Source organism: Streptomyces luteolus, assembly GCF_029968015.1.
In the GTDB taxonomy this organism is placed as follows: domain Bacteria; phylum Actinomycetota; class Actinomycetes; order Streptomycetales; family Streptomycetaceae; genus Streptomyces; species Streptomyces luteolus.
The window spans coordinates 1-111812 of record NZ_JASCIS010000006.1; the positions used below are offsets into that span (position 1 = coordinate 1).

General features: G+C 71.5%; 107 protein-coding genes and 2 pseudogenes (1 of these 109 running past the window's edge). 44 read left to right on the forward strand and 65 right to left on the reverse strand.

Going from position 1 to position 111812, the window contains the following annotated elements:
- Nucleotides 1-524: 524 nt before the first annotated feature.
- The gene (gene trpS, locus QIT00_RS07375; RefSeq protein WP_282534544.1) at nucleotides 525-1535 is read left to right on the forward strand and encodes a tryptophan--tRNA ligase; all 1011 of its coding nucleotides are present in this window, start codon (nucleotides 525-527) and stop codon (nucleotides 1533-1535) included.
- Nucleotides 1536-1579: 44 nt separating this feature from the next.
- Here trpS and proC read toward each other — a convergent pair whose 3' ends face one another.
- Both proC and QIT00_RS07385 read right to left on the reverse strand, forming a co-directional pair.
- Nucleotides 1580-2389 carry a pyrroline-5-carboxylate reductase gene (gene proC / locus QIT00_RS07380; RefSeq protein ID WP_282534307.1) on the reverse strand — a complete coding sequence of 270 codons (810 nt, stop codon included), beginning with the start codon at nucleotides 2387-2389 and terminating at the stop codon, nucleotides 1580-1582.
- A gap of 158 nt (nucleotides 2390-2547) precedes the next feature.
- A complete protein-coding gene (locus QIT00_RS07385; protein WP_282534545.1) occupies nucleotides 2548-3321 on the reverse strand; it encodes an ABC transporter permease in 774 nt (257 codons plus the stop codon).
- 260 nt (nucleotides 3322-3581) lie between these two features.
- On the opposite strand from QIT00_RS07385, the gene QIT00_RS07390 reads away from it, so the two are divergent.
- A complete protein-coding gene (locus QIT00_RS07390; protein WP_282534308.1) occupies nucleotides 3582-4826 on the forward strand; it encodes an IS110 family RNA-guided transposase in 1245 nt (414 codons plus the stop codon).
- Between the two features lie 17 nt (nucleotides 4827-4843).
- Here the strand turns inward: QIT00_RS07390 and QIT00_RS07395 are convergent, their stop codons facing one another.
- Entirely contained in the window at nucleotides 4844-5665 is an 822-nt protein-coding gene (locus tag QIT00_RS07395) for an ABC transporter ATP-binding protein (protein WP_282534309.1), read from the reverse strand.
- Between the two features lie 128 nt (nucleotides 5666-5793).
- Nucleotides 5794-6303: an EamA/RhaT family transporter gene (locus QIT00_RS07400; protein ID WP_282534310.1), complete on the reverse strand. Its 510-nt coding sequence runs from the start codon at nucleotides 6301-6303 to the stop codon at nucleotides 5794-5796.
- Nucleotides 6304-6442: 139 nt separating this feature from the next.
- On the opposite strand from QIT00_RS07400, the gene QIT00_RS07405 reads away from it, so the two are divergent.
- On the forward strand, nucleotides 6443-8821 hold the full coding sequence (locus QIT00_RS07405) for a protein kinase domain-containing protein (RefSeq protein ID WP_282534311.1): 2379 nt from the start codon (nucleotides 6443-6445) through the stop codon (nucleotides 8819-8821).
- Between the two features lie 167 nt (nucleotides 8822-8988).
- Here QIT00_RS07405 and QIT00_RS07410 read toward each other — a convergent pair whose 3' ends face one another.
- The 5 genes from QIT00_RS07410 to QIT00_RS07430 form a co-directional block, all read right to left on the reverse strand.
- Nucleotides 8989-9288: an SH3 domain-containing protein gene (locus QIT00_RS07410; RefSeq protein ID WP_408909734.1), complete on the reverse strand. Its 300-nt coding sequence runs from the start codon at nucleotides 9286-9288 to the stop codon at nucleotides 8989-8991.
- Between the two features lie 122 nt (nucleotides 9289-9410).
- Entirely contained in the window at nucleotides 9411-11264 is a 1854-nt protein-coding gene (gene ilvD, locus QIT00_RS07415; RefSeq protein ID WP_282534312.1) for a dihydroxy-acid dehydratase, read from the reverse strand.
- Between the two features lie 152 nt (nucleotides 11265-11416).
- Nucleotides 11417-12025, reverse strand: a complete 609-nt coding sequence (locus tag QIT00_RS07420; RefSeq protein ID WP_282534313.1) for a TetR/AcrR family transcriptional regulator — start codon at nucleotides 12023-12025, stop codon at nucleotides 11417-11419.
- Nucleotides 12022-12870, reverse strand: coding sequence for a sugar phosphate isomerase/epimerase family protein (locus tag QIT00_RS07425; protein ID WP_282534314.1), 849 nt, complete (start codon nucleotides 12868-12870; stop codon nucleotides 12022-12024). The genes QIT00_RS07420 and QIT00_RS07425 overlap by 4 nt, the downstream gene beginning before the upstream one ends.
- A 129-nt stretch (nucleotides 12871-12999) precedes the next feature.
- On the reverse strand, nucleotides 13000-13968 hold the full coding sequence (locus QIT00_RS07430) for a Ppx/GppA phosphatase family protein (protein ID WP_282534315.1): 969 nt from the start codon (nucleotides 13966-13968) through the stop codon (nucleotides 13000-13002).
- A gap of 71 nt (nucleotides 13969-14039) precedes the next feature.
- Between QIT00_RS07430 and QIT00_RS07435 the strand changes: the two genes are divergently transcribed.
- Nucleotides 14040-14939 (forward strand): hypothetical protein, encoded by a 900-nt coding sequence (locus QIT00_RS07435; protein WP_282534316.1) that lies wholly within the window; start codon nucleotides 14040-14042, stop codon nucleotides 14937-14939.
- A gap of 109 nt (nucleotides 14940-15048) precedes the next feature.
- On the opposite strand, the gene QIT00_RS07440 is transcribed toward QIT00_RS07435, so the two are convergent.
- Nucleotides 15049-16746: a BACON domain-containing protein gene (locus QIT00_RS07440; RefSeq protein WP_282534317.1), complete on the reverse strand. Its 1698-nt coding sequence runs from the start codon at nucleotides 16744-16746 to the stop codon at nucleotides 15049-15051.
- A gap of 221 nt (nucleotides 16747-16967) precedes the next feature.
- Here QIT00_RS07440 and radA point away from each other — a divergent pair, with 221 nt between their 5' ends.
- Entirely contained in the window at nucleotides 16968-18371 is a 1404-nt protein-coding gene (radA, locus tag QIT00_RS07445; protein WP_282534318.1) for a DNA repair protein RadA, read from the forward strand.
- 231 nt (nucleotides 18372-18602) lie between these two features.
- Entirely contained in the window at nucleotides 18603-19727 is a 1125-nt protein-coding gene (gene disA / locus QIT00_RS07450) for a DNA integrity scanning diadenylate cyclase DisA (protein ID WP_282534319.1), read from the forward strand.
- 110 nt (nucleotides 19728-19837) lie between these two features.
- Here the strand turns inward: disA and QIT00_RS07455 are convergent, their stop codons facing one another.
- Nucleotides 19838-20650, reverse strand: a complete 813-nt coding sequence (locus QIT00_RS07455) for a hypothetical protein (RefSeq protein WP_282534320.1) — start codon at nucleotides 20648-20650, stop codon at nucleotides 19838-19840.
- Between the two features lie 191 nt (nucleotides 20651-20841).
- Between QIT00_RS07455 and QIT00_RS07460 the strand changes: the two genes are divergently transcribed.
- The 6 genes from QIT00_RS07460 (at nucleotide 20842) to cseC (ending at nucleotide 26215) form a co-directional block, all read left to right on the forward strand.
- Nucleotides 20842-21540 carry a phosphatase PAP2 family protein gene (locus QIT00_RS07460; RefSeq protein WP_282534321.1) on the forward strand — a complete coding sequence of 233 codons (699 nt, stop codon included), beginning with the start codon at nucleotides 20842-20844 and terminating at the stop codon, nucleotides 21538-21540.
- Between the two features lie 76 nt (nucleotides 21541-21616).
- On the forward strand, nucleotides 21617-22537 hold the full coding sequence (locus QIT00_RS07465) for an HhH-GPD family protein (RefSeq protein WP_282534322.1): 921 nt from the start codon (nucleotides 21617-21619) through the stop codon (nucleotides 22535-22537).
- Between the two features lie 371 nt (nucleotides 22538-22908).
- The gene (locus tag QIT00_RS07470; protein WP_282534323.1) at nucleotides 22909-23457 is read left to right on the forward strand and encodes a SigE family RNA polymerase sigma factor; all 549 of its coding nucleotides are present in this window, start codon (nucleotides 22909-22911) and stop codon (nucleotides 23455-23457) included.
- Complete coding sequence (locus QIT00_RS07475; RefSeq protein ID WP_282534324.1) at nucleotides 23445-24086, forward strand: hypothetical protein; 642 nt, start codon at nucleotides 23445-23447, stop codon at nucleotides 24084-24086. The genes QIT00_RS07470 and QIT00_RS07475 overlap by 13 nt, the downstream gene beginning before the upstream one ends.
- A gap of 10 nt (nucleotides 24087-24096) precedes the next feature.
- A complete protein-coding gene (gene cseB, locus QIT00_RS07480; protein WP_282534325.1) occupies nucleotides 24097-24816 on the forward strand; it encodes a two-component system response regulator CseB in 720 nt (239 codons plus the stop codon).
- Nucleotides 24817-24826: 10 nt separating this feature from the next.
- Complete coding sequence (gene cseC / locus QIT00_RS07485; protein ID WP_282534326.1) at nucleotides 24827-26215, forward strand: two-component system sensor histidine kinase CseC; 1389 nt, start codon at nucleotides 24827-24829, stop codon at nucleotides 26213-26215.
- A 13-nt stretch (nucleotides 26216-26228) separates the two neighbouring features.
- Here the strand turns inward: cseC and QIT00_RS07490 are convergent, their stop codons facing one another.
- From QIT00_RS07490 to QIT00_RS07500, 3 genes are all read right to left on the reverse strand, one after another.
- On the reverse strand, nucleotides 26229-26663 hold the full coding sequence (locus tag QIT00_RS07490; protein ID WP_282534327.1) for a VOC family protein: 435 nt from the start codon (nucleotides 26661-26663) through the stop codon (nucleotides 26229-26231).
- 75 nt (nucleotides 26664-26738) lie between these two features.
- Nucleotides 26739-27122: a helix-turn-helix transcriptional regulator gene (locus tag QIT00_RS07495; RefSeq protein ID WP_282534547.1), complete on the reverse strand. Its 384-nt coding sequence runs from the start codon at nucleotides 27120-27122 to the stop codon at nucleotides 26739-26741.
- Nucleotides 27123-27357: 235 nt separating this feature from the next.
- Nucleotides 27358-28923, reverse strand: coding sequence for an MDR family MFS transporter (locus QIT00_RS07500; protein ID WP_282534328.1), 1566 nt, complete (start codon nucleotides 28921-28923; stop codon nucleotides 27358-27360).
- A gap of 136 nt (nucleotides 28924-29059) precedes the next feature.
- On the opposite strand from QIT00_RS07500, the gene QIT00_RS07505 reads away from it, so the two are divergent.
- Nucleotides 29060-29650: a TetR/AcrR family transcriptional regulator gene (locus QIT00_RS07505; RefSeq protein ID WP_282534329.1), complete on the forward strand. Its 591-nt coding sequence runs from the start codon at nucleotides 29060-29062 to the stop codon at nucleotides 29648-29650.
- Between the two features lie 22 nt (nucleotides 29651-29672).
- On the opposite strand, the gene QIT00_RS07510 is transcribed toward QIT00_RS07505, so the two are convergent.
- Nucleotides 29673-30371, reverse strand: a complete 699-nt coding sequence (locus QIT00_RS07510) for a M23 family metallopeptidase (protein WP_282534330.1) — start codon at nucleotides 30369-30371, stop codon at nucleotides 29673-29675.
- Between the two features lie 632 nt (nucleotides 30372-31003).
- Nucleotides 31004-33526 carry an ATP-dependent Clp protease ATP-binding subunit gene (locus tag QIT00_RS07515; RefSeq protein ID WP_282534331.1) on the reverse strand — a complete coding sequence of 841 codons (2523 nt, stop codon included), beginning with the start codon at nucleotides 33524-33526 and terminating at the stop codon, nucleotides 31004-31006.
- A 441-nt stretch (nucleotides 33527-33967) separates the two neighbouring features.
- Between QIT00_RS07515 and QIT00_RS07520 the strand changes: the two genes are divergently transcribed.
- The gene (locus QIT00_RS07520; protein WP_282534332.1) at nucleotides 33968-34543 is read left to right on the forward strand and encodes an SCO3374 family protein; all 576 of its coding nucleotides are present in this window, start codon (nucleotides 33968-33970) and stop codon (nucleotides 34541-34543) included.
- Here the strand turns inward: QIT00_RS07520 and QIT00_RS07525 are convergent.
- From QIT00_RS07525 to QIT00_RS07570, 10 genes are all read right to left on the reverse strand, one after another.
- Nucleotides 34522-34851, reverse strand: a complete 330-nt coding sequence (locus tag QIT00_RS07525) for a histone-like nucleoid-structuring protein Lsr2 (protein WP_282534333.1) — start codon at nucleotides 34849-34851, stop codon at nucleotides 34522-34524. The genes QIT00_RS07520 and QIT00_RS07525 overlap by 22 nt on opposite strands.
- 232 nt (nucleotides 34852-35083) lie before the next feature.
- Nucleotides 35084-35626 carry an amino-acid N-acetyltransferase gene (locus QIT00_RS07530; RefSeq protein WP_282534334.1) on the reverse strand — a complete coding sequence of 181 codons (543 nt, stop codon included), beginning with the start codon at nucleotides 35624-35626 and terminating at the stop codon, nucleotides 35084-35086.
- A 9-nt stretch (nucleotides 35627-35635) separates the two neighbouring features.
- Entirely contained in the window at nucleotides 35636-36034 is a 399-nt protein-coding gene (locus QIT00_RS07535) for a BlaI/MecI/CopY family transcriptional regulator (RefSeq protein ID WP_282534335.1), read from the reverse strand.
- A 99-nt stretch (nucleotides 36035-36133) separates the two neighbouring features.
- Entirely contained in the window at nucleotides 36134-36325 is a 192-nt protein-coding gene (locus QIT00_RS07540; RefSeq protein ID WP_282534336.1) for a hypothetical protein, read from the reverse strand.
- A gap of 13 nt (nucleotides 36326-36338) precedes the next feature.
- Complete coding sequence (locus QIT00_RS07545; protein WP_282534337.1) at nucleotides 36339-36968, reverse strand: hypothetical protein; 630 nt, start codon at nucleotides 36966-36968, stop codon at nucleotides 36339-36341.
- A gap of 146 nt (nucleotides 36969-37114) precedes the next feature.
- Nucleotides 37115-37912, reverse strand: a complete 798-nt coding sequence (locus QIT00_RS07550; protein ID WP_282534338.1) for a type III pantothenate kinase — start codon at nucleotides 37910-37912, stop codon at nucleotides 37115-37117.
- Nucleotides 37912-38919 (reverse strand): carboxylating nicotinate-nucleotide diphosphorylase, encoded by a 1008-nt coding sequence (gene nadC, locus QIT00_RS07555; protein WP_282534339.1) that lies wholly within the window; start codon nucleotides 38917-38919, stop codon nucleotides 37912-37914. Before nadC ends, QIT00_RS07550 begins: the two co-directional genes overlap by 1 nt.
- 5 nt (nucleotides 38920-38924) lie before the next feature.
- On the reverse strand, nucleotides 38925-40661 hold the full coding sequence (locus QIT00_RS07560) for an L-aspartate oxidase (RefSeq protein WP_282534340.1): 1737 nt from the start codon (nucleotides 40659-40661) through the stop codon (nucleotides 38925-38927).
- Complete coding sequence (gene panC, locus QIT00_RS07565) at nucleotides 40658-41785, reverse strand: pantoate--beta-alanine ligase (protein WP_408909735.1); 1128 nt, start codon at nucleotides 41783-41785, stop codon at nucleotides 40658-40660. Before panC ends, QIT00_RS07560 begins: the two co-directional genes overlap by 4 nt.
- The gene (locus tag QIT00_RS07570) at nucleotides 41782-42738 is read right to left on the reverse strand and encodes a Rossmann-like and DUF2520 domain-containing protein (RefSeq protein WP_282534341.1); all 957 of its coding nucleotides are present in this window, start codon (nucleotides 42736-42738) and stop codon (nucleotides 41782-41784) included. The genes panC and QIT00_RS07570 overlap by 4 nt, the downstream gene beginning before the upstream one ends.
- Nucleotides 42739-42946: 208 nt before the next feature.
- Between QIT00_RS07570 and QIT00_RS07575 the strand changes: the two genes are divergently transcribed.
- A complete protein-coding gene (locus QIT00_RS07575; protein ID WP_282534342.1) occupies nucleotides 42947-44200 on the forward strand; it encodes a threonine aldolase family protein in 1254 nt (417 codons plus the stop codon).
- A 43-nt stretch (nucleotides 44201-44243) separates the two neighbouring features.
- Here QIT00_RS07575 and QIT00_RS07580 read toward each other — a convergent pair whose 3' ends face one another.
- A complete protein-coding gene (locus tag QIT00_RS07580; protein WP_282534343.1) occupies nucleotides 44244-44456 on the reverse strand; it encodes a hypothetical protein in 213 nt (70 codons plus the stop codon).
- Between the two features lie 179 nt (nucleotides 44457-44635).
- Between QIT00_RS07580 and QIT00_RS07585 the strand changes: the two genes are divergently transcribed.
- Nucleotides 44636-45742, forward strand: a complete 1107-nt coding sequence (locus tag QIT00_RS07585; RefSeq protein WP_282534344.1) for a DUF5937 family protein — start codon at nucleotides 44636-44638, stop codon at nucleotides 45740-45742.
- A 186-nt stretch (nucleotides 45743-45928) separates the two neighbouring features.
- On the opposite strand, the gene QIT00_RS07590 is transcribed toward QIT00_RS07585, so the two are convergent.
- Both QIT00_RS07590 and QIT00_RS07595 read right to left on the reverse strand, forming a co-directional pair.
- Nucleotides 45929-46594 carry a response regulator transcription factor gene (locus QIT00_RS07590; protein ID WP_282534345.1) on the reverse strand — a complete coding sequence of 222 codons (666 nt, stop codon included), beginning with the start codon at nucleotides 46592-46594 and terminating at the stop codon, nucleotides 45929-45931.
- Nucleotides 46595-46645: 51 nt separating this feature from the next.
- A complete protein-coding gene (locus tag QIT00_RS07595) occupies nucleotides 46646-47848 on the reverse strand; it encodes a sensor histidine kinase (protein ID WP_282534346.1) in 1203 nt (400 codons plus the stop codon).
- Nucleotides 47849-47985: 137 nt separating this feature from the next.
- Here QIT00_RS07595 and QIT00_RS07600 point away from each other — a divergent pair, with 137 nt between their 5' ends.
- The gene (locus QIT00_RS07600; protein WP_282534347.1) at nucleotides 47986-49035 is read left to right on the forward strand and encodes an SAM-dependent methyltransferase; all 1050 of its coding nucleotides are present in this window, start codon (nucleotides 47986-47988) and stop codon (nucleotides 49033-49035) included.
- Here QIT00_RS07600 and QIT00_RS07605 read toward each other — a convergent pair.
- Complete coding sequence (locus QIT00_RS07605; protein WP_282534348.1) at nucleotides 49000-50160, reverse strand: NADH-quinone oxidoreductase subunit D; 1161 nt, start codon at nucleotides 50158-50160, stop codon at nucleotides 49000-49002. The two genes, QIT00_RS07600 and QIT00_RS07605, sit on opposite strands and share 36 nt — an antisense overlap.
- A gap of 170 nt (nucleotides 50161-50330) precedes the next feature.
- On the opposite strand from QIT00_RS07605, the gene QIT00_RS07610 reads away from it, so the two are divergent.
- The gene (locus tag QIT00_RS07610) at nucleotides 50331-50876 is read left to right on the forward strand and encodes a PH domain-containing protein (RefSeq protein ID WP_282534349.1); all 546 of its coding nucleotides are present in this window, start codon (nucleotides 50331-50333) and stop codon (nucleotides 50874-50876) included.
- Nucleotides 50877-50905: 29 nt separating this feature from the next.
- Complete coding sequence (locus tag QIT00_RS07615; protein ID WP_408909736.1) at nucleotides 50906-52285, forward strand: PH domain-containing protein; 1380 nt, start codon at nucleotides 50906-50908, stop codon at nucleotides 52283-52285.
- 78 nt (nucleotides 52286-52363) lie between these two features.
- Here the strand turns inward: QIT00_RS07615 and QIT00_RS07620 are convergent, their stop codons facing one another.
- From QIT00_RS07620 to QIT00_RS07635, 4 genes are all read right to left on the reverse strand, one after another.
- Nucleotides 52364-53503, reverse strand: coding sequence for a hypothetical protein (locus QIT00_RS07620; RefSeq protein WP_282534350.1), 1140 nt, complete (start codon nucleotides 53501-53503; stop codon nucleotides 52364-52366).
- Nucleotides 53504-53657: 154 nt separating this feature from the next.
- Nucleotides 53658-54632 (reverse strand): ABC transporter substrate-binding protein, encoded by a 975-nt coding sequence (locus QIT00_RS07625; protein WP_282534351.1) that lies wholly within the window; start codon nucleotides 54630-54632, stop codon nucleotides 53658-53660.
- A 107-nt stretch (nucleotides 54633-54739) separates the two neighbouring features.
- Nucleotides 54740-55414 (reverse strand): ABC transporter permease, encoded by a 675-nt coding sequence (locus tag QIT00_RS07630; RefSeq protein ID WP_282534352.1) that lies wholly within the window; start codon nucleotides 55412-55414, stop codon nucleotides 54740-54742.
- Nucleotides 55411-56127 carry an ABC transporter permease gene (locus QIT00_RS07635; RefSeq protein WP_282534353.1) on the reverse strand — a complete coding sequence of 239 codons (717 nt, stop codon included), beginning with the start codon at nucleotides 56125-56127 and terminating at the stop codon, nucleotides 55411-55413. The genes QIT00_RS07630 and QIT00_RS07635 overlap by 4 nt, the downstream gene beginning before the upstream one ends.
- Before the next feature lie 237 nt (nucleotides 56128-56364).
- Here QIT00_RS07635 and QIT00_RS07640 point away from each other — a divergent pair, with 237 nt between their 5' ends.
- On the forward strand, nucleotides 56365-57450 hold the full coding sequence (locus tag QIT00_RS07640) for an RNA-guided endonuclease InsQ/TnpB family protein (protein ID WP_282534354.1): 1086 nt from the start codon (nucleotides 56365-56367) through the stop codon (nucleotides 57448-57450).
- Between the two features lie 73 nt (nucleotides 57451-57523).
- On the forward strand, nucleotides 57524-58687 hold the full coding sequence (locus QIT00_RS07645) for an ABC transporter ATP-binding protein (RefSeq protein WP_282534355.1): 1164 nt from the start codon (nucleotides 57524-57526) through the stop codon (nucleotides 58685-58687).
- Between the two features lie 124 nt (nucleotides 58688-58811).
- On the opposite strand, the gene QIT00_RS07650 is transcribed toward QIT00_RS07645, so the two are convergent.
- The gene (locus tag QIT00_RS07650; RefSeq protein ID WP_282534356.1) at nucleotides 58812-59927 is read right to left on the reverse strand and encodes an alpha/beta hydrolase; all 1116 of its coding nucleotides are present in this window, start codon (nucleotides 59925-59927) and stop codon (nucleotides 58812-58814) included.
- Nucleotides 59928-60315: 388 nt separating this feature from the next.
- On the opposite strand from QIT00_RS07650, the gene QIT00_RS07655 reads away from it, so the two are divergent.
- The 6 genes from QIT00_RS07655 to QIT00_RS07680 all read left to right on the forward strand — a co-directional run bounded on the left by QIT00_RS07655 (nucleotide 60316) and on the right by QIT00_RS07680 (nucleotide 65257).
- On the forward strand, nucleotides 60316-62115 hold the full coding sequence (locus QIT00_RS07655) for a phosphatidylglycerol lysyltransferase domain-containing protein (RefSeq protein ID WP_408909739.1): 1800 nt from the start codon (nucleotides 60316-60318) through the stop codon (nucleotides 62113-62115).
- Between the two features lie 57 nt (nucleotides 62116-62172).
- The gene (gene folP, locus QIT00_RS07660; protein ID WP_282534358.1) at nucleotides 62173-63036 is read left to right on the forward strand and encodes a dihydropteroate synthase; all 864 of its coding nucleotides are present in this window, start codon (nucleotides 62173-62175) and stop codon (nucleotides 63034-63036) included.
- Nucleotides 63033-63551 carry a nuclear transport factor 2 family protein gene (locus QIT00_RS07665; RefSeq protein WP_282534359.1) on the forward strand — a complete coding sequence of 173 codons (519 nt, stop codon included), beginning with the start codon at nucleotides 63033-63035 and terminating at the stop codon, nucleotides 63549-63551. The genes folP and QIT00_RS07665 overlap by 4 nt, the downstream gene beginning before the upstream one ends.
- Nucleotides 63552-63742: 191 nt before the next feature.
- Nucleotides 63743-64102: a dihydroneopterin aldolase gene (folB, locus tag QIT00_RS07670; RefSeq protein ID WP_282534360.1), complete on the forward strand. Its 360-nt coding sequence runs from the start codon at nucleotides 63743-63745 to the stop codon at nucleotides 64100-64102.
- Nucleotides 64099-64695, forward strand: coding sequence for a 2-amino-4-hydroxy-6-hydroxymethyldihydropteridine diphosphokinase (folK, locus tag QIT00_RS07675; RefSeq protein WP_282534361.1), 597 nt, complete (start codon nucleotides 64099-64101; stop codon nucleotides 64693-64695). Before folB ends, folK begins: the two co-directional genes overlap by 4 nt.
- Before the next feature lie 76 nt (nucleotides 64696-64771).
- On the forward strand, nucleotides 64772-65257 hold the full coding sequence (locus QIT00_RS07680; RefSeq protein ID WP_282534362.1) for a DUF3180 domain-containing protein: 486 nt from the start codon (nucleotides 64772-64774) through the stop codon (nucleotides 65255-65257).
- Nucleotides 65258-65540: 283 nt separating this feature from the next.
- On the opposite strand, the gene folE is transcribed toward QIT00_RS07680, so the two are convergent.
- The 6 genes from folE to dacB form a co-directional block, all read right to left on the reverse strand.
- Entirely contained in the window at nucleotides 65541-66146 is a 606-nt protein-coding gene (gene folE / locus QIT00_RS07685) for a GTP cyclohydrolase I FolE (protein ID WP_282534363.1), read from the reverse strand.
- A gap of 140 nt (nucleotides 66147-66286) precedes the next feature.
- The gene (ftsH, locus tag QIT00_RS07690; RefSeq protein WP_282534364.1) at nucleotides 66287-68332 is read right to left on the reverse strand and encodes an ATP-dependent zinc metalloprotease FtsH; all 2046 of its coding nucleotides are present in this window, start codon (nucleotides 68330-68332) and stop codon (nucleotides 66287-66289) included.
- Between the two features lie 199 nt (nucleotides 68333-68531).
- Nucleotides 68532-69071, reverse strand: a complete 540-nt coding sequence (hpt, locus tag QIT00_RS07695) for a hypoxanthine phosphoribosyltransferase (protein WP_282534550.1) — start codon at nucleotides 69069-69071, stop codon at nucleotides 68532-68534.
- A 43-nt stretch (nucleotides 69072-69114) separates the two neighbouring features.
- Entirely contained in the window at nucleotides 69115-70176 is a 1062-nt protein-coding gene (tilS, locus tag QIT00_RS07700; protein ID WP_282534365.1) for a tRNA lysidine(34) synthetase TilS, read from the reverse strand.
- A gap of 239 nt (nucleotides 70177-70415) precedes the next feature.
- Nucleotides 70416-71546: a zinc-dependent metalloprotease gene (locus QIT00_RS07705; RefSeq protein ID WP_282534366.1), complete on the reverse strand. Its 1131-nt coding sequence runs from the start codon at nucleotides 71544-71546 to the stop codon at nucleotides 70416-70418.
- Between the two features lie 75 nt (nucleotides 71547-71621).
- Nucleotides 71622-73142: a D-alanyl-D-alanine carboxypeptidase/D-alanyl-D-alanine endopeptidase gene (gene dacB, locus QIT00_RS07710; RefSeq protein WP_408909737.1), complete on the reverse strand. Its 1521-nt coding sequence runs from the start codon at nucleotides 73140-73142 to the stop codon at nucleotides 71622-71624.
- Between the two features lie 198 nt (nucleotides 73143-73340).
- Here dacB and QIT00_RS07715 point away from each other — a divergent pair, with 198 nt between their 5' ends.
- Both QIT00_RS07715 and QIT00_RS07720 read left to right on the forward strand, forming a co-directional pair.
- Complete coding sequence (locus QIT00_RS07715) at nucleotides 73341-73832, forward strand: inorganic diphosphatase (protein WP_282515389.1); 492 nt, start codon at nucleotides 73341-73343, stop codon at nucleotides 73830-73832.
- Nucleotides 73833-73997: 165 nt separating this feature from the next.
- Complete coding sequence (locus tag QIT00_RS07720; RefSeq protein ID WP_282534367.1) at nucleotides 73998-75656, forward strand: threonine/serine exporter family protein; 1659 nt, start codon at nucleotides 73998-74000, stop codon at nucleotides 75654-75656.
- Between the two features lie 74 nt (nucleotides 75657-75730).
- On the opposite strand, the gene QIT00_RS07725 is transcribed toward QIT00_RS07720, so the two are convergent.
- Complete coding sequence (locus QIT00_RS07725; RefSeq protein ID WP_282534368.1) at nucleotides 75731-76615, reverse strand: DedA family protein; 885 nt, start codon at nucleotides 76613-76615, stop codon at nucleotides 75731-75733.
- 190 nt (nucleotides 76616-76805) lie between these two features.
- Between QIT00_RS07725 and QIT00_RS07730 the strand changes: the two genes are divergently transcribed.
- Nucleotides 76806-77174: a YbjQ family protein gene (locus tag QIT00_RS07730; RefSeq protein ID WP_282534369.1), complete on the forward strand. Its 369-nt coding sequence runs from the start codon at nucleotides 76806-76808 to the stop codon at nucleotides 77172-77174.
- Between the two features lie 9 nt (nucleotides 77175-77183).
- On the opposite strand, the gene QIT00_RS07735 is transcribed toward QIT00_RS07730, so the two are convergent.
- Complete coding sequence (locus tag QIT00_RS07735) at nucleotides 77184-77942, reverse strand: MerR family transcriptional regulator (protein WP_282534370.1); 759 nt, start codon at nucleotides 77940-77942, stop codon at nucleotides 77184-77186.
- 197 nt (nucleotides 77943-78139) lie between these two features.
- Between QIT00_RS07735 and QIT00_RS07740 the strand changes: the two genes are divergently transcribed.
- Nucleotides 78140-79573, forward strand: a complete 1434-nt coding sequence (locus QIT00_RS07740; RefSeq protein ID WP_282534552.1) for a glutamate decarboxylase — start codon at nucleotides 78140-78142, stop codon at nucleotides 79571-79573.
- A 114-nt stretch (nucleotides 79574-79687) separates the two neighbouring features.
- On the opposite strand, the gene QIT00_RS07745 is transcribed toward QIT00_RS07740, so the two are convergent.
- Nucleotides 79688-80479 (reverse strand): ABC transporter permease, encoded by a 792-nt coding sequence (locus QIT00_RS07745; protein WP_282534371.1) that lies wholly within the window; start codon nucleotides 80477-80479, stop codon nucleotides 79688-79690.
- A complete protein-coding gene (locus tag QIT00_RS07750) occupies nucleotides 80476-81456 on the reverse strand; it encodes an ATP-binding cassette domain-containing protein (protein WP_282534372.1) in 981 nt (326 codons plus the stop codon). The genes QIT00_RS07745 and QIT00_RS07750 overlap by 4 nt, the downstream gene beginning before the upstream one ends.
- A 192-nt stretch (nucleotides 81457-81648) precedes the next feature.
- Between QIT00_RS07750 and QIT00_RS07755 the strand changes: the two genes are divergently transcribed.
- The gene (locus tag QIT00_RS07755; RefSeq protein WP_282534373.1) at nucleotides 81649-82188 is read left to right on the forward strand and encodes a DinB family protein; all 540 of its coding nucleotides are present in this window, start codon (nucleotides 81649-81651) and stop codon (nucleotides 82186-82188) included.
- Between the two features lie 104 nt (nucleotides 82189-82292).
- The gene (locus QIT00_RS07760; RefSeq protein ID WP_282534374.1) at nucleotides 82293-82934 is read left to right on the forward strand and encodes a PadR family transcriptional regulator; all 642 of its coding nucleotides are present in this window, start codon (nucleotides 82293-82295) and stop codon (nucleotides 82932-82934) included.
- A 22-nt stretch (nucleotides 82935-82956) separates the two neighbouring features.
- On the opposite strand, the gene QIT00_RS07765 is transcribed toward QIT00_RS07760, so the two are convergent.
- Together QIT00_RS07765 and QIT00_RS07770 are read right to left on the reverse strand one after the other, a co-directional pair.
- The gene (locus QIT00_RS07765; protein ID WP_282534375.1) at nucleotides 82957-84414 is read right to left on the reverse strand and encodes an aldehyde dehydrogenase family protein; all 1458 of its coding nucleotides are present in this window, start codon (nucleotides 84412-84414) and stop codon (nucleotides 82957-82959) included.
- Nucleotides 84415-84515: 101 nt separating this feature from the next.
- Nucleotides 84516-85409, reverse strand: a complete 894-nt coding sequence (locus QIT00_RS07770) for a helix-turn-helix domain-containing protein (protein WP_282534376.1) — start codon at nucleotides 85407-85409, stop codon at nucleotides 84516-84518.
- Nucleotides 85410-85747: 338 nt separating this feature from the next.
- Here QIT00_RS07770 and QIT00_RS07775 point away from each other — a divergent pair, with 338 nt between their 5' ends.
- Nucleotides 85748-86251 (forward strand): ATP-binding protein, encoded by a 504-nt coding sequence (locus QIT00_RS07775; RefSeq protein WP_282534377.1) that lies wholly within the window; start codon nucleotides 85748-85750, stop codon nucleotides 86249-86251.
- A gap of 83 nt (nucleotides 86252-86334) precedes the next feature.
- On the opposite strand, the gene QIT00_RS07780 is transcribed toward QIT00_RS07775, so the two are convergent.
- The 8 genes and pseudogenes from QIT00_RS07780 to rpmG all read right to left on the reverse strand — a co-directional run bounded on the left by QIT00_RS07780 (nucleotide 86335) and on the right by rpmG (nucleotide 90140).
- Nucleotides 86335-86574 (reverse strand): DUF397 domain-containing protein, encoded by a 240-nt coding sequence (locus QIT00_RS07780; protein WP_282534378.1) that lies wholly within the window; start codon nucleotides 86572-86574, stop codon nucleotides 86335-86337.
- A gap of 187 nt (nucleotides 86575-86761) precedes the next feature.
- Nucleotides 86762-87235: an SRPBCC family protein gene (locus tag QIT00_RS07785; protein ID WP_282534379.1), complete on the reverse strand. Its 474-nt coding sequence runs from the start codon at nucleotides 87233-87235 to the stop codon at nucleotides 86762-86764.
- A pseudogene (locus QIT00_RS07790) lies at nucleotides 87232-87552 on the reverse strand (ArsR/SmtB family transcription factor); the annotation flags it as partial. The pseudogene QIT00_RS07790 and the gene QIT00_RS07785, both read right to left, overlap by 4 nt.
- 259 nt (nucleotides 87553-87811) lie before the next feature.
- Nucleotides 87812-88201 carry a VOC family protein gene (locus tag QIT00_RS07795; protein ID WP_282534380.1) on the reverse strand — a complete coding sequence of 130 codons (390 nt, stop codon included), beginning with the start codon at nucleotides 88199-88201 and terminating at the stop codon, nucleotides 87812-87814.
- A 167-nt stretch (nucleotides 88202-88368) separates the two neighbouring features.
- On the reverse strand, nucleotides 88369-88545 hold the full coding sequence (gene rpsR / locus QIT00_RS07800) for a 30S ribosomal protein S18 (protein ID WP_282534381.1): 177 nt from the start codon (nucleotides 88543-88545) through the stop codon (nucleotides 88369-88371).
- 6 nt (nucleotides 88546-88551) lie between these two features.
- On the reverse strand, nucleotides 88552-89685 hold the full coding sequence (locus QIT00_RS07805) for a CobW family GTP-binding protein (protein ID WP_282534382.1): 1134 nt from the start codon (nucleotides 89683-89685) through the stop codon (nucleotides 88552-88554).
- Entirely contained in the window at nucleotides 89685-89939 is a 255-nt protein-coding gene (locus tag QIT00_RS07810) for a type B 50S ribosomal protein L31 (protein ID WP_282534383.1), read from the reverse strand. Before QIT00_RS07810 ends, QIT00_RS07805 begins: the two co-directional genes overlap by 1 nt.
- 36 nt (nucleotides 89940-89975) lie before the next feature.
- Complete coding sequence (gene rpmG, locus QIT00_RS07815) at nucleotides 89976-90140, reverse strand: 50S ribosomal protein L33 (protein WP_282534384.1); 165 nt, start codon at nucleotides 90138-90140, stop codon at nucleotides 89976-89978.
- A gap of 87 nt (nucleotides 90141-90227) precedes the next feature.
- On the opposite strand from rpmG, the gene rpmB reads away from it, so the two are divergent.
- The 3 genes from rpmB (at nucleotide 90228) to QIT00_RS07830 (ending at nucleotide 91352) form a co-directional block, all read left to right on the forward strand.
- Nucleotides 90228-90464, forward strand: a complete 237-nt coding sequence (rpmB, locus tag QIT00_RS07820) for a 50S ribosomal protein L28 (RefSeq protein WP_282534385.1) — start codon at nucleotides 90228-90230, stop codon at nucleotides 90462-90464.
- Nucleotides 90464-90769: a 30S ribosomal protein S14 gene (gene rpsN, locus QIT00_RS07825; RefSeq protein WP_282534386.1), complete on the forward strand. Its 306-nt coding sequence runs from the start codon at nucleotides 90464-90466 to the stop codon at nucleotides 90767-90769. The genes rpmB and rpsN overlap by 1 nt, the downstream gene beginning before the upstream one ends.
- Before the next feature lie 67 nt (nucleotides 90770-90836).
- Nucleotides 90837-91352, forward strand: coding sequence for a hypothetical protein (locus QIT00_RS07830; RefSeq protein WP_282534387.1), 516 nt, complete (start codon nucleotides 90837-90839; stop codon nucleotides 91350-91352).
- Between the two features lie 61 nt (nucleotides 91353-91413).
- Here the strand turns inward: QIT00_RS07830 and QIT00_RS07835 are convergent, their stop codons facing one another.
- From QIT00_RS07835 to QIT00_RS07845, 3 genes are all read right to left on the reverse strand, one after another.
- On the reverse strand, nucleotides 91414-93846 hold the full coding sequence (locus QIT00_RS07835; protein ID WP_282534388.1) for an FUSC family protein: 2433 nt from the start codon (nucleotides 93844-93846) through the stop codon (nucleotides 91414-91416).
- Nucleotides 93847-94003: 157 nt separating this feature from the next.
- On the reverse strand, nucleotides 94004-95173 hold the full coding sequence (locus QIT00_RS07840; RefSeq protein ID WP_282534389.1) for a DUF2786 domain-containing protein: 1170 nt from the start codon (nucleotides 95171-95173) through the stop codon (nucleotides 94004-94006).
- Between the two features lie 86 nt (nucleotides 95174-95259).
- Nucleotides 95260-96099, reverse strand: a complete 840-nt coding sequence (locus tag QIT00_RS07845; RefSeq protein WP_282534390.1) for a nitrilase-related carbon-nitrogen hydrolase — start codon at nucleotides 96097-96099, stop codon at nucleotides 95260-95262.
- A gap of 296 nt (nucleotides 96100-96395) precedes the next feature.
- Here QIT00_RS07845 and QIT00_RS07850 point away from each other — a divergent pair.
- Nucleotides 96396-98127: pseudogene (locus QIT00_RS07850) on the forward strand (bifunctional 3'-5' exonuclease/DNA polymerase).
- Between the two features lie 172 nt (nucleotides 98128-98299).
- On the opposite strand, the gene QIT00_RS07855 reads toward QIT00_RS07850, so the two are convergent.
- Nucleotides 98300-99313, reverse strand: coding sequence for an enoyl-CoA hydratase/isomerase family protein (locus QIT00_RS07855; protein WP_282534391.1), 1014 nt, complete (start codon nucleotides 99311-99313; stop codon nucleotides 98300-98302).
- A gap of 130 nt (nucleotides 99314-99443) precedes the next feature.
- The gene (locus tag QIT00_RS07860) at nucleotides 99444-100406 is read right to left on the reverse strand and encodes an MBL fold metallo-hydrolase (protein WP_282534392.1); all 963 of its coding nucleotides are present in this window, start codon (nucleotides 100404-100406) and stop codon (nucleotides 99444-99446) included.
- 84 nt (nucleotides 100407-100490) lie between these two features.
- Between QIT00_RS07860 and QIT00_RS07865 the strand changes: the two genes are divergently transcribed.
- Nucleotides 100491-100892, forward strand: a complete 402-nt coding sequence (locus tag QIT00_RS07865) for a MarR family winged helix-turn-helix transcriptional regulator (RefSeq protein WP_282534393.1) — start codon at nucleotides 100491-100493, stop codon at nucleotides 100890-100892.
- Between the two features lie 17 nt (nucleotides 100893-100909).
- Here the strand turns inward: QIT00_RS07865 and QIT00_RS07870 are convergent, their stop codons facing one another.
- Nucleotides 100910-101383 carry a hypothetical protein gene (locus tag QIT00_RS07870; protein ID WP_282534394.1) on the reverse strand — a complete coding sequence of 158 codons (474 nt, stop codon included), beginning with the start codon at nucleotides 101381-101383 and terminating at the stop codon, nucleotides 100910-100912.
- Between the two features lie 105 nt (nucleotides 101384-101488).
- Between QIT00_RS07870 and QIT00_RS07875 the strand changes: the two genes are divergently transcribed.
- Complete coding sequence (locus tag QIT00_RS07875; RefSeq protein ID WP_282534395.1) at nucleotides 101489-103468, forward strand: translation initiation factor 2; 1980 nt, start codon at nucleotides 101489-101491, stop codon at nucleotides 103466-103468.
- A 31-nt stretch (nucleotides 103469-103499) separates the two neighbouring features.
- Here the strand turns inward: QIT00_RS07875 and QIT00_RS07880 are convergent, their stop codons facing one another.
- The 3 genes from QIT00_RS07880 to QIT00_RS07890 form a co-directional block, all read right to left on the reverse strand.
- On the reverse strand, nucleotides 103500-105548 hold the full coding sequence (locus QIT00_RS07880) for a hypothetical protein (protein ID WP_282534396.1): 2049 nt from the start codon (nucleotides 105546-105548) through the stop codon (nucleotides 103500-103502).
- Between the two features lie 775 nt (nucleotides 105549-106323).
- Nucleotides 106324-106560 (reverse strand): hypothetical protein, encoded by a 237-nt coding sequence (locus QIT00_RS07885; RefSeq protein WP_282534397.1) that lies wholly within the window; start codon nucleotides 106558-106560, stop codon nucleotides 106324-106326.
- Between the two features lie 340 nt (nucleotides 106561-106900).
- Nucleotides 106901-107590, reverse strand: coding sequence for a recombinase family protein (locus tag QIT00_RS07890; protein WP_349017164.1), 690 nt, complete (start codon nucleotides 107588-107590; stop codon nucleotides 106901-106903).
- A 133-nt stretch (nucleotides 107591-107723) separates the two neighbouring features.
- Here QIT00_RS07890 and QIT00_RS07895 point away from each other — a divergent pair, with 133 nt between their 5' ends.
- Nucleotides 107724-108551 carry a transketolase family protein gene (locus QIT00_RS07895; protein ID WP_282534399.1) on the forward strand — a complete coding sequence of 276 codons (828 nt, stop codon included), beginning with the start codon at nucleotides 107724-107726 and terminating at the stop codon, nucleotides 108549-108551.
- A gap of 87 nt (nucleotides 108552-108638) precedes the next feature.
- Here the strand turns inward: QIT00_RS07895 and QIT00_RS07900 are convergent, their stop codons facing one another.
- The gene (locus tag QIT00_RS07900; protein WP_282534400.1) at nucleotides 108639-109475 is read right to left on the reverse strand and encodes a helix-turn-helix transcriptional regulator; all 837 of its coding nucleotides are present in this window, start codon (nucleotides 109473-109475) and stop codon (nucleotides 108639-108641) included.
- A gap of 279 nt (nucleotides 109476-109754) precedes the next feature.
- On the opposite strand from QIT00_RS07900, the gene QIT00_RS07905 reads away from it, so the two are divergent.
- The 3 genes in view from QIT00_RS07905 to QIT00_RS07915 are tightly spaced (at most 60 nt apart) and all read left to right on the forward strand, a layout consistent with a single transcriptional unit that may run on beyond the window.
- On the forward strand, nucleotides 109755-109925 hold the full coding sequence (locus QIT00_RS07905) for a hypothetical protein (RefSeq protein WP_282534401.1): 171 nt from the start codon (nucleotides 109755-109757) through the stop codon (nucleotides 109923-109925).
- Between the two features lie 60 nt (nucleotides 109926-109985).
- Nucleotides 109986-111344 carry an NDP-sugar synthase gene (locus QIT00_RS07910; RefSeq protein WP_282534402.1) on the forward strand — a complete coding sequence of 453 codons (1359 nt, stop codon included), beginning with the start codon at nucleotides 109986-109988 and terminating at the stop codon, nucleotides 111342-111344.
- Nucleotides 111345-111390: 46 nt separating this feature from the next.
- A protein-coding gene (locus tag QIT00_RS07915) for an SDR family oxidoreductase (protein ID WP_282534403.1) crosses the window boundary here: on the forward strand, nucleotides 111391-111812 show its 5' portion. It continues 286 nt past the right edge of the window; the window shows 422 of its 708 coding nt (coding positions 1-422); the start codon lies at nucleotides 111391-111393; the stop codon falls past the right edge of the window.

A 111812-nucleotide genomic window follows, 5' to 3' on the forward strand; every position in this document is an offset into this window, starting at 1 on the left:
GTTTGCTTTCCGGCCCTTCCGGGCCTTTCGGCGGTGTTGACTCTATCAGATCCTTTCGGGCCTGATTCCCTGCCAACCGGGTTTGTCGTTGCGGCTGTTGGGCCGTTCCGACGAGTGAGACTTTAGCGGAATCCCGGCCCCGAACCTAATCGGGGTTGCGCCCTTTCGAACGCGGATTCCACATTCCGCAAAAGCACACGAAAAGAAGACCGCGACGATGCGCGGTTCGATCCTTGGGTTCTTGCTGAATGGCTGTCCGGGGACCAACCGGAGTCGGCGCTCACGTCGGACAACTCGCAGGACTCTACGTAGGCCGAATGGCCCTGTCAACCTGGGGCCTGGGTCGCTATGGTGGCGGCATGACTACGCACGCGTGCACCAATCAGTGGTGGGCCGCCTGACGGCGGCCGTACCTACGCGTGCATCAACGGCCGCCGCCTCGGCGGCCGTTTGCGTATCCCCTTCCTGAGGACCGCGGCTCGGCCGGCGGACCGGCGGTGGCCATGACTCAGGAGGAAGAAGCAGTGACGCGGATCTTCAGTGGCATCAAGCCGACCGGCCACCTCACGTTGGGGAACTACCTGGGCGCACTGCGCCAGTGGGTCGAGGTGGACCAGCACCGCGCGGAGTCGTTGTTCTGTGTGGTGGATCTGCACGCCCTCACCGTGGAGCACGACCCGGCGCGGGTGCGCAGGCTCAGTCGGCAGGCGGCGACGCTGATGCTGGCGGCTGGGCTCGATCCCGAGCGGTGCGCGGTGTTCGTGCAGAGCCATGTCGACGAGCATGCGCGGCTGTCGTACCTCCTTGAGTGCGTCGCCAATGACGGGGAGATGCGGCGGATGATCCAGTACAAGGAGAAGTCCGTGCGCGAGCGGGAGCGGGGCGGGAGTGTGCGACTGTCGCTGCTGACCTACCCCGTACTCATGGCGGCGGACATCCTGGCCTATGGGGCGGACGAGGTTCCTGTGGGTGAGGACCAGACGCAGCATGTGGAGCTCACGCGGGATCTGGCCGTGCGGTTCAACCAGCGGTACGGGCACACCTTCGTGGTGCCGCGGGCCACGCCGCCGAAGGTCGCCGCGCGGGTGATGGATCTGCAGGAGCCGACGTCGAAGATGGGGAAGTCCCATGAGTCGGGTGCCGGGATCGTCTATCTGCTCGATGAGCCCGAGGTCGTACGGAAGAAGATTCTGCGGGCCGTGACCGACAGTGGGCGGGAGGTCGTCTACGACCGGGAAGGCAAGCCCGGGGTGTCGAATCTGCTGGAGATTCTGGCGGCGTGTGAGGGGCGTGGGCCCGAGGAGTTGAGCGGGGCCTTCGATTCGTACGGGGAGTTGAAGAAGGCGACCGCCGAGGCCGTGGTGGAACTGCTGCGGCCGGTGCGGGAGCGGCACCGGGAGTTGTGTGCCGAGCCGGGGCGGGTCGACGCGGTGCTGCGGGCCGGGGCAGAGAAGGCGCGGGCGATGGCGCGGCCGACGGTTGATGCCGCGTACCGGGCGATGGGGCTGATGATGCCTGCGGGTGGCGAGGTCTGAGGGGGACGTGCGGCGCCGTTCTCCGGAACGGCGCCGCAGTCGTGTCAGCCGTTGCCGGAGGCGAGTTCGCGGCTGCGGTCGCGGGCGGCTTCGAGGGCGGCGATGAGGGCCGCGCGTACGCCGTGGTTCTCCAGCTCGCGGATGGCGTTGATGGTGGTTCCGGCGGGGGACGTGACGTTCTCGCGGAGCTTGACCGGGTGTTCGCCGCTGTCGCGGAGCATCACGGCGGCGCCGATGGCGGCCTGGACGATCAGGTCGTGGGCCTTGTCCCGGGGCAGGCCGAGGAGGATGCCGGCGTCGGTCATGGCCTCGACGAGGAAGTAGAAGTACGCCGGTCCTGAGCCGGAGAGTGCCGTGCAGGCGTCCTGCTGGGCCTCGGGGACGCGGAGCGTCTTGCCGACGGCGCCGAAGATGTCCTCGGCGTGGCTGAGGTCGGCCGGGCTGGCGTGGGAGCCGGCGGAGATGACCGACATGCCCTCGTCGACGAGGACGGGGGTGTTCGGCATGACGCGGACGACCGGGGTGCTGCCGGGGAGGCGTTCCTCGATGAAGGCCGTCGTGATGCCCGCCGCCGCGCTGATCACCAGGCGGTCCGCGGTGACGTGCGGGGCGAGTTCGTCGAGGAGTGCGCCCATGTCCTGCGGCTTGCAGGCGAGGATCAGGGTGTCGGCGTGCTTGGCGGCCTCGGCGTTGGTGACCGGGTCGACGCCGTAGCGGGTGCGGAGTTCCTCGGCTCGTTCGGCGCGGCGGGTGGTGACCAGGAGGTCGGCGGGGGCCCAGCCGGCCCGGATCATTCCGCTGAGCAGGGCCTCACCGATCTTGCCGGTGCCGAGGACTGCGACTTTCTGGGTCATGAGCGGGTGCCTTCCGGTGAGTCGTCCACGGTCATCCTCGCATCGGGCGGCGGAGGCGCGATCAGGTGTCCGATGGGCGGTACGACTCCCCGTACGGCAGGGCTCCCCGTACGGCAGGGCTCCCCCTACGGCAGGGCTCCCCCTACGGCAGCGGACGCTCAGGCCGTGCGGCGGCGGAGGGTGGCGGCGCCGAGGGCGAGGACCAGGAGGGCGCAGGCGGCTACGACGAGGATGTCGCGGATGAAGTCGGCGGTGACGTCGGTGTGCTGGAGGACTTCGTTCATGCCGTCGACCGCGTACGACATGGGGAGGACGTTCGAGATCGCCTCCAGGACGGGGTGCATGGTGTCGCGCGGGGCGAAGAGGCCGCAGAGGAGGAGCTGGGGGAAGATCACGGCCGGCATGAACTGGACGGCCTGGAACTCGGAGGCCGCGAAGGCCGAGACGAAGAGGCCGAGGGCGGTGCCGAGGAGGGCGTCCAGGAGGGCGACCAGGAGCAGCAGCCAGGGCGAGCCGATGACGTCGAGGCCGAGGCCCCACAGGGCGAGGCCGGTGGCGAGTGCGGACTGGACGACGGCGAGCAGGCCGAAGGCGAGGGCGTACCCGAGGATCAGGTCGGCCTTGCCGAGGGGCATGGCGAGGAGGCGTTCCAGGGTGCCGGAGGTGCGCTCGCGGAGGGTGGCGATGGACGTCACCAGGAACATCGTGATCAGCGGGAAGATGCCGAGCAGCGAGGCGCCGATGGTGTCGAAGGTGCGCTGGCTGCCGTCGAAGACGTAGCGCAGCAGGAGCAGCATCACGCAGGGGACGAACAGCATCAGGGCGATCGAGCGCGGGTCGTGCCGGAGTTGGCGCAGCACGCGCGCGGTGGTGGCGAGTGTGCGGGATGCGGAGAAGGCGGGGGCGCGGGTCGGGGTGGGGGCCGGGGCCATGGCGGTGTCGGTTGCGGGGGTGGTCACTGGTCCACCATCCTTTCTGCGGGCGCCAGTTGGAGGCTCGTGGTTAGATGCCGGTGAGAGCCGGGGTGACGGCCTGGGGTGGTCGCTCTGCGAGAGCCCCGATGACACTGCCGCCCCCGGCTCTTCCGGAGCTGTCGACCGGCAACAGAGGGACGCGCCGCAGAGCGCCAGTCAGTGACCGCCCGGGGACCAGCTCCGTCACCGGCCTGTCGCTGATAGGCCCAAGGAGAGCTGTGGCACTGCCCGAGAGCGCGTACTACGTCGGGATCGACTGGGGATCGGCCGAGCACGCGGTCTGCGTCCTGACCGAGGCCGGCCGCCCCAAGACCCAGTTCACGATCACCCACACCGCCGCCGGGTTCGCCGACCTGGCCCGGCGCCTGGCCCGGCTCGGGGCAGCCGAGGACATCCCCGTGGCCATCGAGCGCCCGGACGGACGTCTGGTCGACACGCTGCTGGAGGCCGGGCATCCGGTGGTCCCGGTGAAGTCCAACGCCATCAAGGCATGGCGGGACGCAGAGGTCCTGTCCGGCGCGAAGTCCGACCCCGGCGACGCGATGGTGATCGCCGAGTACCTGCGGCTGCGGCACCACAGGCTCACCCCAGCCCGCCCGTTCTCCGAACAGACCAAGGCACTGCGCACCGTGGTCCGCACCCGCGACGACGTAGTGAGGCTGCGGGTGATGGCCACCAACATGCTCTCCGCGCTGCTGGACGCCTTCTGGCCGGGCGCGAAGGTGCTGTTCAAGGACGGTCAGTCGCCGATCGCGCTGGAGTTCCTGACCCGCTACCCGACCCCGGCCTCCGCCGCCGCGCTGGGGCAGAAGCGCATGGCCGCCTTCTGCGTCAAGCACAGCTACTGCGGCCGCCGCAGCCCTGCCGACCTGGTCAAGCGCCTGCGCTCGGCCCCGCCCGGTGTCACAGCCGAGCACCACACCGAAGCCGGCCGGGACGCCGTCATGGCCCTGGTCACCGTGCTGCGGACGCTGGGAGGCGTCAAGAAGGACCTCGACCGCTCGGTCGACGCCCACCTCGCCCAGCACCCCGACGGCCGGATCTTCGCCTCGCTGCCCAGAGCCGGACGCGTCAACGCCGCCCAGATGCTCGCCGAGTGGGGCGACTCCCGCGATGCCTACGACAACCCGGACGCCATCGCCGCATTCGCCGGGGTCGCCCCGGTCACCAAGGCATCCGGACGCATGCGCGGCGTCTCCTACCGCTGGGCCTGCAACAAGCGCCTGCGCCAGGCCATCACAACGTTCGCGGACAACAGCCGCCACGAGAGCGCCTGGGCGGCCGACACCTACCAGCGCGCCCGCGCCCGCGGCATGGACCACCCGCACGCCACCCGCGTCCTGGCCCGCGCATGGGTCCGCGTGATCTACCGATGCTGGCTCAGCCACGAGCCCTACGAACCCGAACAGCACCGCGCAGCACGGCCCTTCACACCCCAGCCCGAGCTGATTCAAACAGTCTGAGGTTGACACAGGGGGTGTCATCGCGCCGGCTCCTGTCGGTCGTCAGTGGTGGTGGTGGCGGCGGCGCGGTCGGCGTGCGCTCGGGCGTTGGCCTCGTCGACCAGCTGGAGGAAGGCGGACTCGACGGTTCCGGAGGTGCCGCGCAGGGCGTCCGGGGTGTCGTCGGCGAGGATCTCGCCCTCGCGCATGAGGAGGAGGCGGTGGCAGCGCTCGGCCTCGTCCATGACGTGTGAGGAGACGAGGAGGGTGGTGCCGCGCCCGGCGATGGTGTGGAAGAGGTTCCACAGGTCGCGGCGGAGCACCGGGTCGAGGCCGACGGTGGGTTCGTCGAGGACGAGGAGTTCGGGGCTGCCGAGCAGGGCGACGGCGAGCGAGACGCGGCTGCGCTGGCCGCCGGAGAGGGTGCCGGCGAGGGCGTCGGTGTGCGAGGTGAGGTCGACCTCGGCGATGGCGCGGGTGACGTCGGCGCGGCGGCGGGTGGCGGCCGCGCGGCCCGGGTCGAGGATCGCGGCGAAGTAGTCGAGGTTCTGGCGGACCGTCAGGTCGTCGTAGACGGACGGGTCCTGGGTCACGTATCCGATGCGGGAGCGGAGTTCGGGGGCGCCGGCCGGGTGGCCGAGGACCCGGAGCGTGCCGGTGACCCTGGCCTGGGTGCCGACGATCGCGCGCATCAGCGTGGTCTTGCCGCAGCCGGAGGGGCCGAGGAGGCCGGTGACCTGGCCGCGCGGCACGTCGAAGCCGAGGCCGCGCACCACGGGGCGGCCGCCTCGTACGACGGAGAGGTCGGCGGCATGGATGGCGGTGTGCACGGCTGCGCCCCTTCCGGACGAATAATTCATCACGTGATGAATAATCCTCCTGGGTGGGGCGGGGAGTCAAGGCGTGGGGCGTCGAGGTGTGGGGCGTCAGGGTGTGGGGCGTCAAGGTGTGGGAGACCGGCGGGACCGGGCCGGCCGCCGGGTTGCGGCTACTTGCGCTTCTTCCTGCGGTTCGCCGGGTTGCCCGCGCGGCGGGAGGTGCGGCGTTCGTACTGCTTGACGGCCGCTTCGTACTCCGCGCGGCGGAGCTTCTCGCCGGGGGCCTCGGACAGGGAGCGGAGGAAGTACGCGAGCAGGACGCCGACGAAGCCGATGGCCGTCATCGAGCGCAGGGAAGCCTGCGTCTGCGGGTCCGGGCGCCTGCTGTACGCGTCCCAGGTACGGCGGAACGCGAGCGCGCTGCAGACGGCGAAGACCGCCACGACCAGCAGGTCGACGAAGGCGCCGACCTTCGCGATCTCCAGTCCCTCGTACGCGAACCGGAGCAGCAGGCAGCCGCCGAACGCGGCCGAGATCGAGCCGAGGGCGACGGCGGCGCGGCGCAGTCCGTACTTGCCGGAGTGGTCGAGCCAGTGCGTGCCGAAGAAGCGGATGGGCTCGGGTTCGGGGCCGCCCTGGCCGTCCTGGGTGCGGGCTTCGGATTCGGGTGCGTCGCTCACGGTGCCGATTATCGCGCGCGGCGGGCGCGATACGGAGTGCGCGCTACCGGCCCCGCGGCGGCCTTCTGTCGGTGGGGCGCGCTAGTTTGGTCGGACGGCCGGGCGCGACGGCCGGGGGCGACTGGGGGAGGTCGGCGCAGTGCGGCTGCGGTCAGGTGATCCGGAGACGATCGGCGGCTACCCGCTGGAGCGGCGGCTCGGGGCGGGCGGCATGGGCATTGTCTATCTGGCGCGTACGGCGTCGGGGCGGCGGGTCGCGATCAAGCTGATCCATCAGCAGTTCGCGGACGACGAGGAGTTCAGGACCCGGTTCCGGCAGGAGGTCTCGGCGGCCCGGCGGGTCAGCGGCGCGTTCACGGCGGCCGTGGTCGACGCCGACCCCGAGGGTGCGCACCCGTGGATGGCCACGGCGTACATCGAGGGCCCCACGCTCTCCGAGCGGATCACGTCGGGCGGGCCGCTCGGCGGCGGGGAGCTGCGCACGCTCGCGGTCGGCCTGGCCGAGGCGCTGCGCGACATCCACCGGGTCGGCGTGGTGCACCGCGACCTCAAGCCGTCCAACGTCGTGCTCTCGGCGGAGGGCCCCCGGGTGATCGACTTCGGCATCTCGCGCGCCGCCGACCACCAGACGCTGACGATGACGGGGCGCGTCATCGGCACACCGCCCTTCATGTCGCCCGAGCAGCTGCAGGCGCCGCGCGACGTGGGCCCCGAGTCGGACGTGTTCTCGCTCGCCACGCTGCTCGTGTTCGCGGCGACGGGGCAGGGGCCGTTCGACGCGGACAGCCCGTACCTCACGGCGTACCAAGTGGTGCACGAGGAGCCGAGGTTGAGCGCCGTGCCGACCGTGCTGCGGGCCGTGGTCGAGCCGTGCCTCGCGAAGGACCCGGGCGAGCGGCCGTCCACGGACGAGCTGCTCGCTCAACTCCTCGCGCTTCCTACGGGCTTTCACGTGGGCTTTCACGTGGGCGCGGGCTCGGGCACGTCCGCCGGTGGGCCCGTGGACTCGGCGACGCGGGTGCTCGGCGGGGGCGCGCGGGGCCAGACCACTGGGCCGGAGCGCGTGGAGCGGCCCGAGCCGGTGGAGCAGGTGGAGCAGGCGGGGCCGCGCACCGGTTCTCGTACGCTCACCGGCATCGGGCCCGGCCTGCGCAGACGGTGGCGGTCCGTGCTCGCCGCGGCCGTCGCGGTGGCGGCCGTCGCGAGCGGCGTCGCCCTGCTCGGCCCGGACCGCGGCGCGGACGCGCAGAACACGGCGCAGGGCGAGCAGCCAGGCGCTGGCTCCCCCGGAAAGCCGCTGCCCGAGGGCTTCGCGCCCTGGGAGGTGTCGGTACGGGGCGGCAAGGGCATCCCTGACGAGTTGCGCTGCGTGCCGCGCGGCGCCGACCTGTACTGCGGGGGCGGCGGGGTGGTCGCCACCCGGCTGCGGGCGGCCGACGGCAAGCGGCTGTGGACGGTGCGGAGCCCGGGCGTACCGGCGAACGGGATGCACTTCGTCGGCGTGACGGGGGCGGGGACGGCGTCGGGAGGCGAGGTGGAGAGCGCCGCGGACGCGGGGCAGAACGGTGCGGACGCGGGCCCTACCGTCGTCGGCTACCGCATTCCCGACGGTGCCGGATCACCCCAGGTGGTCGCGCTGACCGAGGGCGGCAAGGAGCGCTGGTCCGCGCCGCTGGGCGGGGAGTCGACGCTGCTCACCGGGCGTACGCAGAGTGCGGTCCTGCACCGCGGGGACGTGCTGTCCGTCGACCCTGCGGGGACGCGGATCGAGGCGCGGCGGGCGGGCGGCGACGGCAGTGTCCGCTGGTCCCGGCCCTTCCCGCCCGGTACGCAGTGCGCGCCGTACGCCCCGAATCCGCGCGCGGCCCGGCTCTACGCCCTCTGCGCGTCGGCAGCGGAGGTGGAGTCCGTGCAGGTGGACCGCCCGACGCTGCGGCTGCTCGACCCGGCGGACGGGCGGCTCGGCGAGCCGGTCCGGCTGAAGGGGCGGTGGCGTCCCGTCGGTGAGGCGGACGGGAAGCTCGTCCTCGTCGAGGAGCGGATGGAGGGGCTCGACTTCGCCGGGTACTCGGCGGTGGCGCTGTTCGACCCGCGGACCGGCAAGGTCGGCGAGCACGCGCTGCGCGGGGCGTCCGGGGATTCCGTCGCGGTGGCGGAGGGTGCGCAGCCCACGGTCGTCGCGGGCGCGCTGCACTTCGTGGAGCGGAGCGGGCGGGTGCACTCCGTGGACCCGGCGAGCGGGCGGGTGCGGTGGTCCCGGCAGACGGGTGTCGAGTGGGCCTCGGCGCCCGTCGCCTCCGACGGGGTGCTGTACTTCGGCTCGGCCAGCGGCCGCGTCGCCGCGCTCGACGCGCGCGAGGGCGAGCTGCGGTGGGCTACGCCGCCGCGGGTCGAGAGCCCTGGGAGTGAGATGGGGGCTACGGCTCGGGTGGTGGTGGCGGGGCGTGCGGTGATTGGTTCTGCGGGCGGGAACACGGTGTTCGGGTTCGATGGGGGGCGGCCGCCGGAAGAGGGGTGAGCCCCTGCCCCGAGCTTCCGGGCTGCCGGGTCCGCACCCGCCGTGGTGTGTCCGCCTCGTCAGCGGCTGACCCGCCGTCGTGGCTGGTCGCGCCCACGCGGCGGAGCCGCCAATGTCACAGCCCCGCGCCCCTATCGGGGCCCCCAGCACACCCCCGTACGAAACTCTCAGCAGCGCGGTGCCACGTACCCGTCGCTGCCCGTCCTTACGTACGCGTCCGAGACGTAGCGGCCGGAGCCTATGCGGTCCCAGATGGCGGTCGTGCCGGTCGGGCCCGTGATCGTCTGGCCCGGGGTCTGGCAGTGGAGGGTGACGCGGGTGCCCGCCTCGATGCGGCCGACCTTGGCGTACGAAGTGCCGGGGCCCGAGCGGACGTTGACGTCGGCGACGACCGTGTACGTCCGCGTGCCGGCCGCCGCGGTCTGCATCGCCGAGGCCGTGTCTCTGATCGTGACCTGCTCACTCATGCCGCTCTCCCCCGTGTCCGCGGCACGCCGCTGTGCGTGCCGTCCCCCATGACGACGAGCAGCGGGCCCCCGTCAGTTCCCTGGACGGGGGCCTGCTGTGACGCAGAAAGACGCGGAGAGGCTCAGCCGAGCTTGGAGACGTCCCGCACCGCGCCCTTGTCCGCGCTGGTCGCCATCGCCGCGTACGCCCGCAGCGCGGCGGAGACCTTGCGCTCGCGGCCCTTCGGGACGTACGAACCGCCGAGCGCCGCCTCACGACGGCTCAACTCGTCCTCGTCCACGAGGAGTTCGATCTGGCGGTTCGGGATGTCGATGCGGATGCGGTCGCCGTCCTCGACCAGGGCGATCGTGCCGCCGGAGGCCGCCTCGGGCGAGGCGTGGCCGATGGACAGGCCCGAAGTGCCGCCGGAGAAGCGGCCGTCGGTGATCAGGGCGCAGGCCTTGCCGAGGCCGCGGCCCTTCAGGTACGAGGTCGGGTAGAGCATCTCCTGCATGCCGGGGCCGCCCTTGGGGCCCTCGTAGCGGATGACGACGACGTCGCCCTCCTTGACCTGCTGGGTGAGGATCTTCTCGACGGCCTGCTCCTGCGACTCGCAGACCACGGCCGGGCCCTCGAACGTCCAGATCGACTCGTCGACGCCCGCCGTCTTCACGACGCAGCCGTCCACGGCCAGGTTGCCCTTGAGGACCGCGAGGCCGCCGTCCTGGGAGTAGGCGTGGGCGACGGAGCGGATGCAGCCGCCCTCGGCGTCCGTGTCCAGGGAGTCCCAGCGCTCAGACTGCGAGAAGGCCTCGGCGGTGCGCTTGCAGCCGGGCGCCGCGTGCCACAGCTCCTCGGCCTGGGCGGAGGCGGCGCCGGAGCGGACATCCCACTCGGCCAGCCAGCCGTCGAGGTCGTCGGAGTGCACGGAGTGCACGTCCTTGTTGAGCAGCCCGCCGCGGTGCAGCTCGCCGAGCAGGGCGGGGATGCCGCCGGCGCGGTGCACGTCCTCCATGTAGTACGTCTTGCTGCCCGCGACGTTCGGGGCGACCTTGGAGAGGCACGGCACCCGGCGCGAGACCGCGTCGATGGCGTCGAGCCCGAAGGGGACGTCGGCCTCCTGCGCGGCGGCGAGCAGGTGCAGGATCGTGTTGGTGGAGCCGCCCATGGCGATGTCGAGGGCCATGGCGTTCTCGAAGGCCTGGAACGTGGCGATGTTGCGCGGCAGGACGGACGCGTCGTCCTGGCCGTAGTACCGCTCGGTGAGCTCGACGACCGTGCGGCCGGCGCGCTCGTACAGGTCCTTGCGGGCTGTGTGCGTGGCGAGGACGGAGCCGTTGCCCGGCAGGGACAGGCCGATGGCCTCGGTCAGGCAGTTCATCGAGTTGGCGGTGAACATGCCGGAACAGGAGCCGCAGGTCGGGCAGGCGTTCTCCTCGATACGGAGCATGTCCTCGTCGGAGATCTTGTCGTTGACCGCCTCCGACATGGCGTCGACCAGGTCGAGCGTGCGGACCGTGCCGTCGACGAGGGTGGCGCGGCCGGACTCCATCGGGCCGCCCGAGACGAAGACCGTCGGGATGTTCAGGCGCAGGGCGGCGTTGAGCATGCCCGGCGTGATCTTGTCGCAGTTGGAGATGCAGATCAGGGCGTCCGCGCAGTGCGCCTCGACCATGTACTCCACGCTGTCCGCGATCAGGTCGCGGGACGGCAGGGAGTAGAGCATGCCGCCGTGGCCCATCGCGATGCCGTCGTCCACGGCGATGGTGTTGAACTCGCGCGGGATGCCGCCCGCTTCCTTGATCGCCTCGGAGACGATCCGGCCGACGGGCTGCAGGTGGGTGTGGCCGGGCACGAACTCCGTGAAGGAGTTGGCGACGGCGATGACCGGCTTCCTGCCGATGTCCGCGCCGGGTACACCGGAGGCCCGCATAAGGGCGCGGGCGCCCGCCATGTTGCGGCCGTGGGTGACAGTGCGCGACCTCAGCTCGGGCATCGCCGCTCGCTCCTTCTCCAGGCCCTTCAACAGGGCCTACTAAGGGTCAGACTGCCTTCGAGAGTACGCCCGAGATCCAAGATCCGGACACCCTGTCCGCATTTCGGGACGCGCGGCCCACGTACCGGGCACCCGGACGGAGAGCCGCGCGCTCACGCCTGCGTCAGATACCGCTGCAGCGTCGGCGCGACCAGGGCGATGATCTCCTCCTGGTCCACGGACGCCAGCGGCTCGACCTTGATCACGTACCGCACGAAGGCGATCCCGACCAGGTGCGAGGCGGCGAGCTCCGCGCGGAACTTGGGCTCCGGCACGTCCAGGTCGTCCGCGACGCGCTCCAGGAGGCGGCGCAGTACGAACGTGCGCAGCGCCTTGGCGGCCGCCTCGTGCGTCACCGCGGAGCGGATCACGGCGAGCAGCGGGGCCCGGGTGGCCGGGTTCTCCCACACCCCGAAGAAGAACCGGGCGAGCCGCTCACCGACCTGCTCGGGCCCTTCGGCGAGTACGGCGGGGACGACCAGGGCGGGCTCGAAGCTGACCTCGATCGCGGCGGCGAAGACCTCGTCCTTGCTGCCGAAGTAGTGGTGCACGAGCGCCGCGTCGACGCCCGCGACCTTGGCGATGCCGCGTACGGACGTCTTGTCGTAGCCACGCGCGGCGAACTCGGCGCGGGCGGCCTCCAGGATGCGCTCGCGGGCGGGCGTCCGGTCCTGCTCCGTGTGCGCGGGCCGGCCGCGGCGGCGCGGCGGCTCGGCGCTCACGCGCGCTCCGAGGAGGCCCGGCCGGAGGCCGCCCGGTTCGGGGCGGACGCGAGGTGGAGCCGGGTGAACGCGAGGGCCTCGGCGAGGTCGGCCTCCCGCTCCGCGCTGGACATCGCGCGGCGGGTGTTGACCTCGATCACCACATGGCCGTCGAAACCGCCGAGCGCGAGCCGTTCGAGCAGTTCGGCGCAGGGCTGGGTGCCGCGACCGGGGACCAGGTGCTCGTCCTTGGCGGAGCCGTTGCCGTCGGCGAGGTGGATGTGGGCGAGCCGGTCGCCCATGCGGTCCACCATGTCCAGGGCTTCGGTGCGGGCGGTCGCGGTGTGCGAGAGGTCGACCGTGAAGTGCCGGTAGTCGTCCTTGGTGACGTCCCACTCGGGGGCGTACGCGAGCATCTCGCGGTCGCGGTAGCGCCACGGGTACATGTTCTCCACCGCGAACCGCACGTCCGTCTCGTCGGCCATCCGCCACAGGCCGGTGACGAAGTCGCGCGCGTACTGCCGCTGCCAGCGGAACGGCGGGTGCACGACGACCGTGGACGCGCCGAGCTTCTCGGCGGCGGCCTGGGCGCGCTGCAGCTTCACCCACGGGTCGGTGGTCCAGACGCGCTGGGTGATCAGCAGGCAGGGCGCGTGCACGGCGAGGACCGGGATGCCGTGGTAGTCGGAGAGGCGGCGCAGGGCCTCGATGTCCTGGCTGACGGGGTCCGTCCAGACCATGATCTCGACGCCGTCGTAGCCGAGGCGCGCGGCGATCTCGAACGCCGTCGCCGTCGACTCCGGATAGACCGAGGCCGTCGACAGGGCGACCTTCGCATCCGGGATGCGCACCACTGGTTCTGCCACGAAGGACAGGGTACGGGCCGCCGCGCACCATCCGGACGGTGACTTCCGGCACGTACGCGAAGGCTTGCGAAGGCTTACGGAGCGGGTGCGGCCAGGTTCCGCAACGCGCACTCAGCCTGTAACGCGCACTCAGCCCGTGGCCGTCGCGGCGCCCTCGTCCAGCTGCACGCCCTCCGGGAGGTGGTCGAGGCGGCGCAGGATGACGCCCTCGCGCAGCGCCCAGGGGCAGATCTCCAGGGTCTCGACACCGAACAGGTCCATGGCCCCCTCGGCCACGAGCGCGCCCGCGAGCAGCTGGGCCGCGCGGCCCTCGGACACCCCGGGCAGCTCGCCGCGCTCGTCCACGGTCATCGCGGCCAGCTGCGGAACCCAGTCCTCCAGGGACTTCCGCTTGAGCTCCCGCTGGATGTAGAGCCCCTCGGCGGACCGCGCGGCCCCGGCCAGCCTGGCCAGCTGCTTGAACGTCTTGGACGTGGCGACCACATGGTCCGGCGAGCCGAAGCGGCTGAACTCGCCGACGGTACGGGCGATCTGGGCGCGCGCGTGCCGGCGCAGCGCCTTGACGTCCTGCGGGTCGGCCGGGTCGCCGGGCAGCCAGGCCGAGGTGAGCCGGCCGGCGCCGAGCGGCAGCGAGACCGCGGCGTCGGGGTCCTCGTCGATGCCGTACGCGATCTCCAGGGAGCCGCCGCCGATGTCGAGGACGAGCAGCTTGCCCGCGGACCAGCCGAACCAGCGGCGGGCCGCGAGGAACGTGAGCCGCGCCTCGTCCTCGCCGCTGAGCACCTGCAGCTCGACCCCGGTGGCCTCCTTGACCGCTCTCAGCACCGCGTCGGCGTTGCTCGCCTCGCGCACGGCGGAGGTCGCGAAGGAGAGCACCTCCTCGCAGCCCTTGTCCTCGGCGGCCTCCAGGGCCTCAAGGACGGTCGTGATCAGCCGGTCGACGCCCTCGGGGCCGATCGCGCCCGAGGGGTCGAGGAGTTGGGCGAGCCGCAGCTCCGCCTTGTGCGAGTGCGCGGGCAGCGGTCGCGCGCCGGGGTGGGCGTCCACCACCAGCAGATGCACCGTGTTCGAACCCACGTCGAGGACACCGAGTCTCATACGGAAAACGCTACTGCCCTCCGCAGGCCCGCCGGTCCACTCCACCAGGTCCGCACGCATACCCTGGATTCGTGGCCAAGACGAAAAAGGCGAAGACCGACAAACCTTCCAAGGCGCCCAAGAAGGACGGGGAGAACGGGAAGAACGCCCAGCACGAGAAGCACGGTGAGCACGGCAAGCACGGCAAGCACGGCAAGCACGGCAAGAAGGCCGCTGCCGCCGTGCCGGACGAGCAGGGCCTCGACTTCGCCCGCGCCTGGGTCGAGTTCCCCGACCCCGCCGACGACGAGCAGGTCTTCCGCTGCGACCTGACCTGGCTCACCTCGCGCTGGACCTGCATCTTCGGCAGCGGCTGCCAGGGCATCCAGGCGGGCCGCGCCGACGACGGCTGCTGCACGCTCGGGGCGCACTTCTCCGACGAGGACGACGAGAAGCGCGTGGCGGGGCATGTGGCCAAGCTCACCCCGGAGATCTGGCAGCACCACGATGTCGGCACGCAGACGGGCTGGATCCAGGAGGACGAGGACGGCGAGCGCCAGACCCGCCGCTTCGAGGGCTCCTGCATCTTCCAGAACCGCCCGGGCTTCACGGGCGGCGCGGGCTGCTCGCTGCACATCCTGGCGCTGCGCGAGGGCCGCGAGCCCCTGGAGACGAAGCCGGACGTCTGCTGGCAGCTCCCGGTCCGCAGGACGTACGAGTGGATCGACCGGCCGGACGACAGCCGGGTGCTGCAGATCTCCATCGGGGAGTACGACCGCAGGGGCTGGGGCCCGGGCGGCCACGACCTGCACTGGTGGTGCACCTCGGCGACGTCGGCGCACGGCGCGGGCGAGCCGGTGTACGTCTCGTACCGCCCGGAGCTGATCGAGCTGATGGGCAAGGAGGGGTACGAGCGGCTCGCGGAGCTGTGCGAGGAGCGGCTCGCGTCCCAGCTCCCGCTGGTGGCACCGCACCCGGCGGACCCCGCCTGAGGCGCGCGACTGCCCCGGCCGGGCTGCTGAACCGTCACTGCGGGTCTGCTGAACCGTCACTGCTGGGGCTGCTGAACCGTCACTGCTGGGGCTGCTGAACCGTCACTGCTCAGCCTGACTGGCTCGGCGATCCCGTGCCCGAGGGGCTCGTCGTCGGGTCCGTGGGCGACGGGTCGGTGGGCGTCGGCGTGGGATCCGTCGGGCTCGGGTCCGTCGGTGACGGGTCGGTGGGGCTCGGGTCCGTGGGCGACGGGTCGGTCGGCGTGGGATCGGTGGGCGTGGGGTCCGTGGGCGTCGGCGAGGTGGGCCGACCCGGATCACTGGGCGAGGGAGAACCCGCGCCACGACCGTCGATCACCACCACGGAGTCTCCGGGACCGATGCGCACGCGCGCGTGCCACCTGCCCGCGGGCTCCCGGCTCTCGTCGACGTACACCCGGAGCGTCGTGGACCGGCCCGGTTCGAGCACCCCCGACGTCCGGCTCAGCCACAGCCAGGACGCGCCCTCGTACGCCGACCAGTGCACCGGCGCACCGCCGGACGCGGTCAGCGTGATCAGCGTCGAACCCCCGCTGGGCTGCGCGTCCACGGTGAGGCGCCCCGGTCCCACACCCGTGCGGGTGGGGGCATCGCCGGGGCTGATCACCTCGACCGAGACGTCCGGCGACCGGCCGTCGTCCGTGAACCGGGAGTCGGGCTCGCTGCGCGCGTTGCCCGCGTTCTCGTAGTGGTCCGCGCGGCCGCCGTCGAGGCCGGTGGAGCCGTCCTCGCTCGCGCTGACCGAGGGGCCGCCCATGGCCTCGCCGGTGAGCGGCGCGCCTCGGTACGCCGCCCACAGGGCGAGCACAGGGGCCGCGACGACGGTGGCGACGACCGTCGTCGTCACCGCGCGGGCGCGCATCCGGTCCCGGCGGGCCGCGTGGTCCTTGGGGTCCATCGGGAAGCCCCGCCGGTCGAACCGGGGGGCCTGCGCACGCGCGCGTGGTGCCCGCACCATCGCGCCGTGCACGGCGTCGCGCGGCGCCGGGACCACGGGCAGCGCGGCGGGCGCGGCCGCGGTGCCCGGCCAGGCGGCGGCCCCGGCGCGCTCGGCGGTACGGCGGCAGCGCGGGCAGTCGTCGACGTGCCGGACGAGCTCGCGGCGCAGGGCCGCGCCGAGGAACACCTGCTTGTCGCCGGTGAGCCGGACGATGCTCGGGCACGTGCCGGTCTCGACCACGGCGAGCGCGGCCCTGGTGCGCTCCACCTCACAGGCCGCGGCGGCGAGCAGCTCACGCGCGGCGTCGCCTTCGAGGCCGAGCACCGCGCCGACCTCGCCGGCCGACAGGCCGTGCCGGACCGCGAGTTCAAGGGCCTCGCGCTGTTCGGGAGTGGTGCCGGCCGCCTCCGGCCAGGCCAGCAGGGCGAGTTGGCGGCGCCGCTCGCCGTCGACCGCGTCGGGCACGGCTGCTCCGCCGCCGCTCTGCGGGGCCCGGCCCGCCACATGGGCGCCGCCCTGCCGCTTCCGCTTGGCCTCGGCGAGCCGTCGCAGACAGGACCAGCGCGCGAGCGCGTACAGCCACGCGCGGCGTGCGGTGCCTTTCTCGGGGGCGCGTGACGAGCGCCGTTCGGCGAGCGCGAGGACGTCGCCGAGGGCGGCGGTCGCGGCGTCGTGGTCGCACAGCACGGACAGGCAGTACGTGAACAGGCCGTCCAGATAGGGCTCGTGGCGCGCCGACGGCTCCTGCGGGACGGTCCTGGGCGCACGACGGTGCGCCCGGTGTGCGCCGGTGGTCTTCGTGGGATGCTCCGGGCTACTGGTCGTCACGCGTGCGACCGTAGGGGCCATGGACCGGGGTGGTCCGCCCCCTTCAGCACCTTTAATCCTTACGGGTGAACAGATCCCTCGAAAGGGGACAGGAACCCCTCATTCCGTCGCAGCGGCCGGGCAGGGGCGCACAGAAGCACGCCCCGGTGCACAGGTGCCGGGCGGACGGGTACGGCCGCCCCCGGGCCGGATTGTCAGTGGCCCCCGCTACGGTTTCGCACATGGCTGCCCGTACGAAATCCACCAAGGACCGTCCGTCGTACCGCTGCACGGAGTGCGGCTGGCAGACGGCCAAGTGGCTCGGCCGCTGCCCCGAATGCCAGGCCTGGGGCACGGTCGAGGAGTACGGCGCGCCCGCGGTCCGCACCACCGCCCCCGGCCGCGTCACCAACTCCGCCCTGCCCATCGGCCAGGTCGACGGCCGCCAGGCCACCGCCCGCTCCACGGGGGTGGACGAGCTGGACCGCGTGCTCGGCGGCGGCCTCGTGCCCGGCGCCGTGGTGCTGCTCGCCGGCGAGCCCGGCGTCGGCAAGTCCACCCTGCTGCTCGACGTCGCGGCGAAGGCGGCGAGCGACGAGCACCGCACGCTCTATGTGACGGGCGAGGAGTCCGCGAGCCAGGTCAGGCTGCGCGCCGACCGCATCAACGCCCTGAACGACCACCTGTATCTGGCCGCGGAGACCGATCTCTCCGCCGTCCTCGGCCACTTGGACGCGGTCAAGCCCTCCCTGCTGATCCTCGACTCGGTGCAGACGGTCGCCTCGCCGGAGATCGACGGCGCCCCCGGCGGCATGGCCCAGGTGCGCGAGGTCGCGGGCGCCCTGATCCGCGCCTCGAAGGAACGCGGCATGTCCACGCTCCTCGTCGGCCACGTCACGAAGGACGGCAACATCGCGGGCCCCCGCCTCCTGGAGCACCTGGTGGACGTGGTGCTGTCCTTCGAGGGCGACCGGCACGCGCGCCTGCGCCTGGTCCGCGGCGTCAAGAACCGATACGGGGCGACGGACGAGGTCGGCTGCTTCGAGCTGCACGACGAGGGCATCACCGGACTCGCCGACCCCAGCGGCCTGTTCCTCACCCGCCGCTCCGAGCCGGTCCCCGGCACCTGCCTGACCGTCACCCTGGAGGGCCGCCGCCCGCTGGTCGCCGAGGTCCAGGCCCTGACGGTCGACTCGCAGATCCCCTCCCCCAGGCGTACGACCTCCGGTCTTGAGACCTCCCGCGTCTCGATGATGCTCGCCGTGCTCGAACAGCGCGGCCGCATCAGCGCCCTGGGCAAAAGGGACATCTACAGCGCGACGGTCGGCGGGGTGAAGCTCTCCGAACCGGCGGCCGACCTCGCGGTGGCCCTCGCCCTGGCGAGCGCCGCGAGCGACACCCCGCTGCCGAAGAACCTGGTCGCGATCGGCGAGGTCGGCCTGGCGGGCGAGGTCCGAAGGGTCACGGGCGTCCAGCGCAGACTGGCCGAGGCCCACCGCCTGGGCTTCACGCACGCGCTCGTGCCGAGCGATCCGGGCAAGGTCCCGGCCGGCATGAAGGTCACCGAGGTCGCCGACATGGGGGACGCGCTGCGAGTCCTGCCGAGGTCCCGCCGCAGAGAGCCCAAGGAAAGCCAGGAGGGCTAGGAGGACCAGGAGGGGGCCAGGAGGGCTAGGCGCTCGCCACCCGGGTAGACGCACCCCGCCCGAAGGGTGGGGGAAGGACTCAGCGGACACGGCCTGGGACCGCCGGTAGACTTTGCCCCGGTCTCGCCCATCCGTACGAACCAGGGGCCGTACGAGCAAGGGGCGTACGGCACCGAGCACCAGGTGTTCCGTACACACCGAGGGCAAGGAAACCGCGACCGGAGGAGTGCAGTGGCAGCCAATGACCGGGCGGCAGCTCCCGGCAAGTCGGGTGGGAGCTCCGGCTCCGATGGGCTGATGCGCGCCTCGCTGAGCGCGGTCGCGCCCGGCACCGGGCTGCGCGACGGCCTGGAGCGCATCCTCCGCGGCAACACCGGCGGACTCATCGTGCTCGGCTCCGACAAGACCGTCGAGGCGATGTGCACGGGCGGCTTCGTCCTCGACGTGGAGTTCACCGCGACGCGACTGCGCGAGCTCTGCAAGCTCGACGGCGGCATCGTCGTCTCGTCGGACCTCTCCAAGATCCTGCGGGCCGGCGTCCAGCTCGTACCGGACCCGACGATCCCCACCGAGGAGACCGGCACCCGGCACCGCACCGCGGACCGCGTCAGCAAGCAGGTCGGCTTCCCGGTGGTCTCGGTCTCCCAGTCGATGCGCCTGATCGCGCTGTACGTCGACGGGCAGCGCCGCGTCCTGGAGGACTCCGCCGCGATCCTGTCCCGCGCCAACCAGGCCCTGGCCACCCTTGAGCGGTACAAGCTCCGCCTGGACGAGGTCGCGGGCACGCTCTCCGCCCTGGAGATCGAGGACCTGGTGACGGTCCGGGACGTGACGGCGGTCGCCCAGCGCCTGGAGATGGTCCGCCGCATCGCCACGGAGATCGCCGAGTACGTGGTGGAGCTCGGCACCGACGGCCGGCTTCTCGCCCTGCAGCTGGACGAGTTGATCGCGGGCGTCGAGCCGGAGCGCGAACTCGTCGTACGGGACTACGTCCCCGCGCCGACCGCGAGGCGCTCCCGCACGGTCGAGGAAGCGCTGCACGAGCTGAACGAGCTCACCCACCCCGAGCTGCTCGAACTCCCCACCGTGGCAAGGGCGTTGGGGTACACGGGCTCACCCGAGACGCTCGACGCGGCGGTCTCGCCGCGCGGCTTCCGGCTCCTCGCGAAGGTGCCCCGGCTGCCCGGCGCGATCATCGACCGCCTGGTGGAGCACTTCGGCGGCCTGCAGAAGCTGCTCGCGGCGAGCGTGGACGACCTGCAGACGGTGGACGGCGTCGGCGAGGCCCGCGCGCGGAGCGTCCGCGAGGGGCTTTCGCGGCTTGCGGAGTCGTCGATTCTTGAGCGGTACGTGTAGGTCGCCGCCTGACTGCGGCGCTGTCGTTCGTCTGCTGCACCGTCGTGGTTGCTCGCGCCCCGCGGCGGAGCCGCTGATGTCACAGCCCCGCGCCCCTTATCGGGGCACGACTACGCCTCCTTGAGCACGAACGAAGCCCGCGCCGTCGGCAACCCCGGCGTCTTCGCCTCGACCAAGTACGTGCCGGGCTCGGCCGATCCGGGGCGCGGCGTGGCGCACTCCTTCTCGCTCGGCTTGCGGTCCCACTCGACGGCGTGCGTGAACTTGCCGCCCTGGGCCACCTTCAGGAAGACATGGGCGGGGCCTGCCGGGCAGTCGTCCGAGGCCCACAGGACGTCGCCGCCGTCGGCCTGAGTGATCGTCAGGATCGTGCCCTCGGGACCGACATCGACCTTGCAGGCGCTGGCCGAGGTGTTCTCGGCGATCATCTCGAACTTCGGCTTCTCGCCCGGCTCGTACTCGTTGCGGACGCTGCGCAGGGTCCACATCACCTGGGACGGCGTGCAGTTGGCGAGCGCCGCGCCCGCCGGAACCCGCGTACCGGAGCCGTCGGCGACGCCGTTCTCGCCCACGTCACCCTTGGTACCGCCGACGCCGCCCGAGTCGCCGCCCGCACCCGAACCGGAGCCCGAACCGGAACCGGAACCGGAACCGCCACCCGAACCGCCGCTCTCGCCCGACTCGTCCCGCCCGCCCGGCTGTTCACTGATGGCGGGGCCGGAACCGGAAGGTCCGGGAGTGATGGAGGGCGCGGGCCCCTTGCCGTCCGGTGTGCCCGATCCGCCGGCGCCTCCGCCGCCCCCGCCCGTGACGGCCCAGGCGGCGAGCAGTGCGAGCACCGCGACCACGGACAGCAGAACTGCCCTCCGTCGCCAGTAGATGGAGGAGGGAAGCGGCCCGATCGGATTGCGCAGAGATCCCACGGCCCAAACCTTACGAGAGATCGGCCCCAACTCCCGCCCCCACCCGCCGCCCTGGGCCCGGACTTTTACGGATCATCAGCCCGGAGGGCCCTCGGGCGACCCCGGGTCATGACTTTCGTCAGGTGCCTTCCTGGTCGTTCGCGGGAGGTGGCGGGTCGGAGCTGCCCGTAGCGTCCACGACCATGGATGGCATGGAAAGCAACACTCCGGTCGACACCTCCGACCTCTATCGCGACATCACCGGCTTCGCCCACGACACCCCGGCCTGGCTGCAGACCGTGGCCGAAGTGTGGACCGAGGCCGGGCTGTTGCTCTTCGGCGTGCTCTTCGTGGCGGCCTGGTGGCGTGCGCGGCGCGGCGATCCGCGCGCTCTGGCGATATCGGTCCTGGCGCCGCTCGGCACCGCTCTCGCCTATGTGGTCAGCGAGTTGTCCAAGTCGGTGGTGGACGAGGAGCGGCCGTGCCGGGCCGTCGCGGGTGCGGCGGCGTCCCTGGTGGAGTGTCCGCCGGTGGGCGACTGGTCCTTCCCCAGCAACCACTCCACGATCGCGGGCGCCGCCGCCGTCGCCCTGGTCCTGGCCTGGCGCTCGCTTGCCTGGCTGACGCTGCCGATGGCGGTCCTGATGGCCTTCTCCCGGGTCTTCGTCGGCGTGCACTACCCGCACGACGTGGCGGTCGGCCTGCTGCTCGGCGCGCTCGTGGCGTTCCTCGCGGTCCGCGTCGGCACCCGTCCCGGCGCGCGGGTCGTCGCGGCGATGCGCGGTTCGTCAACGGGCGTGGTGCGCTGGTTCGCCGGTCCCGGTGACGCCGCCGTACGCGGTGACGCGGGCGGTGCGCACCTGCCCGCGCCCCCGCAGCCCGGCGCGTACCAGGGCGAGCGGACCCGCTGAGGCGGCAGGGCGGCGGACGGTGTACGGCACGGCGATGTCCCCGCCCTCAACTCGCCCGTGGGACACTCGCCGTGCCATGACTGCGACCGCTTCCACCCCCCAAGCACCCGACGCTCCCGACGCGTCGCACTCGCTCCACACGCCCGTCATCGCGTGGTTCGAGGCGCACGCACGCGACCTGCCCTGGCGCCGCCCCGACGCGGGCCCGTGGGGCGTGATGGTCAGCGAGTTCATGCTGCAGCAGACCCCGGTCAGCCGGGTCCTGCCGGTGTACGAGCAGTGGCTCGCGCGCTGGCCGCGCCCCGCCGACCTGGCCAAGGAGCCGCCCGGTGAGGCGGTCCGCGCCTGGGGGCGGCTCGGCTACCCGCGCCGCGCACTGCGGCTGCACGGCGCCGCCGTGGCGATAACGGAACGGCACGGCGGCGACGTACCACGCAGACACGCGCAGCTGCTCGCGCTGCCCGGCATCGGGGAGTACACGGCGGCGGCCGTGGCCTCCTTCGCGTACGGGCAGCGGCACGCGGTGCTCGACACGAATGTGCGCCGGGTGTTCGCGCGGGCGGCGACCGGCGTGCAGTACCCGCCGAACGCCACCACCGCCGCCGAGCGCAAGCTGGCCCGCGCGCTGCTGCCCGAGGACGAGTCGACGGCGGCGCGCTGGGCCGCCGCCTCCATGGAGCTGGGCGCGCTGGTCTGCACGGCGAAGAACGAGGACTGCGCGCGCTGCCCGATCGCCGGCCAGTGCGCCTGGCGCCTCGCCGGAAAGCCCGCGCACGAAGGCCCCGCCCGGCGCGGCCAGACGTACGCGGGTACCGACCGGCAGGTGCGCGGCAAGCTGCTCGCCGTGCTGCGGGAAGCGGTGGCCCCGGTGCCGCAGGCCACGCTCGACCGGGTGTGGGACGAGCCGGTACAGCGGGCCCGTGCCCTGGACGGTCTGGTGGCGGACGGCCTGGTCGAGCCGCTGCCGGGCCGTCTGTACCGGCTGCCGCTGAGCTGAGCCCCGTAGCCGCCGCGTGCCGCTGAGCTGAGCCCGTACCCACCGCGCGTGAGCCGAGCCCTGGCGCACCGCCCCTTCGAGGCCCGCACGACTCCGGTCGCGCGGGCCTCTGCCTTGGGTCCGCGCGGCCCGTACGCCTGGAAATCCTTTCCCTACATCGTCCCTACACCGCGCGAATCCGGGCTGATCAGGCATACCGCCGGGGATTTTTAGGCGCCGCTTAGCCCTGTTACACAACCGAGGGGTAGCCGTGCGCCTGCCGCAGGCTGCTTCGCGAAGCGCCGTTACACCGCCTCCGTAGCTTCGGAGATGTTCCGGAGAGAGATCCGGTTCCACTTCGGATGCAGGTGTGAGAACGGAGGCGGTTGAGAATGGCGCACGGCGAGGTGCTCGAATTCGAGGAGTACGTCCGTACGCGGCAGGACGCCCTGCTGCGCAGCGCCCGCCGCCTCGTGCCCGACCCTGTGGACGCCCAGGACCTGCTGCAGACCGCGCTCGTGCGGACGTACCACCGCTGGGACGGGATCGCCGACAAGCGGCTCGCGGACGCCTACCTCCGCCGCGTGATGATCAATACGCGGACCGAGTGGTGGCGGGCCCGGCGCCTGGAGGAGGTGCCCACCGAGCAGCTGCCGGACGCCAGCGTCGACGACTCCACCGAGCAGCACGCCGACCGCGCCCTCCTGATGGACGTACTCAAGGTCCTCGCCCCGAAGCAGCGCAGCGTGGTCGTGCTGCGACACTGGGAGCAGATGTCGACCGAGGAGACGGCTGCCGCCCTCGGCATGTCTGCCGGTACGGTCAAGAGCACGCTGCACCGGGCGCTCGCCCGCCTCCGCCAGGAGCTGGAGAGCCGCAACGCCGAGACCGGCGCCGGCGGCGTGCTCGGAGTTAAGGAGCGGGAGCGTTGCACGGCCTGAAACGGCTCGGCGGACCCAGGGCGGGGAGTGCGGCTGCGGCGGCGCTCGCCGCCCTCGGGCTTTGCCTGGGCGCCCTCGTCTCCTGCAGCACGGGCGGCACCGGCACGCGTGACGAGGGCCCGGCCCGCAGCGACCAGGTGGCGCAGGGCTCCCCCGCCCCGTCCGCCAGGCCCGGCAAGGAGCACGCGGTCGACCCGGTGCGCCTCGTGCGCGAGGACCCCCGGGTCAGCAAGGCGGTCAAGGCCGATCTGAAGCCCTGCGCGGGCGACTCGTACCCGGTCGACGTCAGCTACGGGAACCTGACCGGCGGATCCCGCAACGATGTCGTGGTGAACGTCCTGACCTGCGGTGACGCCATCGGCATCGGGGCATACGTCTATCGCGCCAAGGGGGGTGCGTACGAGAATGTGTTCCGCACCGAGCAGCCCGCGTCGTACGCCGAGATCGACCGGGACGGGCTGACCGTCACGCGGCAGACGTACGAGAAGGACGACTCGGTGGCCTTGCCCTCCGGCGAGGACATCACCCTCTACGAATGGCGTGACGACGCCTTCGTGCAGACCAGGCACTGGACCAACCGATACGGCAGCGCGGGCGGCGACGTCAGACCCGCGCCCGAGGAGAACTGAGAGCGAGCGGATGGCCGAGCAGACCCATGTCCTGTTCGTCGAGGACGACGACGTCATCCGCGAAGCGACGCAGCTCGCCCTTGAGCGCGACGGCTTCGTGGTCACCGCCATGCCGGACGGCCTGTCGGGCCTGGAGGCGTTCCGGTCGAACCAGCCGGACATCGCCCTGCTCGACGTGATGGTGCCGGGGCTCGACGGCGTCTCGCTGTGCCGGCGCATCAGGGACGAGTCCACGGTGCCGGTGATCATGCTGTCGGCGCGGGCCGACTCCATCGACGTGGTCCTCGGCCTGGAGGCCGGCGCCGACGACTACGTGACGAAGCCGTTCGACGGCGCCGTGCTCGTCGCCCGGATCCGCGCCGTGCTGCGCCGGTTCGGGCACGCGGGCGGTCCCGGCAACGGCTCGGGCGGTGCGGCGGACGAGGGTGCGGGGCAGGTGAGCGGGGGCGTGCTCGTCTTCGGCGACCTGGAGGTGGACACGGAGGGCATGGAGGTGCGGCGCGGCGGTGCGCACGTCGCCCTGACGCCCACCGAGATGCGCCTGCTCCTGGAGTTCTCGGCGGCGCCCGGCACGGTCCTCTCCCGCGACAAGCTCCTGGAGCGGGTGTGGGACTACGGCTGGGGCGGGGACACCCGCGTCGTCGACGTCCATGTGCAGCGGCTGCGCACCAAGATCGGCCAGGACCGGATCGAGACCGTCCGCGGCTTCGGCTACAAGCTCAAGGGATGACGCTCAAGCGATGAGGCGGACCGGGTTGCGGCTGAGCGGGCGGGGGCGGATCGGGCGGAGGCTGTCCGGGCTGCGCCTCACCGAACTGCCCAAGGGACTGCGCACGGGCCTGCGCTGGAAGCTCAGCGCGGCGATCGCGCTGGTCGGCGCCCTGGTGGCGATCGCGCTCAGCCTCGTCGTCCACAACGCCGCCCGGGTCTCGATGCTGGACAACGCCCGCGACCTCCAGGACACCCAGCTCCAGATGGCGCAGCGGCTGTACGAGTCCTCGAAGAGCCCCCGCCTGCAGAGCAAGATCGACGACCCCGAGCTGCCGCCCGAGCTCCGCGCCAAGGCCGAGGCCGGCCGCCGCGCCACCTACGTCCAGGAGACCGACGGCGCCCCCGACATATGGGCCGCGACCCCGGTCAGCGGCGGCAAGATCCTCTCCCTGCACTCCCGCTTCACCGACCGCAGCGCCACCGTGATGAAGGACCTCGACCAGGCCCTGATCATCGGCTCGATCGCGGTCGTCTTCGGCGGCTGCGCCCTCGGCGTGCTGATCGGCGGCCAGCTCTCCCGCCGCCTGCGCGAGGCCGCGGCCGCCGCGCACATGGTCGCCCAGGGCGAGACCGAGGTCCGGGTGCGGGACGCCATCGGCGGTGTCGTACGCGATGAGACCGACGATCTGGCCCGCGCCGTGGACGCCATGGCCGACGCCCTGAAGCAGCGGTACGAGGCGGAGCGCCGGGTGACCGCCGATATCGCGCACGAGCTGCGCACCCCGGTCACCGGGTTGCTCACGGCGGCCGAGCTGCTGCCGGAGGGGCGCCCCAGCGAGCTGGTCAAGGACCGGGCGCAGGCGCTGCGCACGCTGGTCGAGGACGTGCTCGAAGTCGCCCGCCTGGACGGCGCGTCCGAGCGGGCCGAGCTGCAGGACATCACGCTCGGCGAGTTCATCTCGCGCCGGGTGCGGGCCATGTACCCGGACGTGGATGTGCGGGTGGTGCACGAGTCCGAGGTGACGACCGACCCACGCCGCCTGGAGCGGATCGTCGGCAACCTCCTCGCCAACGCCACCAAGCACGGCGGCGCCCCGATCGAGATCTCCGTCGAGGGCCGGGTCATCCGCGTACGCGACCACGGCACCGGCTTCCCCGAGGACCTCCTCGCCGACGGGCCCAGCCGGTTCCGCACCGGCTCGACGGACCGCGCTGGCCACGGCCACGGGCTCGGCCTGACCATCGCCGCAGGCCAGGCCCGCGTCCTCGGCGCCCGCCTCACCTTCCGCAACGTCGGCCCGGAGCACGGCAACGGTCCGGCGGAGGGCGCGGTGGCCGTGCTGTGGCTGCCGGAGCACGCGCCGACGAACACGGGCAGCTACCCGATGCCGGAGCTGGGGAGCCTCGGCGTGAGCTGAGGCGGCGGCGGGCCTATCCCCACTCCTTCGACAGGTCGAGGCCTTCCCCGCGCTCCGTCAGCGAGTACCAGTTCCCGTTGTCGTCCCGGAAGATCGCCTCGATGCCGTACGGCCGCTCCTTCGGCTCCTGCAGAAACTCCACGCCGCGCGCCCGGAACGTCTCGTAGTCCCCGCGGCAGTCGTCCGTACGCAGGGCGCAGGCACCGATGACCCCCTTGGTCACAAGCTCGATCAGCGCCTTCGACGACTCCGGGTCCACGCCGTGACCGTCAGGGCGCATCAGCGCCAGCTCGACGTCCGGCTGGTCCTTGGCGCCCACGGTGACCCATCGCATATCGCCCATGGCCATGTCCGTACGGACCTCCATGCCGAGCTTCTCGGTGAAGAACGCCTTCGTACGGTCCTGGTCGAGGGTCCAGACGGTGGTGATGCCGACGCCTTTGATCATGAGGTGCTCCTGGGGCTGAGGGGGGGGAAGAGGTGGTCGCCGTTGACTTCCCTGTCACCGTAGGCAGCGCCGGGTTCAGTCGGCTTCTCGAAAGTTGCTGTCCCGCTGCGGCTTGAATCCGCCGGCCCAGAGCAGCGCGTAGCACCCGGGGATGAGTGCGGCGCCGCGGCCGACGTTCTCCCGTCTGTACTCGCTCGGGCTGAGCCCCGTCTGCTCACGGAAGCGGGTGGAGAACGTGCCGAGGCTGCTGAACCCGACCAGGTTGCAGATCTCGGTGACGGTCAGATCGGCCGTACGCAGCATCTCCGCGGCGCGCTCGATCCGGCGCCGCGAAAGATACTGGCCGGGCGTCTCCCCGTACACCGCCTTGAAGGCGCGGACGAAGTGCGAGCGGGAGTACCCGGCGCGGGCCGCCGTCGCGTCCAGGTCGAGCTCCGGGTCGGCCCAGTCCCGGTCCATGGCGTCCTTGGCCAGGCGCAACTGCCGCAGATGCGCGACGTGCGCGGTCACGGGCGTACGCACGGGCTCGGCGGGCTCGGCGGGCTCAACAGTCTCGACGGGGTCCACGCCTTCGATGCTGGCACGCCCCACTGACAATCCACCCCACTGACAATCCACCCGGCCCCGAGACGCGTCGAGGCCCCCGGAGCGCGCGGCTCCAGGGGCCTCGACGTACCGCCGGGCGACCGGACACTCAGGCGGACTCGGCCGCCGGCTCGGACTTCTTCTGGGGGCCCGCCCCCTTGAGCGGCACCTCCTTGACGAACAGCGCCGCGAGGAACGCCACGACCGCGATCGCCGAGCCGAGCAGGAACGCCCCGTGCGTGCCGGACGACACCGCGAACTGGTACGCCTCCCGCATCGCGTCCGGCAGCTTCGCCAGGCTCGCCGCGTCCAGCTGGGCGTTGGGCAGCGCACCGCCGCTGCCACCGGGTACCCGCTCCGCCATCTCGTGGGCGACGCGGTTGTTGAACAGGGCGCCCATGACGGCGACGCCGAAGGAGCTGCCGAGCGTACGGAACAGGGTGGTCGAGGAGGAGGCGACGCCCATGTCCTTCATCTCGACGCTGTTCTGCGCCACCAGCATGGTGATCTGCATCAGGAAGCCCATGCCCGCGCCGAGCACCGCCATGTAGATGCCGGAGGTCAGCCGGGACGTGCCGGTGTCCATCTGCGCGAGCAGGAACAGGCCGGTCACCATCAGCGCGCCACCCGCGATGGGGAAGATCTTGTACTTGCCGCTGTTGGTCGTGACCCGGCCCGCGATCAGCGAGACCACCATCATCGAGAGCAGCATCGGCAGCAGCAGGCCGGAGTTGGTGGCCGAGGCGCCCTGCACGGACTGCTGGTAGAGCGGCAGGAAGAGCACCGCTCCGAACATCACGAAGCCGGTGATGAAGCCGATCACGGACATCAGCGTGAAGTTGCGGCTGCGGAAGATGTGCAGCGGCATGATCGGGTCGGCCGCCCGCGTCTGCGAGTACAGGAACGTGCCGAGCGCCACCACGCCGAGCACGGAGAGGCCGACGATCATGGCCGAGCCCCAGGCGTACTCCGTACCGCCCCAGGTCGTGACCAGGACGATCGCGGTGATGCCGATGGTCAGGAGGGCCGCGCCCAGGTAGTCGATCCGGGCCTGCGAGCGCTTCTTCGGCAGGTGCAGGACAATCGTGACCATGGCGAGGGCGATCACGCCGAGCGGCAGGTTGATGTAGAAGGACCAGCGCCAGCCCCAGTTGTCGGTGATGGTGCCGCCGACCAGGGGCCCGCCGATCATGGCGAGCGCCATCACGCCGGCCATCATGCCCTGGTAGCGGCCGCGCTCGCGGGGCGGGATCAGGTCGCCGATGATCGCCATCACGCCGACCATCAGACCGCCGGCGCCGAGGCCCTGGACCGCGCGGAAGCCGATCAGCTGGTCCATGTCCTGGGCCATTCCGGAGAGCGCGGAGCCGATCAGGAAGATCACGATCGAGGTGAGGAAGGTGCCCTTCCGCCCGTACATGTCGCCGAGCTTGCCCCAGATCGGGGTGGACGCGGCGGTGGCGAGCGTATAGGCGGTGACCACCCAGGACAGGTGCTCGAGACCGCCGAGATCGCCGACGATCGTCGGCATCGCGGTGCCGATGATCATGTTGTCCAGCATCGCGAGCAACATCGCGATCATCAGCGCGAGGAGCACCACCCGCACACTGCGCTTCGGCGGTTCGGCCGCCTGCTTCTCCGGCTCGGCCGCCACCGCGGCCTCGGATATCGCCATCGAGATCACTCCCCCGTACTTACTTGCCGCCCGGCTAGTTGGATACTATAAGGGAAGGTAGACCGTAAACTAGCCGGGCGTCAAGTAAGTTCAGTTCGCGTACGACGACGGCCGAGCGCAGCCGCAGGAGACCACGATGAGCAGCAACGCAGACGCCCGCCCCCGCCGGGGCAATACGCGGCAGCGGATCCAGGACGTCGCCCTGGAGCTCTTCGCCGAGCGCGGGTACGAGAAGACCTCGCTGCGGGAGATCGCGGAGCGGCTCGAGGTCACCAAAGCGGCGCTCTACTACCACTTCAAGACCAAGGAAGACATCCTCGGCAGCCTCTTCGAGGACCTGGCGCGGCCGACCGACGAGCTGATCGAATGGGCCGCCGAGCAGCCGCGCACCCTGGAGACCAAGCAGGAGATCCTGCGCCGCTACAGCGAAGCGCTCGCCGGAGCGGAACGCCTCTTCCGGTTCATGCAGGAGAACCAGGCGACGATGCGGGACCTGCAGGCCGGCGAGGAGTTCAAGGCCCGCATGCTGCGCCTGCTCGACGTCCTGCGCGAACCCGACGCCCCGCTCACCGACCAGGTCCGCTGCTTCAGCGCGCTGTTCTCGATGCACGCCGGGCTGTTCGCCCTCAAGGACGTCGAAGGCGACCCGGAGGAGAAGCGCAGGGCCATCCTCGAGGTCGCCACCGATCTGGTCACCCAGGCCCACTCGGACCGGGAATCCCGCTAAAGGGCGGGCGTGCGCAGACGCGTCAGAAGTTCACGCCGAGCGAGCGCATGAAGCTGACCGGGTTGATCGCCGAGCCGTAGTTCGGGGACGTACGGATCTCGAAGTGCAGGTGCGGGCCGCTGGAGTTGCCGGTGTTGCCGGAACGGGCGATCTCCTGGCCGGTCTTCACCTTCTGGCCGACCTTGACGCCGACCTTGGACAGGTGCGCGTACTGCGAGTAGCGGCCGTTGTCGTGCTTGATCACCACGGCGTTGCCGTACGCGGGACCGTCACCGGCGCCGTTCGGGCCGGCCTTGACGACGGTGCCGTTGTGCACGGCGGCGACCTTCGTGCCGACCGGCACGGCGAAGTCCTGGCCGGAGTGCTTGTGCGACCACATGCCGCCGGCCTGGGCGTAGCTGGCGCTCAGCGTGTAGTTCTTGACCGGGTTGCCCCAGCCGGCCGCCTTCTTCTTCGCGGCGGCCTTGGCCTCGGCCTTCTTCTTCGCGGCCGCCTCGGCCTTCTTCGTGGCGGCCTGGGCCTGAGCCTTGGCCTGCGCCTTGACGGCCTGCGCCTCGACGGAGGCGGACGCACCGGTGAAGCCACTGCCCGAGCTCTGCTCGGCGGCCATGGCAACCCCCGCGCCGAGCGTCGCCACCACGCCGACACCAGCGACGAGAACGGTCGCCCGGGTACGGAACAGCGACGACTTGGATATGTGGGACTCGGCGCGCTTCGACATCACGGATGACCTCCAGGGGGTGGGGGCGGTCCGGACATCGACGTCCGGAGCAAAGACATGAGCGGACCCGGCCGACGAACCTCTGCGACCGGGCTGCCCCACCTTGGTAACCCGCCCCCACCGCCGCACTCAAACACCCCATCTACTACCAAAGCTCGTACGGAGGCAGGGGAATGATGGCCTCTTGACGCTGTTTGGGCGCTCTTCCTGAGACCTTTGGAAATGATCCTGGAAGTGGTGTTTAGCCCCACTTCAGTAGCTTATTGAGGGACACTAACGCCCCACTTGCCCCCGACTCGCCCGATTCGGGACTTTAGTCCCGAAGGTTGCCTGCCGAAGGTCCCCCACCCCCCGGGACCGCCGTCGACTATTCCGGCTAGTACCCCTCGAAACGCCTGTGCGTCATGTCACCGCGGGGCAAGATCGAACCCTGCCGGGATGTGACCGGGGCTACTCGGATCACGGCTCACGAGAGGCTTCCGGGAAGCTTCCCGGAGGCTCCTGGGAAGCTCCGGGAAAGCGCCAGGAAAGCTCCAGGAGGCAGCTCGCTGGGGCACGACGAAAAGGGGCCGGCCCCGAACCGATGTCTCGGTTCGGGGCCGGCCCCTTGCTGCCTACTGGCTACAGCCGACTCAGCCCTTGGTCAGGTCCGGGCCGGAGCCGCCCGCGGCGGCGTCCACCGGCGGCACGTCCGGCAGCGTCGACTTCTCCTCGCCGCGGAAGGTGAAGGTCTGCTGCTCGCCCTCGCCCTCGGTGTCCACGACCACGATGTGACCGGGGCGCAGCTCGCCGAAGAGGATCTTCTCCGACAGGCTGTCCTCGACCTCGCGCTGGATCGTGCGGCGCAGCGGCCGGGCGCCCAGGACCGGGTCGTAGCCCTTCTTGGCGAGGAGCTCCTTGGCGGACTGGGAGAGCTCGATGCCCATGTCCCGGTCCTTCAGGCGCTCGTCCACCTTGTCGATCATCAGGTCGACGATCCGCAGGATGTCGGCCTGGCTGAGCTGCGGGAAGACGACGACGTCGTCGACACGGTTGAGGAACTCGGGGCGGAAGTGCTGCTTGAGCTCGTCCGAGACCTTGTTCTTCATGCGCTCGTAGTTGGTCTTCGTGTCGCCCTGCGCCGCGAAGCCCAGGTTGAAGCCCTTGGAGATGTCCCGGGTGCCGAGGTTGGTCGTCATGATGATGACCGTGTTCTTGAAGTCGACGACCCGGCCCTGGGAGTCGGTCAGGCGACCGTCCTCCAGGATCTGCAGGAGCGAGTTGAAGATGTCCGGGTGGGCCTTCTCGACCTCGTCGAAGAGGACCACGGAGAACGGCTTGCGGCGCACCTTCTCGGTGAGCTGGCCGCCCTCTTCGTACCCGACGTAGCCGGGGGGCGAGCCGAAGAGCCGCGAGACGGTGTGCTTCTCGCTGAACTCCGACATGTCGAGGGAGATCATCGCGTCCTCGTCGCCGAAGAGGAACTCGGCGAGCGCCTTGGACAGCTCGGTCTTACCGACACCGGACGGGCCGGCGAAGATGAACGAACCGCCGGGACGCTTCGGGTCCTTGAGGCCCGCGCGCGTACGCCGGATGGCCTTGGAGAGCGCCTTGACCGCGTCGTTCTGGCCGATGACGCGCTTGTGCAGCTCGTCCTCCATGCGCAGCAGACGCGAGGACTCCTCCTCGGTCAGCTTGAAGACCGGGATGCCGGTGGCGGTCGCGAGGACCTCGGCGATCAGATCGCCGTCGACCTCGGCGACGACGTCCATGTCGCCGGCCTTCCACTCCTTCTCCCGCTTGGCCTTGGCGGACAGGAGCTGCTTCTCCTTGTCCCGCAGCGAGGCGGCCTTCTCGAAGTCCTGCGAGTCGATCGCGGACTCCTTGTCCCGGCGGACACCGGCGATCTTCTCGTCGAACTCGCGGAGGTCCGGCGGCGCGGTCATCCGGCGGATGCGCATCCGGGAACCGGCCTCGTCGATCAGGTCGATCGCCTTGTCCGGCAGGAAGCGGTCCGAGATGTACCGGTCGGCCAGGGTCGCGGCCTGGACGAGGGCCTCGTCGGTGATGGACACACGGTGGTGCGCCTCGTACCGGTCGCGCAGGCCCTTGAGGATCTCGATGGTGTGCGGCAGCGACGGCTCCGCGACCTGGATCGGCTGGAAGCGGCGCTCGAGCGCGGCGTCCTTCTCCAGGTACTTGCGGTACTCGTCGAGCGTCGTCGCACCGATGGTCTGCAGCTCACCGCGGGCCAGCATCGGCTTGAGGATGCTGGCGGCGTCGATCGCGCCCTCGGCGGCACCCGCACCCACGAGCGTGTGCAGCTCGTCGATGAACAGGATGATGTCGCCGCGGGTGCGGATCTCCTTGAGGACCTTCTTCAGGCGCTCCTCGAAGTCACCGCGGTAGCGGGAGCCCGCGACCAGCGCACCCAGGTCGAGGGTGTAGAGGTGCTTGTCCTTGAGGGTCTCGGGCACCTCGCCCTTGACGATGGCCTGGGCGAGGCCCTCGACGACGGCGGTCTTGCCGACGCCGGGCTCACCGATCAGGACCGGGTTGTTCTTCGTACGGCGGGACAGCACCTGCATGACCCGCTCGATCTCCTTCTCGCGCCCGATGACCGGGTCGAGTTTGGACTCACGAGCGGCCTGGGTGAGGTTCCGGCCGAACTGGTCGAGGACCAGGGACGTGGAGGGCGTGCCCTCGGCAGGACCGCCGGCGGTGGCGGTCTCCTTGCCCTGGTAACCGGAGAGCAGCTGGATGACCTGCTGCCGCACCCGGTTGAGGTCGGCACCCAGCTTCACGAGGACCTGGGCGGCGACGCCCTCGCCCTCGCGGATCAGGCCGAGCAGGATGTGCTCCGTGCCGATGTAGTTGTGGCCCAGCTGAAGGGCCTCGCGGAGCGACAGCTCCAGGACCTTCTTGGCACGAGGGGTGAAGGGGATGTGCCCGGACGGGGCCTGCTGGCCCTGGCCGATGATCTCCTCCACCTGCTGGCGGACCGCCTCGAGCGAAATCCCGAGGCTCTCCAGGGCCTTAGCGGCGACACCCTCACCCTCGTGGATCAGGCCCAGGAGGATGTGCTCGGTGCCGATGTAATTGTGGTTGAGCATCCGGGCTTCTTCCTGAGCCAGGACGACAACCCGCCGCGCGCGGTCGGTGAACCTCTCGAACATCGTTAATCGCTCCTCAGAGCGGTCAGGCAGTAAAGGGGTCGGTCCCCTCCCTGTCCTTCCGCAGCTTAGTCCCGCAAGCGGGGACCGCTCATTCCAACTGCCGACACCCGGCCCTACTTCCCGGGGGATCTCCTGCCACGAACGCCGACATCTGCTCCAACCCGATGGTGGGAGACGATGTTCCCGCAGGCCAGGCAGTTACCCCCATCGCCAGTACGCCGATGGCGAACGTGAGACGTCCGAGCCTGCGTGTCGCCCCTCCCCACTAGGAATGTCTTACCCGCAGGGACTGACACTCCATGCGGCGCGCACCGGTTCCCTCCGCTACGGGCGAACACCCTTGCGCCCCCCGAGTCCTGCGAGCGCCCCGGTTTCGGGCACAAGGCGCAGTCGATCACGCACGCTGCGTAACCCGAGGCGCTGTGGAGAGTTGCTCCAGACATGTCGCCCGCGATTCCGCTCCCGCGCAAACCGGCCGCCGCTCCCGGCGATCCGGTGCAGCAGTGGTACGAGAACGAGCTCGGCTGGGCGACGGCCGCGGGGCCGCCGGCTCAGCTGGTGGCGGGGCTGCGCTTCGACGTCCTGGAGGTCCCGGCCGACGCGGGCTTCGCCGTCCTGCGGCGGCTCGGCACCACGGCCGCGACGGGTCCGGTGGCGCTCGACGGGAACACGGTGCGGTTCCTGGTCGCCGCGGGCAGCGCGGACGAGCTGCCGGGGCTGCTCGAATGGCTCGAGTGGGGCGGCCTCGCGAGGGACCTGCGGGCCGTGGGGGCGGGCGGCCTGATGCCCGCGCCGCTGCCGCCCGGCCGGCCCGGCCCCCGGGAAGCCGCCGTCTGGCTGCGGCCCCCCGGTCCGGGGCGCGAGGTGGAGCCGACCCTGCCGACGCTGTCGGCTCTCACCGGGCTCGGGAAGAGTGCGGGCGCTCCCGATCTCGTACGACTCGTGGATACGGCGGCGACTCAGTGCCACCGGCTCCGGTTGCTGCGCGCGAGCGCTCAGCCGTTGGCCTTCTCGTAGGCCTCACGGATCGAGGCGGGGACACGGCCGCGGTCGTTGACCTCGAATCCGTTCTCCTTCGCCCACGCGCGGATCTGTGCGGTGTTCTCACTGCTGGCCGCGGCGGCACGCCCCTTGCCGCGAGCGCTGCGGCCTCCGGTGCGACGCCCCTTCTGAACGAACTGCTCAAGCGCGACGCGGAGTTTGTCCGCGTTCTTGTTGCTGAGGTCGATCTCGTACGACTTGCCGTCCAGCGCAAACGTCACGGTCTCGTCCGCCTCGCCACCGTCGAGGTCGTCGACAAGAAGGACCTGAACCTTCTGTGCCACCGGATTTCCTTTCATCGATAACTTCAGGGCCCGAGGTCGCGGCGCGTCCGCCGCTGTTTCCCAGGCCCCGGTTATATGGAGTACATCGGAAAGCAAACCGCTTTTGCCGGAAAAACACAAACCCCCGGTTGAGACCGAGACCTCAAGAGCCCTTGAAACGTGCGCGTTTCGGACATAGCACCGCCGCAGACCCGCAGTGATCTCAACGGCCGGTATAAACCGAGGCGCATGCTCAGAGGTGCAGAAGCATGCGGCTGTTCCCCAAGGTGTTCGGTTTCACTCGTTCGAGACCGAGGAACTCCGCGACGCCTTCGTCATAGGACCGCAGCAGCTCGCTGTAGACATCTGTGTCGACCGGAGTCTCACCGATCTCCACGAAGCCGTGCTTCACGAAGAAGTCCACTTCGAAGGTGAGACAGAAAACCTTGCGCACACCGAGCCAGCGGGCGGTCTGCACCAACTTGCCGAGCAGTTGATGACCCACTCCGGAACCCTTGGCATCGGAGTTCACGGCGAGCGTGCGCACTTCGGCGAGGTCTTCCCACATCACGTGCAGCGCACCGCAGCCGACGACCTGTGCGTTGTCGTCGCGTTCCGCGACCCAGAACTCCTGGATGTCCTCGTAAAGCGTCACCGTGGCTTTGTCGAGGAGGATGCCGTCGCCCACGTAGGAGTCGATGAGGTCACGCACGGTGTGGACATCGCTGGTACGTGCCCTGCGGATGGTGACGGGTTTTGCGGGTGCATCGGGATACGCGGGGATCTCTGCTGGCATGTCCGGACGCTATCGCCCTGTGCCGCCCTCCGCCGCGCCGGGGCTCTCCGGCCCCTGCACCATGCGAACGGCGTCGTTGAGGGCTTCGCGTTGTTCCGGCGACATCATGCCGAAGAAGGCGACGAGCGCGGCCGCGGGGTTGTCGCTCTGCGACCAGGCGTCGTTCATCAGGGCGGCGGAGTAGGCGGCACGCGTGGAGACCGCCTCATATCGATAGGCGCGGCCTTCCGCTTCTCGCCGGACCCAGCCCTTCTGATGGAGATTGTCCAATACGGTCATCACCGTGGTGTAGGCGATGGACCGTTCCTGCTGAAGGTCTTCCAGGACTTCTCGAACCGTGACCGGGCGGTTCCACTTCCAAACCCGCGTCATCACGGCGTCTTCGAGTTCTCCCAAGGGGCGAGGCACACCTGAAGAATAGTGGGAGTTGTCCTGATTTCGGGAGCAAAAAGGGCGTACGGCTCGAAAATAAGTGAGCCGTACGCACGGGTGATGCTGGGGGGACGGTCAGGCGTCGCCGGTCTTCGGGGCGGCCTGCTGCGCCTGGCGGACGCTCTCGGCCCGGGCGACCGCGGCGTCCACGGCGTCGTCTTCCTTGGCCTTGTTGGCGCCGCCCTGGGTCTTGACGATCGTCACGATGAGGGCGGTGAAGAAGGCCGCCATCACTACGGGGGGCAGGAGCGCGGAGACGTAGTCCATGCCCCCAGCGTAGCTATCCGGCGGCGAGCTTCTGCGGCGGGGAGGCCGGTTCGTCGCTCTCGCCGGGTGCCGCGGGGCGGCGCTTGGGCGGGAAGACCTCGGCCGGGGTGGGTACGGGACGGGCCGGGTCGGTGCGCTGCGGCGGTGCCGGCTTCTTCGGGTCGGGGGCCGGCTTGCCGTCCTCGGCACGCCCGCCGGGCAGGGCGAGCAGCCGCCTGCGCGAGGCCGGCACCCGCGGGACTGCCACCGGCTCCGCGCGCACGTCGTGCTCCGCGAGGGCGCGGCAGCGGTCGAGGAGGGCGGCCGCGAGGGGGTTGCCGCGCAGGGCGCGCAGGGCGGCCAGGTCGTCCACCTCCGGGCGGTGGCCGGCCGCGAGGGCGTCGGCGAGCAGCTGGAGGTAGCCGGCCGCGGTGCCGGGGAGTGCGGCGCGGTAGCGGCCGAGGTCGGCGAGGAGGAAGGCGCGCAGTCGGGCCGCCTCGTCGATGGCCTCGATGATGCCGTCGGAGAGATCCAGGCAGTCCTGGACGTCGGCGACGGAGGCGGCCTTGCTGGGATGGAGGGCGACGGCGAGGGCGCGTCGGAGCACACGCAGCTCGTCTGCGCTGAACGCCATGCCGCCGTGGGATCCGTATGGCGTGGGCATGGGCCGACGATACGCGCTAATCGGACAAAATCGACTAAATGCTGAGGTGGCGCGCCGGGCGCGCACGTGTGCTGCGCGCGCCCGTACGACCGTGTTCCGCGCCTGTGCCTCAGCCGCGTGCGACGTTGGCTGCCTGCGACGTTGCGTCAGCCGCGTGCGACGTTGCGTTCGTGGACCAGGCGGAGGCCGATCAGGGTCAGCCACGGCTCGTGCTCGTCGATCACCGTGGACTCGCCGAGGACCATCGGGGCCAGGCCGCCGGTGGCGATCACGGTGACGTCCTCGGGGTCGTCGGCGAGCTCGCGGGCCATGCGGCCGACGACGCCGTCGACCTGGCCCGCGAAGCCGTAGAGGATGCCGGACTGCATGGCCTCGACGGTGTTCTTGCCGATCACGCTGCGCGGGCGGGCCAGCTCGATCTTGCGGAGCTGGGCGCCGCGCACCCCGAGCGCGTCGACGGAGATCTCGATGCCGGGGGCGATCACGCCGCCGACGTACTCTCCGCGTGCGGAGACCGCGTCGAACGTCGTCGCCGTGCCGAAGTCGACGACGATCGCCGGGCCGCCGTAGAGCTCGACGGCCGCGACCGCGTTGATGATGCGGTCCGCGCCGACCTCCTTGGGGTTGTCCATCAGGATCGGCACGCCGGTCTTGATGCCGGGCTCGACCAGGACGGCCGGGACGTCGCCGTAATAGCGGCGGGTGACCTCGCGCAGCTCGTGCAGGACCGAGGGGACGGTGGCGCAGATCGCGATGCCGTCGATGCCGTCGCCGAGCTCCTCGCCGAGCAGCGGGTGCATGCCCATCAGGCCGTTGAGCAGGACGGCGAGTTCGTCCGCGGTGCGGCGGGCGTCGGTGGAGATGCGCCAGTGCTCGACGATCTCCTCGCCGTCGAAGAGGCCGAGGACGGTGTGGGTGTTGCCCACGTCGATGGTCAGCAGCATCAGGCGGTCTCCCCCGCGCCGCGCCCCTCCGAGGAGGCCTCGCGCAGGTCGAGGCCGATGTCGAGGATGCGCGACGAGTGCGTGAGGGCGCCCACCGCCAGGTAGCCGACGCCCTTCTCCGCGTACGCGCGGGCGTTGTCCAGGGCCAGGCGGCCGGAGGACTCCAGGAGCGCGCGGCCGTCCACCAGGGCGACGGCCTCCTCGGTCTCGGCGGGCGTGAAGTTGTCGAGGAGGATCAGGTCCGCGCCCGCGTCGAGCACCTCGCGCAGCTGGTGCAGCGTGTCGACCTCCACCTCGATCGGCAGGTCGGGGAAGCGCTCGCGTACGGCGGTGAAGGCCTGGGCCACGCCGCCGGCCGCGACCACGTGGTTGTCCTTGACCAGGGCGGCGTCCGAGAGGGACATGCGGTGGTTGACTCCGCCGCCGCAGCGCACCGCGAACTTCTCCAGGGCGCGCAGGCCGGGGGTGGTCTTGCGGGTGTCCCGCACCTTGGCCTTCGTACCGTCCAGAACGTCCGCCCACGCGCGCGTGGCGGTGGCGATGCCGGAGAGACGGCACAGGATGTTCAGGGCGCTGCGCTCGCCGGTCAGCAGGTCGCGGGTGCGGGTGGTGACGCTCAGCAGCTTCTGGCCGGCCTGGACGCGGTCGCCGTCCTCGACGTGCCGCTCGACCTCGAAGGCCTCCGTGCAGACCACCGAGAGGACCGCCTCGGCGACCCTGAGGCCCGCGACGACGCCGTCCTCACGGGCGGTGAAGTCGCCGGTGGCGACGGCGTCCTCGGGGATGGTGGCGACCGAGGTGACGTCCACGCCGCCGTCGAGGTCCTCGGCGAGCGCCATGTGGGCGATGTCCTCGACGAGGACGGGGTCGAGGCCGTCCTGGACGATGAGGGCGGCGAGCGCGGGGTCGAGGCCGCACTCCATGACGGCCTCGTCGGCGTCGCCCGCGCAGCCGCAGGCGTCGCCGCAGCCGCCGGTCTCGGCGAGGGGGAGGTCGGGGGTGCTCACGTCGGTCACTGCTCCTGGGGAGGGGTCGGCTGCGGCCGGGTCGGGTACGGCCCGGTCGGCGGGAAGTCCGCGGTCTCGGTTCGGTGCACCGCGAGGGTGCGGTCGGGGCGCAGGCGTACGACGAGGTGGCGGCGCCAGTCGGTGTCGTCGCGGTCGGCGTGGTCCTCGCGCCAGTGGCAGCCGCGGGTCTCCTCGCGGCGCAGGGCCGCGGCGACGAGCACGCGCGCGACGCACAGGAGGTTGGTGGCCTCCCAGCTGTCGGTGCCGGGCTCGGCGGTCTTGCCGTGCTCGGCGAGCGCGTCCCGGGCGGCCGCGTGGACCGCGTCGAGCTGCTCGGCCGCCGCCTTGAGGGAGTCGGCGGAGCGCAGCACTCCGGCCCCACGGGTCATGATCCGCTGGATGGTGAGACCCGCCTCGGACGGCAGCAGCGGGTGCGCGGGCGGCTCGGCCTGCGGCAGGGGCGCGGGGACGCGGCTCGCGGGGGTGTCGCGGCCGATGTCGGCGGCGATGCGCTCGGCGTAGACCAGGCCCTCCAGAAGGGAGTTGGAGGCCAGCCGGTTGGCGCCGTGCACGCCGGTGCAGGCGACCTCGCCGCAGGCGTACAGGCCCGGGACCGTCGTACGGCCGTGCCGGTCGGTGCGGACGCCGCCGGAGGCGTAGTGCGCGGCGGGGGCGACCGGGATGGGCTGGGTGACCGGGTCGATGCCGTGGGCGCGGCAGGCGGCGAGGATCGTCGGGAAGCGGCTCGCCCACATGTCGGCGCCGAAGTGCCTGGCGTCCAAGTACATGTGCTCGGCGCCCAGTTCCTGCATGCGGCGCGTGATGCCCTTCGCCACGATGTCCCGCGGCGCCAGCTCGGCCAGTTCGTGCTGTCCGACCATGAAGCGCACGCCGTCCGCGTCCACGAGGTGGGCGCCCTCGCCCCGCACCGCCTCGGAGACCAGGGGCTGCTGGCCCTCCGCGTCCGGGCCGAGGAACAGCACCGTGGGGTGGAACTGGACGAATTCCAGGTCGCTGACCTCGGCGCCCGCGCGCAGCGCCAGGGCCACGCCGTCCCCGGTCGACACCGGGGGGTTGGTCGTCGCCGAGAAGACCTGGCCCATGCCGCCGGTCGCGAGGACCACCGCGCGCGCGTGCACCGCGCCCACGCCGTCGTGCTGGCCCTCGCCCATGACGTGCAGGGTGACGCCGGCCGCGTGGCCGTCGGCGTCCGTCAACAGGTCCAGTACCAGGGCGTTCTCGATGGTTTCGATGCCCCGCGCGCGTACCGCCTCGACCAGGGCGCGGGAGATCTCCGCGCCGGTGGCGTCGCCGCCCGCGTGCGCGATGCGGCGGCGGTGGTGGCCGCCCTCGCGCGTGAGGGCGATCGCGCCGCCGTCCGCCTTGTCGAAGTCGGCACCGGTCTCGATCAACCGCCGCACCGCGTCCGGGCCTTCGGTCACCAGCGTGCGTACGGCCTGCTCGTCGCAGAGGCCCGCGCCCGCCACCAGAGTGTCGTCCAGGTGCTGTTCGGGGCTGTCGCCCTCGCCGAGCGCCGCCGCGATGCCGCCCTGGGCCCAGCGCGTGGAGCCGTCGTCCAGGCGGGCCTTGGTGACGACGACGGTACGCAGACCGCTCGCCGCGCAGCGCAGGGCGGCCGTCAGGCCTGCCACGCCGGAGCCGACCACGATCACGTCGGCCGCGCGGGCCCAGCCGGGGGCCGGCGCGTGCAGCCGTATGCCGGTGGTTTCGGGGGCGGTCATACGGCGGCTCCGGGGGCCTCGTCGGTTCCTGCGGGGGCGGGCGAAGGGGTGTCCCGGGGGCTTTCCTCGGGCGTTTCCTCGGGGGTTTCGTCGGGAGTTTCCTCGGGGGCGAATGTCAGAGGCAGGTTGTCGATCAGGCGGGTCGTGCCCACCCGCGCGGCGACCGCGAGGACGGCTTCGCCGGTGAATCCGTCCGGCACCTCGGTGAAGTCGGACGGATCGACGAGCGCCAGATAGTCCAGGACCAGCGGGGGCCGCAGCCGCGCCGCGTCGTCGAGCACCGCGCGGGCGGCGGTGCGCACGGCGCTCGGGCGGCGGAGCGCGGCCTGGGACACGGCGTGCGCGTCGGCGGCTGCGCGGGCCTCACCGAGCGCGGTCAGGGCGTCGGCACGCGCGCGTGAGGCGGGGGCCGCCTGGGCGCGCGCGGAGAGTGCCTGCTGCGCGGCGAGCCGCTCCCGGCCCGCGAACAGGGCCGTGGACAGGGCGAGTGCCGTGCGCCGCTCGCCCGCCGCGAGATAGCGGTTGCGGCTGGACAGGGCGAGTCCGTCCGGCTCGCGCACCGTCGGTACGCCGACGATCTCGACCGGGAAGTTCAGGTCCCGCACCATGCGCCGGATCAGGGCGAGTTGCTGGGCGTCCTTCTCGCCGTACAGCGCGAGGTCGGGCGCCGTGAGGTGCAGGAGTTTGGCGACGACGGTGAGCATGCCGTCGAAGTGGCCGGGGCGCGCGGCGCCTTCGAGGCGCTCCCCCATCGGCCCCGCGCTGATCCGCACCTGCGGTTCGCCGCCCGGGTAGACCTCGTCCACGCCAGGGGCGAACACCACGTCCGCGCCTGCCTGTTCGGCCACCTTGAGGTCGGCTTCGAGGGTGCGCGGGTAGCGGTCGAGGTCTTCGCCGGCGCCGAACTGGAGGGGGTTCACGAAGACCGTGACGACGACCTGGCCGTGCGGGCCCGCCAGGTCGCGCGCGCGGTGCACGAGCGTGGCGTGGCCCTCGTGCAGGGCGCCCATGGTCATGACGACGGCGCGGGCGCCCTCGTGGGTGAGCGCGCGGAGTTCGGCCGCGGTGTGCAGGAGCCGCGTCGGCCGTGGCTGTCGTCGCGTCTGCCTCGGCTGCTGTGTCACTGGGGGTCCCCGTCCGTGCCGGTCGTCGGGCCCGGGGCCGGGCCGGTCTCGCCGGCGAGCACGCCCAGGAGCTCCTCGGCGAGCTCCGGCTTGAGCAGGCCGTGGGCCAGGGCGCGGTCGGCGGTGGCGCGGGCCATCGCCAGGTACCCGGCGACGGCGCCGGGGGCGTGCTTGCGGAGCTCGGCGACATGCGCCGCGACCGTGCCCGCGTCACCGCGCGCCACCGGGCCCGTGAGCGCCGCGTCCCCGGACCGCAGGGCGTTGTCGAGGGCCGCGCCGAGCAGCGGGCCGAGCATGCGGTCAGGTGCGCCGACGCCCGCCTGGCGCAGCAGCTCCATGGCCTCGGCGACCAGGGTGACCAGGTGGTTCGCCCCGAGCGCGAGCGCCGCGTGGTAGAGCGGGCGGGCCGACTCCTCGATCCACTCGGGCTCGCCGCCCATCTCGATGACCAGGGCCTCGGCGGCGAGACGCAGCTCCTCGGGCGCCGTCACCCCGAACGAGCACCCGGCGAGCCGCTGCACGTCCACGGGGGTGCCGGTGAACGTCATGGCGGGGTGCAGGGCGAGCGGCAGGCCGCCGGCGCGGAGCGCGGGTTCGAGCACGCCCACGCCGTACCGCCCCGAGGTGTGCACGATCAGCTGGCCGGGGCGGACGGCGCCGGTCTCGGCGAGCCCCTCGACCAGGCCCGGCAGGGCGTCGTCGGGAACGGTGAGCAGGACCAGCTCGGAGCGGGCGAGCACGTCGGCGGGCGGGACGACCGGCACGTCGGGGAGGAGCGCCGCGGCCCGGCGCACCGAGGCGTCGGAGACCCCGGACACGGCCACCGGGCGGTGTCCGGCGAGCTGCAGCGAGGCCGCGAGGGCGGGTCCTACGCGGCCGGCTCCGACCACGCCGACCGCCAGCCGGGCCGGTCGATCCGCTGGATTCTGGGGTTCCGCATGCGGTGTGTTCACTCGACGAGCGCCTTCCGTTCCAGTCCGCTCGGGGTACCGGACGATTTCTCGTCATGCTAACGCGAGGGGGTTTCCGCGGTCGCCGGCTGTCCACAGGCTGTGCGGTTAGTACGACTGGTGCGGCGGGTGTTGTCCACAGGGCGACGGTTGTCCACAGGGTGTGGGAAATCCGCATGCCCGTACGAGACGGGTGCGCGACGATCTGTGGATGAGCGACAGCGGGCGGGACCACACGGACGAGCCGGACGGGCCGGACGGGCCGGACGGGCCGAACCAGCAGGAAGAGCCGGACGAGCAGGGTAAACCGGACGAGCAGGATGAACCGGACGACCACGGCCGCGCGCAGAGTGCGCGGGAGCGGTTGCGTACCGCCCTGCGCGGCGCCCGGCGGACACTCGCGCGCCCCGCGATCGACGCGACGGTCGGCGAGCGGCTGACCAGGCTCGCGGCGGACGCGGGCGAGGTGTACGACCTCGGCGAACCGGCCGACATGTACGGGAACGGGGTCGTCGCCGAGCTCGAAGTCCGGGTCGCCGAGCTGCTCGGCGCGGAGGAAGCCGCGTTCTTCCCGACCGGCACCATGGCCCAGCAGGTGGCGCTGCGCTGCTGGGCGGGCCGCACCGGCAACGCCACGGTGGCCCTGCACCCGCTGTCCCACCCCGAGCAGCACGAACGAGGGGCGTTCCCCGTCGTCAGCGGTCTGCGCACGGTGCATCCGACGAGCGAGCCGCGCCTGCCGACCGCCGAGGAAGTGCGGGACCTCGACGAGCCGTTCGGGGCGCTGATGCTCGAACTGCCCTTGAGGGAAGCGGGTTTCGCGCTGCCCTCCTGGGAGGAGCTGGTCGAGGTCGTCGAGGCGGCGCGTGAACGGGACGCCGTCGTGCACTTCGACGGGGCACGGCTGTGGGAGTGCACGACGCACTTCGGCCGCCCCTTGGAGGAGATCGCGCAGCTCGCGGACAGCGTGTACGTGTCGTTCTACAAGTCGCTCGGCGGGCTCGGCGGCGCCGCCCTCGTCGGCCCGGGCTCCTTCGTGGCGGAGGCCCGCGCCTGGCGCCACCGCTACGGCGGCCAGGTGTTCCAGCAGTTCCCCACGGCCCTGTCCGCGCTGCTCGGCCTGACCCGCGAACTGCCGCACCTGCCCTCGTACGTCGCGCACGCGCGCGTGGTGGCGGACGCGCTGCGCGCCGGATTCGTGGAGGCGGGGGTGCCGTGGTTCCGGGTGCACCCCGAGGTGCCGCACACGCACCAGTTCCAGGTCTGGCTGCCGTACGCCCCGGACGTGCTGACCAACGCGGCCGCCGAGCAGGCCGAGGAGACGGGGAACGCGCTGTTCCGCCCATGGTTCCGGGAAGGCCCGCCCGGACTCGCCGTGACCGAGGTGACGGTGGCGGGCCCGGGCCTGGAGTGGACGGCGGAGGACGTACGGAAAGGGGTACGGGATTTCGTACGGCGGCTCTGAAAAGGCGCGCCCTTACGGGAGTATGGCGCGCCCTTACGGGAGTTCAGTGCGCCGCCCTGCGGAGGCCCGCCAGGCGGGACAGGGCCAGGCGCAGGCGCCCGCGGGCCGGGCGCTCGCGCACCACGGCCTCGAAGCGGCGGTGGTCGCGCAGTTCGCGCACCACGCGCCAGTCGTCGCGGCCGGGGGCCGGCGGCTGCGGAGTGCCGCGCTGGGCGGCGCGGTAGGAGTCGAGCAGGTACTGCTGGGTGACGCTCATGGCAGGTCGCCTCTCGGAGTGCTGCACACAGATTTCGGGTGGAGGAGAGGGCCCCGCGGAAAGCCCGGATCTCGTCGACAGCTCCACAGTGCGGAGGCCGCGGCGGGCCTGTCGCGTCGATTGACGGGAGTCGTCAATCGACCCGGGCGTTGTCAGAGCCGCCGTGCACCATGGAGGGCATGAGCGTGACCATCGACATCAGCGGCCTCCCGCCGGAGCGGATCTCCGTCGTGCCGTCTCCCCTCGCGGAGCTCGGCATGGCGCTGCACGCACTGAGCGAACCGGGCCACCACCCGGGCCTGCAGGGCTGGGTCACTGCCGTCTCAGCAGGCCTTGACGCGTGTCTCGCCGACCGGCTGTGCGAGGCGGACTTCCTGTGGCGTACGACGTTCTCGGACGTCTTCGCCCCCTTCGCCGGGATACCGGGCGGCAGGTCGATGCCGGGCGGGACGCTCGCCGCCGAGCTGGACCTGCTCGACACGTTGAGCAACGAGACGTTCGTCGACGTCGCCCTGGAGTTCACCTGCCAGCTGACGTACGACACGGTGGCGCCGGACCCGTTGAACGACGCTGCGGTGCGCAAGCGGGCACTCGATCTCGCGGCGACGCGCGGCGTGCACCAAGTGCGTTTCACCAAGCGCCTGTTGGACGACCCACCACAGATCCGGACCTGGTTCCGGCAGTTGATGGAGGACTGCGAGGAGGCGTTCTTCGCGGACATCTGGGGACGACTTGAGCACCAGCTGGCGGCCGACGCCCGGCACAAGACGGAGCTGCTGCGCCACAAGGGCCTCAAGGAGACGTTGAGCGCGGTGTCGGCGGCTGTCTCGCTGGACGAGCGGGCCGAGCGCATCACCGTGGACAAGCTGTCCGAGGGGCGTACGGCGACGGGGGACGGCGGCCTGGTCCTGGTGCCCACCAGCCTGGGCTGGCCGCACCTGTTCGTGCTGCACCGGTACGGGTGGCAACCCGCCATCACGTACCCCGTGGGCGCCCCGCGCCCCACCACGCCGGCCTCCGTCGAGGAGCTGACGCGCCGCATGGAGGCACTGGCCCACCCGGTGCGGATGCGGCTCTGCCGTCACCTGGCGCGTGGCGCGTACACGACCAGCGAGCTGGTGGACGCGCACGGCATGACGGCGCCGGAGATCTCCCGGCACCTCACCGTCCTGAAGAAGGCCGGGCTCCTCACGGCGCGGCGCCGGGGCCGCTACGTCCTGCATCAGCTGGACCTGACGGCGGTCGCGCGGCTTGGCAGTGACTTCATCGAGGGGGTGCTGCGGTAGGGGGCCGCGCTTGTTCCCGGCACGTTTTCGCACCGTCGGCTCGGGTGCCGTCTGTCGCGCTCCGCGCTCGTCCTCAAGCGCCGGACTGGCTAAGATTCTCCCCTCCCCGCCCCTTCCCGAAAGACCTGCGGTCGGCCTCGGGGCTCCGCCCCGGACCCCGCTCCTCAAACGCCGGAGGGGCTGAAGTTATCCCCCGGCCCGCACCAGCCCCGTCTCGTACGCGAGGACCACGACCTGGACGCGGTCGCGGAGGGCGAGTTTGGTGAGGATGCGGCCCACGTGGGTCTTCACCGTGGCCTCGGAGAGGACCAGGCGGGCGGCGATCTCGCCGTTCGACAGGCCCTGGGCGACCAGGACCATCACCTCGCGCTCGCGGTCGGTGAGCCGCTCCAGCTCCTTGTGCTGCGGTTCCCCGCCGGTCTGCGGCAGCATCGGCGCGAACCGGTCGAGCAGGCGGCGGGTCGTCGAGGGCGCGACGACCGCGTCGCCGCTGTGCACGGAGCGGATGGCGCCGAGGAGTTCGCCGGGCGGCACATCCTTGAGCATGAAGCCGGAGGCGCCCGCCTTCAGCCCGGAGAAGGCGTACTCGTCCAGGTCGAACGTGGTCAGGATCAGCACCTTCGGCGGGTTCGCCGCCGAGCAGATGCGCGCCGTGGCCTCCACACCGTCGAGGCGCGGCATCCGTACGTCCATGAGCACCACGTCGACCGCCGTCGAGCGCAGCACCTCCAGGGCCTCGGCGCCGTCACCGGCCTCCGCGACGACCTCCATGTCCGGCTGGGCGGCGAGCACCATGCGGAACCCGGTGCGCAGCAGCACCTGGTCGTCGACGAGCATCACGCGGATCGGCATTTCCGGTTCCCTCCAAGGGCACGGCGAGTGGCTGACAGGTGTCAGCGGGCGTCAATGGGCGGGTTTGAGCGGCAGCAGGGCACTGATCCGGAACCCGCCGCCGGGCCGCGGCCCCGCGTCCAGGGTGCCGCCGACCATACCGACGCGCTCCCGCATTCCGATGAGTCCGTGGCCGCGGCCGTCCGCGCCCCCGTCCTCGTACAGCTCGTGCGGGGCGCCCTTGCCGTCGTCCTCGACGAGCAGGCCGAGCCCGTCGTCGAAGTAGACGATCCGGACGCTGGCCCCGGCGTTGTCGCCGCCGTGCTTGCGCGTGTTGGTGAGCGCCTCCTGCACGATGCGGTACGCGGTCAGCTCGACGCCGCTGGGCAGGGGGCGCGGGGTGCCCTCGATCTTGAAGTCGACGGTGACGCCGGAGCCGCGGACCTGCTCCACCAGCTCGTCGATCTGCTGGACGTCGGGCTGCGGGACGTACTCGCCGCTCTCCCGCTGCTCCCCGGTGCGCAGCACGCCGAGCAGCCGGCGCATCTCGGCGAGCGCCTGCCGGCCCGTGCCGGAGATCGTCTCCAGGGCCTTCCTGGCCTGGTCGGGCGCGGTGTCCATGACGTACGCGGCGCCGTCCGCCTGCACCACCATCACCGAGACGTTGTGCGCGACCACGTCGTGCAGCTCGCGGGCGATCCGGGCGCGCTCGGCCGCGACGGCGACCTTGGCCTGCGCCTCGCGCTCCTGCTCAAGGCGGGTCGCGCGCTCCTCGAGCTGGGCGAAGTACGCGCGGCGGGTGCGGATCGAGTCGCCGAGGGTCCAGGCGAGCGCGAACGGCACCATCGTGAAGCCCGCGATGAGGATGTTGCCCCCGACGCCGCTGTACTCGTTCGGCCAGGCGATCTGCGAGATCGGCGCCGCGCAGAGCCCGCCGACGAGCGCGAACCGCCGCGCCCAGTCGGCCCCTTCGGCCGCCACGGTGTAGATCAGCACCAGCATCGCGAAGTCCGCGGGCAGCACACTCACGTCGGTGACCAGCTGGACGACGCCGACCCCGGCCGTGAGCAGCAGCATCTTCTCCGGCCACTTGCGGCGCAGCGCCACGGCGAGGCTCAGCAGGAGGGAGACCGCCACGGCGGGTACCTCCGGAACGCGCCCCTGACTGTTGCCCTGCGACGCAAGGCCCACGAACGCCACCATCAGGAGCACGACAGCCCAGAAGGTGTCGACGCCCGTGGGGTGTCTGCGGAGGAATTCATAGAGGCGCTGCACATAACCCAGCGTAGGTACGCGCCACTCGTGCGGGGGTCAACCGCAGGTTCGATCCCGTACGACACCTCGTACTCCCCAAGGTGGAGGCGCATAGCCTGGACGCCTCGGCGGGAGACGTCTGCAGGACGGGGTGCGGTGTGGCGGATGGACAAGGTGGGGTCGCCGGTACGGGTGCGTCGTGGCCGCGCGGCTGGCGCGAGGCCGCCGAGGACGCGCTGTACGGGCGGCCGGACGGCTTCTATCTGCGGCCCGAGGGGCCCGCGGGCCACTTCCGTACGTCCGTGCACGCCTCGCCGCTCTTCGCCGAGGCCGTGGCGCGGCTGCTGTGCCGGGTCGACGCCGCGCTCGGCGGCCCGGCGGAGCTGGCGTTCGTCGACGTCGGCGCCGGGCGGGGCGAGCTGGCGGCCGGGGTCCTTGGCGCGCTGCCCGCGGAGGTGGCGGCGCGCGTGCGGGCGTACGCGGTGGAGCGCGCGCCCCGCCCGGAGGGCCTCGACGACCTGCGCATCGTGTGGACGGCCCAAGTGCCGCACGGCGTCAGCGGGTTGCTGTTCGCCAACGAGTGGCTGGACAACGTGCCCGTGGACGTCGTCGAGGTCGACGCGGACGGGGTGCCGCGCCTGGTGCTCGTCGACGCGGACGGCACCGAGACCCCCGGCCCGGAGCCGTCCGGCGCGGACGCGGAGTGGCTGGCACGCTGGTGGCCGCTCAAGCCATCGGAACCCGGGCTGCGCGCTGAACTCGGCGGTCCGCGCGACGCGGCCTGGGCGGCGGCCGTCGGCTCTCTGGAGCGGGGCCTCGCGGTGGCCGTCGACTACCACCACACGCGCGGGAAGCGGCCCGAGTTCGGCACGCTGAGCGGGTTCCGCGACGGCCGCGAGTGCCGGCCCGTGCCCGACGGCTCCTGCGACCTGACCGCCCACGTGGCGCTCGACGCCTGCGCGCTGCCCGGCGCGAAGCTGACCGACCAGCGCACCGCGCTCACCGCACTCGGCGTCTCGGGCGCCCGGCCCCCGCTGTCCCTGGCGAGCACCGACCCGACCGCGTACATCCGTGCCCTCACGCACGCGGGCGAGGCCGCCGAGCTCAGCGCGCAGGGCGGGCTCGGCGACTTCGGCTGGCTGCTCCAGGCCGTGGACGTACCCCTGCGGGCGCTACTTGTCGATGTCGCCGACGACGAAGAACAGTGACCCCAGAATCGCCACCATGTCGGCGACGAGCGTCCCGGGCAGCAGCTCGGTGATCGCCTGGATGTTGTTGAACGAGGCGGAGCGCAGCTTCAGGCGGTACGGGGTCTTCTCGCCCTTGGACACCAGGTAGTAGCCGTTGATGCCGAGCGGGTTCTCCGTCCAGGCGTACGTGTGCCCCTCGGGCGCCTTGAGGACCTTCGGCAGGCGCTGGTTGATGGGGCCCGGCTCAAGCTCCGCGATCCGGTCGAGGCAGGCGTCGGCGAGGTCGAGGGCGACGTGCGTCTGCTCCAGGAGGACTTCGAAGCGGGCCAGGCAGTCGCCCTCCTGCCGCGTCACCACCTTCAGCTCGCGCTGCAGCTCCCCGTACGCCAGATACGGCTCGTCCCTGCGCAGGTCGAAGTCGACACCGGAGGCGCGGGCGATCGGTCCGCTCACCCCGTACGAGTGCACCGCCTCGGGGGTGAGGACACCGACGCCGCGCGTGCGGCCGCGGAAGATCTCGTTGCCGAGGACCAGGCGGTCGTAGACGTCCATCCGCGAGCGGACCGAGGCAACCCCGTGGCGGGCGCGCGACGTCCAACCGAGCGGAAGGTCCTCCTTGAGGCCGCCGACGCGGTTGAACATGTAGTGCATCCGGCCGCCGGAGACCTCCTCCATGACGTGCTGGAGCTCCTCCCGCTCCCGGAAGGCATGGAAGACGGGGGTGATTCCACCCAGTTCGAGCGGGTACGAACCAAGGAACATCAGATGGTTGAGGACGCGGTTCAGCTCCGCGAGCAGCGTGCGCGTCCACACCGCGCGTTCGGGCACCTCCATGCCGAGCATCCGCTCGACGGCGAGGACCACGCCCAGCTCGTTCGAGAAGGCGGAGAGCCAGTCGTGGCGGTTGGCCAGCATCACGATCTGCCGGTAGTCCCGCGCCTCGAAGAGCTTCTCGGCGCCGCGGTGCATATAGCCGATCACCGGCTCGGCGTGCTGGATGCGCTCGCCGTCGAGCACCAGGCGCAGGCGCAGGACGCCGTGGGTGGACGGGTGCTGGGGGCCGATGTTGAGCACCATGTCGGTGCTCTCCGCGGCTCCGCCGACACCGACAGTCCTGATCTGCGGATCCGTCTTCGGGCTCATGGCACACAGTCTCTCGTACGGGACCGACATCGATCGAGACGGGGACCGGTGCGCGCGCGACGGACAGGTAGGAAACAGGTGCGACGGACAGGCAGGCAACAGGCGCGACGGACAGGCAGGCAACGGGCAGGGATGAGGGGAGCTTCGATGAGCTCGGGACGGAGACCGGCATGACGCAGCAGCCCGGCGACAGGTACGGGACGGAGGGGAGCGCGGCGGCCGCCGACGCGCCCCCGGGAGAGACGGCGAGCCCCGAGCCCGTCTGGCGGAGCCTGCCGCGGTCCATGCTCACGCTGCGCCGCCTCCTCCTCGTGGTGTGGATGGTGCCGCTGGCCGTGGCCGCCGGGCTGCTCCTCGGACTGCTCGCGGGCCCGGCCTGGGCGGCCTTCGCCGCGCTGCCGCTCGCGCTGCTGCTGTGGGGCTGGCCGCTGCTCGGCCGCAATTGGCGGTCCTGGCGGTACGCGGAGCGCGCCGACGACCTGCTCATCCAGCGCGGGGTGCTGTGGCGCGAGGAGACGATCGTCCCGTACGGCCGGATGCAGCTCGTCGAGGTCGAATCCGGGCCGCTGCAGCGGAAGTTCGGGCTGGCCAGCCTGCAGCTGCACACCGCCGCCGCCGCGACCGACGCGACCATCCCGGGACTCGACCCGCGCGAGGCCGAACGCCTCCGCGACCGGCTCACCGAGCTGGGCGAGGCACGATCGGCGGGCCTGTGAAGCCGATGGACGAGCCAGAGGTGGAGGCTATGGACGAGCCAGAGGTGGAGGCTATGGACGAGCCAGAGGTGGAGGCTCCCGGCGCTCCCGGCGCTCCCGGCGCTCCCGGCAGGGGCGTGCGGGAGCGGCGGCTGCACCCCGTCACGCCCTTGCGCCGCGCCTGGGCGCCCGTCGCGGTCGGGGCGGGCTGGGCGGTGCACGATCCGGACGGCGCGTACCGGCAGGTCACGGACCTGGCCCTGTGGACGCTGCTGCTCGCCGGAGGCGGACTGGTCGTCGCGGCGGCCCTGTACGGCTTCCTCAGCTGGTGGTTCACGCACTTCGCGGTGACCGACACGGAGCTGCGCATCCGCACCGGCCTGCTCTTCCGGCGCACCGCCCACATCCGCCTCGACCGGCTGCAGGCCGTCGACGTCAACCAGCCGCTGCTGGCCCGCGTCGCCGGCGTCGCCAAGCTGAAGATGGACGTCATCGGCACGGACTCCAAGGACGAGCTGGCCTACCTGAGCGAGAAGGACGCCGCCGCGCTGCGGGCCGAACTCCTCGCCCGCGCCGCCGGGTTCGCGCCCGAGACTGCCCAGGACGTCGGCGAGGCACCGGTCGCGAACCTCGTCCACGTACCGCCGAGACAGCTCGCCGTCTCCCTCCTCCTGACCGGCTCGACCTGGGTGCTGCTCGTCGCCGCGCTCGCCGTGCCGCCGGTGCTCTGGCTGACCACCCACAGCCCCGGCCTGGTGATCGGCACCGGTCTGCCGCTGCTCGGCGCGGCGGGCGCGAGCAGCGTGGGCAAGTTCGTGAAGGAGTACGACTGGCGGGTCGGCGAATCCCCGGACGGGCTGCGGCTCGACCACGGGCTGCTCGACAAGGAGCACGAGACCGTGCCGCCCGGCCGGGTCCAGACCGTACGGATCGTGGAGCCGCTGCTGTGGCGGCGGCGCGGCTGGGTGCGGGTGGAGCTGGACGTCGCCGGGTCGTCGAACAGCGTGCTCGTGCCGGTCGCGCCGCGCGAACTCGCCGTCGAAGTGATCGCCCGGATCCTGCCGGGGGTGACGGTGCCCGAGGCGGAGGCGCTGTCCCGGCCGCCCGAGCGCTCGAAGTGGTGCGTACCGGTGTGGTGGCGCGGCCACGGACTCGCGGTCACGGACGCGGTGTTCGCCACCCGGCACGGGCTCCTTGGACGCACGCTCGCCCTCGTCCCGCACGCGAAGGTGCAGAGCGTACGGCTCACCCAGGGGCCCTGGGAGCGCCGCAACGGTGTGGCCGACGTCCATGTGGAGACCGGCGCCAACACCACCGTCGCCGCCCGGCTCCGGGACGCGGCGGAGGCCGAACTCCTGCTCCAGGCCCAGGCGGACCGCTCGCGCACGGGGCGCAGGACGGCTCGGCCGGATCGGTGGATGGCGCAGTAGCCACTCGGAGATGCGAGCGGGGCCACGGTTCGCTGACCGTGGCCCCATTTGTTCGCGGCAGGTGACGTGCTCCCTGCTCTACGAGATCGCGCTGCGCAGATCCGCCACGTCGAGCTGTTCCGTGTCGTCGTGCGCGGTCAGGTCGATGACCTCGCCGACGGCCGGGCCGTCTGCGTCTGCGTCTGCGTCTTCTGGGGTGAACTCGGCTTCGGACTGCGGCACTTCGGTCTCCGCGGGACCGGCCTCCGTGGATTCGGCCCGGTGCAGCGCGAGGGCCTCCTCGCCCACCACGTCCGCGAGGTCCTTGTGCTCGATCGCCCTGACCTCGTCCCGTACGGCCTGCTCGGACTGTTCGGCCTGCTCGGACTGTTCGGACTGCGGGCCCTGCGTGCCGAAGAAGTCGAAGCCGCCGACGGTGCGCCGCACCGGGGTGTACGGGGCGACCGCCGCCGCGGCGGGTACCGGGTAGTGACGCGGAGCCGGAGCCGGGGCCGGAGCCGGAGCCGGGGGCGTGGCGGTCGTACGCAGCTGTGCGCCGACCGCCCCGGACTTCCCCTGGGCCGCCTCCGCCCCCTCACGCCCCGCGCCCTCGCGCGTCAGCCGGTCGAGCGCGGCGTTGGCCCGGCGGTAGAGGGCGGGACTCGGGACGCGGGCCGACGAGCCGAGCCCACCGCGAGCGTCACCGTTGACGCGGCGGGCGCCGGTCCCTGTGCCCGTGCCCGTACCCGTACCCGTGCCCGCGGTCAGCGCCTTCGTGGGTGCGGACGCCTCGATCGCGAGGCGCCTGCGGCCCTCGAGCGCGCTGGCCCGCTCCGTCTCCGCCGTGGCGTACCGGCGCAGCAGGGCCGCGTGTTCGGACCGCAGGGCGGCCAGCTCGGTGCGCTTGGACCGGAGTTTGGCCTCCAACTTGGTGCGCAGCTCGCGCGACTCCTCCAGGTCGGACTCCAGCTCGGCGGTGCGTTCCTCGTGCTTCCACTCGTCGCTCGCTCTTGACCGGGTCAGTTCCGCGACGCGCTTGCCGGCGACCCGGTCCCATCGGCGCATGACGACCGAGCCGACGACGGCCGCTGCTGCGGCGGCGCCGACCAGGCCGCGGAGCACCACGGGTTCCGCGACCAGCCAAGCTGCGGCGGCACAGACCAGTGAGACACCGGCGACCGTCGAGGGGGGAAGCAGCCTGTGCAGGGGTGGGGAATGGCGGTGACGTCCACGTGGCATGGCCAGAAACTTACCGCGCGTGCACGACAGACGAACCCCCGCCCGGGAATCTGTTCCCTTGTGGTTACGTACGCACGGCGTCCACCCCATTCAGTTCAAGCGGCAACCACCGGTAACCCGCTCCCGTTCCCCGCCACTTGAGGCGAACTCAAGATCATTTATTGAGCAGGCCCTTTGCCTCCAGGTACTCCTTCGCCGCGTCGGCCTCCTTCACGCGCTCCGCGTCGACCTTGCGGTTGAGTTCCACGAGGTCCTGTGTCGTCAGCGTCTCGGTGAGCTTCGCGAGCGCGTCGGCTATCGCCTTGTCGCCCGCCTCCTCGGCGTTCACCACGGGAAGGATGTTGTCGGCGTTCTGCAGCTTCTTGTCGTCCTTCAGCAGGACCAGGTCGAAGTTCTCCAGCGTGGCGTCCGTCGTGGTGGTCAGGACCAGCTGGTCCTCCCCGTCCTTGACGGCCTGCTTGGCCTGCGGCGTGCCGACGCCCTTGGGGTCGACCCCCGTCACGTCTATGCCGTACGTCTTCTTCAACCCCGGCGCGCAGAACGGCCGGACCTCGCATTCGTCACCGGCCGCGATCTTCACCTTCAACTTCGCGCGGCCCAGGTCGGAAAGCGTCTTGAGGTTGTTCTTCCGCGCGTATTCCTTGCTGACCGCGAAGGCGTTCTGGTCCACCGCGGCTCCAGCCGGAAGCACCTTCAGGCCGCGCGGTTCGGCGAGCTTCTCCAGGGCGGCGACGGTGTCTTCCACATCGCTCGACGCGACGGGCTTCGCCTTCGGGCCGTTCTTCTCGGTGTTCAGGAATTCGGCGAGCGTCGCGGCGTATTCCGGGACGACGTCGATGTCGCCCTTCTCCAGGGACGGTTCGTAAAGCTCGCGGTTCTCCACCGTCTTGATCGACGTGTTGTATCCCGCGTCTTTCAGCACCTGGGCGTAGAGCTCGGCGAGGACCTTCGACTCGGTGAATCCGGCCGAACCCACCACCAGCGGGCCCTTCTTGCCTGCACCGCCCTCGCCGCCCGAGCCCTTGTCCTCCTCCAGGCTCTTGCCGCCACAGGCGGTGAGCCCGGCGGCCAGGCCGACCACGGCCACCGTCGCCGCCGCCCTGCGGATGCCCTGCGCGAAGTGCTTCATGGGGTATCACCAATCAATGTCGTCATGGCCGTTGCCGTACAAGAGCCAGCTGCCGTACGAGAAAACCAGTCGTCCTGCGTTCTACGGGAGCGTCCTACGGGAGCCTCTTACGGGAGCGCCCTTCCCCGCATCGGGTCGAGCACCTTGCCGAGGGCCACGAGGACCCCTTCCACGAGCAGCGCGAGTGCCGCCACCAGGACCGCGCCCGCCACCACCTGCGCGGTGTCCTGGAGGCTGAACCCGGCCGTGATGATCCGGCCGAGGCCGCCCTCCCCGGCCATCGCGGCGAGCGTCGCCGTGGCGACCACCTGGACCGCCGCCGAGCGCAGCCCCGTCATGATCAGCGGGTAGGCCAGCGGGAGTTCCACCCTCAGGAACAGCTGGCGGCCGCTCATCCCCATGCCCCGCGCGGCCTCCACCACCGCCCGGTCGACCTCGCGCATCCCGATGTACGCGTTGGTGAGCAGCGGCGGCACCGCGAACAGCACCAGGGCGATCAGCGTCGGCAGGTCGCCGTACCGGCCGAGCGGGGTGAGCGTGAGCAGCACGAGCACCGCGAGCGTCGGCACCGCGCGGCCCACGTTGGAGATGTTGACCGCGAGCGCACCGCCCTTGCCTATGTGGCCGAGCCGCAGGGCGAGGGGCAGCGCGATGAGGCAGGCTACGGCCAGGCACGTACCGCTGAAGTACAGGTGCTCGCCGAGGCGGTGCCCTATCCCCTTCTCCCCCTGCCAGTTGGCGGCGGTGGTGAGCCAGGTGAAGGCCTCCGACAGCGCGTTCATGCGGGCTCCACCACCTTTGCCGTACGGACGCCGGGCGCGCGCCCCGACCGTATGCGCGTCCAGGGCGTGAGCCACCGCTGCAGCGCGAGCAGCAGCAGGTCGGCGACGACGGCGAGGAGCACGCAGAGCACCGAGGCGGTGAGCACCTGCGCCTTGAAGTCGCTGCGCAGGCCGGACATGATCAGGCCGCCCAGGCCGCCGTAGTCCACGATGGCGCCGACCGTGGTCAGGGCGACCGTGGCGACCGTGGCTATCCGCACACCCGCGAGCAACGCCGGTAGCGCCAACGGCAGTTCGACCTCCCACAGCTGCCGCACCGGCCCGTACCCCATCCCGCGCGCGGCCTCGCGGGCCTCCGCCGGGACGGCTTCGAGCCCCGCCAGGATGTTCCGCACGAGGACCGTCAAGGAATAGAGGACCAGGCCCGTCACGACCAGGGCCGCCGAGAGCCCGAACAGCGGGAGCAGCAGCGAGAACATCGCGAGCGAAGGCACCGAGTAGAGCACCGTGGTGAGCCCGAGCACCGGGCCCGCGAACGCCTTGCTGCGGCGCGCGAGCAGCGCGAGCGGCAGCGCGACCGCGAGTCCTATGACGATCGAGGCGGCCGTGATGCCCACGTGTTGAACCGTGGCGTCGATCAACTCCTGGCTGCGCGTGCGGACATACTCCGCGCACACCCAGTCGTTCTCGACCAGGCAGTTCTGCCCGTCCACCGGCCCCACCTCCCCCGCCACCCGACGGAACCCCGCCCCGAACCCCTGCCCCGAGCGCGTGAATCCCCGAACATCCGTCCGCCGCAAACTGTCTTGTCGGCGACCCTAAACCCCAGCACTGACAATCGCCGAGAGACGTTGTTCTGCAGCAACATGAACTTCACCGGACCGTCCGAGGATGTACTGGTCCACAGCAAGCAAGCTCAACTGTCAGTCGCCCCAGGTAGGTTCAGAAACATGACGAGGGACACCGCAGGCGGCCGGGAGTCCGCGCCCGCGCGGTACACCTTCCGCCTTCGCGTGTCCGCCGGCGCCCGTGTCGCACTTGAGGCGGAATGGGCACGCTGCCGCTGGATCTGGAACGAATGCGTCGCGAAGTCCCGGGCCGTACACCTGGACAACAAGGCCCCGGGCGGCAAGCAGACGTGCGGTCCTGCCCAGCTCGACAAGATGCTGACACGGACCCGCAGGAGGACGCCGTGGCTGGCCAAAGGCTCAAGCGTTCCCCAGCAGCAGCTCGTACGCGACTTCGGTAGATCTCGCGCCAAGGCCGTGAAGGACGTCAGGGACCGGTTGCCTCAGCGGCAGCGGGCCGGGATGCCGAAGTACAAGAAGAAGCGCGAGGCTCGGCCGACCCTCAACTACACCGGGCGGGGCTTCCGCCTCAGAGACGGCCTGCTGCACCTCGCGGGCGGGATCGTGCTGCGGGTGGTGTGGTCACGTGAGCTGCCCGAGCAACCGTCCTCGGTACGCGTGTACCAGGACGCCACCGGAGCGTGGTACGGCTCATTCGTCGTCCAGGCCACGACCGATCCCCTTCCGGAGACCGGCCGAGCGATCGGAGTGGACTGGGGCGTCAAGGAGCTCGCCACGACGACATCCGACGCGCACGATCTTCCTCACCCCCAGCACGGCAGGAAGGCCACGGCCCGTAAGTGGGCCAAACTCGCCGTACGTGATCACGACACCCTGGCCGTGGAGGACTTCAGGCCGCGCTTCCTCGCGAAGTCGACGATGGCCCGTAAAGCGGCTGACGCCTCGATCGGTGCGGCGAAGCGGGCGCTGCTGGAGATGGCCCGTAAGCACGGCCGGATCGTGCACCTGATCAACCCCGCGCACACCACCATGGACTGCGCGCAGTGCGGAGCGAGAGCCAAGCACGCACTCCCTCTTTCAGAGAGAACGTATGCCTGCACCGCGTGCGGAACCGTCTCGCCCAGGGACAAGAACTCCGCCCTCGTGATGCTGGCCCGGGCGGGCCTCAACCCGGCTGACGCCGAGGGCGCAAGACCTGGCCGCACGCCGTGCGGCCAGGCAGCCTGAGTCAGGAATCCCCTTCCTGAGCGCAAGCGCAGGCAGGGGAGGATTCAAAGAACGCCCACCACAATGGGGAGCCATGATCCGGTTCGAGCACGTCACCAAGCGGTACGAGGACGGCACCACGGCCGTGGACGACCTGTCGTTCGAGGTCGCGGGCGGTGAACTCGTCACGCTCGTCGGCCCGTCGGGCTGCGGCAAGACCACGACGATGAAGATGGTGAACCGGCTGATCGAGCCCACCTCGGGCCGGATCCTGCTCGACGGCGAGGACATATCCGGCGTCGACCCGGTCGAGCTGCGCCGCCGCATCGGCTATGTCATCCAGCAGGTCGGCCTGTTCCCGCACAAGACGGTCCTGGACAACACCGCGACCGTCCCGCACCTCCTCGGCGTCAAGCGGGCCAAGGCCCGCGCCCGGGCCGCCGAGCTCCTCGAACTCGTCGGCCTCGACCCGTCGGTGCACGGGGCGCGCTACCCGGAGCAGCTCTCCGGCGGCCAGCGCCAGCGCGTCGGCGTGGCCCGCGCGCTCGCCGCCGACCCGCCCGTGCTCCTGATGGACGAGCCGTTCGGAGCGGTCGACCCGGTGGTCCGCGAGCGTCTGCAGAACGAGTTCCTGAAGCTCCAGGCGGCCGTGCGCAAGACGGTTCTGTTCGTCACGCACGACATCGAGGAGGCCGTGCGCCTCGGCGACCGCATCGCCGTCTACGGCTCCGGCCGCATCGAGCAGTACGACGCCCCCGCCGCCGTCCTCGGTGCCCCCGCCACTTCGTACGTCGCCGAATTCGTAGGCGCCGACCGGGGGTTGAAGCGGCTCTCGGTCACGCCGATCGAGGAGGGCGACCTGCAGCAGCCCCCGGTCGTACGGCTCGACGACCCCCTCGACCGCGCCGCCGAGCAGCTGCGCGGCGAGGGCGCCCACTGGGCCGTCGTCCTGGACGCGGAGGGCAACCTGCACGGCTGGATCTCCGCCGAGCACACCGGCAACAAGGGCACGGTGCGCGATCAGGCCCGCCGGATGGAGGCCTGGCTGCCCGTCGGCGCGTCCCTGAAGCAGGCGTTCTCCACGATGCTGCAGCACGACGCGGGCTGGATCGCCGTCATCGACGAGGACTCCGCGGGCCGCTTCCTCGGCGTCCTGACCCCCGCGACCCTGCACGAGGCCCTGCGCCGCTCGACCACGGCGGACGCCCGGGACATCACACGCGCGGAGGTCGATCTGGATACGGTCACGGTCCGCTGAGCCTGCCTTCCCCGAAGTCCGCTGAGCCTGCCTTCCCCGAAGTCCGCTGAGCCTGCCTTCCCCGAAGGTTGAGCAGCCCCCGAGGTTGAGCAGCTCCCGAAAACCGACTCCCCTACGGAAAGCGTCACTTGGCCGAAAGCCGCTCGCTCATCCACACCAGCGCCGGCGGGATCTCCCGCCGCCACGTGTTGAAGTTGTGGCCGCCGCTGTCGAGGATGATCGAGAACATCCGCGTGGGTGCCCGGCCCTTGTCCAGGAACTTCTCGGTGTCGGCGTAGTTCCCCTCCCCCTGCTTGCTGCTGGTCGCGAGCAGCGACACCTTCGGGGGCGGCCGGTGGTCGAGCAGCCACATCAGGTCGGACTCCTGCTCGACCCGCCTGTCGCCCTGGAAGAGGTCGCCCGTGGTGTCGTCGATGGGCGCCCGGTAGTTGGCGGAGAGCCCCGCTCCGGCGGCGAACCGGTCCGGGTGCTTCAGGGCGATCTTCAACGCGCAGTAGCCACCCGTGGAGTTGCCGATGACGCCCCAGCTGCCCGGTTTCTCACCGACCCGGTAGTGGCCGGCGACCGCGGCGGGCAGGTCCTTCGCGAAGAACGTCTCGGTCTGCGGCCCGTGCGGCACGTCCACGCACTCGGTGTCGCGCGGCGGCACCACGGTCGGCCGCAGCATGACCAGGATCATCGGCTGCATCTTGCCCCGCTTGGCCTGGTCGTGGGCGGTGGCCGGGTAGCGCAGGCCGTTGAGCAGGTTCTCGGCGGTGCCCGGGTACCCGGTGATCACGATCGCCGTGGGGAACGTACGCCGCTTGTCCTCGAAGTACTCCGGCGGCAGGTAGACGTACGCGGGCGACCGTATGCCGGACCGCTCGCCGGTCACCTCCACGCGCTGGATCCGGCCGCCCACGGTGGGCGTGGAGCCGCCCGCCACCTGGCTCACCGGCTGGGTGCCGAGCACCTTGAGGGCGCGGTTCGCGCCGCCCGTGTCGTGCTCCACGACCACGCCCATCTCCTGCTCCTGGCCGAAGAGGTCGGCCCAGGACGCGTAGAACTCGAAGGACCGGTTGGCGGTCAGGCCGACCGTGGCGAAGAGCATCAACTGTGTTGCCCCGAGCGCCAGTACGCGCCCGAGCACCGCGCGCCAGTTGCGGCCCGCCAGCTTCGGCCAGAGCCAGACCGTGCCGAAGAACAGCAGCACGGCCAACAGGGCGGCCGAGGCCAGGACGAGGTTGCTCTTGAGACCCATGGGGTGTTCCTGCCTGCGCTTTCCGCCGGGCGAGCGCCCGGACTCCCTTTGTCCCGATGCCGGTTGTCCCGATGCCGGATTTCCGCGCTCCTGCACCGGTTTTCCGGGCGGAGAGTGAACCCGTCTCCCGGAAGCGCCGTCCTAGAGGGCGCAATTTGTCCGGCGTAACCGCAGAAGCCGGACTCCAGCTCTCGCAGAACTACGGGATGCGATGTCAGTCAGGATAGATGGGGAAATGTCGGGTGGGGTTGCAGTGGCTTCTTCTCGCGGTGCAGGGGCATCCCGCGAGGCAGGGGCATCCCGCGAGGCAGGGGCGTCCCGCGAGGCAGGGGCGTCCCGCGAGGCGGGGGCTTCGCGCGGTGCGGCCGCAGCTCGCGGACTCCGGCGCCTGCTGCGCGGCCCGCGCCCCGAGAAGGTGCCGTCCCTGGTCGCCACCGCCTGCACACTCGTGGGCCTCCTGGACATCGCCGCCGGCGTCTTCCCCCGCTTCCGGCACAGCCGCCTGCACGCCATCGCCGAGGTCCTGCCCGGAGCCCTCGGCCCCTTCGCGGCCGCCCTCGCCCTCAGCGCCGGCGTCCTCCTGCTGCTCCTCGCGCACGGCCTCAGGCGCCGCAAGCGGAGGGCCTGGCGGGCGGCCGTGTTCCTGCTCCCGGCGGGCGCCGCGTCCCAGTTCGCGTACCGGCACTCGCTCATCGGCGTCCTGATCGCGGGCCTGCTGCTCGCCCTGCTGCTGCGCCATCGGAGTGAGTTCGCCGCCCTGCCCGACCCGCGCAGCCGCTGGCTCGCGCTCGCCAACTTCTTCCTCATGGGCACGTTCTCGCTCGGCCTCGGCACCCTGATCGTCGCCACCCACCCGCGCAAGGTCGTCGGCGACCCGAGCCTCGCCGACTACCTCACCCATGTCGTGTACGGCCTGTTCGGCGCCGAGGGCCCCCTCCACTACACCGGGCGCACCGGCTGGACGGTCGGCTACTCGCTCGGCGCCCTCGGCATGCTCACCGCCCTCACCACCGTCTACCTGGCCTTCCGCCCCGAACACCCGGCGGCCCGGCTCACCGAGGACGACGAGCAGCGGCTGCGCGTACTCGTCGACCGGCACGGCGCCCGCGACTCCCTCGGCCACTTCGCCCTCCGCCGCGACAAGGGCGTGGTCTTCTCGCCCAGCGGCAAGGCGGCCGTCACGTACCGCGTCGTCTCCGGCGTGATGCTCGCGAGCGGCGACCCGATCGGCGACGTGGAGGCCTGGCCCGGCGCCATCGAACGGTTCATGGACGAGGCCGGGAAGCACTCCTGGACCCCGGCCGTCATGGGCTGCTCGGAGACCGGCGGCGAGGTCTGGACCCGCGAGACCGGCCTCGACGCCCTCGAACTGGGCGACGAGGCGGTGGTGGACGTCGTGGATTTCTCCTTGGCCGGGCGCGCTATGCGCAACGTGCGCCAGATGGTCAAGCGCATCGAGCGGAATGGCTACGAGACCCGGGTACGGCGCGTACGTGACCTGAGCGAGGGCGAGTTGGAGCGCGTGCGGCGCGCCGCCGACGACTGGCGGGGCACCGACACCGAGCGCGGCTTCTCCATGGCGCTCGGCCGCATCGGCGACCCCACCGACGGCGACTGCCTGATAGCCACCGCCCACAGACAGACCGCACACAGACAGACCGCACACAGACAGACCGAAATGCCGGGCCCGTACGGGGACTTGAAGGCGATCCTGCACTTCGTGCCCTGGGGCGACGACGGCGTCTCGCTCGACCTGATGCGCCGGGACCGCGGCGCCGACCCCGGCATGAACGAACTCCTCATCGTGGCCGCCCTGCAGGCGGCGCCGAAACTCGGCATCGCGCGTGTGTCGCTCAACTTCGCGATGTTCCGCTCCGCACTCGCCCGCGGTGAGCGACTCGGCGCGGGACCGGTCCTCCGCACCTGGCGCGGACTGCTCGTGTTCCTGTCGCGCTGGTTCCAGATCGAGTCGCTGTACAAGTTCAACGCCAAGTTCCGCCCCCGCTGGGAGCCCCGTTTCGTGGTCTTCCGCAACAACCGGGACCTGCCGCGCATCGGCGTCGCCGCGATGCAGGCCGAGGGCTTCGTCACGCTCACCCTGCCCCGCTTCCTGCGCGCCGGCTCCCGCCCGCGGCGGCCGTGCCCGCACACCCCCACCGCCGCACCCCAGGACGTGCGGGCGGTCTGAGCGCTTCGGGGCCCCGGCCCGTACGGGTCACTCCCCGTACGGGCCTACGCTGGAGGCATGAGTACGTTGCGCGGCCGCGGCACGGTCGAAGGCCTTCCGGAGTGGGACCGCTGTGCGGTGATGGGAGTCGTCAACGTGACGCCAGACTCCTTCTCCGACGGTGGCCGCTGGTTCGACACCACGGCCGCCGTCAAGCACGGCCTGGACCTGGTCGCCCAGGGCGCCGACCTGGTCGACGTCGGCGGTGAGTCCACGCGCCCCGGCGCCAGCCGCGTCGACAAGGACGAGGAGCTGCGCCGGGTCGTGCCCGTCGTGCGCGGCCTCGTCTCGGAGGGCGTCACCGTCTCCGTCGACACCATGCGCGCCACCGTCGCCGAGGCCGCGCTCGCCGCGGGCGCCCGCCTCGTCAACGACGTCAGCGGCGGCCTCGCCGACCCCGCCATGATCCCGGCCGTCGCCGCCGCCGACGCCCCGTTCGTCGTCATGCACTGGCGCGGCTTCAGCGAGGACATGAACAGCCGCGCGGTGTACGAGGACGTCGTCGGCGAGGTCGTCAGCGAGCTGCACGCGCGCGTGGAGGCGGTTGTCGCGGGCGGCGTGGCTCCCGAGCGGATCGTCCTCGACCCCGGCCTCGGCTTCGCCAAGGACGCGGAGCACGACCTCGCCCTGGTCGCCCACATGAAGGAACTGCGCGCCCTCGGCCTGCCGGTCCTGGTCGCCGCCAGCCGGAAACGTTTCCTCGGCCGGGTCCTGGCCACCGGCCCGGACTCCGCCCCTCCGCCCGCCCGTGAACGCGACGCCGCTACCGCCGCGGTCTCCGCCATCGCCGCCCACGAGGGCGCCTGGGCGGTCCGCGTCCACGAAGTCAGGGCCACCGCCGACGCCGTCCGCGTAGCCCGCGCCGTAGAAGGAGCCCAGTGACGCCCCGTACCGACATCGAAGCCGTCGAGACCGCCAACACGTCCTTCTACGAGGCTCTGGAGCGCGGCGACTTCGAGGCGGTCTCGGACCTCTGGCTGCACGACCACAGCGACGCCGTCGACAACGAGGACGGCGACGAGACGGCCACGGTCTCCTGCGTGCACCCCGGCTGGCCCGCCCTCTCCGGCCGCGGCGAGGTCCTCAGGTCGTACGCCCTGATCATGGCGAACACCGACTACATCCAGTTCTTCCTCACCGACGTACGCGTCTCGGTGCACGCCGACACCGCGCTCGTCAGCTGTACGGAGAACATCCTCAGCGGCGGCCCCGCCGAGGAGGGCGCCGATCTCGGCCCGCTCGTCGGCCAGCTCGTGGTGGCCACGAATGTGTTCCGCCGCACACCCGGCGGCTGGAAGCTGTGGTCGCACCACGCCTCACCGGTGCTCGCGGAGACGGACGACGACGAGGGCGCGGCGGGCAACGGCGGTGCCGAGGGCGGCGAAACACCCGCCTGAGTGGGTAGGGGCCCGGTGGGGGTTGGACGACCCGCCGCCGGGGTATGGGCGGCTACCAGCCCGGGACCGGCATGGTCCAGAGCCCCCGTGGGCAAGCACTGTCAGCACCCGAAGGTAGATTCGAATGGGTCTCGTGAGCCGACCGCACTCGGCCCGGGCCCGCCGAACCGACGAATGCAGGAGTGATTCGCGTGGATCGTGTCGCGCTGCGCGGCCTCAAGGCCCGCGGGCACCACGGTGTCTTCGCCCATGAACGCGAAGAGGGCCAGACCTTCATCGTGGACCTGGTCCTCGGCCTGGACACCAGGGCGGCCGCGGCCGACGACGACCTGGCGAAGACCGTGCACTACGGCATCGTCGCGGAGGAGGTCGTGGCCGTCGTCGAGGGCCAGCCGGTCGACCTCATCGAGACCCTGGCCGAACGCATCGCACAGCAGTGCCTCAAGCACGACGGCGTCCAGGAGGTCGAGGTGGTGGTGCACAAGCCGAACGCACCCATCACGGTCCCCTTCGACGACGTCACCATCACCATCACCCGGAGCCACGCATGAGCACGCAGAGCGACCCGACCGTCCAGCCGGTGCCCGCCTCCGTGGTGGAACAGGTCGACGCCGCGGACGTCACCCTCAACAACCCGAAGTTCGCGGTGATCAGCCTCGGCAGCAACCTCGGCAACCGCCTGGAGACCCTCCAGGGAGCCGTGGACGCCCTGGAGGACACCCCCGGCCTGCGCGTGAAAGCCGTCTCGCCGGTGTACGAGACGGAGCCCTGGGGCGTCGAGCCCGGCAGCCAGCCCGCGTACTTCAACGCGGTCGTCGTCATCCGGACCACGCTCCCCCCGTCCTCGCTCCTGGAGCGTGCGCACGCGGTCGAGGAGGCCTTCCACCGCGTACGGGACGAGCACTGGGGCCCGCGCACCATCGACGTCGACATCGTGACGTACCAGGACGTCGTCTCCGACGACCCCGAGCTCACGCTCCCGCACCCGCGGGCGCACGAGCGGGCCTTCGTCCTCGCCCCCTGGCACGACGTCGACCCCGAGGCGCAGATCCCCGGCCGCGGCCCTGTCGCCGACCTGCTCGGCCAGGTCACCCGCGCGGGCGTCACCCCCCGCGTGGACCTGGAACTCCGGCTGCCCGAGTAGTCGTTAGGGTCAGGACGGGGCACACGACCGGGCCCGTGGACCGGCACGACGTACGACGAAAGAGGCGACCGCCACCGTGAAGCAGCTGCGCATCCGGACGCTGATCGGCCTGTTCCTGGTCGCCGGAGTGCTGTCCTGGGCGGGCGCCCGGCTCTGGGATGCGCTCGGCGAGCTGCCGGGCGTCCCCCTGGCCGCGCCGATCGTGCTCGGCGTGATCGCCGCCGTGCTGCTCGCGACAGCGCTCTCCATCCGCTCCCGGCTCCGCGCCCAGCGCGAACGCCGCCCCGGCGCCAAGGGCGTGGACCCGATGATGGCCGCCCGCGCCCTGGTCTTCGGCCAGGCGAGCGCCCTGGTCGCCGCCCTGGTCACGGGGGTGTACGGCGGGGCGGGCGCCTTCCTGCTCAGCCTCCTGGACATCCCGGCCCGCCGCGACCAGGCCATCTACGCCGGCTTCGCGGTCGTGGCCGGCGCGTGCGTGATCGCGGCGGCCCTGTTCCTGGAACGCGTCTGCAAACTCCCGGAGGACGGCGACGAGGACGAGGTGGGCCCGGCAGCGGCCTGAGGACCTGAGGACCGCCCTGCCCACCACAGCGGCGTTCAGCGCGCCGCTGATCACCAACTCCGGCGCGCCGGACAGCCGTTGAGCAGAAGGCCGGGGCGCCCGGCAAGGCCGTGGTCGTACAGCGCGAACGGCCTGTTCCCGAGGCCCGGAATCCGGGGACATCACGCACCGGACAGCGGGACAGCCGGAGGGCCGGGACAGCCGGGACAGCCGGAGGGCCGGGACAGCCGGGACAGCCGGAGGGCCGGGACAGCCGGAGGCCGCTTCAAGCGCCTCCAGCGCGCTACTTCGCCATGATCAAGGTCATGGCCTCGTTCCGCGTTGCCGCGTCGCGCAGCTGCCCTCGGACCGCAGAGGTGATCGTCTTGGCCCCGGGCTTGCGCACCCCCCGCATGGTCATGCACATGTGCTCGCACTCGATGACGACGATCACCCCGCGCGGCTCCAGGATCTTCATCAGCGAGTCCGCGATCTGCGTGGTCAACCGCTCCTGCACCTGCGGCCGTCGAGCGTAGACGTCGACCAGACGTGCCAGCTTCGACAGGCCCGTGATCTTCCCGTCCTCCGACGGGATGTAGCCGACATGGGCGAAACCGACGAAGGGGACGAGATGGTGCTCACAGCTACTGAGCACCTCGATGTCCTTCACCAGGACCATCTCGTCATGGCCGAGGTCGAACGTCGTCGTCAGGACATCCTCGGGCTTCTGCCGCAGGCCCGCGAATATCTCCTGGTAAGCCCGCGCCACCCGGCCCGGCGTCTCCCGCAGCCCCTCACGGTCCGGGTCCTCGCCGACCGCGATGAGCAGTTCCCGTACGGCGTTCTCGGCCCGCTTCTCGTCGAATTCGCCGATCGAGCTCTCGCCGTCCAGCGTCACCGGGTCGGTCATCTGTGCCTCGTTCCTCTTACGACGGGCAGCGTTCCTCTACGTCTGCCGTGTGCGCACACAAAAAGCCGCGCCCCCCAAGGCTAGAACCAGGGGGGCGCGGCATACATTCCGGGCCTGCCGTGACGGCCGGGAACGGGTGATCAGCTCTCCGGGCGCTCCTCCGGGGCGGGGGCCTTCGTCAGGTCCGCCGGAGTCGTCGCCTCCGTCGCCGCCGTCACCGCGGGGGTGCCGTTGGCGCCGTTGGTGAGCGACAGCTCCTTGGGGGAGAGCACCGGGGGCCGCGTCGACGGCGTACGCCGCGAGGAGCCGGTCCACGCCGGGCGGGCCGGGCGCTTCACGATCGGCGCGAAGATCTCGGCGATCTCCTCCTTGCCGAGGGTCTCCCGCTCCAGAAGCTGGAGCACCAGGTTGTCGAGGACGTCGCGATTCTCTACGAGGATCTCCCACGCTTCGTTGTGGGCGGTCTCGATGAGCTTCTTGACCTCTTCGTCGACCAGCGCGGCGACCTCTTCCGAGTAGTCCCGCTGGTGCGCCATCTCACGGCCGAGGAACGGCTCGCTGTTGTCGCCGCCGAACTTGATGGCGCCGAGCCGCTCGGTCATGCCGTACTGCGTGACCATGGCGCGGGCCGTGGTGGTGGCCTTCTCGATGTCGTTCGCGGCGCCCGTGGTCGGGTCGTGGAAGACGAGCTCCTCGGCCGCGCGCCCGCCCAGCATGTACGCGAGCTGGTCGAGCATCTCGTTGCGCGTCGTGGAGTACTTGTCCTCGTCCGGGAGCACCATCGTGTACCCGAGCGCGCGGCCGCGGGACAGGATCGTGATCTTGTGGACCGGGTCGGAGTTCGGTGAGGCCGCCGCGACCAGGGCGTGTCCGCCCTCGTGGTACGCGGTGATCTTCTTCTCCTTGTCCGACATGATCCGGGTCCGCTTCTGCGGGCCCGCGACCACACGGTCGATCGCCTCGTCCAGGAAGTGGTTGTCGATCAGCTTCTTGTCGCTGCGGGCCGTCAGGAGGGCGGCCTCGTTCAGGACGTTGGAGAGATCGGCACCGGTGAAGCCGGGGGTGCGGCGGGCGACGGCCGAGAGGTCGACGTCCGGGGCGACCGGCTTGCCCTTCTGGTGGACCTTGAGGATCTCCAGGCGGCCCTGCATGTCCGGGCGGTCGACGGCGATCTGCCGGTCGAAGCGGCCGGGGCGCAGGAGCGCCGGGTCGAGGATGTCCGGGCGGTTCGTGGCGGCGATCAGGATGACGCCGCCCTTCACGTCGAAGCCGTCCATCTCGACGAGCAGCTGGTTCAGGGTCTGCTCGCGCTCGTCGTGACCGCCGCCGAGGCCGGCGCCGCGGTGGCGGCCGACCGCGTCGATCTCGTCGACGAAGACGATCGCCGGGGCGTTCGCCTTGGCCTGCTCGAAGAGGTCACGGACACGGGAGGCACCGACACCGACGAACATCTCGACGAAGTCGGAACCCGAGATCGAGTAGAACGGCACGCCCGCCTCGCCCGCGACGGCACGCGCGAGCAGCGTCTTGCCCGTACCGGGCGGGCCGTAGAGCAGGACGCCCTTGGGGATCTTGGCGCCGACGGCCTGGAACTTGGCCGGCTCCTGGAGGAACTCCTTGATCTCGTGGAGCTCCTCGACGGCCTCGTCCGAGCCGGCGACGTCGGTGAACGTCGTCTTGGGGGTGTCCTTGGTGATCAGCTTGGCCTTGGACTTCCCGAACTGCATGACTCGGGAGCCGCCGCCCTGCATCTGGTTCATCAGGAACAGGAAGACGACGACGATGAGGACGAAGGGAAGCAACGAGAGCAGGATCCCGACGAACGGGTTCTGCTTGGAGGGCGAGACGGTGTAACCGTCCTTGATGTCGCCGTTCTCGTAGTTCTGCTGCAGCTTGGTGGCCAGCTGGGCGCCCTGGTCGCCGATGTAGCTCGCCTGGATCTTGGCGCTGCCGCCGTACTTGTCCTTGTCGGCGCCGCCCTTCAGTTCGACCTTGATGGTCTGTTCGTCACCGGTGGTGAGCTTGGCGGTCTGGGCCTGCTTGTCGTCGATGGCCTTGATGACCTGGGCGGTGTCCACCGTCTTGAAGCCGCCGGACGAGCCGACGACCTGCATCAACACGACCACGGCGAGGACGGCCAGCACGATCCACATGACCGGCCCACGGAAGTATCGCTTCACGTCCATCCATACGGAGCGGTGTCGCCCCGTCCCTCCTGCCATAGTGAGTTTGATAAAGGCGAGTGTTAAAGACTGTTCTTCGGACGGTACCCCAGCATTGTCACCCGAAGACGCAGGGGACGGCGGGCAAACCCGTCTTCCCCTGCTCCAACGGCGGGAACGCCCTGAGGGTTCCCGAGGACGCCGACCGACCGAGGTTCCGGGTTCAGCCGCCGTAGACGTGCGGGGCGAGCGTGCCGACGAACGGCAGGTTGCGGTACTTCTCCGCGTAGTCCAGGCCGTACCCCACGACGAACTCGTTGGGGATGTCGAAGCCGACCCACTTCACGTCGATCGCGACCTTCGCGGCGTCCGGCTTGCGCAGGAGCGTGCAGACCTCGAGGGAGGCGGGCTCGCGGGAGCCGAGGTTGGAGATCAGCCAGGACAGCGTCAGGCCGGAGTCGATGATGTCCTCGACGATCAGGACGTGCTTGCCCTTGATGTCGGTGTCGAGGTCCTTGAGGATCCGCACCACGCCGGAGGACTGGGTCCCGGCGCCGTACGAGGACACCGCCATCCAGTCCATCGTCACCGGGCTGGACAGGGCCCGCGCCAGGTCCGCCATGACCATCACGGCACCCTTGAGGACACCGACGATGAGCAGGTCCTTGCCCGCGTACTCCGCGTCGACCTTGGCGGCCAGCTCGGCCAGCTTCGCGTCGATCTCTTCCTTGGTGATGAGCACCGACTCCAGGTCGGTGCCCATGTCTTTCGCGTCCACCCGCACATCACTTTCGGTTCGCCGTGTGTCAGCCCTGCCGGATGACAAGTCTGCCACCCTGCCGTCGGGCCTCCACCCGGCCGGGGAGATTGATGGCCCCCTGGCCGCGCCAGCCAGTGATCAGCCGGTCGATCTCCTCGATGTGCCGGGCGAACAGCGAACCGCCGGGAGAGCCCGCCGCGACGGCGGTGCGGCGCAGGACGCGGCGGCGCACGGCGGGCGGCAGGGCGTACAGCTTGGCGCAGTCGAGGAGCCCGGACTCGTCGCGTACGGACTGCTCGGCCTCGGCGGCCCAGGTGTCGAGGGCGTCGGCGTCGTCACGGGAGAGCTGGGCCGTGCGGGCGAGGGCCTCCACGACTCCCTTGCCGAGGGCTTTCTCCAGGGCGGGCAGGCCCTCGTGGCGGAGCCGTGAGCGGGTGTACGCCGGGTCGGCGTTGTGCGGGTCGTCCCAGACGGGCAGCGACTGGACCATGCAGGCCTTGCGGGCGGTCTGGCGGTCGAGCTGCAGGAACGGGCGGCGGTAGCGGGTGCTCGCGCCGGGGCGGCCGGAGACGGCGGCCATGCCGGACAGCGAGCGGATGCCGGAGCCGCGGGCGAGGCCGAGCAGGACGGTCTCCGCCTGGTCGTCGCGGGTGTGGCCGAGGAGGATCGCGTCGGCGCCGTGGCGTTCGGCGACGGCGTCCAGGGCGGCGTACCGGGCGTCGCGGGCGGCGGCTTCGGGTCCGCCCTCGCGGCCGACTGAGACGGCGACGGACTCGACGGGTTCGAGGCTGAGGGCGGTCATGCGGGCGACGACCTCGGCGGCGCGCAGATCGGAGCCGTGCTGCAGGCCGTGGTCGACGGTGACGCCGCCGGAGCGGATGCCGAGCTTCGGGGCCTCGAAGGCGAGGGCGGAGGCGAGGGCCATGGAGTCGGCGCCGCCGGAGCAGGCGACGAGGACGAGGGGCGCGCGGCCCGGTTCGGCCGCGGCGGGAGAGCTCAGCCGGCCGGCGTGCGCGGCGCGGTCGCGGGTGGCGAGGTCGGTGAGTACGTCGTGGAGTACGCGGCGGACCGCCAGGCGTATCGCCGCGACCGCAGGATGGGGACCCATGGTCCGGTTCCCTTCGTGAAGTTCGGGGGGTGTGCCTCGGATCGAGTCACTTCGGGCCGTTCGCTCCGAGATCGGACTGCACGGTTCGGCTGTGCGGTCCGGACCGTGCGCCGTCACTCAGAGTGTGTCGATGGTGACAGAGCCGAGCGGCTACCCGAGCATTGCACGCCTACCCCTGGCTCACGGTCCCTCGGAAGGGTGATTGCGAGGGCTCGGTTCTGCCACGGACGGCACGCCTCTCACGACTCTGCCTTACGGTGCACCCTCGCGACCCAGTCCGCCGGTTTGGCGATCTCCGCCTTGGTCGGGAGGGTGTTGGGCGAGGTCCAGACGCGGTTGAAGCCGTCCATGCCGACCTGCTCGACGACGGCGCGCACGAACCGTTCACCGTCCCGGTACTGGCGGAGCTTGGCGTCCAGGCCGAGGAGCTTGCGCAGGGCCTGGTCGAGGCGGGAGGCGCCCTTGGCCCGGCGCTCCTTGAACTTCTCCCTGATCTCCGTGACGGACGGGACGACGGCGGGGCCGACGCCGTCCATCACGAAGTCCGCGTGCCCTTCGAGCAGGGACATCACGGCGGTGAGGCGGCCGAGCACCTCGCGCTGGGCGGGGGTCTGCACCAGCTCGACGATGGAGCGGCCGCCTTCGTCCTCCTCGGTCCTGCCGTTGCCCGCGAGGGACGAGGCGGCCTCGCGCAGGCGCTCCAGGACCGTCATCGGGTCGACCTCGGTCTCGGCGAGGAATGACTGGATCTCGCCCTCGAGGTGGTCGCGCAGCCAGGGCACGGCGGTGAACTGGGTGCGGTGGGTCTCCTCGTGCAGGCAGACCCAGAGCCGGAAGTCGTGCGGGTCGACGTCGAGTTCGCGCTCCACGTGCACGATGTTCGGCGCGACGAGCAGCAGGCGCCCGCCGCCGTCCGGTGCCGCCGGGAGGTCCCGGCTCGGCGGGGCGAAGGTCTCGTACTGGCCGAGTACGCGGGAGGCGAGGAAGGAGAGGAGCATGCCGAGCTCCACGCCGGTGACCTTGCCGCCGACCGCGCCCAGCATCGCGTTGCCGGGTCCTGAGCCGCGGCGGTCCTGCATCTTGTCCAGGAGCGGCTTGAGCAGCTCGCGGAATCCGGCGACGTTGGCGCGCACCCAGCCGGCCCGGTCGACGACCAGGACCGGGGTGTCGCGGCCCGCGTCCGTCGCCATGCGGGTGAAGGAACGGACGTGCTCCTCCGACGACTTGGCGTGCCTGCGCAGCTCGGAGACGACGGCGCGCGCCTCGTCCCGGCTGACCTCCGGCCCCGGCCGCACGAGCCGGGTCGCGGTCGCCACCGCGAGATTCCAGTCGACCATCCCTGCAGATGCGGCACCACCGATGCTCGTCATGCGTCAACCGTACGTGCTCGATCCCTCCGGCGGAGTGCCTCGGAGCCGGGCGGAAACGGTTCCGCGGGCGGAGCGTCAGCGGCAGCCGCAGTTGGCGACCGCGGCGGCGAGGCGGTCCAGGGTGGACTGGGCGGCCTTGGGGTCGCCGGTGCCGGAGGCGGTGAAGGCGAAGACGAGGAGGCGGCCGTCGGCGTCGACCACGCTGCCGGCGAGGGTGTTCACGCCGGTCAGGGTGCCCGTCTTGGCGCGGACCAGACCGGTGCCGGGGGCGCTGGCCTTGTCGTCGGCGTAACGATTGCGCAGGGTGCCGGTGAACCCGGCGACGGGCAGGCCGGTGAGGACGGGGCGCAGCTCGGCGTGGGCCGGGTCGGCGGCGCGGGCGAGCAGGGCGGTGAGGAGCCTCGCGCTCACCCGGTCCTCGCGGTCGAGGCCGCTGCCGTCGGCGAACTTGGCCTTGCCGAGGGGGAGTTCGAGCTTCTTCAGCTCCTTCTTGACGGCCTTGGCGGCGCCGTCGAAGCTCGCCGGTTCGTCGGCGGCGATGGCGGTCTGGCGCGCGAGGTGCTCGGCGATGTCGTTGTCGCTGTGCGTGAGCATGCGCTCGACCAGGGCGGCGAGCGGCGCGGACCGCACGGTGCCGATCGTCTTCGCGCCCTTGCCCGCCTTCTTCGAGCCCGGCTCGCCCTCGACGTCGATCTCGCGGTCGCGCAGCAGGTCGGCGAAGGTGCGGGCGGCGTCCCGGGCCGGCTCGGCGGTGCGCGGGGCGGGGCCGCTGGTGGAGTCGTCAAGGCGGCCCTCGTCGGCCATCAGGGGGCTGATGGGGGCGATGTTCTCGTTGGGGCCGATGGGGTGTTGGCCGGGTCCCGAGTACGCGGACGTGTCGTACGAGAGCTTGATCTTGTCCACGCCCTTGGTGCGCAGGGCGTGGGCGGTGGCGTCGGCGAGGGTGTGGAGGCTGGCGTTGCCCTGGTTGCCCTTGCGTGCGGTGAGGGTGGGGTCGCCGCCGCCGACGAGGGTGACGCGGTCCTTGTCGAGGACGGTGCGGGTGGCGATGCGGTGGTCGGGGCCGAGGGCCGAGAGGGCCGCCGCGGCGGTGGCGATCTTGATGGTCGAGGCGGGCGTGACGGCCTCGCCCGCCTTCGTGCCGTAGACCTCCTTGCCGGTGGCGGCGTCCACGACGGAGGCGGTGCGGGCGGTGCCGAGGGAGGGGTCCTTGAGGAGGGGGTCGAGTACGTCGGCGAGGGCGCGCCCGGTGGGGGCGGGGGCGCCGCCCGCGGGGGCGCCCAGTGCGATGAGTACGCCGGGGGCGCTCGGGGCGGCGTTCGGCTCGGCGTTGCCGTGATCTGCGCCACCGTCCCGGCCCTCGGCGTTGCTCAGGGCCCGCTCGGCCGTACGCTGACCGGAGTCCCATGGGCCGGCCGCGGTCACCGCCACGGCCGAGATCGCGAGGCCGACCGTGGCCGCGCACGCCGTGAGCTGCCAGGTGGTGAGCTTGCCGCGCCGCGGGGGTCCGGACGGCCGGAGGAGCGGAGACAGCTTCACGGGCCGCTGCGGACGTCGCAGCGAGGAGAGCCGACGCACCTTGAGCTCGGGCACCACGACCAGCCCCTTTCGCGATCACCTGCCTGCGTGAGGGACACTTAATCACTGCGTCTTGCCGCGGGATCGCACCGCGGTGGGTCCGGCCACATAAAACGGCCGGAGTTGGTGCCCGCGGAGTAGCCGCTGTCCGCAGCGGCGTCCCACGGGAGGACGCAGCATCGCCCGTTGTTTGTGTTGATCATGGAGGAGCATCCGGTGGAGTTCGACGTCACGATCGAGATTCCGAAGGGTTCGCGGAACAAGTACGAGGTGGACCACGAGACCGGTCGTATCCGTCTGGACCGTCGCCTGTTCACCTCGACCAGCTACCCGGCCGACTACGGCTTCGTCGAGGACACCCTCGGCGAGGACGGTGACCCGCTGGACGCCCTGGTCATCCTGGACGAGCCGACCTTTCCCGGCTGCCTCATCAAGTGCCGCGCCATCGGCATGTTCCGCATGACGGACGAGGCGGGCGGCGACGACAAGCTGCTCTGCGTGCCGGCCTCCGACCCGCGTGTGGAGCACCTGCGGGACATCCACCACGTCTCCGAGTTCGACCGCCTGGAGATCCAGCACTTCTTCGAGGTCTACAAGGACCTGGAGCCCGGCAAGTCCGTCGAGGGCGCCAACTGGGTCGGCCGCACCGAGGCCGAGACCGAGATCGAGCGTTCGTACAAGCGCTTCGAGGAGCAGGGCGGTCACTGACCTCCGGCCCCGCACAGCCGCCGAAGAGGCCGCGCGCACCCCTTGAGGGGGTCCGCGCGGCCTCTTCGCGTGTCCATGCTCATACTGGCCTTATCGGAGGTGCGTACGAGGGCCGCAAGTGCTGCCAACGGCTCGTCGGCCCAGGGAAAGCAGAAGGTGAAGAAGGTGGCTGACACCGCGGAGGAGGAAGACCGCAAACCGCAGTCGGACGAGGCGCACAGCGCGTTCTCTCCGGTCGGTGGTGTGGACACTCCCGCAGTGCCGGAGGACGAGCATCCGACCTCCGAGTTCACCATCCCGAACGGGCTGAGGATTCCGCACGCTCCGGAGGACACGGAGACGTCGGCGTTCAAGCCGCCGCCCCACTACGAGGCGCGGGGCTCGACCGCGTTCACGCCGCCCTCGGGCATCCCCACGGTCAGGCTGACCAAGGAGGCACCCTGGCAGGACCGGATGCGCACGATGCTGCGCACCCCGGTGGCCGACCGGCCCGCGCCGGAGGCGACGCAGAAGCACGAGGACGAGTCGGGGCCAGCGGTCCCGCGCGTGCTCGACCTGACCCTGCGTATCGGCGAGTTGCTGCTCGCGGGCGGTGAGGGCGCCGAGGACGTCGAGGCGGCGATGTTCGCCGTGACCCGTTCGTACGGCCTGGACCGCTGCGAGCCGACCGTCACGTTCACGCTGCTCTCCATCTCGCACCAGCCGTCCCTGGTCGACGACCCGGTGACGTCCTCGCGCACGGTGCGCCGGCGCGGCACCGACTACACCCGGCTGGCGGCCGTGTACCGGCTCGTCGACGACATCGGCTCCGGGGACATCGAGGTGTCCCTGGAGGAGGCCTACCGGCGCCTCGCGGAGATCCGCCGCAACCGGCACCCGTACCCCGGCTGGGCACTCACCGCGGCGGCCGGGCTGCTCGCGGGTGCGGCGGCGACGCTGGTCGGCGGCACGGTCGTGGTGTTCATCGCCGCGGCGATCGGCGCGATGCTGGGCGACCGGCTCGCCTGGCTGTGCGCCGGCCGCGGACTGCCGGAGTTCTACCAGTTCATCGCCGCCGCGATGCCGCCCGGCGCGATGGGCGTCGCGATCAGCCTCCTGGACCTGCCGGACGTACGGGCCTCCGCGGTGATCACCGGTGGCCTCTTCGCGCTGATCCCGGGGCGGGCCCTGGTCGCGGGCGTGCAGGACGGCCTGACCGGCTACTACATCACCGCGGCCGCCCGCCTCCTGGAGGTCGGGTACCTGGTCGTCGGCATCGTGATCGGCGTGCTCACGGTGCTCTATCTGGGCGTACGGCTCAACGCGGGGCTGAACCCGGAGACGACGGTCCACAGCGTGAACCAGCCGCCGATCCAGATCCTGGCGGCGATGGCGCTGTCGCTCGCGTTCGCGGTGCTGCTGCAGCAGGAGCGGTCGACGGTGCTGCTCGTGACGCTCAACGGCGGCGTGGCCTGGGTCATCTACGGGGCGATGGCCAACGCGGGCCACCTGTCGCCGGTGGCCGCCACGGCGGTCGCGGCGGGTCTGGTCGGCCTGTTCGGCCAGCTGCTCTCGCGCTACCGCTTCGCTTCGGCGCTGCCGTACGTCACCGCGGCGATCGGGCCGCTGCTGCCGGGTAGTTCGACGTACTTCGGGCTGCTCAACATCGCGCAGAACGAGCTGAACGCGGGCCTCGCGCAGCTGTCCAAGGCGGCGGCGCTCGCGCTTGCCATCGCGATCGGCGTGAACCTGGGCGGCGAGCTGGCCCGGCTGTTCCTGAAGGTGCCCGGCGGCGAGGGCCTGGTCGGCGGGCGCAAGTCGGCGAAGCGTACGCGCGGCTTCTGAGCGCGCGGTCCTGATACACGAGGAGGGGCGGCCGTACGTGGTGTACGGCCGCCCCTCCGGGCGTCGGCGTGCGGTCAGCGCTTGGCGTGGCGGCCGCGCTGGGGCGGCTCGGGGTGGCCCTGCTGACCCTGGTGCGGCTGGTGCGGCTGGCCCTGGTGCGGGGCCTGGTGCGGCTGGCCTTGGTACGGCTGGTGCGGCTGGTTCTGGTGGGGCCGGTGCGCGTGCAGCTGCTGGGTGGGGTGGTCCACGCCCGGCGCCTGGGCACTCTGGGGGTTCTGGGTGCTCTGGGTGTTCTGGGCGTTCTGGGCGTTCTGGGTGGGGGCCTCGGCCGCGGCCTTCTTGCTCTTGGAGCGGGCCCGCAGGAACTCGACGATGATCGGCACGACCGAGATCAGGACGATCAGGATCAGGATCGGCTCGATGTTCTTGCGCACGAAATCGATCTGGCCGAGCCACGCACCGAGCAGCGTGACGCCCGCGCCCCACAGGACGCCGCCGAGGATGTTGTACGTGATGAACGAGCGGTAGTTCATCCGGGAGACGCCCGCGATGATCGGCGTGAACGTCCGCACGATCGGCACGAAGCGGGCCAGGACCAGCGACTTCGGCCCGTACTTCTCGAAGAACTCGTGCGCCTTCGTCACGTTCTCCTGCTTGAACAGGCGGGAGTCCGGGCGGTTGAAGAGCGCGGGTCCGACCTTGCGGCCGAAGAGGTACCCCGCCTGGTCCCCGAGGATCGCCGCCACGCACACCAGCGTGCACACCAGCCACAGCGGGTGGTCGAGCACATTCGCCGTCACCAGCATGCCCGTGGTGAACAGCAGGGAGTCACCCGGCAGGAAGAAGCCGATCAGCAGTCCGGACTCGGCGAACACGATGATCAGCAGGCCGATGAGCCCGAACTTGTTCAGCAGAAGTTCCGGATCGAGCCAGCTTGGTCCGAGCGCAAGCGTCGTCATCACGGGTCCGGGCTCCTGAGGGGTGTCGGTGAAGAGAGAAAAGCCGAGTCACTCGGCCTGGGTGGCCGTTCAAAGTTACCAACGCCAGGAGCGGAGACCAGGTTCCACCGGATGTCCCGGGATGCAGCGGCCCCGTATCAGGGCAAAGCTGGGCATGCGACCGACAACGCAGCGGCAAAGGCGGAGAAACATGGGCATCAACGACTTCGGCGGCGGTCAGACGCCAGATGCGGATGTACTGGTCGTCACGACCAACGACGTGCCCGGCTACCAGGTGCAGAAGGTCGTCGGCGAGGTCTTCGGCCTCACCGTCAGGTCCCGGCACCTCGGCAGCCAGATCGGCGCGGGCCTCAAGTCGATGGTCGGCGGCGAGCTCAAGGGCCTCACGAAGACGCTCGTCGAGACCCGCAACCAGGCCATGGAGCGCCTCGTCGACCAGGCACGCGCGCGTGGTGCCAACGCGATCCTCATGTTCCGGTTCGACGTGACCGAGGCGATGGAGGGAGCCGCGGAGGTGTGTGCGTACGGCACGGCCGTGGTGATCGTGCCGCACGCCTGAGGAACACCGTCACGCGTGCCGGATCGCGTTCGCCAGGATCGCCTCGCGCTGGTAGGCGGCGAGCCCCGGCCTCGCCTTGTCGATGTTGACGGTGAAGCGCTGGTCGGCGACGTACATCTCGCCGAGGCAACTGTGCATCTCGTGCGAGCAGTCGTAGTGGTTGCGGGAGATCCACCGCCGGTGGGCCTCGGCGGCGTCCATCGCCTCCTCGGACTCCGGGGCGGCGCCCGCCTCCATCAGCTCCACGAAGCGCCGCGTGACCTCGTCGCCCTCGCGCTGGATGCGCAGCCAGTCCTCCTTGGTGTACGAGGCCGCGCGGCGCTGCGACTGCGCGTACGCGTCCGTGTTGCCCCAGCGCTGCTCGACCTCCTCCTCGTACTGGTCGGGGTCGAAGTCGCCGAAGACCTCGAACTTCTCCTCGGGCGTGAGGTTGATGCCCATCTTCTTCGCCTCCATGGCGGTCTCGACGGCGGCGGCCATCTCCTGCAGCCGGGTGATCCGGTCGGTCAGCAAGCGGTGCTGTCTGCGCAGGTGCTCGCGCGGGTCCGCGTCCGGGTCGTCCAGGAGTGCCGCCACCTCGTCGAGCGGGAAGCCCAGCTCCCGGTAGAACAGGATCTGCTGCAGCCGGTCCAGGTCCGCGTCGCTGTAGCGCCGGTGGCCGGCGCGGTTGCGTTCGCTGGGGACCAGCAGGCCGATCTCGTCGTAGTGGTGCAGCGTGCGCACCGTGACGCCCGCGAAAGCCGCGACCTGTCCCACCGCGTAGCTCATCGCCGCCCGCTCCTTCCGGTGTGTTCTCGGTACGTCACTCACCTTGCGGCCTCACGCCACGTGAGGTGCAAGCCGGAATCGCACCCGGATCGCGGGGCCGTCCACGGGTGGCCCGCCCAACAGGCTTATGCCCCGTTTGCCCCGTTATCGTGAGCCCGCGTACCCGCACCCCCGTCCCGTACGAGAGAGGCGCCGCGATGTCCCTGCACCAGGGCAGCAGTCAGGAGCCGGAAGCGGAAGCGGACGACGAGCTGCGCGAGCTCGCCCTGAACCCGTTCTTCGGGCAGGCGAACCCGGTCGGCGGCATGACCGCGGCGCCGCCCAGGCACGTCCTCCCGGACGGGCCGCTGCCGCCGACGACCGCGTACCAACTGGTCCGCGACGAGCTGATGCTGGACGGCAACGCGCGCCTGAACCTCGCCACGTTCGTCACCACCTGGATGGAACCGCAGGCCGGGGTCCTGATGGCGGAGTGCCGGGACAAGAACATGATCGACAAGGACGAGTACCCGCGCACCGCCGAGCTGGAGCGGCGCTGCGTGGCGATGCTCGCCGACCTGTGGCACGCGCCGGACCGGGACGCGGCGGTGGGCTGCTCGACGACCGGGTCCAGCGAGGCCTGCATGCTCGCGGGGATGGCGCTCAAGCGCCGCTGGATGAAGCGGAACGCCGACCGCTACCCCGCGCGGGAGGCCAGGCCGAACCTGGTGATGGGCGTCAACGTGCAGGTCTGCTGGGACAAGTTCTGCAACTTCTGGGAGGTGGAGGCCCGCCAGGTGCCCATGGAGGGCGACCGCTTCCACCTGGACCCGCGGGCCGCCGCCGAGCTGTGCGACGAGAACACCATCGGCGTCGTGGCGGTGCTCGGCTCCACGTTCGACGGTTCGTACGAGCCCGTGGCCGGACTCTGCGCCGAGCTCGACGCGTTGCAGGAGCGGACGGGCCTGGACATCCCCGTGCACGTGGACGGGGCGTCGGGCGCCATGGTCGCGCCGTTCCTCGACCCGGACCTGGAGTGGGACTTCCGGCTGCCGCGGGTGGCGTCGATCAACACGTCCGGGCACAAGTACGGGCTCGTCTACCCGGGCGTCGGCTGGGCGCTGTGGCGGTCGGCGGAGGAGCTGCCCGAGGAGCTGGTGTTCCGGGTGAACTATCTGGGCGGGGAGATGCCCACGTTCGCCCTGAACTTCTCCCGGCCGGGCGCGCAGGTGGTCGCGCAGTACTACACGTTCCTGCGGCTCGGCCGGGAGGGCTACCAGGCCGTCCAGCAGGCCTCACGGGACGTCGCGTGCGGGCTCGCGGAACGGATCGAGGCGCTCGGGGACTTCCGACTCCTCACGCGGGGCGACCAGTTGCCGGTGTTCGCGTTCACGACGGCGCCGGAGGTGACGGCGTACGACGTCTTCGACGTGTCGCGGCGCCTTCGCGAGCGGGGGTGGCTCGTGCCCGCGTACACCTTTCCCGCGAACCGGGAGGATCTCTCGGTGCTGCGGGTGGTGTGCCGCAACGGGTTCTCGGCGGATCTGGCGGGGTTGCTGCTCTCGGATCTGCGGAGGCTGCTGCCGGAGCTGCGGGCACAGCCGGGGCCTGCGGCCCCGGGGCCCGCGCAGGTTACTGCCTTCCACCACTAGGGGCGTTGATCCCCTACCCGCCCCTTCCCGAAAGCCTGCGGCGCCGTGTGTCGTTCGGCTGCCGCGCCGTCGTGGCTGGTCGCGCAGTTCCCCGCGCCCCTTAAAAGCAGCCCCTCACCGGCTCAAGCGGGTGAACCTCCGTACCGCCAGTGGGAAGAACACCCCGATCAGCAGCAACGGCCAGAGCACCGCCAGGAGTTGGGCGTGCTCGTACGCCCAGGACGCCGACGTCACGCCGCCCTCGTTGCCGAAGAGATCCCGTACCGCCGTGGCGGTCGCCGACATCGGGTTCCACTCGACCGTCGCGCCCAGCCAGCCCGGCATCGACTCCGGCGTCGCGAAGGCGTTGGAGAGGAAGCCGATCGGCCAGACCAGGATCTGCACGGCCATCACCAGCTCCGGCTTGCCCGCGACCATGGCCAGGTGGATGCCGAGCCAGAGCATCGCGAACCGGAACAGCAGCAACAGCCCCACCGCGCCCAGGAACGCCGCGAACGAGCCGTGCCAGCGCCAGCCGACCGCGAGCCCGACCCCGATGAGCACCGCCAGGGAGAGCGCGGACTGCAGCATGTCGGCCGCCGCACGCCCCACCAGGACCGCCCCGTCGAACATCGGCATGGACCGGAAGCGGTCGATGACGCCCTTCTCCAGGTCCTGGGTGACCGCGACCATCGTGGCGTCCAGGCCGAACGCCATGGTCAGGGCGAACATGCCGGGCACGAGGTACTCCCGGTAGTCGCCCTCGACGCCCGCGCCGCCGCCGATCAGAAAGCCGAACATCAGGAGGAGCATCACCGGGAAGGCCAGGCCGACCACGATCTGCACGGGCTGCCGCGCCCAGTGGGCGAGTTCGCGCCGGGTCATGGTCCAGGAGTCGGTGAACGCCCAGGTGAACGTCGTACTCATACGGCGGCCTCCGCACGGTCGTCGGCGCGGTTGCCGTCGTCGGTCAGCCGCAGGAACACCTCGTCGAGCGTGGGCCGCCGCAGGGCGACGTCCTCCGCGGCGATCGCGGCGTCCTCCAGCGCGCGTACGACGCGGTGGAGCGCCGCCATCCGGTCGGTGACCGGTGCGCTGATCAGGCGGCGGTCCGCGTCCACCACCACCTCTGCGGCGGCCGCGGTGCGCAACATGCCCGCCGCGGCGTCGAGTCGGGCCGCGTCGTGCAGGACGACGTCGATCCGGTCGCCGCCGGTCCTGGCCTTCAGCTCGTCGGCGGTGCCGTCGGCGACGACGCGGCCGGAGTCGATCACGGAGATCCGGTCGGCGAGCTGATCGGCCTCCTCCAGGTACTGGGTGGTGAGCAGCACGGTCGTCCCGCCGCCGACGAGGGAGCGCACCGCGTTCCACACCTCGGTGCGGCCGCGCGGGTCGAGGCCCGTGGTCGGCTCGTCGAGGAACAGCACCTCCGGGTCCGTGACCAGGGACGCCGCCAGGTCGAGCCGGCGCCGCATGCCTCCGCTGTACTGCTTGACCGCCTTGCGGCCGGTGTCCCCGAGGCCGAACCGGTCGAGCAGCTCGTCCGCCCGGGCCGCCGCCCCGCGCGCCCCGAGGTGGTGAAGGCGTCCGAACATGTCGAGGTTCTGCCGGCCGCTGAGCTCCTCGTCGACCGCCGCGTGCTGGCCAAGGAGGCCTATGCGGTGCCGGACCCGCTGCGCCTGGGTGCGCACGTCGCAGCCGGCCACCCGCACCCGGCCCGCGTCCGGGCGCAGCAGCGTGGCCATGACGCGGACGGCGGTGGTCTTGCCCGCGCCGTTCGGGCCCAGGACTCCGTGCACGGTGCCGCGCCGCACGGTCAGGTCGAGGCCGTCGAGGGCGCGCTTCTCGCCGTACCTCTTGTGGACGTCCTCGAGGACGATCGCCTCGGTCGCAGGGTCGCTCATCGCACTCCTTGGTCAAACTTGACTACCTAGCGAGGGTCGAAGGTAACCGGACTCGGTCGGATTAGTCAAAGTTGATTAATAGCGCTTCCTGGAAGCCGCGCGTTGCGGACAGAAGCTGACCGCAAGCCTCCGTAACGTCGTACTCAAGCAATCCGGCACCGCCGGGTGACGACGACAGAGAGGCGGCCGATCATGGTCATGCACGTTCCCGCAGAGGCCCACGGCGACGAGCGCGGGGCGCTGCTCGCCTTCCTGGACGAGGCCCGCGGCGGCATCCGCCGCACCGTGCTCGGGCTGACCGGCGAGCAGGCGTCGAGCCGGCCGAGCGCGAGCGAGCTCTCCCTCGCGGGCCTGGTCAAGCACGTGGCCGAGGTCGAGCAGAGCTGGGTGGCCCGCGCGAAGGGCAAGGACCCGGCCGTGACCCGGGACGAGTCCAACTGGCACGAGTGCTTCGTGCTCGTGGGCGAGGAGACGGTCGCCTCGCAGCTCGCCCACTGGGACCAAGTGAAGGCGGAGACCGAGGAGTTCATCCGTAGCGCGCCCGACATGAACGAGACGTTCGCGCTGCCGGAGGCGCCGTGGTTCCCGAAGGAGCGGGTGTCGCTGCGCTGGCTGCTGCTCCGGCTGATCAGCGAGGTGGACCGGCACGCCGGGCACGCGGACATCATCCGCGAGTCCCTGGACGGGAAGACCGCCTTCGAGCTCATCGACGAGACGGAGAGCGGCAGCTGAGGCCCGGGCGGCATGGCGGACAGCCCTCCGGGTAACCTAGTCAAAGTTGATTAGGCTGCGAAGCTCAGTACGAGAAGCTCAGTACGAGAGGGAGGGCTGCGCCCATGTCCGTCATCCGGCTCCTGGTCCTCGGCGCCGTCCGCATGCACGGCCGCGCACACGGCTACCAGGTGCGCAACGACCTGGAGTTCTGGGGCGCGCACGAGTGGTCGAACGCCAAGCCCGGCTCGATCTACCACGCCCTGAAGCAGATGGCGAAGCAAGGGCTGCTCAAGGCCCACGAGGTCGCCCCGTCCACCGCGGGCGGCCCGCCGCGCACCGAGTACGAGATCACCGAGCAGGGCACCGAGGAGTACCTGAAGCTGCTGCGCGAGGCGCTCACCTCGTACGACCAGAAGCTGGACGTGCTCTCCGCCGGCATCGGCTTCATCGTGGACCTGCCGCGCGCTGAGGCCGTCGAGCTGCTGAAGAAGCGGGTCGAGGGGCTGCAGGAGTGGCGCACGTCCGTCACCGAGTACTACACCCCGGAGGACGGGCCGGAACAGCTCGGCCACATCGGGGAGATCATGAACTTCTGGGTGCACTCGGCGGACGCGGGCGCGGAGTGGACGCGCGGGCTCATCCAGCGCATCGAGGAGGGGGCGTACGTCTTCTCCGGCGAGGGCGAGCCGTTCGTGGGCGTGCTCGCCGAGGGGCAGGAGAACCCGTACGCCACCGGCGAGCAGCACCCAGGGGACGAGACCTGAACCCCCCGCCGCGATCGGGGAGTCAGAGCGGGAAGCGGCTGCGGCCGTGCTGCACGGAGATCCACTTCTGGGTGGTGAACGCGTCGACCGTCGAGTCACCGTTGAGCCGCCCGAGCCCGGACTGCTTCTCGCCGCCGAACGCGACGTACGGCTCGTCGTGCACGGTGCCGTCGTTGACGTGGATCATGCCGGTCTCGATCCGGCGGGCGAAGCGGACGCCGCGCTCCACGTCGGCGGTGTGCACGGCGCCGCTGAGGCCGTACGGGGTGTCGTTGGCGAGGCGGACCGCGTGGTCCTCGCCGTCGAACGGCACGAGCAGCGCCACCGGGCCGAAGATCTCCTGGCGCAGGATCGGGGAGTCCTCGGGCAGGCCGGTGAGAACGGTCGGCTCGACCAGGTTGCCGATCGTGCGCCCGCGCACCAGGGCCGTGGCACCCTCGGCCATGGCCTGGTCGACGAGCGTGGTGAGCGCGTCGGCCTGGAAGGCGTTGATGACCGGGCCGATCTGCGTGTCCGGGTCTCGCGGGTCACCGGCCTTCAGCGCCTTGACCCGGGCCACGAACTTGGCGGTGAACTCGGCCTCCACGGCCCGGTCCACGAGGATCCGGTTGGCGGCCATGCAGACCTGGCCCTGGTAGACGTACCGGCTGAACACCGCCGCGTCCACGGCGTAGTCCACATCCGCGTCCTCCAGGACGGCGAGGGCGCTGTTGCCGCTCAACTCCAGGATGGCCCGCTTGAAGTGACTGGCCGTCACCGCTCCGACATGGCGGCCCACGCGGTCCGAGCCCGCGAAGGAGATCACCTTCGGCACCGGGTGCTCTATGAGCGCGTCACCGATCTCGGCGATGTCCGTCACCACGACGTTCAGGAGCCCGGGCGGCAGCCCCGCGTCCTCGAAGATCTTCGCGATCAGCCCGCCGCCCACCACCGGGGTGTTCTGGTTCGGCTTGACCACCACGCCGTTGCCGAGCGCGAGGGCGGGCGCGACCGACTTGAGCGTGACGAGGAACGGGAAGTTGAACGGGCTGATGACCCCGACCACACCGACCGGCAGGCGGTAGACCCGGTTCTCCTTGCCGTCCGTGGTAGACGGGAAGATCCGGCCCTCGGGGCGCACCGCCAACTCGCTCGCCTCGCGCAGGAATTCCTTGCCGAGGTGGACCTCGTACTCCGCCTTGAGGCGGGTGCCGCCGAGCTCGTCGATGATCGCCTCGACGATCTCGTCCTGCCGCTCCTCGGTGATGCGCAGGGCCCGCTCGATGACGGCACGGCGGAGGTAGGGGCTCTGGGCGGCCCAGGACTTCTGCGTGCGCTCGGCGGCGCGATAGGCCTCGTCGACCTCGAAGCGGGTGGCCACGGTCACGGCGGCCAGCTTCTCGCCGTTGAACGGATTGAAGTCGATGATGTCCCACGAACCGCTGCCGGTCCGCCACTTGCCGTCGATGTACTGCCGGCCAAGGTCGGTGAAGAAGGACATGCGACCCCTTACCGCGGGCTAGGGATTGTCATCGGCATGGTCGGTGCCGACTGATGACACGTCATCGTACTTGTGTTTTACGAGAGTTGGGCCGGGAGTATTCACGAGAGTTGGAGGAGGCCGCGGAGGAGATCCCGGGTCGCCTCGGGGCTCGGGCTGTCCGACTGGAGCCGCTCCATGACCTTTTCGTACTGACTGACCTCTTCGCGCTTGTCGAGGTACAGGGCGCTCGTGAGCTGTTCCAGATACGCGATGTCGGAGAGGTCGGACTCCGGGAAGCGGAGCAGCGCGAAGGAGCCGGACTCGCCCGCGTGGCCACCGAAGCTGAACGGCATGACCTGGAGGGTGACGTTGGGCCGCTGCGAGACCTCGATCAGATGCTCCAACTGCCCGCGCATCACGGCCCGGTCGCCGTACGGGCGGCGCAGCGCGGCCTCGTCCAGTACGCAGTGGAAGCGGGTGGCGCGCTCGGAGACGAGGACCTTCTGGCGCTCCAGGCGGAGGGCGACGCGGCGCTCGGTCTCGGCCCGGCCGAGGTTCGGGGCGCCGCGCTCCACGACCGCGCGGGCGTAGCCCTCGGTCTGCAACAGGCCGTGTACGAACTGGACTTCGTAGACGCGAATGAGGGAAGCGGCGCCCTCCAGGCCGACATAGGTCTGGAACCAGCCGGGTAGCACATCGGAGTAACTGTGCCACCAGCCCGCGACGTTGGCCTCTTTAGCGAGGTCGAGGAGCGGACCGCGCTCGGCGTCCGCCGAGACGCCGTAGAGCGTGAGGAGATCCTCGACGTCCCTCGCCTTGAAGCTCACCCGTCCCAACTCCATGCGGCTGATCTTCGATTCGGACGCCCGGATCGAGTAGCCCGCCTGCTCACGCGTTATGCCGCGTGCCTCGCGCAGCCGCCGCAGCTGCGAGCCCAGCAGGATGCGTCGCACGACTGAGCCGCCCCCGGGCTCGCCCGCTTGGGGGGACCCCCATGACTCTCCAGCGGTCATGTGGACAACCCTCCCCACTCTCCCCGTCTTCAGCATCGTCATGAACCGGAACGTCGCGGCGGCCGCGGAGCCGCGCTCCCTCGCCGCCAAGAGCCGCAGTCTGCCATTAAAACGCTTCGCCCCGTACTCGATCGATTACAGAAACAGGCCCCTCACAGAACAGCTACGAAACCGGTCGCAGGAAGAAATGAGCAAGAAACGGTACGGGAACGTCCAACTCCGGCGCGTGCACGTGCATCTGCCCTTGCATCCGCACTGCGCATTCGGAACGATGGGCCCCGCGCACCACCGCAACATCGCTACTGGCTGACTGGCCGCGAAACCGGGGAGTGCCTCGCATGGGGACGAATGGATCGACCATGCTCGAGCCGTTACGGCAGGGGCTTCCCCCCATCGACCCCTCAGCGGTGTCGAACGCGGCGTCCTGCGCCCTGCCGGCCCGCTACGAAGCGGTGCGCGCGGCCCGGCAGTTCACCCTTCGCACGCTCGGCGACTGGTCGCTCGACGATCGCTTCGACGACGTCGCGCTGATCGTCTCCGAACTCGTCACGAACGCGCTCCGGCACGGCCTGCCCGCCGACACCCCGCGCGACGAGACCTCTCCGGTCCGGCTGCACCTGATGCGCTGGACCTCCCGGCTCATCTGCGCGGTGCGCGACCCCAGCCCGGAGTCCCCGATCGCGGGTGACGACGTCCAACTCTCGGACTTCTCCGCCGAGTCGGGGCGCGGGCTCTTCCTGGTGGAGTCGTTCGCGGACAGCTGGGGCTGGCATCCGCTGTCCGGCGCGCTCGGCGGCAAGGTGGTGTGGGCGCTGTTCCGGCTGGCGCCGGAGGAGAGCTGAGAACGGCGGCCCTGTTGCCCAACTCCTGTGGGTGCGGGGCCTTTTCGGCTGGAACGGTCCGTTACGAGGACCGCGGTGCGGCGTCAGCCCGCCACGAGGTGGTCGAACTCCCCGTCCTTGACGCCGAGGAGCATCGCCTCTATCTCGGCACGCGTGTAGACGAGCGCCGGACCTTCGGGGTGGCGCGAGTTGCGTACCGCCACGCTGCCGTCGGCCAGCTTCGCGAACTCCACGCAGGAGCCCTGCGAATTGCTGTGCAGGCTCTTCTGCCAGGCCACACCGTCAAGCTCCGTGGCCGCCATGCCGTTGTACACGTGGTGCACAGGTCGCTCCCCGGTGGTGCCGTGACTCGTGTTGGCCAAGCCGTCAACTGCCCCGGATCATAACCCTGTTCACATGCGGATGCATGGGCAGATGCACGTGCACGCGGGGTGCCTGGCCGGTTACAGCGCAGCTCACGATCCGCACACAGCGGTACGCGTGCCCACTCGCGGCGGAATCAGCCCTGCCTCACAGCGACGCGAGGACCCGCTCAAGGCCCTGGAGCACGGCGGAGCGCCAGCCCTGGCCCATGATCTTGTGCGCCATCAGCTGCGCCGGATCGTCCGGATCGAACCCCTCGTGCACCAGGAAGAGACGGGTGCCGCGCCCTTCCGGCTCCAGGGTCCAGGTGATCGTCCAGTCCGCCGGGTTGCCCGGCTCGGCATCCCGCCAGCGCAGCTTGAGCATCCGCTCCGTCTCGTACGCGAGGACCTCGGCGAGGACCGTGCCGGAGAAGCCGGTGTTGGGGCGCGGCAGGGCGGCGAGGGTGTACCGGTGCCCGACCTCCAGGCGGAAGTCGCCGGGCATCAGCCACTGGGCGATCAGCTCGGGCTCGGTGAGGGCGCGCCAGACCTTGGCGGGCGGGTGGGCGAGGAACTGGTCGACGCGGAGGGCGGTGAGGTCGTCGTCACCGGGGAACTGCTCGTCGGGAGGCATGGTCATGCCTCATCGTCCGGCATGCGGTCGAGGAGATCACCGAGGCCCTTGAGGCGGTCGCGCCAGAACCGCTCGTACGGATGGAGCCAGTCCTGCACCTCGGCGAGCGGGGCGGCCTCCAGGCGGTAGATGCGGTGGCGGCCCTGGCGCTCCTCGGAGACGAGACCGGCCTCGCGGAGCACCTTGAGGTGCTCCGAGAGGCTGGGTCGGCGCATGTCGAAGTGGTCGGCGAGCGCCTGCACGGGCTGCGGACCCCGCTCGCGCAGCAGGGCCAGAACCTCGCGCCGGGTGGCGTTGGCGAGCGCGGCGAAGAGACGGTCCTGCGCGGTGCCGCGGGCCTGGCGGTCCTCTGCGGTGCCGAAGCCCTGGCGGTGCTGCGCGGCGCCGCGGGCCTCGTGGTCCTGCGCGGTGCCACGGGCCTCGCGATCCTGCGCGGTGCCACGGACCTGGCGGTCCTGCGCGGCGGCGCGGGCCAGGCGGTCCTGTGCGGTGCCGCAGGCCAGACGGTCTTCTGCGGTGCCAGGGGCCTGGCGGTCCTGTGCGGTGCCGTCGCCGTGCGGGGCGCTCTTGGTGACCACGCGGTCAGTCGCCTTCCTTCTCCGTGGGCTCGCTCTCCGTGAGCAGCATGAAGCGGTTGCCGTCGGGGTCGGCGAACCCGGCCATCCTCCCCCACGGCAGCTCGTCCGGACCCTGGACCTCGACCCCGGCGGCGCGCAGCCGCTCGCAGTCGGCGTCGACGTCACCGGTCACGAACATGATCCCCTGCGCGCTGCCCGGAGTGAAGCCGCCCATTCCGGGGCCGGAGAGTGTGAGCACGGTCTGCGCGCCGGCGGGGGCGACCTGGAGCCAGCGGCCCGGCGGCATCTGCCGGTCGGCGGTGACCTCGAAGCCGAGGGTCCGCGTGTAGAAGCGGAGCGCCGCGTCCTGGTCGGTGACGGGCACGGTGACGAAAGAGGCATGAGTGATGTTCATGCGGCCACCATAGGTAGGGAATCTCCTACGCGTCAAACGTAGGAGATTCCCTACCTATCGAGCGGGGCGGCGTCTCACCGGCACCTCACCGGCGTCTCACCGGCGCCTCACCGCGTCGCGTAGGGAAGCAGCCCCATCTCGCGGGCGTTCTTGATCGCGCGCGCCAGCTACCGCTGCTGCCGCTCCGTGACGCGGGTGACCCGGCGCGAGCGGATCTTGCCGCGGTCGGAGATGAACTTCCGCAGCAGGTCGGTGTCCTTGTAGTCGATGTACGTGATGCCCGCCTGGTCCAGCGGGTTCGGGCGGCCCTTGACCGGCTTGCGGTCGGCCTTGCGGGGAGACATGGGGTTTCAGACCTCCAGGAGGTGCTCGAAGGCGGGCGGCAGCCGCTTCCAGGCCTCGCGGCCCGCGGCGTACTCGGCGTCGGTCAACAGGCAGGAGTCCAGGACCTGTTGCAGCCCCTCCCGGTCCAGGCCGGGCGAGGTGAAGACCAGGTGCTGGCAGCAGTCCCCGTGCTCGGGGTGCCAGTCGAGGGCGGCGGCGGCGCGGCGCACCGGCGGCACAAGCTCCCAGGCCGCGTCCGGCAACGAGGCCAGCCAGGGCCCCGCGTTCTCCACACAGAGCGCTCCCCCGGCCGCGTCCCAGGCGAGCAGCGAGTCCGGCCGGTCGGCGAGCCAGAACCGGCCGCGGCTGCGCGCCGCCGCACAGGTCAGATCCTCCAGGGCCCGGTACAGCCGCTCGGGGTGGAAGGGCCTGCGGGCGTGCCAGACGTACGTACCGACGCCTGCCTCGTCCGCCTCCTGGGGCAGCAGTGCGCACGCCGGATGCTGGGCCGCGGCGGCCGCCTCCACGTCGAACCCGGCGAGCGCGGCCTGAGCCAAGTCACCGTGCTCCACGGAGACTTGGCGTGCGGTCGGGTGCAGCTGGGCGAGCAGGGCGCGGTCCTCGTCGTCGGCCTCCGCGCTGTCGACGAGGGCCAGGACGGGGGCGTACTCCAGCTGACGGGCCCAGGTGTCGGCGACGGTGCGCTGATCGGTGGCGGCGGCCGCGAGGCCGGCCTCCATCAGGTCGTCGCCGTTGCCGAGGTAGGGCAGGAGCAGCGCGGGGTCGACGGCGGTGAGGACGCCGGTGACCTCCAGGCCGCCGGACGCGACGACCTCCGCCATCGCCTTGGGCTCCACCGAGTCCCACAGCTCGACCACCGCGAGCCGGGTGAGCCCGGCGTCCGCGAGCCGCTCCAGCTCGGGCAGCAGGTCCTCGCGCAGCGCGCAGCAGGCGCAGTCGTTGACGAGCGGTGCCTCACCGGTGGAGAACACGCCTGAGGCATCACGGACCGTACGCACCACCGTGCCCCGCGCGGCCGTCGAGAGGTCGTGGTGCAGGGCGACGCTGTCCGGGACGGTGGCGAGCAGCCGGTCGACGGCGGCCCTGCGGGCGTCGGCGTGCAGCCCGGCGACGAGGGCGACCGCGAAGTCCGCACCCATCAGCGGGACTCACGCTTCCCGTACCGGCGCTCGAAGCGCTCGACGCGGCCCGCGGTGTCCAGGACGCGGGCGGTGCCGGTGTAGAAGGGGTGGCTCCGGTCCGAGATCTCCACGTCGATCACCGGGTACGTGTGGCCGTCCTCCCACTCGACGGTCTTGTCGCTGGTGAGCGTGGACCGGGTCAGGAAGGCGTAGTCGGCGGCGCGGTCGCGGAAGACGACGGGGCGGTAGGCGGGGTGGATTCCGGGGTTCATGCCACTGCCTCCCCCACGTGCTGTCGGCGGTTCATCTCAGCGCTCCTCCTTGAAGTCGACGTGGCGGCCGACGACCGGGTCGTACTTGCGGAGCACCATCCGGTCCGGGTCGTTGCGGCGGTTCTTGCGGGTGACGTACGTGAAGCCGGTGCCGACGGTGGACCTCAGCTTGATCACGGGTCGTAGCTCGTTGCGGGCCATGTGGGCTAGAGTAAGTGAAAATGGTTTCCATTACCAAGCCCATCGCCCAGCTCGTCCTGCGACGGGCCCACAGAGAGGTGCACCACCTTGTCCGCGCACTGCATGCTGACCGGACGCGAACCGCGGTTCGGCAAGACGATCTCCCATTCCCACCGCCGTAGTTCGCGCCGTTTCGACCCGAACATCCAGCGCAAGCGGTACTGGCTGGAGAGCGAGGGCCGGCACGTACGGCTGACCCTGAGCGCCAAGGGGATCAAGACCGTCGACACCATCGGCGTCGAGGCGGCGGTCGCCAGGATCCGTGCCCGAGGGGTGAAGGTCTGATGGCCAAGAAGAGCAAGATCGCCCGCGACGAGCACCGCCGCGAGGTCGTCGCCCGGTACGCCGAGCGGCGCCGCGAGCTCAAGGACCTGATCCGCAGGCCGGACACCCCGGAGCCCGAACGCCTCGCGGCCCAGCGGGAACTGCGCGCCCAGCCCCGGGACGCGAGCGCCACCCGCGTACGCAACCGCGACAGCGTGGACGGCCGCCCGCGCGGCTATCTGCGGACGTTCGGACTGTCCAGGGTGAACCTGCGTGAGCAAGCGCACGCCGGATATCTGCCGGGCGTCCGGAAGTCCTCCTGGTAGCTTGGCCCGGCTCCGGCTCCGTCGAGCCGTACCGAACCGAACAGCGAGCCGTCCAGGGGGACTTCACATGATCAAGCACGTACGCGTCTGCGCCGCCGCCGCCGCGGTCGTCGCCGCCCTTGCCCTGACCGGATGCAGCAGCGACGACGGCGGGGGCAAGCGCAAGGGCGACAGCTCCGCGGCCGAGGACGGCGCCAAGGACACCACGGGCGGCGTCTCGGACGGTGCCGACAACTCCGGCTCGGGGGCCGAGGGCAGCTCCGAGGGCCTGTGGGTCTCGGTGAACAACGGCAAGTCCGTGGCGCTCTCCGTCCAGCAGGGCGGCAAGGTGGCCGTGCTCGCCGAGATGGGCGTGGGCGAGAAGACCGGCACCACGTGCGTCGGCACCGCCACCGGCACGGCGATCACGCTGAAGTGCCAGGGCGGCGGCGAGCGCGAGACGGGCAAGATCGAGTCCGTGGACGCCACCTCGATGACGGTCGCCTGGGACGGTGTCGGCACCGACGAGTTCAAAAAGACCGACGAGAGCGAGCTGCCGCAGGGGCTGCCGACGGGCATGCCCACGGACCTGCCGCAGGGCTGACCTCTTTCGTCCCGACGGACCTGCCACAGGGCTGACTGACCTCTTGCGTCCCGACGGGCTTTCAGCGGGCCGCGGTTTCCTCCGGGGGCCGCGGCCCGCCGTCGTTCCCGTCGTCCGCGTTCCGCGTCTCGCGCGGGGCGCCGGTGTCCAGGGAGTCGGAGAGCTCGTCGAGTGATTCGAGGAGCAACCGGCCGCCACGGCGTACGACCCGGTCGGGCAGGCCTTCGCCGTTCCAGTCGCGCAGCACCGCGCGCACGTGCTCCCAGTCGGGCACGCGCCGTTCCCGCAGGTCCTTCGCGGCGCGCTCGGTGGACTCGCGCAGGGCGGCGGCGAGCAGGGCGGCGGGCGGTACGGGGGTGGTGCCGCGCTCCGGAAGGTGGGCCTCCATCAGCATCGCGACGCGGACCATCTCGGCGAGCGCCTGCCCGGCGTCCTCGGCGGCCGTACGGGAGAGACCGCGGTGCCGTACGGGTTCGTCCTCGGCCCGTTCCACCGCGTCCTGCCAGGCGATCCTGGCGTCCCGCATGGTCAGCAGGGTCTCGCGCACATCGGTGGCGTGCCGGCCGGCGGGCTCGGCGTAGTGGTGGAGGACCGTCGCGGCGTAACTCCCGCCCGCGACCAGCCAGTCCGCGAGCCGGGTGCGCAGACGCGGGGTCTCCCAGGCCGGGTAGACCGCGTACGACAGCATCGCGAGGACGCCGCCGACGAGCGTGAGCACGACGCGCTCCGGCACCGTCTGGGTCCACTCGGTGCCACCCATGCCGAGCAGGAACACGACGTACGCGGAGATCGTCACCTGCGAGACCGCGTAGCCGGTGCTCATCAGGAGGTACGTCAGGGCCGCGCAGATCACGGCCAGGGCGCCGGACAGGACCGGGCCCGGGTCGGTGAGCTGGACGACCCCGGTGGCCACGGCGACGCCGACGAGGGTGCCGCCGAAGCGGGCCACGGCGCGGCCGTACGTCTGCGAGAAGTCCGGGCGCATCACCATCACGGAGGCCATCGGCGCCCAGTAGCCGTGGCCGAGGGGCAGGGCCTGGCCGATCAGATAGCCGACGACGGCCACGACCGTGACGCGGAACGCGTGCCGCTTGATCGCCGACTCCCTTGTGCTCTGCGCCAGTTCGCGGCGCATCTTGCGGGCGGCGACCGGGGCCAGCTCGGGGACGGTGGGGCGGGAGAGGGTGATGGGCTGGGTGTCGGAGGAGCTGAGGGTGGCGGGGAGGGGTGTGGTGCCGGTGACCGCCGGGCCCTGGGTGGGCTCCGGGGTGACCGCGGCTGGCGTCCCGGCTGGCGCATCGGCTGGCGTCTCTTTCGGTGTCTCGGCTGTCGTATCGGCTGGCGTCCCTTTCGGTGTCCCGGCCGTCGTATCGGCTGGCGTCTCTTTCGGTGTCCCGGGCTTCGGGGGCTCGGTGACGGCGGGTGGGAGGCGGTTGGTGACCGTGGGCGGGAGGTGGCCGACCATCGTCGACAGCATCGACCGCAGCGAGCGGCGGCCCGCGATCGAGCTCGGCGGGTCGGCCGTCTCGACCACGTCGTCGAGCAGCGCCGCGAGGCGCGTGGCCGCCCTACGCGGCGGGCCCGTCAGGATCGCGCCGGTGTCCGGAGTGCGCAGCGCGGCGAGCGCGGATGCCGGCAGCTCGGCCGGTTCGCCGTGCCGGATCGCGCGGGCCGCCGCGTCGAGCACCTCACCGGCCGCCGCGAGGAGTTCCCGTACGCGGTCGCGCTCCACGCCCTCGGCCGGTACGCCCACGGCCGGGTCGGCGAGCGAGGCCAGGACCGGGCGGATGCGTTCGGCGAGGCCGCGGGCGCCGTGCAGTTCGGCGGGGCGGCGGCGGGCCTGGCGCGGGGTGACCGTGGCCGCGTCCCTGGCCGCCATCAGCGGGGCCGGGTCGAAGGGCGCGACCGGGTCCTGGCGCAGGCGGCGGGCGTAGTCGGCCTCGGCGGCGAGGGCGTCGGCGAGCGCGTCCCGCTGGGCGCCCCAGCGGCGTACCGGGAAGAACACGATCAGCAGCGCCTGCACCAGGCCGCCCGCGGCGATCATCGCGGCGTGGCCCGCGGCCGCCAGGAGGCTGGTCGGCAGCGTGATCGTGACCAGCATCATCGCCACGTTCGAGGCCGCGATGATGCCGACCGTCGGCCCGACCGACCAGCTCAGGCCCGCGAGGAAGGTCCACAGGGCGAGCAGCGCGAGGAACAGCACCCCCTGCGTGCCGGTGAGATAGCCGAGGAACGTGCTGATGCCGAGGCTCACGCCGGAGGCGAGGGCGAGCACCGGGCGCGGGCGCCAACTGCGCTGGAACGTCGCGATCGCGGCCTGGAACGCGCCGAACGCGGAGCTGGCGGCGACGGCCGGGCCGAACAGCCAGAGGCTCACGCCGACGACGATCGCGAGGCCCGCGCCCGCCCGGACGGTGATCAGGGGCTCCAGGCGGCGCCGCTCGACCTTGAGGCCCGAGCGGGCGGTCTCCTTCAGCGCTCGCAGCCAGCTCACGTCGCGAGGATACGTCGGATCGCGGGGGTTGTTGTCGGTCGGATCACTGGGGTTGTTGCCGTACGGGTTCGGGGGTTGTCGCCGTACGGGTTCGGGGGTTGTCGCCGTACGGGTTCGGGGGTTGTCGCCGTACGGGTTCGGGGCTTCGTACCGGCCGCTACATGCCCGCTCGGTTCGCCGCCGCCGTGCCCTCGTGCCAGCCCGCCTCGTCCTGGGCCGAGCGGACGCGGGTGCTGGTCGTCTCCGGGAACATCTCGTCGGTCCGGTCGGTGACCGCCACGTCTCGGGCCGCGAGGACCGGCAGCAGGTCGGCCGCGGCCGCGCCCGCCTCGTCCCCGGCCGCCGCCGTGCCGTGGTCGGCGGCCTCGTCGAGGCGGGCGGCGATGCGGTGGGCGTAGGCGAGCAGGAAGGACTGCCGGAACGTCTTCGTACGCTTGCGGCCGCCCGCGCGCTGGGCCGCCTCCGCCTTGGTCATCGCGGCCGTGGCCTGCACGAGCAGCGAGGTGTGCAGCAGCTCGACCGAGTCCAGGTCGGTCTCGAACCCGACCACCGTCGAGAAGCCGAACGCCTCATTCCACACCGCGCGGCAGCGGTTCGCCGTGGCCACCGCGTCCAGGAGGATCGCCTTGGCCGCCTCGTACGGGGCGTCGACGCCGATCCTGCGGGCGGCCGGGGTGTCCGGCGCGTGCGTGCGGTGGGCCAGGAGTGCCTCGTCGACGCCCTGGCGGGCCATCAGCTCCTGGGCCTTCGCGGTGAGCGCCTCCGCCTCCTCGGGGTAGCCGGTCGCCTCGGCCTTGGCGAGCAGCGCGCGGATCCGGGCCAGCATCCGGGGTTCGGCATGCGCCACGCGCGCGTGCACGGGGGTTCCGGGTGCGGGGCCGACCGACTCCAGGGCGGGCAGGCGCAGCAGCAGCCGGTACAGCTCCAACAGGGCACTGGCGTACAGGAATCGGTCACCGCGCGGTGCGGTTTTTGGCAGCTCGTCCACCTGCTCCTGCCAGCGCGGGGGCAGGCCCTGGTTCTTATAGCGCCGGATTTCCCGGCGGATCAGCTCGGCGGCGATCGTCGCGTGGTGGTCGGCCAGTTCGCGGCGGACGATCCGGATCACATCGGCGGGCTGCCAGCCGCGCTGCCATGCGCTGCGAACGAACTCCTCGCCGCGGCGCAGCGCCTCGCGTACGTGTGCCGGGTCCGCGGTGAGGAGGGCGGCGCCGGTGTCCACGCCCTCGTCGCCCTTCGCGTACAGGGCGGCGGCGAAAGCCCGGTCGACGGCGTCCGTCGCGTCCGTCGCGTCCGTCGCGTCCGTCGCGTCCGTCGCGTCCGACATGAGTCCCTCCCGAATCCCTCCCCACGCGCGCGTGCGCAGCCGTCCACGATAGTCGCGCCCGGCGCCCCCCTGAGCGGCTGCCTCCGTCAGCTGTCGCCGCCCTCGTCGATCAGCCGTCGCACCTCGCGGTCCACCAAGCCGAGGCGGGCCTCCGCGACCAGCGGGACCGCGCGCCGCTGGCGGCGGGCCTCGTGCACGTCGATGTCGACGGTGACAAGGGCGGGCTCCCACTTCGGGGCCTGTGCGACGACGGTGCCGCGCGGGTCGACCACCCGTGAACCGCCCCAGAAGGTGGCGCCGTTCTCGTTGCCCACGCGGTTCACGAACACCACCCAGCACTGCAGCATCTTCGCGGTGTACGAGAGCAGCGTGTCCCAGTAGAGGCCGGTGTCCATGGCCTCCGGGTCGAGGCTCGCCGCACTGTTGGTGGGGATCACGACGACCTCGGCACCGTCCTGCACCGCGAGCCACGGAAGCACCGGCTGCCAGGCGTCGTTGCAGACCAGGGTGGCCGCCCGCCCGTGCCCGCCCGGCAGGTCGTACGCGCGCAGGGACTGGCCGGGGCTGACGTGCTTGCGCTCCTCCCAGGCAAGGTAGTTGGGGAGATAGAGCTTGCGGTGCGCGTGCAGGAGCGCGCCCTCGCTGTAGTAGGCGGAGGTGTTGTACGCGCGCAGGCTGGTGTGCTCGTGCAGGCCGACGAGGACACCAGCCCCGAGGGTGGACAGTTCGAGCAGGCGCGGGTCGCGCGCCTCGACGGAGGCGTCCCGCTTCAGGCCGCCGAGGTGGTAGCCGTGCAGGCTCAGCTCCGGGAAGACGACCAGGTCGGCGCCCTGGGCAACGGCCTGCTCGACCTGGTCGCGGGCCGTCGCGAGGTTCGCGTCGACCTCGCCGAGCTCGCAGTCCGTCTGGGCCAGGGCCACACGCATCCGGTCTCCTCCGCTCTGGCGTCGCTACGTACGGGTCTGTCCGCGTACGTCCCTTGTCCACCGTACGGTCGGCGGGCTCGTCGTACGCGCCGGGAGCGGGCAACGCGGGCAGGGGCAGGCGGGCGAGCGCCCTCCCGGGGCCGAACCGGGACGAGCCGGAGTCCGGCGCGGGCCGGGCGGCGCGGGTCGGGCGGCGCGGGTCGGGTCGGGCAGCGCGGCGCGGGCCGGGCGGCGCGGGTCGGGCGGCGCGGCGTGGGTCGGGGCCGTTGTCAGTGGGGGCTGCGAGACTCGCACCTGTGAGCGAACGCTGGGTCCTGGCCCTGGCCGACGACGGCCGCGGAGCGCTGCTCGTTCCCGTGGACGGGGCCGGGCGGCCGCTCGGTGGCGCCGTGCGGGAGCCGGACCTCGTCACGGCCGTCCGCGAGCGCCCGGAGGTCTTCCGCTGGGTGTGGCGCTCGACGGCCGAGGTGTATCCACGACTGCTCACGGCCGGGGTCCGGGTGGAGCGGTGCTACGACATCGAGGACGCCGAGCAGCTCCTCCTCGCCCACGAGGGCCGCCTCGGCGAACCCCGCTCCGCGGCCGCCGCCTGGGCCCGGCTGAACCAGCGCCCGGTGCCGCCCGACCCGCCGCAGCGCGCCGCCGAACCGGGCTCGCAGTCCTCCCTCTTCGAGCCGGGCCCCGTGCACGTACCACTGGAGGGCCTCCTGGAGGTGTACGCGGACCAGCTCCTCCGGCACGAGCGCGCGCTGCACCCCGGCCGGATGCGCCTGCTCACGGCGGCCGAGTCGGCGGGCATGCTGATCGCCGCCGAGATGAACGCCGCCGGGCTGCCGTGGAGTGCGGACGTCCACAAGCAGGTGCTGCACGAACTCCTCGGCGGGAGGTACGCGGGCGGGGGCGAGCCGCGCCGCCTGGCCGAGCTGGCGGACGAGGTGTCGGCGGCGTTCGGGCGGCGCGTGCGGCCCGACCTCCCGGCGGACGTGATCAAGGCGTTCGCGCAGGCCGGCATCCGGATCAGGTCGACTCGCAGATGGGAGATCGAGACCCTGGACCACCCGGCCGTGGGCCCCTTGGTCGAGTACAAGAAGCTGTACCGCATCTGGGTCGCGCACGGCTGGTCCTGGCTGCAGGACTGGGTGCGGGACGGCCGCTTCCGCCCCGAGTACCTGCCGGGCGGCACGGTCACCGGCCGCTGGGTGACCAACGGCGGCGGTGCCCTGCAGATCCCGAAGGTCATCCGGCGCGCGGTGGTCGCCGACCCGGGCTGGCGCCTCGTCGTGGCCGACGCCGACCAGCTGGAGCCACGGGTGCTCGCGGCGATCTCCGGTGACCCGGGCCTGACGGAGGTGGCGGCCCGCCCGGACGACCTGTACCAAGCGGTCTCCGACCGCGCCTTCTCCGGCGACCGGGACGCGGCCAAGCTCGCCGTCCTGGGCGCGGTCTACGGCCAGACGTCCGGTGACGGCCTGAAGAACCCTCGCCCTGCTCCGCCGCCGCTTCCCGCGCGCGGTGGCGTACGTGGACGACGCGGCCCGCGCCGGGGAGGAGGGCCGCCTCGTCCGCACCTGGCTGGGCCGGACGAGCCCGCCCGCGGCCGGGGCCGAGGAGCAGGGGGAGGCGGGGATCCCGATGCTGCCCGAGGAGGGGGCGGGGTCGGGAGGCACGGCGGCCACGGATCCCGGGGACGGGGAGGCGGGCGCGGACGAGTGGGTGCCCGGTTACGCCTCGACCAACTCCCGTGCCCGCGGCCGCTTCACGCGGAACTTCGTCGTCCAGGGCAGCGCGTCCGACTGGGCGCTCGTGCTGCTCGCCGCGCTGCGCCGGGCCACCGCGGAGATGGCGGCCGAGCTGGTCTTCTTCCAGCACGACGAGGTGATCGTGCACTGCCCGCGGGAGGAGGCCGAGGCGGTCGTCGAGGCCATCGGCGCGGCCTCGCTCGAAGCGGCCAGGATCGTCTTCGGCGAGACAGCGGTGCGGTTTCCGTTCAGCACGGCGGTGGTGGAGTGCTATGCGGATGCGAAGTGAACGGGGGGCGGGGGACGGCACCGTCGACTTGGTCACCATCGACTTGGTCACCATCGACTCGGGCACCATCGACTCGGGCCCCGTCGATCGCCCTGCGGGCTCGTCCTCAAACTCCCCCAGCTACCGCTGGGAGGTGCCCCCAGGACGGGCTGATTCAGCTGGACGGGCCGATTCAGAAGTTGAAGTGCCGCTCCACCTCAGCCCGCGTGACCGCCCCCAGCGTGCCCGGCGCCCAGCGCGGTTCGCCGTCCTTGTCCACCAGCTTGGCGCGCACGCCCTCGACGAAGTCGGGTCCGGCGAGTGCCGCGCAGGAGACCCGGTACTCCTGGTCGAGCACCGCGTCGAGCGTGCCGAGCACGCGGGCCCGGCGGACGGCCTCCAGGGTGACCTGCACCGCGGTCGGCGAGTGGCCGAGGATGCGCGTGGCCGCCTCCTTCGCGTCGGGCTCCCCGCTGTCGGCGAGCCGGTCGACGATCTCCTCGGCGCTCCCGTCCGCGTAGCACGCGTCGATCCACGACCGCTGCTCCGCGAGCGGGGACGGCGGCGCCGGGACGCCGAACTCGGCGAGCACATCGCCGAGTTGACGCCCGTCGAGCACCGTGCGCAGCTCGGGCAGCCGCGCCGCGGGCACGAAGTGGTCGGCGAACCCGCAGTGCACGGCGTCCGCACCGGTCATGGCGTCGGCGGTGAGCGCGAGATGCGTGCCGAGCTCGCCGGGCGCGCGCCCGAGCAGATGCGTGCCGCCGACGTCCGGGACGAACCCGATGCCCACCTCCGGCATCGCGACGCGCGAGCGCTCGGTGACGATCCGCACCCCGCCGTGCGCGGAGATCCCGACGCCGCCGCCCATGACGATCCCGTCCATGAGCGCGACGTACGGCTTGGGGAAGCGGGCGATGCGCGCGTTGAGCCGGTACTCGTCCCGCCAGAACGCGCGTGCCGCCGCTCCCTCGTCCGTCAGCGCGGAGTCCCGGATGGCGCGGATGTCACCGCCCGCGCACAGGCCGCGCTCCCCCGCGCCGTCGAGCACGACGTACGCGATCCGCTCGTCCCGCTCCCAGCGCGCGAGGGCCGCGTCGATCAGGCGGACCATGTCATGGGTCAGGGCGTTCAGAGCGCGCGGCCGGTTCAGGGTGAGCCACCCGGCGCTTCCGCGCACCTCCCGGACGACCTCCGCCTCGGACACCTCAGCCACCTCGCCCCTCGACACACGTGTCCCACAGGGCAGTTCCGTACGACCGCGGGCCGCGGCCCCGGCACGGCTGCCCACTGGGCCGACCTGCGGCCGAGCGTACTCGCCACGCCCCGCCCCCGGACTACGCCCCCTCGACCGGCACCCACACAGCGCGCCCGGCACCCGCTTCCGCCCCGGCACCCGCTTCCGTCCCGGCCCGCCGCTCGACCCGGCCGAAGACGACGTCGGCGAAGTGGATGCCGTAGCCGACAGTGCCGGGGGCGGAGAGTTCGGCGACCAGTCGGCGGCGGTGGTCGGCGGAGCGGTCGGCGTCCACGTCCGGGGCGGCGGACCACTCGGGGTGACTGATCTGCACGGGCGAGTGCAGCGCGTCCCCGAACGCGATCAGTCGCCGCCCACCGGACTCGATCACGTACGCCGTGTGTCCGACGGTGTGCCCGGGGGTCGACAGGACCCGTACGCCGGGGAAGATCTCCTCGCCCTCGGCGACCGTACGGGCCCTGGGTTCGAGGGCGGCGAGGATCTCCTCGGTGATGCCGTGCACCCCGGGGATGCGGTGGCGGCCGTTCCACTCGTCCGCGCCGAAGAGGTACGTGGCACCGGTGAACGCCGGCCGGTCGCTGCCCGGCGCGGGGTTCCAGGCCCAGCCGATGTGGTCGGTGTGCAGATGCGTCACGGCGACGGCCTCGATGTCGGCCGGTGAGCGGCCCAACTCGGCGAGGCTGTCGAGGAGTCGGCCACCGTGGATGGCGCCGATCCAGCCGTTCTCCGGGTCGTCCGGCGCGGCGTCGGGCCCGAGCCCGGCGTCGATGAGCAGGGCTCGCTCTCCGTACTCGACGAGCAGTCCGCCGATTCCGGCGACGAGTGCGCCCTGGTCGTCCAGGTGGTCCGCGTACCGCACCCAGTCCTCGTCGGTGGACGCGGGGAACCAGCCGCGCGGCTTCAACCGCACCGCGCCGTCGGCGACATGACTGATGCGCAGATCGCCGAGGCGGAGGGTGCGGGTCCGGGAGGGGCGGCGCAGGCGCTCGCGCTCGCCCTGGTCACTGGTGTCACTGGTGTCACTGATCGTGGTGGCAGACATGAAAAAAGGTTATAGCTAGAATCATTCGAGCTGCAACCTTTTCAGCTCGATGCTTGCGCCCCGGACCTGCGTACGATGAGACCCATGGCAACCGAACGGCAGCTGTGCGGACTGGTCACCGGCCTGGCCCGGCAGATCGAGACGCATGTGCGCGAGCGCGCCTCCTCCCTCGGCCTGACCGCACCGCAGGCCATCGCGCTGCGCGAACTGACCGGCCCGCTGACGCTGCGCGAACTCTCCACGCGCATGGGCTGCGAGCCATCCAACGCCACGTTCGTCTCCGACCGCCTGGAGGACCAGGGCCTCGTCGAACGCCGCCCCCACCCGCAGGACCGCCGCGCCAAGCAACTCATCCTCACGGACAAGGGCGCGGAGCTACGCGAACGCCTCCTCGAACTCTTCGCCGAGGACTCCCCGTTGGCCCCCCTGACCCAGCAGGAACAGGACCGCTTGCACGCACTGCTGCTGCGGGCGGTCACGTCCTGAGCCGACCGGGGCCGGACCTAGCCCTGGTCGTCAGCCGCCGGATCGGCCAGCGCCCGCTGCGCCGCTGCCACGAACTCGTCCCGCGCATCGGCCAGTTCATCGGGCCGCGCATGCCGACGCAGACCGTCGACCACGAGCTGAGCGGCGGCGACCGCCTCCGCGGGGCCTTCGAGCACCACCGCACCAAGCGCCCCATGCAGCCGCACCGCATCGTCCGGCCCGCCGCGCCCCGTACGCTCCGCCAAGATCGAGGCCTCGGCGGCCACCAGAAACTCGCCGTAGACCTGCCTCCGCAGCGCGACCGCACGCTGCCGGGCCTCCGCCCGGATCGTCAGACGGACCGATTCAAGCAGCGCCTCGGCCTGCCGGTCCCCCGCGTGCCGCGCCGCCTCCGCCTGCCGCGCACCCGCACTGCGACCGAACCAGCCGGCGACGAAGCTGCCCCCGAGCGCCGCCCCGGCAGCGATCACCCCCACCCACAAGTCACTCATGGGCCCATCCTCACCACGCCGCGACCGCCCCGCCTTCCGCTCCCCGCAGGTGCGTCAGAGATCACTCACAGCCGTACGTCCCCGTGACGGCGGTACGATCAGGGCATGTCGCCGGACGACACCGAAGAACCCGCTCTGACCTGCGAGAACACCCCACCTCGCGGGCCGCTTCCCGATAGAATCGACGCGACGGGCGACGGGCGACGGGCGACGGGCGACGGGCGACGGGCGACGGGCGACGGGCGACGGGCGACGGGCGACGGGCGACGGGCGACGGGCGACGGACGACGGACGACGGACGACGGACGACGGACGACGGACGAGCACCGTGTCGTGCTCCTCGCCGCGAGATCCGCTGTAGCCCTCAACCGGCTCCTCGACGCCGCGCCCGCCCTGGCCGGTGACGAACGGATCACCCGCCTCTTCACCCTCGTACCCGGCTCGGAGTTCGGTGCCGACGCCCTAGCCGCCATCGACACGGTGGGCGGCCGGCTCGTCCCCTGGGAAGAAGCCCGGACCCGCACCTTCGACCTGATCGTCGCCGCCAGCCCGAAAGGCGAACTGGAGCTGCTCCGCGGCAGACACGTCCTCCTCCCTCACGGAGCGGGCTTCAACAAGGCCATCCCGTACGAGGGTTCGGCCGACTCGGCGTCCGGGCTCGACCCCGCCTTTCTGCAGCGCACCCGCACCGACGGCGCCGCCCCGATGGCCCTGCACGCCCTCGCCCACCCCGACCAGCTCGACCGCCTCGCCGCCACAGACGCACAGGCAGCCCGCGTGGCCAAGGTCGTCGGCGACCCCACCCTCGACCGTTTCCTCGCCTCCCGCTCGCTCCGCGAGCGCTACCGGAACGCTCTGGGCACCGGCTTCCGCACCCTCATCGCCCTCGCCTCGACCTGGGGCCCCGACTCGCTGCTCCGCCACCACCCCGGCCTGCCCGCCCTGCTCGCCGCCCACCTCCCCTACGACTCCTACCAGTTGGCCCTGATCGTGCACCCCAACGAATGGAGCCGGCTCGGCGCGTACGAACTGGCCGAACGGCTCGCCCCCGCACTCGACGCGGGCCTGGTGCTCGCCCGTCCACGCGAGGAATGGGGATCCGTCCTCGTCGCCGCCGACGCCCTGATCACCGACCACGGATCCGCCGCGCTGTACTTCGCCGCCGCGGCCCCGGCCTCCGAGCGGCCCGTCGTCGGCGTCCACGACCCCGCGTACGGGGACCGCACCAGCAGTGAACTGATCCCGGGCAGCCCCATGGCCGTACTCCTCGGCCGGACACCGAAGTTGAGGCTCGACGACACCGCCTCCCCCGCCGACACTCTGCGGGAAGTGGAGAGCGCCCTGCGCGCCTACGACCCGGGGGTCGGCCTGGCCGCAGCCGCATCGGCGTTCGCCTGCCGGGGCGAGGCGACGGCCCGGCTGCGCAAGGAGCTGTACGCACTCCTCGGCCTCACGCCACCGCCCACGCCGTGCCCCTCCGCCCCGCCACGCCCGCTGCCCGTTCCCCTGTCGGGCCCGAACGCCGTCCCGCCCCGCGCACCGAACGCCTTCGACGTCCACGCGGAGATCACCGAGGCCCGCGAGGCCCCCGCCTCCGCCTCCGCCCCCGCCCCCGCCCCCGCGACGGTGTCCCTCACCCGCCACCCCGCCGGGCTCGGCCCTGCCGGCCATCACCTCGCCGCGGAGTACGGCGCCGCCGGAGAGCCCCAGGTCCGCTCCGCCGGCCTCCTCTACCGGCGCGCTTCCGCGCCCGCGGCGCCCGATCTCGCCTGGCCGGCAGAGGGCTGGCTGCTGCACGCCCTCGACTCGTACCCGGGCTGCCGCACCGCCGCCGTCCTCCTGCCGACCGGCGCCTGTCTGCTGCGCACCCGCGCACACGAGCAGACGTACGCCGTCGAGGCGGGCCCGCACGCCGAGGACGGCGGCCGGATCGCCCGCATCGACCCGGCCGTGGCCGCATCCGCCGTGCATGCCTCGCCGGACGGACCCGCAGCGACCAGAGAGCTCAACTGCCTGGTGGGAAAACGACAGTTCCCCCTCCGGATCCGCCCCGCCACACCGACCGAACGCAGCCAGACCATCTAGGGGCCCGCAAAGACCCGAGGGGAGACAGCCCCTATTCCGCCAACCCGTTCCGCCGTCGGATGGCAAGCGCCGCCTCGCGGTTCTCGGCGGCGTCCGCATCCCGGCCGTCCTCCTCGGCCAGTGCGGCGAGTACGTCATGGATGCGCGCCTGATCGAACCCGGAACGACGGCTGCGCGCACTCGCGAGGGCCTGCTCGTACAGCTCCCGTGCCCGGCCGTTCCGCCGAACCCGAGCCTCCGGTTCCTCGTCCGTCCGGCGTCGGTCCCGCACCACACCGGCCAGCGCGAAGGCCGTGCGCCCCGTCATCCGCTCCCGCTTCAGTTCGACGGCGCGCGCGTACGCATCCGTCAGCAGCTCGTAGGCGGCTTCGGTCTCGCCCAGCTTCCACCGGGCCTCGCCCATCCGGTACGTCAGCAGCAGCACGCCGTAATCGGATGCGGGCAGGGTGCGGTGGATGTCGCGGGAGCGGCCGAAGTCCGCGACGGCCGCCGCCCATTCACCGCGCGCACCGCTCAGCATTCCCCGGAACTCGATCACCGAGGCGGTGAGTTTGCGGTCTCCGGCGCCCTCTCCCAGCAACCGGAGCGCAGCCGTCGCGGCATCCAGCTCACGCCCCGCCTCCTCGAACCGGCCCGACTCCCAGAGCGGGCGGGCCAGTTGGCACCGGGTGCGCGCGATCCAGGCCGCATTCCCGCCGTCCCGCACCGCCGCCTCCACGGCAAGCCGGAACGCCTCGACGACCTCCGGCTGATAAGGGTGATCCAGCGCATACGTCCACAGGGGCTCGGAGAGCGCGACGACCTCGGCGTCCATCCCGTACGCACCGGCAGTCCGCACGCAGGCGAACAGCGCATGCCGCTCCTCGTACAGCCAACGCGCCGCCCGAGCGGCCCTCTCGGACCGCTCCTCGCCCTGCGCCGCCCGCGGATCCTCCAGTGGCACGTCCGGTGCGTCGGGCACCTCTTCGTACGGGTCGACCACGGTCAGGCGCTTGCCCGCGGCGTACAGATCGGCCCGCTGAGCCTGTCGTACGAACCAGCGCAGTACGCGCGAACGCGCCTCGGCGACCTCCGTCTCCGTGGCGTCGCGCCGCGACCGGCGCAGGGCGTGCGCGCGCAGCGGACCCGGCAGCCGGAACGCGAGCCCCTCCCGCACGGCCCGGCGCAGATCGAGGAACCCCACCCGGTCCAGCTCCTCCAACGCCACCTCGCAGACGTCCGCACCGAGGCCGAGGAGCGCGGTCGCGGAGGCGGCGGTGAAGGTCCCGGCGGGGTGGTACGGCAGCAGCCGGTACAGCAGCGCGGCCGGCGGTGAGAGGTCCTCGTACACCGTGTTCCAGAGCTGCTCGACTCCTTCCACACCCCGCTCGCCGAACTCCCCCTCCAACTCCTTGACCAGCCGGGGCAAGGGCCGCAGCGGAGACGCGCGCACCCACTTGCCGGTGACGTGCAGCGCCATGGGCAGGCCTTCGCAGAGCCGCACCAGCGCGCGCACCTCCTCCCGGTCGGCCGTCGGCCGGGCCTCCTTGACGATCGCCTCAAGCAGTTCCGTCGCGGCCTTCTCGCACAAGGGCGGCAACGGGAGGTCTACGGCGCCGCCCGCCAGCTCGGGCAACGGTCCGTGACTGGCCGCTATGACGACACAGTCCCCGGAGGCGGGAAGGAGCGGATCCAGCTCGGATGCGTAGCGGACGTTGTCCACGACCAGGATGAGTCTCCGCTCGCGCGTCAGGCTCCAGTACTGCTTGCACCTGGCCTTGAACTGCGTCTCGACCAGGGCCGGTTCAACGCCGAGCGAGCGCAGCAGCTGCTCGAGCACCTCTCCCGGGTCGAGCCCGCCGCGCAGCCGGAAGTCGTCCAGGTCGACCGACAGCACTCCGTCCGGAAACCGCTCCAGGTGCTTCCGCGCCAGCACCCCCGCCAACTCCGTCTTGCCGAGCCCTGCCGGACCCCGCAGCGCAAGGATCAACGGCCGCCCTCGCCCGCGCCCTCGCCACTCCTCCACAGCCCGGAACGCCCGCGCCTTCTCCTGGTCGCGATTGACGAAGTACACCGGCTCCGGCGGAAGTTCGACCCTCATCCGTCCCCCTGTCGCACGTCCCGCTGACAGAACTGCTGGCCATGACGCCGAGGTTACTGGGGGCCAGGGCAGGTGAGCTGGGCTTTCGCTGTGCGCAGGGGCGATTCGGCCATCCCCGCCTACCCTCACCGTAGAACTAGTGGACTAATTGCACTCTCCGTCGCACTCTCCGTCGCCGCTCCTCGACCACGGGAGAGCGAGGCGCCCTACCGCCCACGGACGGACATCCACCGCTCCGGCTCAATACGATCATTCGTTCGGTTCACGCATCCCGTGTCGCCACCCACCCCCGCAGGGCGACCCGCTATGCGCACGGCGTGAGGCGCGCGCGAGGGAACGACAGAACCCCAGGTCACGATCAACGTGACCTGGGGTTCCAGTGGAGCCGCCTTCGGGATTCGAACCCGAGACCTACGCATTACGAGACCGAGAGCGATCAGGCCGGGTGGTGCCGCACCATGCTTCCTGATGACGTTTTCCCAGATCAGACCATGTGCGCCAGTCTTCCCCGTGCGGCCTCGTACTGGCTCGTCCAAAGGCGTCTGTCCACCGGCTGTCCACCGGAACGCCCCTCCGGGCGGCTTCCAGTGACCATCCAGTTGCGCGCGTGGGACGGCCCAAACCGACATGGCCCCTCCGTCCGACGCGCTTGTCAGGGTCTCGCAACTGCTGAACACGCTCTCGGCGACCACCTCGCCCGATGACGCGACCCAGCCGGTGCGGGTGGTGCGGCACGCGAACCCCCATGTGGACGGTGACCTCGTACGGAACCGGATCAGCGCCCATCGGGTGGGGTGGGCCACAGGCGGTCTGGGCCGTCGCGCCACTCCAACCACTTCGGATCACTCAAAACTCCGTCGGGGTCGGGGACGCCGAGCGCTTCGAGGAAAACGACCAGGTCGTGGTCGGAGTAGGCCGTGCCCAGGATCTCATCACGGCCTCGGCGGTGAACCGTGACTCGTCGGCCGCCCGCCGCCGAGGGGCGATGGACGACGATCGGCGCACGACGCATGCACTCCAACCTGCAGTCGGTTTCCCTGACCGGCCATCGCTCGCGCTGGCCGTCGATCACCCCGCCTGCCGGACGGCCGGGGTCGCGCTGCGGACGCTGCGCTGGGCCAGCTCCTTCAGTTCCATCCGGGCAGCCGGGGTTCCGGCCGGCCCTCTCCAGAACGGGTGGTCGGCGATCCGGCCGACAGCTCCAGCAGACGGCGGCGGCCTCCGGTCGGGCTGGCGGCCGGCGCACCATCCGCGGTCTGGTCACGTAGGAGGTCAGGTGGAAAGTCGTAGGGGTATCGCCGAGATACGGGTCAAAGGGGCCAATGAGTTGATCTTGAAGCTCTCAAGCCGTCTCATTCGGTGCTGTCGGAGTCCTCGGCGAGGATGCGGTAGACGGTTGCGACCGAGGGGCGCTTCCCTTGATTCTTGCCGGAGGTGATGACCAGGTTTCGGGCGATCTCGGGGACGGAAACCCCGTTGGCCCGAAGGGACCGCGCGTACGCGGCCATGTCGTCGTCGACGGCCTTCGGGCGTCCGCCCTGTCGGCCGCGCTCGCGGGCGGATGGCTGGCCCTCCAAGGACTTTTCCCGGATGTATTCGCGCTCGGACTCGGCCATGCCGGCGAAGAACGCGAAGAGGGCGGCGCCGTGCCCGGAGGGGTCGTAGACCCCTTGGAGGGGGCCGGTGAGGAGTTCGAGCTGGATGTCGTGGTGGCGCAACTCATCGGCGATGGCCAGGAGCTCGGCTGCGCCGCGGCCCAGACGCTTCATCTCGTGCAAGGTGAAGACCACCCGCTGGTGCGGGACGGCCTTCTTAATGGTGCGGGCGAGGTCCATCGCCTTGACGAACTCGGGCCGGACCTTGATCCGGGTACTGAGGGCCCCCGTACAGGGCGCGCGACGGCACCCCGGCGCATCCGGCGATCCCGGATCTGGTGAGGCTGGCGCGGGATGTGGTGACGGGGCGGTAGCTCTGTGATCGAACTCCCGTCGCGTCCGCAGACACTTTGCCGCCCGTTGACCTGGGGTTTCACACTTCAACAATTTGTTGACGTCGGTACCGCGCGGAACCTACTGTCGCGCTGCGCGTGGGGAGCGTGCGTGGGGCGAAGCCGTCCTGCGGGGTTGTTCTGATGGGGGGGCTCACGGTGTGGGGTACGGACGACTGGGTTGCCGGATGACGCTCTCGGGGCGTGAGGCGTACCGGGCCGAGCTGACGAGGGTCGGTTACGACGACGAGCGCGTGCTGTGCCTGGAGACGCCTGTCAGGGGGGAGAGCCACCCCTTCGAGCTGGCTCATCCCGAACGGTTCTATGCGCTGCGCACGACGGAGGCCGCCATGGTGGACATGGCCGCCGGGCTCGCCATAGCGGGGTACCGGCCGTTCGTCTCCCTCACCGGGCCCTTCCAGGAAGAGAATCTGGGCCTGGTGCTCAGCTATCTGTCCGTCGGGGTCACCGTCGTGTCGCCCCAGAGGGTGTGCCCTGCGAACTTCAAGGAGCTGCGCCGGGTGCCCGGCGTGACGGTCGCGGCGCCCTACGGCGAGGCCGAGACGAGGGCGGTCACCCGCACCGCCGCGGCCAGTGGGCGCGCGCACTACATCCGGGTCGGGTGCGCCGAGGAGGTTCGCTCGCTCGACTGGATCGGGTCCGAACTTCCCCTGGTCAACTGGGACTTCAGGAACGACCGGGCCGACGTCTGCCTGGTCTCGGTGGGGGTCAGGGGCACCGAGCTCGCGCTGGCCGCCCGCGAGGCGGCGCCGAGGATCGCCCACGCGCATCTGGTGTATCTGGACAACGCCCATCTGGCCCGTGCTGCGGCCGAGTTGACGGGCCTGCACCGGAAGATCGTCGTGGTGGGCGGCAGGCCGGACCCGGACGGCCTGGTGGATGCCCTGGCCGAGCTGCTGCCCGGGAGCGAGGTCGTCGGAGTGCCGACGCTCGACAGGGCGCCGGCGGAAGGCATCGCGGACGTGTTGTCCGCGGTAGGGCGCCTCGGCGGCTGAACCCCCTGGGAGGGGACGGGCCCTCGGGAGGGACGGGTTCCCGGAAGGGACGGTCCCGGAGCGAGCCGGTCGGACCGGCGAGGTCGGTCAGACCACGCAGTCCTCGACCAGTTCGGAGCGGGCCAGCAGATAGGCCAGGTGGGCCCTGCTGCGGCTGCCCAGGAGCTCGGACGCGCGCTTGATGTGGGTGGACACCGTACGGGCACTGATACCGAGGCGTGAGGCGATGGCGGCGTCGGTGTGGCCCTGCACCATGAGGCGCAGCACGGCCTTGCGGGTCTCATCGGTGAGTACCAGGGGCCGGTTGTTCTCCTGGGTGGTGCCGAGAGGTTCGGCGCGGGCCCAGGAGTGGTCGAAGACCTTGGCCAGGTAATGAATGATCGCCGGGTGCTCGATGGCGAGTGCCGTGCTGCTGAGCTCGTGGCGCGGATCGGGGATGAACGCGATGGACCGGTCGAAGATGATCAGCCGGTCGAAGAGCTCGTCGAGGGTGCGCACTCCGGCGCCTGCCGTGGAGACCTGCTCGACATACGCCAGCGTGGGGCCGTGGGTGCGCACGGTGTGCTGGTAGAGGGTGCGCTGCACGACGCCGCGCTTGGCCATCTCCAGGTCGCGCGGCAATGCTCTGGCAAGCGCCTCCGGGGCCCTGGCGCCGCCGGGCTGGGCGGTGAGCATTTCGTCGCGGCAGGTGCTGGCCGCGTGCTGCACGGCGGCACGGATGACGTCGGAACCGTGAAGCAACCGAATCTGCCCCGCAAGCTCCCGGTGCTCTTCCCGGTAGATGTCCTCCGCGTGCGACACGGAATCGTAGATGGCGGCGATCACGTGCTGCTGGGCCAGGACGGCCCGTTCGATGGGGCGGGTGAGCTCGCTGGCCGCGATGTCCGGTGGGACGGCCGTCAGGAGCGCGGTGTTTTCAGCCATGGGTCGCAGCAGCCCCAGCTCCAGGAGGCATTCGGGTATTTCGGTGCTGAACGGACCTTCTGCCAAGGCTCGCCGATAGTGTTCAAGCCCACGATCGCACAGCTTCACGATGTTGGGCTGTGGACTTATGTCCGGATTCCTACACATCTGCTCCCCCTTCTGGTTCTTACATTGCGCGATCCAGAGGCTACCGAATCCCCGATCGCCGAGTTTCTTGCGGCATGATTCTCGGCAGTAAGGGCGCGGCAGCATTCATAACGGGAGGGAATTATGAATTACATGCGAGCGGCGATCAAGGGTTTCGTGGGGGCGCTGGCTGCGCTGGCACTTATTGTCTTCGGCGCATCGACTGCGACCGCAGACTCGAATGCCAAGACGGCCGCGACGGCTCAGGCCGACGGCAGCATCACGGCGGCAACCAAGGGTGCCGACGACAGCGAATGGAACTGAGGGTCGACTTCCCGTAACGGAAACGTGACGGCGTATCTACTCAACTCGACGGGGGGCGTGATGAGTACACATCAGAAGACGAGTCGACAACAGGAAACAGTCGGCGTCATCCTCGCGGGGGGCAGGGGCGAACGGGCCAGACCGATCACCCTGAAGTCGTCCGACTACATCCGGAGCAAGGCGCTCATACCGTTCGTCGGCAGGCGGCTCATCGAGTGGGTACTCGAGGAGTGCAGAGACCAGGGAATCCGCCGCTTCTACGTGGTGACCCATGGCCTGGAGAACCGTAGCCAGATCAAGCTGCTGCTCGGGCACGGTGAGCGTTACGGAGTGGAGATCAAATATTCCAGGTCGCGCTTCGACCGCTACAACGTCGGCTCCGCGGGTGCCACCCTGCACAACTTCGAACAGTGGGATCTGCGGGGGCGTGCGCTGGTGCTGCCCGTCGACTCCCTCTTCGACTTCGACCTGAAGGCGATGGAGGCGACGCACGAGCAGCGGGGCGCGGTCGTGACCGTGGCAGCCGTGGAACGTACGGCCGCGGAGATAGCCACCAAGTACGGCGTCATGCGCACGGACGCGGCGAGCCTCGTCGAGGGGTTCGTGGAGAAGCCCGGCCCGGCGGAGCTGGGGGAGCTCTTCCCGCGGACGGCCGCCGACCCGGCAGCGACGCTGCCCACCAACGCGGGGATGTACCTCGTGGACTGCGACCGGCTGCGCCTGCTCGCCCGCGAGCCGGAGCTGTTCCGCCAGTCCCACCAGCGGCTCGACTGGGGTGGCGACCTGCTGCCCTGGCTGGTCGGCCGCGGGCAGCCGGTGGCGAGCCACGCCATCGCCAGGCTCGGCGACCTGGGCAACGTCCCGGACTATCTCGACACGGTGCAGCTCGTGCTCAACGGCGAGTACGAGCAGATGAATCGGCTGATGGACGTCCCGGACGAGAGTGTTCCGCGGCGTTGGATTCACGAGAGCAGCCTGTACACGAAGGACGACGTCACCGGCACCACGCTCGCTCAGAAGATCGACGAGGGATCGGTGCAGATCGGCACCGGGGTGCGGATCGGCCGCGACGTGGAGATCGGAACCGGGGTACGGCTGGAGAACACGGACATCGGCGACGGGTCCGAGGTTCGCGAAGGCAGCACTCTGGTCCGGTCGGTCGTGGGCGAGTCCGCCGTCATCGGTCCGTGCGCCCACGTCACCGACTCGTACGTCGGGCCGATGGCGGAGGTGCACTCGGAGCACAACCGCCCGACGTGCCTGGAGAGTTACTCGGCAATCGGCGACGGGGCCGTGCTCTGGCCGGGATCCCGGTTCTGCGGGATCACCGTCTATCCGCGACTGCGGGTGCCTGCCATGACCGGCGTACCCGCCGAAACGGAACTGAGTTCTGCCGACGACATTCTGCACTGGGTGTGAACACCCGGAACGGACTGCGCGGCGACAACCCTGGGGAGGGGGAACGATGGAGGCGTACGGCCCCATTGCAGTGATCGGAGGTGCCGGCCGGGTCGGGGGGCTGGTGACCCGGCGGCTCCATGAACAGGGCGCGCGGGTGAGGGTGGTGAGCCGCACGCCGGAGCGCGGCCTGGTACCGCCGCCGCGCGGTGTCGAGGTGTACAGGGCGGACGTCCGGTACGCGGACACGCTGGTCGCGGCCCTCCGGGGCTGCTCCGGAGTGGTCTTCGGCGTCGAGCCGGGCACGGCCGACTCCGGCCCCGACTGCCCCGAGACCACGGTGCACGACGGCGTGCGCAATGCACTGTCCGCCGCGACCGCGCAGGGCGAACGCCCGCACTTCGTGCTGATGAGCCAGATCTTCGTGACCCGGCGCGAGCACCCGATGAACGCCTACGGGCGGTTGCTCGACTGGCGGCTGCGCGGTGA

Excerpts from the sequence above, each read along its gene's own strand:
- QIT00_RS07885 (WP_282534397.1), bottom strand. The coding sequence starts at position 106,560 with ATGCGTCGTGCGCCGATCGTCGTCCATCGCCCCTCGGCGGCGGGCGGC.
- QIT00_RS07775 (WP_282534377.1), top strand. The coding sequence starts at position 85,748 with ATGGGGACGAATGGATCGACCATGCTCGAGCCGTTACGGCAGGGGCTT.
- QIT00_RS07465 (WP_282534322.1), top strand. The coding sequence starts at position 21,617 with ATGACTGCGACCGCTTCCACCCCCCAAGCACCCGACGCTCCCGACGCG.
- QIT00_RS07880 (WP_282534396.1), bottom strand. The coding sequence starts at position 105,548 with ATGAGGGTCGAACTTCCGCCGGAGCCGGTGTACTTCGTCAATCGCGAC.
- QIT00_RS07785 (WP_282534379.1), bottom strand. The coding sequence starts at position 87,235 with ATGACCATGCCTCCCGACGAGCAGTTCCCCGGTGACGACGACCTCACC.
- QIT00_RS07515 (WP_282534331.1), bottom strand. The coding sequence starts at position 33,526 with ATGTTCGAGAGGTTCACCGACCGCGCGCGGCGGGTTGTCGTCCTGGCT.
- QIT00_RS07750 (WP_282534372.1), bottom strand. The coding sequence starts at position 81,456 with ATGAGCGACCCTGCGACCGAGGCGATCGTCCTCGAGGACGTCCACAAG.
- QIT00_RS07870 (WP_282534394.1), bottom strand. The coding sequence starts at position 101,383 with ATGAGTGACTTGTGGGTGGGGGTGATCGCTGCCGGGGCGGCGCTCGGG.
- QIT00_RS07430 (WP_282534315.1), bottom strand. The coding sequence starts at position 13,968 with ATGAGACTCGGTGTCCTCGACGTGGGTTCGAACACGGTGCATCTGCTG.
- QIT00_RS07760 (WP_282534374.1), top strand. The coding sequence starts at position 82,293 with ATGTCCGTCATCCGGCTCCTGGTCCTCGGCGCCGTCCGCATGCACGGC.
- QIT00_RS07605 (WP_282534348.1), bottom strand. The coding sequence starts at position 50,160 with ATGAGCCCGAAGACGGATCCGCAGATCAGGACTGTCGGTGTCGGCGGA.
- folK (WP_282534361.1), top strand. The coding sequence starts at position 64,099 with ATGAGCACGCAGAGCGACCCGACCGTCCAGCCGGTGCCCGCCTCCGTG.
- QIT00_RS07735 (WP_282534370.1), bottom strand. The coding sequence starts at position 77,942 with ATGAGCTACGCGGTGGGACAGGTCGCGGCTTTCGCGGGCGTCACGGTG.
- QIT00_RS07385 (WP_282534545.1), bottom strand. The coding sequence starts at position 3,321 with ATGGCCCCGGCCCCCACCCCGACCCGCGCCCCCGCCTTCTCCGCATCC.
- QIT00_RS07795 (WP_282534380.1), bottom strand. The coding sequence starts at position 88,201 with ATGAACATCACTCATGCCTCTTTCGTCACCGTGCCCGTCACCGACCAG.
- QIT00_RS07625 (WP_282534351.1), bottom strand. The coding sequence starts at position 54,632 with ATGAAGCACTTCGCGCAGGGCATCCGCAGGGCGGCGGCGACGGTGGCC.
- QIT00_RS07770 (WP_282534376.1), bottom strand. The coding sequence starts at position 85,409 with ATGACCGCTGGAGAGTCATGGGGGTCCCCCCAAGCGGGCGAGCCCGGG.
- QIT00_RS07510 (WP_282534330.1), bottom strand. The coding sequence starts at position 30,371 with ATGTCGAAGCGCGCCGAGTCCCACATATCCAAGTCGTCGCTGTTCCGT.
- QIT00_RS07545 (WP_282534337.1), bottom strand. The coding sequence starts at position 36,968 with ATGCCCACGCCATACGGATCCCACGGCGGCATGGCGTTCAGCGCAGAC.
- cseC (WP_282534326.1), top strand. The coding sequence starts at position 24,827 with ATGAGGCGGACCGGGTTGCGGCTGAGCGGGCGGGGGCGGATCGGGCGG.
- QIT00_RS07875 (WP_282534395.1), top strand. The coding sequence starts at position 101,489 with ATGTCGCCGGACGACACCGAAGAACCCGCTCTGACCTGCGAGAACACC.
- rpsR (WP_282534381.1), bottom strand. The coding sequence starts at position 88,545 with ATGTCTCCCCGCAAGGCCGACCGCAAGCCGGTCAAGGGCCGCCCGAAC.
- QIT00_RS07650 (WP_282534356.1), bottom strand. The coding sequence starts at position 59,927 with ATGGGTCTCAAGAGCAACCTCGTCCTGGCCTCGGCCGCCCTGTTGGCC.
- cseB (WP_282534325.1), top strand. The coding sequence starts at position 24,097 with ATGGCCGAGCAGACCCATGTCCTGTTCGTCGAGGACGACGACGTCATC.
- QIT00_RS07645 (WP_282534355.1), top strand. The coding sequence starts at position 57,524 with ATGATCCGGTTCGAGCACGTCACCAAGCGGTACGAGGACGGCACCACG.
- QIT00_RS07500 (WP_282534328.1), bottom strand. The coding sequence starts at position 28,923 with ATGGCGATATCCGAGGCCGCGGTGGCGGCCGAGCCGGAGAAGCAGGCG.
- QIT00_RS07540 (WP_282534336.1), bottom strand. The coding sequence starts at position 36,325 with ATGGACTACGTCTCCGCGCTCCTGCCCCCCGTAGTGATGGCGGCCTTC.
- folP (WP_282534358.1), top strand. The coding sequence starts at position 62,173 with ATGAGTACGTTGCGCGGCCGCGGCACGGTCGAAGGCCTTCCGGAGTGG.
- QIT00_RS07490 (WP_282534327.1), bottom strand. The coding sequence starts at position 26,663 with ATGATCAAAGGCGTCGGCATCACCACCGTCTGGACCCTCGACCAGGAC.
- QIT00_RS07630 (WP_282534352.1), bottom strand. The coding sequence starts at position 55,414 with ATGAACGCGCTGTCGGAGGCCTTCACCTGGCTCACCACCGCCGCCAAC.
- QIT00_RS07550 (WP_282534338.1), bottom strand. The coding sequence starts at position 37,912 with ATGCTGCTGACCATCGACGTGGGCAACACCCACACCGTCCTCGGCCTC.
- QIT00_RS07495 (WP_282534547.1), bottom strand. The coding sequence starts at position 27,122 with ATGGACCGGGACTGGGCCGACCCGGAGCTCGACCTGGACGCGACGGCG.
- QIT00_RS07730 (WP_282534369.1), top strand. The coding sequence starts at position 76,806 with ATGGGCATCAACGACTTCGGCGGCGGTCAGACGCCAGATGCGGATGTA.
- QIT00_RS07765 (WP_282534375.1), bottom strand. The coding sequence starts at position 84,414 with ATGTCCTTCTTCACCGACCTTGGCCGGCAGTACATCGACGGCAAGTGG.
- QIT00_RS07620 (WP_282534350.1), bottom strand. The coding sequence starts at position 53,503 with ATGCCACGTGGACGTCACCGCCATTCCCCACCCCTGCACAGGCTGCTT.
- QIT00_RS07395 (WP_282534309.1), bottom strand. The coding sequence starts at position 5,665 with ATGAATTATTCGTCCGGAAGGGGCGCAGCCGTGCACACCGCCATCCAT.
- QIT00_RS07470 (WP_282534323.1), top strand. The coding sequence starts at position 22,909 with ATGGCGCACGGCGAGGTGCTCGAATTCGAGGAGTACGTCCGTACGCGG.
- QIT00_RS07755 (WP_282534373.1), top strand. The coding sequence starts at position 81,649 with ATGGTCATGCACGTTCCCGCAGAGGCCCACGGCGACGAGCGCGGGGCG.
- ftsH (WP_282534364.1), bottom strand. The coding sequence starts at position 68,332 with ATGGACGTGAAGCGATACTTCCGTGGGCCGGTCATGTGGATCGTGCTG.
- QIT00_RS07905 (WP_282534401.1), top strand. The coding sequence starts at position 109,755 with ATGCGAGCGGCGATCAAGGGTTTCGTGGGGGCGCTGGCTGCGCTGGCA.
- QIT00_RS07575 (WP_282534342.1), top strand. The coding sequence starts at position 42,947 with ATGAGCGACAGCGGGCGGGACCACACGGACGAGCCGGACGGGCCGGAC.
- QIT00_RS07845 (WP_282534390.1), bottom strand. The coding sequence starts at position 96,099 with ATGCGTGTGGCCCTGGCCCAGACGGACTGCGAGCTCGGCGAGGTCGAC.
- QIT00_RS07615 (WP_408909736.1), top strand. The coding sequence starts at position 50,906 with ATGGACGAGCCAGAGGTGGAGGCTATGGACGAGCCAGAGGTGGAGGCT.
- QIT00_RS07580 (WP_282534343.1), bottom strand. The coding sequence starts at position 44,456 with ATGAGCGTCACCCAGCAGTACCTGCTCGACTCCTACCGCGCCGCCCAG.
- QIT00_RS07460 (WP_282534321.1), top strand. The coding sequence starts at position 20,842 with ATGGAAAGCAACACTCCGGTCGACACCTCCGACCTCTATCGCGACATC.
- QIT00_RS07640 (WP_282534354.1), top strand. The coding sequence starts at position 56,365 with ATGACGAGGGACACCGCAGGCGGCCGGGAGTCCGCGCCCGCGCGGTAC.
- QIT00_RS07900 (WP_282534400.1), bottom strand. The coding sequence starts at position 109,475 with ATGGCTGAAAACACCGCGCTCCTGACGGCCGTCCCACCGGACATCGCG.
- QIT00_RS07705 (WP_282534366.1), bottom strand. The coding sequence starts at position 71,546 with ATGACGAGCATCGGTGGTGCCGCATCTGCAGGGATGGTCGACTGGAAT.
- QIT00_RS07830 (WP_282534387.1), top strand. The coding sequence starts at position 90,837 with ATGATCAAGCACGTACGCGTCTGCGCCGCCGCCGCCGCGGTCGTCGCC.
- QIT00_RS07505 (WP_282534329.1), top strand. The coding sequence starts at position 29,060 with ATGAGCAGCAACGCAGACGCCCGCCCCCGCCGGGGCAATACGCGGCAG.
- folE (WP_282534363.1), bottom strand. The coding sequence starts at position 66,146 with ATGACCGACCCGGTGACGCTGGACGGCGAGAGCTCGATCGGCGAATTC.
- QIT00_RS07530 (WP_282534334.1), bottom strand. The coding sequence starts at position 35,626 with ATGCCAGCAGAGATCCCCGCGTATCCCGATGCACCCGCAAAACCCGTC.
- QIT00_RS07610 (WP_282534349.1), top strand. The coding sequence starts at position 50,331 with ATGACGCAGCAGCCCGGCGACAGGTACGGGACGGAGGGGAGCGCGGCG.
- rpmG (WP_282534384.1), bottom strand. The coding sequence starts at position 90,140 with ATGGCCCGCAACGAGCTACGACCCGTGATCAAGCTGAGGTCCACCGTC.
- radA (WP_282534318.1), top strand. The coding sequence starts at position 16,968 with ATGGCTGCCCGTACGAAATCCACCAAGGACCGTCCGTCGTACCGCTGC.
- QIT00_RS07865 (WP_282534393.1), top strand. The coding sequence starts at position 100,491 with ATGGCAACCGAACGGCAGCTGTGCGGACTGGTCACCGGCCTGGCCCGG.
- QIT00_RS07840 (WP_282534389.1), bottom strand. The coding sequence starts at position 95,173 with ATGTCGGACGCGACGGACGCGACGGACGCGACGGACGCGACGGACGCG.
- QIT00_RS07560 (WP_282534340.1), bottom strand. The coding sequence starts at position 40,661 with ATGACCGCCCCCGAAACCACCGGCATACGGCTGCACGCGCCGGCCCCC.
- QIT00_RS07725 (WP_282534368.1), bottom strand. The coding sequence starts at position 76,615 with ATGACGACGCTTGCGCTCGGACCAAGCTGGCTCGATCCGGAACTTCTG.
- QIT00_RS07910 (WP_282534402.1), top strand. The coding sequence starts at position 109,986 with ATGAGTACACATCAGAAGACGAGTCGACAACAGGAAACAGTCGGCGTC.
- rpsN (WP_282534386.1), top strand. The coding sequence starts at position 90,464 with ATGGCCAAGAAGAGCAAGATCGCCCGCGACGAGCACCGCCGCGAGGTC.
- QIT00_RS07810 (WP_282534383.1), bottom strand. The coding sequence starts at position 89,939 with ATGAACCCCGGAATCCACCCCGCCTACCGCCCCGTCGTCTTCCGCGAC.
- QIT00_RS07740 (WP_282534552.1), top strand. The coding sequence starts at position 78,140 with ATGTCCCTGCACCAGGGCAGCAGTCAGGAGCCGGAAGCGGAAGCGGAC.
- hpt (WP_282534550.1), bottom strand. The coding sequence starts at position 69,071 with ATGGGCACCGACCTGGAGTCGGTGCTCATCACCAAGGAAGAGATCGAC.
- QIT00_RS07895 (WP_282534399.1), top strand. The coding sequence starts at position 107,724 with ATGACGCTCTCGGGGCGTGAGGCGTACCGGGCCGAGCTGACGAGGGTC.
- QIT00_RS07590 (WP_282534345.1), bottom strand. The coding sequence starts at position 46,594 with ATGCCGATCCGCGTGATGCTCGTCGACGACCAGGTGCTGCTGCGCACC.
- QIT00_RS07410 (WP_408909734.1), bottom strand. The coding sequence starts at position 9,288 with ATGAGTGAGCAGGTCACGATCAGAGACACGGCCTCGGCGATGCAGACC.
- QIT00_RS07745 (WP_282534371.1), bottom strand. The coding sequence starts at position 80,479 with ATGAGTACGACGTTCACCTGGGCGTTCACCGACTCCTGGACCATGACC.
- tilS (WP_282534365.1), bottom strand. The coding sequence starts at position 70,176 with ATGGGTCCCCATCCTGCGGTCGCGGCGATACGCCTGGCGGTCCGCCGC.
- QIT00_RS07860 (WP_282534392.1), bottom strand. The coding sequence starts at position 100,406 with ATGTCTGCCACCACGATCAGTGACACCAGTGACACCAGTGACCAGGGC.
- QIT00_RS07585 (WP_282534344.1), top strand. The coding sequence starts at position 44,636 with ATGAGCGTGACCATCGACATCAGCGGCCTCCCGCCGGAGCGGATCTCC.
- QIT00_RS07520 (WP_282534332.1), top strand. The coding sequence starts at position 33,968 with ATGTCGCCCGCGATTCCGCTCCCGCGCAAACCGGCCGCCGCTCCCGGC.
- QIT00_RS07805 (WP_282534382.1), bottom strand. The coding sequence starts at position 89,685 with ATGGGTGCGGACTTCGCGGTCGCCCTCGTCGCCGGGCTGCACGCCGAC.
- ilvD (WP_282534312.1), bottom strand. The coding sequence starts at position 11,264 with ATGCCCGAGCTGAGGTCGCGCACTGTCACCCACGGCCGCAACATGGCG.
- proC (WP_282534307.1), bottom strand. The coding sequence starts at position 2,389 with ATGACCCAGAAAGTCGCAGTCCTCGGCACCGGCAAGATCGGTGAGGCC.